At 41.3% G+C, this 115,343-nt stretch carries 93 protein-coding genes, 1 tRNA gene and 1 pseudogene (2 of these 95 running past the window's edge); 39 read left to right on the top strand and 56 right to left on the bottom strand.

All coding sequences use genetic code 11. The annotated features are described in order from the left end of the window. Positions 1 to 142, top strand: the 3' end of a protein-coding gene (gene ilvA / locus AAFF35_RS02545; protein ID WP_342330759.1) for a threonine ammonia-lyase IlvA. The gene continues 1,109 nt to the left of window position 1, outside the view; the window shows 142 of its 1,251 coding nt (coding positions 1,110-1,251); its start codon lies off the left edge, out of view; it ends in the stop codon at positions 140 to 142. Positions 143 to 214: 72 nt separating this feature from the next. Here ilvA and AAFF35_RS02540 read toward each other — a convergent pair whose 3' ends face one another. Together AAFF35_RS02540 and AAFF35_RS02535 are read right to left on the bottom strand one after the other, a co-directional pair. Then, the gene (locus tag AAFF35_RS02540; RefSeq protein ID WP_342330758.1) at positions 215 to 877 is read right to left on the bottom strand and encodes a porin family protein; all 663 of its coding nucleotides are present in this window, start codon (positions 875 to 877) and stop codon (positions 215 to 217) included. A 237-nt stretch (positions 878 to 1,114) separates the two neighbouring features. Further along, positions 1,115 to 2,335, bottom strand: coding sequence for a hypothetical protein (locus AAFF35_RS02535; protein WP_342330757.1), 1,221 nt, complete (start codon positions 2,333 to 2,335; stop codon positions 1,115 to 1,117). 331 nt (positions 2,336 to 2,666) lie between these two features. On the opposite strand from AAFF35_RS02535, the gene AAFF35_RS02530 reads away from it, so the two are divergent. From AAFF35_RS02530 to AAFF35_RS02515, 4 genes are all read left to right on the top strand, one after another. Further along, entirely contained in the window at positions 2,667 to 3,158 is a 492-nt protein-coding gene (locus tag AAFF35_RS02530; protein ID WP_342330756.1) for a YdeI/OmpD-associated family protein, read from the top strand. A gap of 472 nt (positions 3,159 to 3,630) precedes the next feature. Continuing rightward, entirely contained in the window at positions 3,631 to 3,915 is a 285-nt protein-coding gene (locus tag AAFF35_RS02525) for a hypothetical protein (RefSeq protein ID WP_342330754.1), read from the top strand. Then, positions 3,912 to 5,168 carry a hypothetical protein gene (locus AAFF35_RS02520; RefSeq protein ID WP_342330752.1) on the top strand — a complete coding sequence of 419 codons (1,257 nt, stop codon included), beginning with the start codon at positions 3,912 to 3,914 and terminating at the stop codon, positions 5,166 to 5,168. Before AAFF35_RS02525 ends, AAFF35_RS02520 begins: the two co-directional genes overlap by 4 nt. Before the next feature lie 347 nt (positions 5,169 to 5,515). After that, the gene (locus AAFF35_RS02515) at positions 5,516 to 5,932 is read left to right on the top strand and encodes a hypothetical protein (protein WP_342330751.1); all 417 of its coding nucleotides are present in this window, start codon (positions 5,516 to 5,518) and stop codon (positions 5,930 to 5,932) included. Positions 5,933 to 5,946: 14 nt separating this feature from the next. Here the strand turns inward: AAFF35_RS02515 and AAFF35_RS02510 are convergent, their stop codons facing one another. The 13 genes from AAFF35_RS02510 to hemA form a co-directional block, all read right to left on the bottom strand. After that, a complete protein-coding gene (locus AAFF35_RS02510; protein WP_342330749.1) occupies positions 5,947 to 6,939 on the bottom strand; it encodes an ABC transporter ATP-binding protein in 993 nt (330 codons plus the stop codon). Between the two features lie 134 nt (positions 6,940 to 7,073). Continuing rightward, a complete protein-coding gene (locus AAFF35_RS02505) occupies positions 7,074 to 7,880 on the bottom strand; it encodes an outer membrane beta-barrel protein (protein ID WP_342330748.1) in 807 nt (268 codons plus the stop codon). A 29-nt stretch (positions 7,881 to 7,909) separates the two neighbouring features. Continuing rightward, the gene (locus AAFF35_RS02500) at positions 7,910 to 8,617 is read right to left on the bottom strand and encodes a hypothetical protein (protein WP_342330746.1); all 708 of its coding nucleotides are present in this window, start codon (positions 8,615 to 8,617) and stop codon (positions 7,910 to 7,912) included. Next, positions 8,607 to 9,173, bottom strand: a complete 567-nt coding sequence (locus AAFF35_RS02495) for an RNA polymerase sigma factor (protein WP_342330745.1) — start codon at positions 9,171 to 9,173, stop codon at positions 8,607 to 8,609. The genes AAFF35_RS02500 and AAFF35_RS02495 overlap by 11 nt, the downstream gene beginning before the upstream one ends. Positions 9,174 to 9,258: 85 nt before the next feature. Beyond that, positions 9,259 to 9,804 carry a CopD family protein gene (locus AAFF35_RS02490; protein WP_342330743.1) on the bottom strand — a complete coding sequence of 182 codons (546 nt, stop codon included), beginning with the start codon at positions 9,802 to 9,804 and terminating at the stop codon, positions 9,259 to 9,261. A gap of 66 nt (positions 9,805 to 9,870) precedes the next feature. Further along, positions 9,871 to 10,893 (bottom strand): uroporphyrinogen decarboxylase, encoded by a 1,023-nt coding sequence (hemE, locus tag AAFF35_RS02485; RefSeq protein ID WP_073229867.1) that lies wholly within the window; start codon positions 10,891 to 10,893, stop codon positions 9,871 to 9,873. Positions 10,894 to 10,908: 15 nt separating this feature from the next. Further along, a complete protein-coding gene (locus AAFF35_RS02480) occupies positions 10,909 to 11,424 on the bottom strand; it encodes a hypothetical protein (protein WP_342330741.1) in 516 nt (171 codons plus the stop codon). Then, a complete protein-coding gene (locus AAFF35_RS02475; RefSeq protein ID WP_015809248.1) occupies positions 11,424 to 12,128 on the bottom strand; it encodes a response regulator transcription factor in 705 nt (234 codons plus the stop codon). Before AAFF35_RS02475 ends, AAFF35_RS02480 begins: the two co-directional genes overlap by 1 nt. A 5-nt stretch (positions 12,129 to 12,133) precedes the next feature. Beyond that, positions 12,134 to 12,970 carry a HAMP domain-containing sensor histidine kinase gene (locus AAFF35_RS02470; protein ID WP_143010555.1) on the bottom strand — a complete coding sequence of 279 codons (837 nt, stop codon included), beginning with the start codon at positions 12,968 to 12,970 and terminating at the stop codon, positions 12,134 to 12,136. A 68-nt stretch (positions 12,971 to 13,038) separates the two neighbouring features. Next, the gene (hemL, locus tag AAFF35_RS02465) at positions 13,039 to 14,412 is read right to left on the bottom strand and encodes a glutamate-1-semialdehyde 2,1-aminomutase (RefSeq protein WP_342330736.1); all 1,374 of its coding nucleotides are present in this window, start codon (positions 14,410 to 14,412) and stop codon (positions 13,039 to 13,041) included. Between the two features lie 12 nt (positions 14,413 to 14,424). Then, positions 14,425 to 15,393, bottom strand: a complete 969-nt coding sequence (gene hemB, locus AAFF35_RS02460) for a porphobilinogen synthase (protein ID WP_074611870.1) — start codon at positions 15,391 to 15,393, stop codon at positions 14,425 to 14,427. A 12-nt stretch (positions 15,394 to 15,405) separates the two neighbouring features. Then, positions 15,406 to 16,986, bottom strand: a complete 1,581-nt coding sequence (hemC, locus tag AAFF35_RS02455; RefSeq protein WP_342330734.1) for a hydroxymethylbilane synthase — start codon at positions 16,984 to 16,986, stop codon at positions 15,406 to 15,408. A 24-nt stretch (positions 16,987 to 17,010) separates the two neighbouring features. Next, positions 17,011 to 18,237 carry a glutamyl-tRNA reductase gene (gene hemA, locus AAFF35_RS02450; protein WP_342330732.1) on the bottom strand — a complete coding sequence of 409 codons (1,227 nt, stop codon included), beginning with the start codon at positions 18,235 to 18,237 and terminating at the stop codon, positions 17,011 to 17,013. Positions 18,238 to 18,412: 175 nt separating this feature from the next. Here hemA and AAFF35_RS02445 point away from each other — a divergent pair, with 175 nt between their 5' ends. Continuing rightward, positions 18,413 to 19,234 (top strand): alpha/beta hydrolase, encoded by an 822-nt coding sequence (locus tag AAFF35_RS02445; RefSeq protein WP_342330731.1) that lies wholly within the window; start codon positions 18,413 to 18,415, stop codon positions 19,232 to 19,234. 173 nt (positions 19,235 to 19,407) lie between these two features. Here the strand turns inward: AAFF35_RS02445 and AAFF35_RS02440 are convergent, their stop codons facing one another. The 6 genes from AAFF35_RS02440 to AAFF35_RS02415 all read right to left on the bottom strand — a co-directional run bounded on the left by AAFF35_RS02440 (position 19,408) and on the right by AAFF35_RS02415 (position 25,128). Then, the gene (locus AAFF35_RS02440) at positions 19,408 to 19,920 is read right to left on the bottom strand and encodes a DUF2911 domain-containing protein (protein ID WP_342330730.1); all 513 of its coding nucleotides are present in this window, start codon (positions 19,918 to 19,920) and stop codon (positions 19,408 to 19,410) included. 116 nt (positions 19,921 to 20,036) lie between these two features. Continuing rightward, positions 20,037 to 22,004 (bottom strand): (E)-4-hydroxy-3-methylbut-2-enyl-diphosphate synthase, encoded by a 1,968-nt coding sequence (ispG, locus tag AAFF35_RS02435; RefSeq protein ID WP_342330728.1) that lies wholly within the window; start codon positions 22,002 to 22,004, stop codon positions 20,037 to 20,039. Between the two features lie 44 nt (positions 22,005 to 22,048). Continuing rightward, on the bottom strand, positions 22,049 to 22,669 hold the full coding sequence (locus AAFF35_RS02430; RefSeq protein WP_342330727.1) for an RDD family protein: 621 nt from the start codon (positions 22,667 to 22,669) through the stop codon (positions 22,049 to 22,051). A 34-nt stretch (positions 22,670 to 22,703) separates the two neighbouring features. Continuing rightward, on the bottom strand, positions 22,704 to 23,636 hold the full coding sequence (locus AAFF35_RS02425) for a DUF5668 domain-containing protein (protein ID WP_342330725.1): 933 nt from the start codon (positions 23,634 to 23,636) through the stop codon (positions 22,704 to 22,706). A gap of 18 nt (positions 23,637 to 23,654) precedes the next feature. After that, the gene (locus AAFF35_RS02420; RefSeq protein WP_342330724.1) at positions 23,655 to 24,404 is read right to left on the bottom strand and encodes a PspC domain-containing protein; all 750 of its coding nucleotides are present in this window, start codon (positions 24,402 to 24,404) and stop codon (positions 23,655 to 23,657) included. A 34-nt stretch (positions 24,405 to 24,438) separates the two neighbouring features. After that, on the bottom strand, positions 24,439 to 25,128 hold the full coding sequence (locus AAFF35_RS02415) for an SDR family oxidoreductase (RefSeq protein ID WP_342330722.1): 690 nt from the start codon (positions 25,126 to 25,128) through the stop codon (positions 24,439 to 24,441). A 184-nt stretch (positions 25,129 to 25,312) separates the two neighbouring features. Here AAFF35_RS02415 and AAFF35_RS02410 point away from each other — a divergent pair, with 184 nt between their 5' ends. The 3 genes from AAFF35_RS02410 to AAFF35_RS02400 are packed head-to-tail and all read left to right on the top strand — an operon-like array spanning position 25,313 to position 27,695. Beyond that, entirely contained in the window at positions 25,313 to 26,047 is a 735-nt protein-coding gene (locus AAFF35_RS02410; protein ID WP_073229842.1) for an ABC transporter permease, read from the top strand. Continuing rightward, on the top strand, positions 26,044 to 26,796 hold the full coding sequence (locus tag AAFF35_RS02405) for an ABC transporter ATP-binding protein (RefSeq protein WP_342330720.1): 753 nt from the start codon (positions 26,044 to 26,046) through the stop codon (positions 26,794 to 26,796). The genes AAFF35_RS02410 and AAFF35_RS02405 overlap by 4 nt, the downstream gene beginning before the upstream one ends. A 14-nt stretch (positions 26,797 to 26,810) precedes the next feature. Continuing rightward, positions 26,811 to 27,695 (top strand): class I SAM-dependent methyltransferase, encoded by an 885-nt coding sequence (locus AAFF35_RS02400; RefSeq protein WP_342330718.1) that lies wholly within the window; start codon positions 26,811 to 26,813, stop codon positions 27,693 to 27,695. Between the two features lie 86 nt (positions 27,696 to 27,781). Here AAFF35_RS02400 and AAFF35_RS02395 read toward each other — a convergent pair whose 3' ends face one another. From AAFF35_RS02395 to AAFF35_RS02370, 6 genes are all read right to left on the bottom strand, one after another. Then, positions 27,782 to 28,810 (bottom strand): ChuX/HutX family heme-like substrate-binding protein, encoded by a 1,029-nt coding sequence (locus tag AAFF35_RS02395; RefSeq protein WP_342330717.1) that lies wholly within the window; start codon positions 28,808 to 28,810, stop codon positions 27,782 to 27,784. Between the two features lie 5 nt (positions 28,811 to 28,815). Further along, complete coding sequence (locus tag AAFF35_RS02390) at positions 28,816 to 29,598, bottom strand: heme ABC transporter ATP-binding protein (protein WP_342330715.1); 783 nt, start codon at positions 29,596 to 29,598, stop codon at positions 28,816 to 28,818. Next, positions 29,599 to 30,645 (bottom strand): iron ABC transporter permease, encoded by a 1,047-nt coding sequence (locus tag AAFF35_RS02385; protein ID WP_342330714.1) that lies wholly within the window; start codon positions 30,643 to 30,645, stop codon positions 29,599 to 29,601. It lies immediately after the preceding gene. Then, positions 30,642 to 31,505: an ABC transporter substrate-binding protein gene (locus AAFF35_RS02380; protein WP_342330713.1), complete on the bottom strand. Its 864-nt coding sequence runs from the start codon at positions 31,503 to 31,505 to the stop codon at positions 30,642 to 30,644. Before AAFF35_RS02380 ends, AAFF35_RS02385 begins: the two co-directional genes overlap by 4 nt. Before the next feature lie 94 nt (positions 31,506 to 31,599). Then, positions 31,600 to 33,030: an HmuY family protein gene (locus AAFF35_RS02375; protein ID WP_342330712.1), complete on the bottom strand. Its 1,431-nt coding sequence runs from the start codon at positions 33,028 to 33,030 to the stop codon at positions 31,600 to 31,602. Between the two features lie 23 nt (positions 33,031 to 33,053). After that, positions 33,054 to 35,342: a TonB-dependent receptor gene (locus AAFF35_RS02370; RefSeq protein ID WP_342330711.1), complete on the bottom strand. Its 2,289-nt coding sequence runs from the start codon at positions 35,340 to 35,342 to the stop codon at positions 33,054 to 33,056. A 197-nt stretch (positions 35,343 to 35,539) separates the two neighbouring features. Here AAFF35_RS02370 and AAFF35_RS02365 point away from each other — a divergent pair, with 197 nt between their 5' ends. Next, on the top strand, positions 35,540 to 36,592 hold the full coding sequence (locus AAFF35_RS02365; protein WP_342330710.1) for a hypothetical protein: 1,053 nt from the start codon (positions 35,540 to 35,542) through the stop codon (positions 36,590 to 36,592). Positions 36,593 to 36,902: 310 nt separating this feature from the next. Here the strand turns inward: AAFF35_RS02365 and AAFF35_RS02360 are convergent, their stop codons facing one another. Then, positions 36,903 to 37,379: a DUF6702 family protein gene (locus tag AAFF35_RS02360; RefSeq protein ID WP_342330709.1), complete on the bottom strand. Its 477-nt coding sequence runs from the start codon at positions 37,377 to 37,379 to the stop codon at positions 36,903 to 36,905. Between the two features lie 72 nt (positions 37,380 to 37,451). Between AAFF35_RS02360 and AAFF35_RS02355 the strand changes: the two genes are divergently transcribed. From AAFF35_RS02355 to AAFF35_RS02320, 8 genes are all read left to right on the top strand, one after another. Then, positions 37,452 to 38,042, top strand: coding sequence for a HupE/UreJ family protein (locus AAFF35_RS02355; RefSeq protein ID WP_342330708.1), 591 nt, complete (start codon positions 37,452 to 37,454; stop codon positions 38,040 to 38,042). A 51-nt stretch (positions 38,043 to 38,093) separates the two neighbouring features. Beyond that, complete coding sequence (locus tag AAFF35_RS02350) at positions 38,094 to 40,421, top strand: M1 family metallopeptidase (protein ID WP_342330707.1); 2,328 nt, start codon at positions 38,094 to 38,096, stop codon at positions 40,419 to 40,421. A 563-nt stretch (positions 40,422 to 40,984) separates the two neighbouring features. Beyond that, entirely contained in the window at positions 40,985 to 41,239 is a 255-nt protein-coding gene (locus AAFF35_RS02345) for a TIGR04149 family rSAM-modified RiPP (RefSeq protein ID WP_342330706.1), read from the top strand. Between the two features lie 217 nt (positions 41,240 to 41,456). After that, a complete protein-coding gene (locus AAFF35_RS02340) occupies positions 41,457 to 42,743 on the top strand; it encodes an erythromycin esterase family protein (protein WP_342330705.1) in 1,287 nt (428 codons plus the stop codon). Then, entirely contained in the window at positions 42,733 to 43,995 is a 1,263-nt protein-coding gene (locus AAFF35_RS02335; RefSeq protein ID WP_342330704.1) for a lanthionine synthetase LanC family protein, read from the top strand. The genes AAFF35_RS02340 and AAFF35_RS02335 overlap by 11 nt, the downstream gene beginning before the upstream one ends. 3 nt (positions 43,996 to 43,998) lie before the next feature. Further along, positions 43,999 to 44,883, top strand: coding sequence for an LLM class flavin-dependent oxidoreductase (locus tag AAFF35_RS02330; protein ID WP_342330703.1), 885 nt, complete (start codon positions 43,999 to 44,001; stop codon positions 44,881 to 44,883). A 3-nt stretch (positions 44,884 to 44,886) separates the two neighbouring features. Beyond that, positions 44,887 to 48,003, top strand: a complete 3,117-nt coding sequence (locus AAFF35_RS02325) for a lantibiotic dehydratase (RefSeq protein ID WP_342330702.1) — start codon at positions 44,887 to 44,889, stop codon at positions 48,001 to 48,003. A gap of 9 nt (positions 48,004 to 48,012) precedes the next feature. Next, on the top strand, positions 48,013 to 50,214 hold the full coding sequence (locus tag AAFF35_RS02320; RefSeq protein WP_342330701.1) for a peptidase domain-containing ABC transporter: 2,202 nt from the start codon (positions 48,013 to 48,015) through the stop codon (positions 50,212 to 50,214). Here the strand turns inward: AAFF35_RS02320 and AAFF35_RS02315 are convergent. Beyond that, positions 50,193 to 50,537 carry a helix-turn-helix domain-containing protein gene (locus AAFF35_RS02315; RefSeq protein WP_342330700.1) on the bottom strand — a complete coding sequence of 115 codons (345 nt, stop codon included), beginning with the start codon at positions 50,535 to 50,537 and terminating at the stop codon, positions 50,193 to 50,195. The two genes, AAFF35_RS02320 and AAFF35_RS02315, sit on opposite strands and share 22 nt — an antisense overlap. Before the next feature lie 97 nt (positions 50,538 to 50,634). On the opposite strand from AAFF35_RS02315, the gene AAFF35_RS02310 reads away from it, so the two are divergent. The 3 genes from AAFF35_RS02310 (at position 50,635) to AAFF35_RS02300 (ending at position 52,980) form a co-directional block, all read left to right on the top strand. Then, positions 50,635 to 50,991, top strand: coding sequence for a DUF4440 domain-containing protein (locus AAFF35_RS02310; protein ID WP_342330699.1), 357 nt, complete (start codon positions 50,635 to 50,637; stop codon positions 50,989 to 50,991). A 206-nt stretch (positions 50,992 to 51,197) separates the two neighbouring features. Continuing rightward, a complete protein-coding gene (locus tag AAFF35_RS02305; RefSeq protein ID WP_342330698.1) occupies positions 51,198 to 51,596 on the top strand; it encodes a nuclease A inhibitor family protein in 399 nt (132 codons plus the stop codon). Between the two features lie 16 nt (positions 51,597 to 51,612). Further along, positions 51,613 to 52,980, top strand: a complete 1,368-nt coding sequence (locus AAFF35_RS02300; RefSeq protein WP_342330697.1) for a DNA/RNA non-specific endonuclease — start codon at positions 51,613 to 51,615, stop codon at positions 52,978 to 52,980. Positions 52,981 to 53,702: 722 nt separating this feature from the next. Here the strand turns inward: AAFF35_RS02300 and AAFF35_RS02295 are convergent. Both AAFF35_RS02295 and AAFF35_RS02290 read right to left on the bottom strand, forming a co-directional pair. Next, positions 53,703 to 56,255, bottom strand: a pseudogene (locus AAFF35_RS02295) (DNA gyrase/topoisomerase IV subunit A); the annotation flags it as partial. 101 nt (positions 56,256 to 56,356) lie between these two features. After that, positions 56,357 to 56,845: a cytidine deaminase gene (locus AAFF35_RS02290; protein WP_342330696.1), complete on the bottom strand. Its 489-nt coding sequence runs from the start codon at positions 56,843 to 56,845 to the stop codon at positions 56,357 to 56,359. Positions 56,846 to 57,009: 164 nt separating this feature from the next. On the opposite strand from AAFF35_RS02290, the gene AAFF35_RS02285 reads away from it, so the two are divergent. From AAFF35_RS02285 to AAFF35_RS02275, 3 genes are read left to right on the top strand one after another with little or no spacing between them, the layout of a single operon-like run. After that, positions 57,010 to 62,160: a translocation/assembly module TamB domain-containing protein gene (locus tag AAFF35_RS02285; protein ID WP_342330695.1), complete on the top strand. Its 5,151-nt coding sequence runs from the start codon at positions 57,010 to 57,012 to the stop codon at positions 62,158 to 62,160. Positions 62,161 to 62,173: 13 nt separating this feature from the next. Then, a complete protein-coding gene (locus AAFF35_RS02280; RefSeq protein ID WP_342330694.1) occupies positions 62,174 to 64,426 on the top strand; it encodes a BamA/TamA family outer membrane protein in 2,253 nt (750 codons plus the stop codon). 8 nt (positions 64,427 to 64,434) lie between these two features. Then, positions 64,435 to 65,421: a YihY/virulence factor BrkB family protein gene (locus AAFF35_RS02275; RefSeq protein ID WP_342330693.1), complete on the top strand. Its 987-nt coding sequence runs from the start codon at positions 64,435 to 64,437 to the stop codon at positions 65,419 to 65,421. Positions 65,422 to 65,441: 20 nt separating this feature from the next. On the opposite strand, the gene AAFF35_RS02270 is transcribed toward AAFF35_RS02275, so the two are convergent. Further along, the gene (locus AAFF35_RS02270; RefSeq protein ID WP_342330692.1) at positions 65,442 to 67,358 is read right to left on the bottom strand and encodes a DNA topoisomerase IV subunit B; all 1,917 of its coding nucleotides are present in this window, start codon (positions 67,356 to 67,358) and stop codon (positions 65,442 to 65,444) included. 112 nt (positions 67,359 to 67,470) lie between these two features. Here AAFF35_RS02270 and AAFF35_RS02265 point away from each other — a divergent pair, with 112 nt between their 5' ends. The 5 genes from AAFF35_RS02265 to AAFF35_RS02245 all read left to right on the top strand — a co-directional run bounded on the left by AAFF35_RS02265 (position 67,471) and on the right by AAFF35_RS02245 (position 73,104). Further along, entirely contained in the window at positions 67,471 to 68,841 is a 1,371-nt protein-coding gene (locus AAFF35_RS02265) for an amino acid permease (protein ID WP_342330691.1), read from the top strand. A 36-nt stretch (positions 68,842 to 68,877) separates the two neighbouring features. Further along, positions 68,878 to 70,224, top strand: a complete 1,347-nt coding sequence (locus AAFF35_RS02260; RefSeq protein WP_342330690.1) for an MFS transporter — start codon at positions 68,878 to 68,880, stop codon at positions 70,222 to 70,224. A gap of 112 nt (positions 70,225 to 70,336) precedes the next feature. Next, complete coding sequence (locus tag AAFF35_RS02255; protein ID WP_342330689.1) at positions 70,337 to 71,683, top strand: DEAD/DEAH box helicase; 1,347 nt, start codon at positions 70,337 to 70,339, stop codon at positions 71,681 to 71,683. Between the two features lie 488 nt (positions 71,684 to 72,171). Continuing rightward, entirely contained in the window at positions 72,172 to 72,663 is a 492-nt protein-coding gene (locus AAFF35_RS02250) for a BON domain-containing protein (RefSeq protein ID WP_342330688.1), read from the top strand. Positions 72,664 to 72,681: 18 nt separating this feature from the next. Further along, complete coding sequence (locus AAFF35_RS02245) at positions 72,682 to 73,104, top strand: SH3 domain-containing protein (protein ID WP_342330687.1); 423 nt, start codon at positions 72,682 to 72,684, stop codon at positions 73,102 to 73,104. A 152-nt stretch (positions 73,105 to 73,256) separates the two neighbouring features. On the opposite strand, the gene AAFF35_RS02240 is transcribed toward AAFF35_RS02245, so the two are convergent. The 7 genes from AAFF35_RS02240 to AAFF35_RS02210 form a co-directional block, all read right to left on the bottom strand. Then, positions 73,257 to 74,498, bottom strand: coding sequence for an FAD-dependent oxidoreductase (locus AAFF35_RS02240; protein WP_342330686.1), 1,242 nt, complete (start codon positions 74,496 to 74,498; stop codon positions 73,257 to 73,259). A 50-nt stretch (positions 74,499 to 74,548) separates the two neighbouring features. After that, positions 74,549 to 75,277: an acyl-CoA desaturase gene (locus AAFF35_RS02235; RefSeq protein ID WP_342330685.1), complete on the bottom strand. Its 729-nt coding sequence runs from the start codon at positions 75,275 to 75,277 to the stop codon at positions 74,549 to 74,551. A gap of 116 nt (positions 75,278 to 75,393) precedes the next feature. Continuing rightward, complete coding sequence (locus tag AAFF35_RS02230) at positions 75,394 to 75,891, bottom strand: phosphoheptose isomerase (RefSeq protein WP_342330684.1); 498 nt, start codon at positions 75,889 to 75,891, stop codon at positions 75,394 to 75,396. A 67-nt stretch (positions 75,892 to 75,958) separates the two neighbouring features. Next, positions 75,959 to 76,546 (bottom strand): hypothetical protein, encoded by a 588-nt coding sequence (locus AAFF35_RS02225; RefSeq protein ID WP_342330683.1) that lies wholly within the window; start codon positions 76,544 to 76,546, stop codon positions 75,959 to 75,961. A gap of 554 nt (positions 76,547 to 77,100) precedes the next feature. Next, complete coding sequence (locus AAFF35_RS02220; protein ID WP_342330682.1) at positions 77,101 to 77,463, bottom strand: response regulator transcription factor; 363 nt, start codon at positions 77,461 to 77,463, stop codon at positions 77,101 to 77,103. 109 nt (positions 77,464 to 77,572) lie between these two features. Further along, positions 77,573 to 78,763 carry a PAS domain S-box protein gene (locus AAFF35_RS02215; RefSeq protein WP_342330681.1) on the bottom strand — a complete coding sequence of 397 codons (1,191 nt, stop codon included), beginning with the start codon at positions 78,761 to 78,763 and terminating at the stop codon, positions 77,573 to 77,575. Positions 78,764 to 78,775: 12 nt separating this feature from the next. Then, on the bottom strand, positions 78,776 to 78,997 hold the full coding sequence (locus tag AAFF35_RS02210; RefSeq protein WP_342330680.1) for a helix-turn-helix transcriptional regulator: 222 nt from the start codon (positions 78,995 to 78,997) through the stop codon (positions 78,776 to 78,778). 142 nt (positions 78,998 to 79,139) lie between these two features. Here AAFF35_RS02210 and AAFF35_RS02205 point away from each other — a divergent pair, with 142 nt between their 5' ends. The 5 genes from AAFF35_RS02205 (at position 79,140) to AAFF35_RS02185 (ending at position 81,911) form a co-directional block, all read left to right on the top strand. Beyond that, entirely contained in the window at positions 79,140 to 79,805 is a 666-nt protein-coding gene (locus AAFF35_RS02205; RefSeq protein ID WP_342330679.1) for a hypothetical protein, read from the top strand. 16 nt (positions 79,806 to 79,821) lie between these two features. Further along, positions 79,822 to 80,562: a hypothetical protein gene (locus AAFF35_RS02200; protein WP_342330678.1), complete on the top strand. Its 741-nt coding sequence runs from the start codon at positions 79,822 to 79,824 to the stop codon at positions 80,560 to 80,562. Positions 80,563 to 80,577: 15 nt separating this feature from the next. Beyond that, positions 80,578 to 80,937 (top strand): hypothetical protein, encoded by a 360-nt coding sequence (locus tag AAFF35_RS02195; protein ID WP_342330677.1) that lies wholly within the window; start codon positions 80,578 to 80,580, stop codon positions 80,935 to 80,937. An 84-nt stretch (positions 80,938 to 81,021) separates the two neighbouring features. Continuing rightward, entirely contained in the window at positions 81,022 to 81,621 is a 600-nt protein-coding gene (locus tag AAFF35_RS02190; RefSeq protein WP_342330676.1) for a sigma-70 family RNA polymerase sigma factor, read from the top strand. Between the two features lie 5 nt (positions 81,622 to 81,626). After that, the gene (locus AAFF35_RS02185) at positions 81,627 to 81,911 is read left to right on the top strand and encodes a hypothetical protein (RefSeq protein WP_342330675.1); all 285 of its coding nucleotides are present in this window, start codon (positions 81,627 to 81,629) and stop codon (positions 81,909 to 81,911) included. 56 nt (positions 81,912 to 81,967) lie between these two features. Here AAFF35_RS02185 and AAFF35_RS02180 read toward each other — a convergent pair whose 3' ends face one another. The 3 genes from AAFF35_RS02180 to AAFF35_RS02170 form a co-directional block, all read right to left on the bottom strand. Continuing rightward, on the bottom strand, positions 81,968 to 83,284 hold the full coding sequence (locus AAFF35_RS02180) for a DUF3887 domain-containing protein (protein WP_342330674.1): 1,317 nt from the start codon (positions 83,282 to 83,284) through the stop codon (positions 81,968 to 81,970). A gap of 134 nt (positions 83,285 to 83,418) precedes the next feature. Continuing rightward, on the bottom strand, positions 83,419 to 85,134 hold the full coding sequence (locus AAFF35_RS02175; RefSeq protein WP_342330673.1) for a RagB/SusD family nutrient uptake outer membrane protein: 1,716 nt from the start codon (positions 85,132 to 85,134) through the stop codon (positions 83,419 to 83,421). A 23-nt stretch (positions 85,135 to 85,157) separates the two neighbouring features. Continuing rightward, on the bottom strand, positions 85,158 to 88,391 hold the full coding sequence (locus AAFF35_RS02170) for a TonB-dependent receptor (RefSeq protein WP_342330672.1): 3,234 nt from the start codon (positions 88,389 to 88,391) through the stop codon (positions 85,158 to 85,160). 590 nt (positions 88,392 to 88,981) lie between these two features. Here AAFF35_RS02170 and AAFF35_RS02165 point away from each other — a divergent pair. The 3 genes from AAFF35_RS02165 to AAFF35_RS02155 are packed head-to-tail and all read left to right on the top strand — an operon-like array spanning position 88,982 to position 94,332. Beyond that, complete coding sequence (locus AAFF35_RS02165) at positions 88,982 to 91,468, top strand: tetratricopeptide repeat protein (protein WP_342330671.1); 2,487 nt, start codon at positions 88,982 to 88,984, stop codon at positions 91,466 to 91,468. 1 nt (position 91,469) lies between these two features. Continuing rightward, a complete protein-coding gene (locus tag AAFF35_RS02160; RefSeq protein ID WP_342330670.1) occupies positions 91,470 to 93,251 on the top strand; it encodes an HSP90 family protein in 1,782 nt (593 codons plus the stop codon). Positions 93,252 to 93,258: 7 nt separating this feature from the next. After that, on the top strand, positions 93,259 to 94,332 hold the full coding sequence (locus AAFF35_RS02155) for a hypothetical protein (RefSeq protein WP_342330669.1): 1,074 nt from the start codon (positions 93,259 to 93,261) through the stop codon (positions 94,330 to 94,332). A gap of 62 nt (positions 94,333 to 94,394) precedes the next feature. On the opposite strand, the gene AAFF35_RS02150 is transcribed toward AAFF35_RS02155, so the two are convergent. Continuing rightward, positions 94,395 to 95,216 (bottom strand): glutaminyl-peptide cyclotransferase, encoded by an 822-nt coding sequence (locus AAFF35_RS02150; RefSeq protein ID WP_342330668.1) that lies wholly within the window; start codon positions 95,214 to 95,216, stop codon positions 94,395 to 94,397. Positions 95,217 to 95,318: 102 nt separating this feature from the next. Between AAFF35_RS02150 and AAFF35_RS02145 the strand changes: the two genes are divergently transcribed. After that, on the top strand, positions 95,319 to 96,413 hold the full coding sequence (locus tag AAFF35_RS02145) for a S41 family peptidase (RefSeq protein WP_342330667.1): 1,095 nt from the start codon (positions 95,319 to 95,321) through the stop codon (positions 96,411 to 96,413). A 279-nt stretch (positions 96,414 to 96,692) separates the two neighbouring features. Here AAFF35_RS02145 and AAFF35_RS02140 read toward each other — a convergent pair. After that, positions 96,693 to 96,766: transfer RNA gene (locus AAFF35_RS02140), tRNA-Ala, on the bottom strand. 288 nt (positions 96,767 to 97,054) lie between these two features. On the opposite strand from AAFF35_RS02140, the gene AAFF35_RS02135 reads away from it, so the two are divergent. Continuing rightward, positions 97,055 to 97,642, top strand: a complete 588-nt coding sequence (locus AAFF35_RS02135; protein WP_342330666.1) for an RNA polymerase sigma-70 factor — start codon at positions 97,055 to 97,057, stop codon at positions 97,640 to 97,642. Between the two features lie 36 nt (positions 97,643 to 97,678). Here AAFF35_RS02135 and AAFF35_RS02130 read toward each other — a convergent pair whose 3' ends face one another. The 12 genes from AAFF35_RS02130 to AAFF35_RS02075 all read right to left on the bottom strand — a co-directional run. Next, a complete protein-coding gene (locus AAFF35_RS02130) occupies positions 97,679 to 99,010 on the bottom strand; it encodes a DUF4302 domain-containing protein (RefSeq protein ID WP_342330665.1) in 1,332 nt (443 codons plus the stop codon). Positions 99,011 to 99,027: 17 nt separating this feature from the next. Continuing rightward, a complete protein-coding gene (locus tag AAFF35_RS02125; RefSeq protein WP_342330664.1) occupies positions 99,028 to 100,332 on the bottom strand; it encodes a DUF4302 domain-containing protein in 1,305 nt (434 codons plus the stop codon). A 25-nt stretch (positions 100,333 to 100,357) separates the two neighbouring features. After that, a complete protein-coding gene (locus AAFF35_RS02120; RefSeq protein WP_342330663.1) occupies positions 100,358 to 101,218 on the bottom strand; it encodes a putative zinc-binding metallopeptidase in 861 nt (286 codons plus the stop codon). Between the two features lie 14 nt (positions 101,219 to 101,232). Next, entirely contained in the window at positions 101,233 to 102,708 is a 1,476-nt protein-coding gene (locus tag AAFF35_RS02115) for a RagB/SusD family nutrient uptake outer membrane protein (RefSeq protein WP_342330662.1), read from the bottom strand. A 10-nt stretch (positions 102,709 to 102,718) separates the two neighbouring features. Next, on the bottom strand, positions 102,719 to 106,096 hold the full coding sequence (locus AAFF35_RS02110; RefSeq protein ID WP_342330661.1) for a SusC/RagA family TonB-linked outer membrane protein: 3,378 nt from the start codon (positions 106,094 to 106,096) through the stop codon (positions 102,719 to 102,721). A 108-nt stretch (positions 106,097 to 106,204) separates the two neighbouring features. Beyond that, a complete protein-coding gene (locus AAFF35_RS02105) occupies positions 106,205 to 108,451 on the bottom strand; it encodes an IPT/TIG domain-containing protein (RefSeq protein ID WP_342330660.1) in 2,247 nt (748 codons plus the stop codon). Further along, positions 108,451 to 109,440 (bottom strand): fasciclin domain-containing protein, encoded by a 990-nt coding sequence (locus tag AAFF35_RS02100; protein ID WP_069378932.1) that lies wholly within the window; start codon positions 109,438 to 109,440, stop codon positions 108,451 to 108,453. Before AAFF35_RS02100 ends, AAFF35_RS02105 begins: the two co-directional genes overlap by 1 nt. 20 nt (positions 109,441 to 109,460) lie before the next feature. Beyond that, positions 109,461 to 110,693: a fasciclin domain-containing protein gene (locus AAFF35_RS02095; protein ID WP_342330659.1), complete on the bottom strand. Its 1,233-nt coding sequence runs from the start codon at positions 110,691 to 110,693 to the stop codon at positions 109,461 to 109,463. 21 nt (positions 110,694 to 110,714) lie between these two features. Further along, positions 110,715 to 111,758: a fasciclin domain-containing protein gene (locus AAFF35_RS02090; protein ID WP_342330658.1), complete on the bottom strand. Its 1,044-nt coding sequence runs from the start codon at positions 111,756 to 111,758 to the stop codon at positions 110,715 to 110,717. An 8-nt stretch (positions 111,759 to 111,766) separates the two neighbouring features. After that, complete coding sequence (locus AAFF35_RS02085; RefSeq protein WP_342330657.1) at positions 111,767 to 112,966, bottom strand: hypothetical protein; 1,200 nt, start codon at positions 112,964 to 112,966, stop codon at positions 111,767 to 111,769. A 68-nt stretch (positions 112,967 to 113,034) separates the two neighbouring features. Then, the gene (locus AAFF35_RS02080) at positions 113,035 to 114,840 is read right to left on the bottom strand and encodes a DUF4397 domain-containing protein (protein WP_342330656.1); all 1,806 of its coding nucleotides are present in this window, start codon (positions 114,838 to 114,840) and stop codon (positions 113,035 to 113,037) included. A gap of 2 nt (positions 114,841 to 114,842) precedes the next feature. Beyond that, positions 114,843 to 115,343, bottom strand: the 3' portion of a protein-coding gene (locus AAFF35_RS02075) for a carboxypeptidase-like regulatory domain-containing protein (protein ID WP_342330655.1). Its footprint extends 2,937 nt past the window's final position; only the last 501 of its 3,438 coding nucleotides appear in the window; the start codon falls outside the window, past its right edge — the gene reads right to left on this strand; it ends in the stop codon at positions 114,843 to 114,845.

Raw genomic sequence — 115,343 nt, 5'->3', positions numbered from 1 at the left:
TCGGGAAAATGGTCCTGCATTGGTAGGCATCGAATTGGCAAAACCAACAGATTACGATGCGCTATTGCAAAGAATGAAGGAGTTTAAATTTGAGATTATTGAATTGAATAACGATCAGACACTTTTCGAATATCTGGTATAACAACAATAGATAGGATCACCCGGCCCGGCTCAATAGAATTGAACCGGGCTTTTTTGTGATCTATTATTTTGATTAGAAAGAATAACCTAAGCCAACAGAAAGTACTCTGTTTTTAGCTTTCCCTTCACCACCAGCATTTATAATATTGCTTAAACCAAGGCCATATCCTGCGTGGATATTAAAGCCATTAGTTAACTGATAACCTGTTAGCAGATTAATACCGAAGTCACCACGTTTGAATGCTTTGTCATCTCCATATTCAATATCTTCCTTCACTTCAACTGAACTAGAGCCCTCTGTTGCTTTAACTTTAACCTTTCCGGCTATACCAATTGCATAGTAAGGACCAGCTCCAACAAAGAACTTACCACTTCCTGCTTCAAAATTAGCGACAATATTTACCGGGATTTCCAGATAAAATGGGTTTAGGGTTGCTTCTGCTTTACCTGAACCACCCTCGCCGAACTCAGAAAAATCTCCCGAATCTTTCGTGCCTTTTCCAATGTACGAAAGACCAGGCTGCACAGAGAACATTTCACTTACCGGTATATCTACAACACCGCCAACATAGAATGAAGTATTTAATTTGCCCGTTTCGTTAACTCCGGAACCAGAGAACGACATATTTGAGAATGTTGCACCGGCTTTAACCCCAAATTTAATAGGGCTTGTTTGTGCCGAAGCAGTTAGACCCAAACCTGTTAGGACCGTTAATGATAGTAATAATTTTTTCACGCTTTTAAAAGTTTAATCGTTAATATTTTTATTAATTAACGATAAGACGTACAAAAGAAACAATAGTTACAATCTATTTGCATTTAGAAGTAAAATCAGGAAGTAGCCAATTACATTCATTAAAAATAGGCAATATTTATCCTTAATTGTGCTTCAACAAGGTAAAACTATAACAACAATAGATATCATCACGCAGCCCGGCTCAACAGAATTGAACCGGGCTTTTTAAGGTGCTATTTATTGATATTGCACATAAGACCTTCCGTACAAACTAAATAGATCAAAAATTACCTGAGGATGTGATGCAAGCCCGCTACCAGGTAATATATATGCCGAAATGTTTACATTTTCCATAGATACTCCTCTCCAATAGACGTCTACTGATTCTGAGTGTCCTGAATCTACAGCAAAGTTCAATAGCTGGCTCCCAGAAGCTCCAGCAATGGAAAGCGCCGCACTAGGATTTCCAGCAATACCTTTCGTAACACACATGACCCTATCAAAACGCTCAACATTATCAAGACCTTGAAAGAAATTCGGGTTTAATTCAACCAAATTTGTTTTCAGAACACTGGGTACAGGATCATCTCCGCGAGTTCCTCGAGGAGGATTTGCAGAGTCTGTAAAACCATCAAAAGTATTTGCTAGATTATTATATTCAATTCGTAAAAGCGGAGATAAACCATACCGACCAGGTGTAGTTGATCTAGACAAGCTAAGTGCCATTCTAACACCTCTCCAGGTACCAAAAATATTTAAATGTTCTGCTTGCCCCTCCAATGCAGCAAAACTTTCATAACCTAATGCATCTGTATGTAAATTGTAAGCCTTATTCCTAAAAAGGACGCGTCCTCTCTCTTTATTAATGATATTCCATTGTCCCATTACTGGAGTAAAACTATTTCTTGTTGGAGCAGTAAGGCTAAGATTTTCTGTGGAAACCAAATTTGATTTGCTTAACTGTTCAGCTTTTTCAAATGAAGTTCCCTTATAGGTGGTCACTCCACTTTCTTTGAAATGTAAATAATCCTTACCAACTTTAACGAAACCATTTTTATTTGTTAGTATAGCTTCACTAATACCGGAATTGTTTATTCTATAACTGTTCTCCGTAAATAGAAGACTCTCGTTATATTTTAGCTTAAGGCTCGAGAATCCTTTGAAATAATTTTCTTTCGATCCCTTTTCAAGCTCGTTAAGTTCTTCATTAAAGTGCTCATATGCAGTTTGCATAGATGTAAAATTCAGAGACTTTTCCCACTGTTCCCGCTGACTTTTATTCATACTGCTAACAACTTTGAAATAATCGACAAAGGTTGAATAGTCCTTGAATGCTAAGTGATCACCTTCCAGCTCAACATCTCGTTTAATTTCATCTTTGACTGAGGAATCTTGCTTTTTACAAGAGGAGGCCGCTATTGCAAATACAATAAGGAATAGGTAAAAATTGTTTTTCATAGTAATTTTTCTTAAAAAGATGTGATAGAATATTCAATTAAATTTTAGATTATATTATTTAATAATTTTGATCAAAAGTACATTTTACATCCTTAAAAACGATATTTAAGAAATAAAATTCATTAAATTGATTTAAGACCTCTATTATAGGTCAAAAAAACTCCCTAACATTCGCAATCAGGAACCTGCTTATTCAATTGAGAAATAGATGATTACTACGCTGATACTTCAATAAAACTAAATTCATAAAGTATTTGATATCCCGACAGAAAGTTTTTTCTAATTTTATCCTTCATTAGCGCTTTAACTATCAAAAGCATTAAAAAATTACATGGAACAACAGCAACTGATCAATGAGGAGATACTCTTGGAGAAATTTCCAGGTAAGGGAGGCTGGACTTTTGCGCGTCTTCCAGGTATCTCAAAAGATAAACACAGACCTTTCGGAACAAGAAAAGTAAGGGGTTTTATTGACAGCTACGAAGTAAAAGACACTGCGTTGATGCCAATGAAAGAAATGTTGTTTATTACTGTAAGGGCAGAAATACGTAAGCAGATCGGAAAACAGGCAGGTGATTATGTTCGGATTGTATTATACGACGATAGCGAACCGGTTTCCGAAATCATTCCTGAAGATTTTATTGAATGTTTGAAGGATGAGCCAGCAGCCTGGGCTTCGTTTCAGAAATTGAGCAAGGCGAAACAGCAAGAGTGTTTTCAGTGGCTGATGGAATCGCCGGTTGTTCAAACGAGGATTCAGCGCATGGCTGACGCTATTACGAATTTAGCATCCGGATTACCCTTTCATACGACAAAAAGATAATTTTCAAAAACTTAAAAAACGCATCTTTTTTTTATCGTAGGAATATGCCAGTTAAGTAAAAAAGCGGAATATCTTATCAAAAGACCGTCAACGATACGATAAAGATATTGGTGTATCAAGAGAAAGAATTTAAGAATATATTCGATTAAAAAATACTGGTTGAAAAAGACACCCGCCTAATAGTATTTAGACTCCCCAAAAGATTCCATAAAACATTCCGAAATAATAGAAATTACGATTCACACCATTCAAAGACTTATACACTCTATTCTCAAATTTCTTTTTATTTTTCTCTTCTGAGGCATAAAATCAACCTAATAACGAACAATGTGAACCTTATTAATTGTTCAGTAGCCATTGATAACGGTTCAGAAGTCACGAATGGATTAAGCAAAATTAATAAAAAAACAAAAAAAATACATTAAACAACAATTAAATGTATTTTTACAAACACACAATTACAATTAAGCTTATGAATAAAACACTTAAAAACACATTTCTTTTCATTTTTTTATGCAGTTCATTGACCTTTGGTTGCAAAAAAACTGAAAAATTAGTTCCAGTAGAGATAGAAAAAACTACACAAATTTCAATTGACATCCTGAAAGCTTATTTTGCTGATATGGTCAACATTAAACCTAGTGACATCCAATACAATGAAAAAACTGAACAATTTTCAATTGGGGACTACGATCAGATTGATCGAAAAGGATTAACAGAATCTTATTTACGTTCAAAAAATATAAGTAAGAAATGACACACTTAAAATACCATACACTGATTTTGTTTCTACTTCTTGCCTGGACTCAATCAAAAGCTCAAACTGTATTTTATGGTAAGATAGATAAGTTTGAAATTTTGTCAGAATACCTGACTAATGGACAAATAAAACTAAGCAATGATGCTTATACTGACATAAAGTATAAAGTTGGATTTGTTAGAGAATTTAAAACAATGGCCCCTCCAACCTGGATGCCTTTTGATGTAACTGTAAGATTATCTACCACAACCGACAAAGGAGATATCATCTTATTTGAATCTCCTCACAACATTGCTATTGCAAACTTTAAACAGAACAATGTTTTTCTTGATACAGTGTTAACATGCAGAATTGACAATTCTAAAGTAAGCAGAAGTAGATCTATCATCCTATCCTATATAAGAAATAAACAGAGTTTCCCCAATATGAGTTTTGACGGGAGAAGTTACCTAATTGAACAAGTTTCAACCCCTGATCCAAACCCTAAACCAGATCTAGAACCTATAGTCAAGGCTGATTCTGTTCTTTTTTATAGTGTGCAAACTAAAAAAGGGGGATACTCTTTAACATCATCCCCTTCAGATAAGGAAAGATATAACTCAGAATTTTATGCTTACAACCAACGTGTAAAAGATTCAAGAGCTATATATAGTTATAGTGAACTTGGGGATCAGGGATACGCTTATTTCGATACTGATAGAGTGAACAATTTACGTCGAGAGATTTTTCAAAAAGCATTCTATGCCTTCGGTCATCAAGTCAAAGGTACAGTCCCGATCTATAAGCATTATGATATGTCTCCGTCAAGTCGAAGAGTTGTAAAATATTCTCCAAGAAATGAAGTAAAAGGTCTCCAAAATCTAGGAATTGCTTTCTACGCCTATCCCTTACCTGCTCCTATACCTCCAGAACGTCATGGAGGTGCCCAAGCAAAACAATTTTTTGTTGACCCGAGTCAATGGTTGAAGAATCCTGACGGAAAAAGTTATTCTTTCTCAATTCCTAATATTTTCCCTGATGTAGTAGATGCTTATATTCGGTCGATTCAAATTATTGGTCAGACTATAGCCATCGGAGGCGGCCGTTCAAGGACTGAAACGGTCAATATTCCAGCTTCATTTAAAAACAATAATTTCGATTACGAATTTACTCAAGGAAACTTGATTATTAAGTCAAACAATATTGAGAATACAGCTCCATTGGAAAAAATAGAGTTTTTTCTGGTGGTCTTAGATAGGAGCAAAGACTAAATTGAAGATATAAACTTTATAATTAAGGACTTTATTTCTCTTACTTCACATTAAATCCTCCAAAAATTTCCGCCATTAGTAGCAGCAGAAATTCTTTGGAGGATTTTCAAAACAACCAACAGACCGAGTATTTTTTACTCCATTTCAGTTGGATATTCCGTGGTATAGTATACCATAATTCCGATACAAAGCACTCCAGTATTCCGAAAAAATATTACAAAATATCAAACACCTCCACAGAATCATAATATTATTCCGTATATCATTTTAATTACAGTATAAGTAAAAGCAAAATTGTAATTTTATGGCAACAGATTTGCTATACGAACATCAAACACACAAATCATATGAAAAGACTCTTATTATTACTCATCAGCACAGCTACACTTGGTTTAGCTTCGTGCAAAAAAGACACGGTTGTCCAGGAGACATCTAATAGAACAATTATTCTTACGATTCAACCCAGTCAATGGAAACCAACAACGGATAATTCTACCTACAACGCGGAGATTTCTATTCCTGAAATCGATCAGCTTAATGTGGATATTGAAGGGATTTTAGTTTACAGTGATCATCCAGTCAATGTTGATAGCTACATACAGCTGCCTTACACTTTTGAAGGAACAAGCTACAGTTATGAGCAATTTAAAGGTGGACTTTCTTTCGATATTCAAAGAGCCAATTTTGCTACTGAAAATCCCAAGAAACCAACTGTGCCAATCCGTTTTAAAGTCGTTCTGATTCCATCAAGAGATGTAACCTAAGTTATAAAAGCTTACTATAGTTTTAAAAAACGACCAATGTTCGCTTGAACATGGTCGTTTTTTTTATGCTCTCCTCTATTCAACTGTATCGCCCTGATCGTTACTCCATTTCTTTCCAGCAACAGTTCCTCATAAAAACCTTTATAATAAACATCCTTCACCTCAAAACGTCTGCTGTTCCAGGAATTGGTTAACTCTACCCATTCCGGATAAAATACGGCGTTGCCTTCCTTGATTTCAAGACCGAGTTTTTTGGCTTCATCCGTATTCAGTACAACGGCATTTCCCAACATCCGGGCAGTATAAATATGATTTGGATGATTATAAATCTCCGCAGGTTTTCCGCGCTGCATCAGATGTCCATCCTTTAGGATCAACAATTCATCGGCTAAGAATAACCCGTCAGCAGGATCATGAGAAACCATAATCACTGTTACTCCGGTCTCCGCAGCAATTCGTTTAATATCTGCCCTCAATTGATTTTTCAATAAGGCGTCCACCTGGCTAAAAGGCTCATCAAGTAACAGTACAGAAGTATTCGTTACCAATGCTTTTGCGATGGCTACCCTTTGTTGTTCTCCCCCACTCAGTTGCGTAATCTTTTTATCTTTCAGGTGATCAATATGCAGATGAAGCATCATTTCCATGGTTTTTTCATGTTTATAATGCACATCTGTATTGGCCATCATGGAAGCGATATTGTCATATACTTTCGCATAAATGTTCAGGGAGAAATCCTGAGTCACCATTTTCATCTCCTTATGACCAGGAATCAATTGTTCATTTGGGCCGAGGATGCGTTCTCCTTTAAAAGTGACTTCTCCTTCATCAACACTCAGTAATCCATAGATACATTTCAGCAGGGTCGATTTCCCACTTCCACTTTCGCCGATAATGGCAATGATCTCTCCTTTGTTAATATCAAAGCTGATATCCTGTACTCCTGAAGCTTGCTCCTGCTGGTATTGTTTGCTGATGTTTTTAACGCTGATGATTTGTTCCTTCACCCTGTAAAGATAAAGTATTTACAACCGTCATGAAAAGAGCAGGAGCCGGTTTTTCTTGTTTCTATGTAAAAAGCCGCCTCATCAACTAATGACGAGACGGCTTCCGATTATATTTGTGTGCGTGTGTTTCTTTTTTACAATCCTAAGGTGACACCGAAGGACATATTTCTCAGCCCTTTTTGAGCAGTAGTGGTAAACATATCATTGAAATAATATTTAGTAAAGAGCCCAATTGCGCCATAACCTATACGAACGGTTCCACCATAACGGAAAGGCTCAAAATTATAGTCGTCTTTAATCTTCTCTTTTCCTCTCTCTTTGCTGATCTGTTTTACTTTTCCATTTAACAGGAAGGCTACTTCAGGGCCAATTACAAAGTAAAAGCGTTTTCCGTTGGAGTTTTCTTTGGTACGGAATTCAAAATTCAATGGAATATGCACATAACTGCTCGATAACCTGTTTTTGGAGAAGTTGATCTCTTCTTCAGTGTAAGCCATTGTCGGGCTGTTTTTAAGCAAGGTGATGTTCTTTTTCAGGCGGATCATTGTCCAGTCAAAACCTCCAGCCACATAGATCTTAAAATTAGGATTAAAGCGGTAACCAAACTGAAGGACATCAAAGGAGAAAGTACTTGATTTCCCACCCGTATAATCCAGGAATTCGTTGTCTTTCGATAAAGAAAAACTGCCATTATCTACCAGTCTGGTGAATCCCCAGTCTAATCTGGTAAAGGTGATCCCTCCGATAAAACGACCTTCTGCAGCCTTGGCTTTTTTAACGCTGTCACTCTGCACCTTACCAATAGAAATGCTGGTTTCACCACCTACAGAGATGGTTACTCTACGTTTTGTCCGGGTACTATCCTGTTGTGCAAATGCGCTTTGAGCCATAACACCGGCAAGTCCGCTTACCAAAAGTGTTGTCAGTAATAATCTTTTCATATAATTGGTTTGATCTGTGTATCCTTATCTTATTTGTTCTTTCTTGAATTGAATTTCAAAATGCCAATGTTGACTGCTATTAAAGAAGAATTGTCGTCATCATCCGTCTTGAATTGTATAATTTTCTTTTCTCTTTTATCTAATTTATCCACCACAAAGTTGATCACATCTCCCACATTCCTGATGCCTTTTCGTTCCCGGACTTCCGTCTCTGCGATTTGATTGCTCTGTTCAGGTACCACTGGCGGATCTATTTTTGCGATCATGATCTCCTTTTCTAAAGTAACCATTTCTTCTTTCTGCTCAGGAACAACATCTATCACTTTAACCTGTTGACGCTTAACCTCCAGATTTGGTTGCACCGCCACCTGACTATTTTTACGAACCAGGTTCTCCAGTTTTACTTTCGGTGCCAATATCAATGGTGTACTTTCAGGCTCAACAACCGGTTCTTCAGCCACGGTATTCAGCCTAGATGGCACTACTGGAACCTTTTCTATCTGAGCAGTCGTTTCAGCAGCATTTCCCTGTAATTTTAAAGACTCCGTTTTCTGAGAAAGCAAACCAATGGTTGTCGCAATGACCACTACTGCCGCTGCTGCCCAGTAAACAGGAAATTTCCTTTTTTTCTTCGGTGTCAGTTCGCTTTCAATATTGCTCCATAAGTTGGAAGAAGGCTGAATCTCGGCCTCCTCAAACCTGTCTTTAAACAACTGATCAAAATCTTTATCCTGCATAGCTTGCATAATCTATACCCTCCATTTTTATAATCTCTTCTTTTAAGATCGCCCTTGCTCTCGACAATTGCGATTTACTTGCTCCTTCAGAGATGCCCAGTGTCGCGGCAATTTCCTTATGAGAATATCCTTCGATGGCGTACATATTGAATACCATTCTATATCCATCTGAAAGTTTTTGTATCACTTTCAATAAATCCTGCATCCCCAACCTGCTAAAGTCAAATCCGGTAGAAGGCTGTTCATAAGCATCTTCAATCGGAACCACATTTAAGGTCCTCAGGTTCTTACGGTAACTTTCAATCGCGGTGTTGACCATTACTCTTCTCATCCAGCCTTCAAAAGAACCATCTCCTCTATATTCTGCCACCTTTTGAAAGATCTTAATATAACCCAGCTGTAATACGTCTTCCGCTTCCATTCTGTCTTTAGCATAGCGCATACAAACCGCCAGCATTTTCGACGCGGTTTGCTGATAAAGCGCTTCCTGCATCTTTCGCTTACCGGCTTTACAGCCTTCCATGAGTTCCTCTATCTTATACTGCGTCAAAATCATTGTCTGTTTGGTATATAGAAGATGTGCATCACAACAGAAAGGTTGCATGCAAAAGAAAATAAAATGAAAAAAGATAAGAGAGGGCTTAGCAGTCGTGCTTTTTCCTGTAGTGTTTGTACCATTTTACAGCAAGCATAATGACCACAGCAAATATAATCAGACCTACAAGTCCATAAACCCAATTTACGGCACTTTTTAGGACCACTGTAAAGACAATAGCCACCAGGAGGATAGTGGCAACTTCATTCCATAAACGTAGCTTAAAAGAGCTCGTTTTGCATTTACCCAGCTTCAGCTGATACATGATGTTCTGACAAAGGAAATGATAGATGAGTAGTAATGCAACAAAGCCCAGTTTTACATGAAACCAGGAGGTTTGCAACAAAACAGGATTCAGATAAACCATGCTTACACCTGCAATAACCGTAAGCGTCATCGCCGGAGTGGTAATGATGTGCCAAAGTTTGGCTTCTATGCGTTCATATTCCCTTTGCAGGATATTCCGCTCTATTTCTGGTTTATCCTCTGCCTCTACATGATAGATAAACAAGCGAACACTATAAAACAATCCCGCCATCCAGCTTACCATAAAGATGATATGAACAGAGAGTATGTAACGATAGTATTCCATTGATTATTCTATTTATTTTAGCAATAAAAGAGGCTATTTAGCATTAAACAGCCTCTTTATTATATTTTAGTATCTGAATTCTTTAACCACTTCAATCGCGTATTTTACGTTATCAAATGGGATATCCGGCATGATGCCATGACCAAGGTTAAAGATAAATCCATTCTCTCCACGCATACGCTCAAACAATTGAAGGATATGTTTTTTGATCACTGGCTTATCCGCATATAAAATATGTGGATCCAGGTTACCCTGAACCGCAATACCTGCAGGAAGTGCTTGTTTAATGTTTAAAAGATCCGCATTCCAGTCTACCGAGATCACATCCGGGTTGGCCTGAGCCATGATCGGTGCGAATACTGAACTTCCTTTACAGAAGGAAATGACAGGAACGTCTTTTCTGTTTAGGTTGGCAATGATTTCCTGGATATAACGGTGAGAAAACTCCTGATAATCGTTCCATGATAAAGCCAGTGCCCAGCTGTCAAAAATCTGGATGGCATTTACGCCTGCAGCAATCTGAAGGTTCAGGTAATCTGCAGTAACTTTCGCAATTTTCGCCAATAAGCGATGCGCCAGTTCCGGATGATTGTGCATCAACAGTTTCGTCAGCTTGAAATCTTTCGAAGAACCACCTTCAACCAGGTAGCTCATTACGGTGAATGGCGCACCGGCAAAACCGATCAAAGGAATGCTGCCATTTAAACGTTGCTGAATCACTTTAATCGCATCAGCTACATATTCTAACTTGTCCAGTACATCTACATTCAGGTTATCAATATCCTGAGCATTGCGTACAGGATTGGCGAATTTAGGACCAACACCCTGAGTAAAACTCAAATCTCCGCCCATTGCCTCACCTGTGACTAATATATCACAGAAAAGAATAGCAGCATCAATACCCAACAAATCAACAGGTAACATCGTTACATCAGCAGCAATTTCAGGCGTTTTGCACATCTCCAGGAAAGAGTATTTGTTTTTGATTTCCCAGTACTCAGGCATAAAACGACCTGCCTGACGCATCATCCATACCGGTGGACGTTCTGTTTGCTTTGAAAGTGCGGCATCTAAAAATAACGTATTCATGTGTAATTTGTTTGTTTATAAGCGGTTTGCTTCTTGCTCTATTTTATTAATTATCTCTTGCGCCTTTGGGGTTACTGCCAGCTCTTTTGCCTTTTCGATATATGCTTTTGTCCTCACTGCATCTTTTTTTCTGAGTGCCAGATTGGCCAGATGGATCAATACAAAAGCCTTATCATTTTTCCCTCCAAGAGGAAAGCGGCTGGCAATTTGAAAATGATGTTCAGCCACATCATATTCTTCTCTTTTCAATGCGATATTGCCACGCATAAATTCATAATACCCTCTCCTGTTCCGGGCTAACCGGTCGGGATTAGGTACTTCTGCCAATATCTTTTCTGTTTTTTCGTAATCTCCATTCTTAAAATGTTTGGAGGCCAGTAAAATGGAGCTGTGTTTGAAATGACTCCAGATCACAAAGGCAAAGAAAAAACCGGCCAAAACAGCCAGTTGAATTTGATCGTAAAAAAGGCATACTCCTGCCGCAATCACGAAGAGTGCCATCAGGGCATACCTGCCTTTTGCGTTATACATTAATGAATATCCGTGAATTTATAACCTACACCTCTGATGGAATGGAAATACACCGGGTTTTTCTGATCTGGTTCGAAATACTTACGGAAAGTCAGGATAAAGTTATCAATCGTACGGGTAGATGGATAAACATCATAGTTCCATACCGTTTCCAGTATCTGCTCACGTGATACTGCTTCGTTCTTACGTTCGATTAGCAATTTCAACAACATTGTCTCTTTCTTCGTTAGGGGAACAATTACTCCATCGTCCTGTTTCAATTCAAAAGAGTTGAAATAGATCGTTTTATCTCCGATTTTATAAGAATTGATTTCTTTAAGGTCATCCGCTTTCATGCTGCGTTTTACCAGAATCCCAACCCTTAAGATCAGTTCTTCCAGGTTAAACGGTTTTACCAGATAATCGTCAGCTCCTTTTTTCAATCCCATTACACGGTCTTCACTTGTGTTTTTGGCCGTTAAGAAAAGAATAGGAACTTCTGTGTTTTCCAGTCTGATGGTTTCACACACCTGGAATCCATCCATTTCAGGAAGCATAACATCCAGAATGATCAGGTTAAAACGTTCTTCCTTAAAAACTTTTAAAGCAGTTTTACCGTCTTTTACTGCATGAACTTTGTATCCTTCAAGTTCAAGGTTTAATTTTATGGCATCTAATAAGTGGTCTTCATCTTCAACCAGTAGTATTCTTAATTTCTGTTGCATAATTATCAACTAAATGTGATTTCAAAAATAGCACCTTGCGGTACGTTATCTCTAACGCTAATATCAGCGTCGTGCATTTGTAATACTTCCTTAACAATAAACAGGCCCAATCCTGTGCCTTTTGATTTTCTTACATTCTCATTACCGACGCGATAAAATTTATCAAAAACCAACATTTTTTCTGCATCAGGAATACCCGGACCTCTATCTGAAACCTTTAAAAACGCATGACCATCTTTTTCCGCCAATTCGACATCTACATGTGCACATGGACCTGAATATTTGACAGCATTTTCGACAAGGTTAGTCACCACTGAAGATAAAGAGAATTGATCTCCAACCACTTTTACTCCAGGCTTTACCGATAAGGTAATTACCTGCTCACATCCACAGGAGTGGATTTGTAACCGGTCTGTAATTTTAGTCACCATTTCCGAAAAGTCAAACTCTTCCTTAGGGAAAGAATAAGAACCGTTCTCAATTTTCGTAGCCAGCAACATGTTTTCTACCAAATCATCCAGGCGTTCAATGTCCTTTAAGGAATTGTTCAGCAGGGAGGTTTGTCTGGCTTTGTCCAGGTCGCGCTTAATAATCGTTTGTATAGATAATTTTATAGCGGCCAATGGCGATTTAAGCTCATGCGTTACAGAAAGTAAAAAATTCTGCTGCTGTTCTCTTAAACGGTCTTCTTTTTTGATCGACTGATGCAAAAAGTAGGCACCCACACATAGCAGGAATAAGAATACGGACCCCTCTCCCATCACCATCGCCATCCTTGCGGGCTCCAGCTTTACGACAAGCGTTCCCCAGGAGATCAACTGCACCAAAGAGTACAGTAACATGAAATAAAATATAACGATTGATTTCTTCAAGGTGCCCCGCTTTATATACTATAAATATACTTTTTAATTTACTTATTTCTGAAAACCACGTCAAGGCTTTCCAGGATTGCTCTTTTCGCTTTCTCCAGTTCTATCTTGGTATGCGCTGCAGAAACAAAACCTACTTCATATCCTGAAGGACCGATATAGATTCCTCTGTTCAGCAATTCTCTGTGTAATACTTTAAATTTCTCCATACTGGTCGGATCAATATCATCCGCCGACTGGATCTTGTCTTTATCCGTAAATGCCAACCAGAAGATAGACCCTACATGGAATACTTTCAATTTGTAATTCCTTGCCGTTGCAAAGCGCTGAATACTTTCTGCAAACTCTGAAGCTTTATTGTTCAATTCTTTATAGAATCCTGAACGCAATAATTCTGTTAATTGTGCAATCCCTGCTGCCATTGCTACCGGATTGCCCGATAAGGTACCTGCCTGGTACACCCCTCCATCAGGAGAAATATGCCCCATGATTTCAGCCGAAGCACCATACATTCCTACCGGCAATCCACCACCGATGATTTTACCATAAGTAACGATATCAGGTTTCACGCCATAATGCGCCGCAGCCCCTTCAAAGCCCAATCTGAATCCGGTGATCACCTCATCAAAAATCAATAAAGCTTTATTTTCTTTACAGATGTTTTCTAAGTATTTGATGTATTCTACATCCTGCATCAACAATCCGTTGTTTGCCGGAATACCTTCAATGATCACTGCCGCTACTTCATCTTTAAACTGCTCGAAAGCAGCTTTAATGGCATCTTTATCATTCAAAGGAATCACAATCGTTTCCTGAGCGAAGGATTTAGGAACACCTGCCGAAGAAGTTTCTCCGAAAGTAACCAAACCTGAACCTGCTTTTACCAATAGAGAATCGGTATGTCCATGGTAACAACCTTCAAACTTGATGATTTTATCTTTACCTGTATATCCACGTGCCAGTCTGATCGCAGACATTACGGCCTCCGTACCTGAACTCGTGAAACGGATTTTTTCTACAAACTTGTTGTTTTTGATGATCAGCTCTGCCAGCTCATTTTCTAAAGCTGTAGGAGCGCCAAAGCTCATCCCGTTCTGCATGACTTCTGTCACCTTATCCCTAACCTTTGGATGGTTATGGCCCAGGATTAACGGACCCCAGCTTCCGCAAAAATCTATAAATTGATTTCCATCGGCATCCCATACAAAACAGCCATCTCCCTTTTGAATAAACAAAGGAGTGCCATATACTGATTTAAAAGCCCTTACCGGAGAATTTACTCCTCCCGGAAAATAGTTTTTAGCTTTTTCATACAGTTCTGCCGACTTTTCCCTTGAAATATCAGGTTTACTGCCCGTACTTACTGGCATGTCGCCTTCATTTCCTGAAAACATTTTTTTTAAAGATTCTAACATATTTTTATTTCCTTACAACCAATTCTTTTCAACCATATCCCTGATGTGATAAGTCGTAATGATACTCGCTCCTGCACGCGCAAAGGCATGCATCGTCTCCATTACTACTTTCTGCTCATCAATCCATCCTCTTTGTGCAGCTGCTTTAACCATAGAATATTCACCGGAAACATTGTAACAGGCTATCGGCAAATCTGTATGTTGTTTCAGGTTGTGCATCACATCGAGGTAAGCCAAAGCTGGCTTCACCATCAATACATCTGCGCCTTCACTTTCATCCAGCAAAGCTTCTCTCAAAGCTTCATTTCCATTTCTGAAATCCATCTGGTAAGCTTTCCTGTCGCCCTTACTAGGAGCACAGTCTGCCGCCTCACGGAAAGGACCATAATAAGCAGAAGCAAATTTTGTAGCATGCGACATGATCGCTGTGTTTACAAAACCCTGTCCATCCAGTAACTGTCTCATTGCGGCAATTCTTCCATCCATCATATCCGATGGTGCAAGCATATCAGCACCTGCCTGCGCATGTGTCAATCCCATTTTAGCAATCACCTCTACGGTAGGATCATTCTGAACGTAATCGTCTTTTAAAATTCCGCAATGTCCATGAGTCGTGTAAGAACAAACGCAAACATCGGTTACAATGTATAAATCATCCCCAAAATTTTTCTTTAACAGACGAACTGCTGAAGGAACCAGGGAATGGTCATGATAAGCAGAAGCCGCATCTTCGGACTTCTCATCACCAACACCAAAAAGCATGATCTTGTTTACACCAAGTTTCAAACCTTTCTCCACATCGCTCAATAGAGTATCCTCAGAAAAATGGCTGATCCCCGGCATCGCTTCTAAAGGATGAATTACATTCTTACCCGGTACGATGAAGTACGGATAAATAAACATGTCTTTAGATAACCTCGTTTCAGCTACCATTTCCCTCACTACAGGATTTTTTCTCAATCTACGCGGACGGTGCACCATATCAATTATTTATTATTTTATATCTATTCCGTAAACAGCTTCCGCCAATCCGATCTCATCAGGAGAATAAGGCTGAATGTATTTTACACCCATCTCATCAAATTTCTTCCCTGTAGAGTTTCCGATCGCAATCACCTGTTGTCCGGGTTCTAATAAGTTTTCTACAAAATAAGCCTCAACATTAGAAGGGCTGGTAAAGATCAGCACTTCCGCATAAGTCTGGTCCACATCCTCTTCGATCACAGTCTCATAAATAGGCAGGTCAACTACCTTGGTATCCGCCTTTAATGCTTTCTGGATGCTTAATAAAGAGTCCTGCGCCCTTGGGAACAACACTGTTTTTCCAGCTACCAGCTCTGCAAAAAGATCAGCTACCTCATCAATATCACCACCTTCGCCAACGTAATCAGCAAGGTGTCCTGCTTTTCTCAAAGAATCTTCAGAACCTCTTCCCGCTACACCAAACTTTACATGTTTAGGCAACAAAGGCTTCAGGTTGAAGAAATACTCCACACTGTTGCGGCTGCTGAAGAAGATCCAGTCTATATGTTTCAGGTAGAAAGGGTCCAATACATTCACGATCGGGAATGTACGGATCAGCGATCTGCCTTCAATTTCTATCTTATGTTTTTCTAATGCTTTTCTAAAATAGCTGTGTTCACCAACTTCTCTGGAGATAAATACCTTGGAAGGTAATTTTCTATCCGGACTAAATTTAGCTACAATCTGCTCTGCAATACCTTCTAAGCTATCTACACGGCAAAAGTAACGGTCAGGAAAGTGCTCATCGGTTTCTGCTTTGGAAGTCCAGATTTCGTATTGTCCATCTTCTTTCTTGCAATAACAGCCTAGTGGCATGTGACAACCACCTTCAAACAGGTTTAACACCTTACGTTCAACGCCAATGGCTTCAATCGTTTCCTGATGGTTTAACTGCTGCAACAAGTTGAACAATTCCTGATCATTTTCTCTGATCTGAATGGCCAATGCACCTTGTGCAGGAGCAGGAACGAGCTCTGTGGTATCGACCACCTCTACATGAAACTCTGAAAGATCAATGTTCAGACGATTTACACCAGCTTTAGCCAATAAAATCGCATCATAATTTTCATCTCTTAGTTTCTGAATTCTCGTAGGTACATTACCTCTTAAATCTTCAATGTTCAGGTCTGAGCGCAACGAAAGCATTTGCGCTTTACGTCTGTTGGAGGAAGTTCCCACCATCGCTCCCGTTTTCAGGGAAAGCTTTTGTTTGATGTCTACACAGTCTTTCAGGATCAATAACAACTCGGAAGGATCTTCGCGTTCTGTTACTGCTCCAATAATTAACCCTGCAGGATGTACCGTAGGTAAATCTTTATGAGAATGTACGGCTATATCGATCGTCCCACCTAAAAGTTCTTCTTCAAGCTCTTTGGTAAAAAATCCTTTGCCTTCCAGTTTGTCCAAACGAAGGTTTAAAATCTTATCTCCCTGAGTCTTGATGATCTTCAATTCGGCTTCAGCACCAATCTCTGCAAGTTTATCCTTAATGAAGTTGGCTTGCCATAAAGCCAGGTCGCTGCCTCTTGTACCGATAATAAGTCTTTTCACGTTAATGCTAATTTTTCCGCAAATTTAGCTATTCTTTACCAATATCTCCTTTGCCATAACCATTGGAACACTGATGCATTTTTTTTCCATGTAATTCATCACTTTTTCCAATACCAATCTTGAGTTTTCATCAAGACCGTTGATCTCGTCGGCAAAGACGCCATTGATAGCAGTATGCTTAATTTCCTTGATTTTCTGAGGAACAGAACTCATTGCAATCTCTATTTTGCGCTGACGTAATACCAATTCAAAGTCTTTGATATTTTCTTCTATAATGTGCTCGGCGTTTACCAGCTCATCATAACGTTCCTGAATATTTTTGCGGGCAATCTCTTTAAGAGATTCAACTTCGATAAAATGAATGGGGAATTCTGCTACCACTTCAGCAGCAGTATCATTAGGAATCGCTAAATCGACAATGGTCTTTTTACCGGTTTCTCCATTCAGAAGTTTTGTATAGATTTCTTTAGTAATGATGGGTTCAGTAGCACCTGTACAGGTAATAATGACATCAAATCCCTGGTTGTAATTTTCCAGTTCGGTAAGCGGATAAGCAGTACCGTTTAATTCTTTGGCCAACACCTCTGCATTTTCTAATGTCCTGTTGAAAATGGAGAAGTTGGAGTATTTATGTTTTTTAAGATACTGAGCTATGTTTTTGTTGGTTTCACCAGCGCCGATAATCAGGAGCCTGGAAGTAGCGGACATTTTAAGGTCGCGCAGCTTGCGATAAGCTAAAGAAACGATAGAAACCGGATTCTTTGAAATGTTGGTATGGGTATATACTTCTTTTGCTGTTTTTACGACTCTGCCCATGATCATCCGCATATAGTCTCCGGTGAACCCGGCAACACGGCAGGTTTCGTAAGCTTTTCTGACTTGTGCAAGAATTTCCTTCTCCCCTACTACCAGACTCTCTAATGAGCAGGAAGTCCTTAACAGGTGGTTGAAGGCAGCACCCTGTTCATACACAGAAACATTCTCTACGAACTTATCCATGTATTCTTCGGGTAATCCCATGTTCAATACGGTAAGGAAACGGGTGATGAATTGCTTGTCCAGCGTGTGAGCGCAAGTGAATACAAACTCGACCCTGTTACAGGTTCCCATGTAGAATATTTCTTTAACACCTAACTCCGATTGAATGTTCCTCAATCTGTCGTCTAGTGTCTGCTCACATATCACCAATTTACCCAATGCTTTTAGGTCAATATGTTTATGCGTAAAAGCAATGATCTTTAAATATTCCAAAATGTAGTATCCCTGTTTATTTTTAGCGTAACAAAAGTAACAACCCAACGTTATTTCACTGTCATTATGGAGTAATTAAGAGCTATTTAGAACGATTTCAAATAATAAAATGATTGTCTAAACATCTTTTCTTTAAGTTTGTTATATAAGGTGGATACATTATTATTTTTCATATATGATTATAAACGAGCAGTTTACATTAAGCGGATCATCAGGGAAACCCATTATTGGCGACTGTACTTACGACGATAAATCCTTAAATCCGGCAATTATTATTTTTGTTCACGGCTTCAAAGGTTTCAAAGATTGGGGTGCACATCATCTTGTTGCCCGCTATTTTGCGCAAAAAGGATACAGATATCTTAAATTTAACCTGTCACACAGCGGGGTTACGCCGGAAAATTTAAAAGATGTAACGGATTTAGACGCTTTTTCATCGAATACGGTAAGCAAAGAACTGGCAGATTTAAATGAGGTGATTGACTATGTGAGTTTGCATTATCCGGGTGTGCCTGTTTATTTGATTGGTCATAGTCGCGGAGGTGGTTTGGCGATTGTTCAGGCAGCAAATGATTCCAGGATCACTAAGCTGGTTACCTGGGCAGCGATTGCAGATTTCTCCAGTTTATGGAAGCCGGAACAGGAAGAAGAATGGCTGAAGACAGGTCGGATATTTGTAGAGAATGCACGGACGAAGGAGAAAATGCCATTGAACAGTACGCTTTTGGAGGATTTCAATGCCCATAGAGGGGAGTTTGATATTATACAGGCTGCAGGAAAAGTCCTTATCCCATGGTTGATTATACATGGTGATGAGGATGTGAATGTAAAGTTTAGTGTGGCACAGGAGTTGGCTCAAAAACAATTGAAAGCAGAGATACATAAGATCGAGGGTGCAAACCATGTTTTTGGCACATCACATCCGTATATTTTGCCTCAGCTGCCGGTGCATTTGAAACAGGTATGTGAGAAGACGCTGGCATTTTTGAGCAGTTAGCAGCAGGCTTTTTAAGGGAGAATTTATGACATGAAAAAAGAGATAAATTATTCGAAGGCTGGAACCTTTGCCCTGAAGGGGGCAAAATTCCTAGGCCTTTTCATAACATATCTCTTTTTTCTTTTAATCTTGCTCAATTGGGAGCATACTTAATTGGGAGCAAAACTTAAACCCTATTTTACGGTAAAGGCAACTACAGTAGTCCCCCACAGCAAGCTTACTTTACCTGATTTCTCAATTTTGAAAGTCATTTGTTCTGTTGGCGTAGCTGCTTTTCCTGGTTTTACCACGACACGTAAGGCATCATCGGCTTCGGAATAGTTAGTAGATCCCCATTGCTTCCAGGTTTTGTTGAAGATGATGGTCCATTCTTTTTCACCAGGAATGGTATATAAACCATACTTACCTGCGGCAAGGTCTTTTCCCTGAACTTTTACCGCTTTACTCACTTCAAATACGGTGGCTTCATTGGCTCCTGTACGCCATACTTTTCCAAATGGAGCAATTTCAGCACCTATTGTTCTTCCTTTTACGGAAGGCTGGCTATAGTCAATGCTAACTGTGGTGCCGGAGCTGATGGTTTCTTTTACGCTGGCTGGTGGGCTTGCTTTCTTTTTCTCTTGTGCAGAGGCCGTTACAAGCGTAAATAAGCTCACAAATAAGGTTAATGCAAATATCTTTTTCATAATCAATAAGGTTTTTTTTAGAACTCTAAGATGCTGAAAAAAAATAGAAAAAGACGGCTTGAGATCACAATAACTAGCTTATAGCCACAGAATTGTGACAATACGTTTTGGATCGGTTACTTTACTTCCACCCAGTTACCGTCTTCTCTGATCAGGTCGATCAGATCGTCTAGTGCACGAGTTGCATTTACATTTTTCTTGACCACTTCCTTACCACGGTATAAAGTGATTTTTCCAGGGCCGGTACCTACATAACCGTAATCGGCATCAGCCATTTCACCAGGGCCATTCACAATGCAGCCCATGATTCCAATCTTAATTCCTTTTAGATGATCGGTCCTTGAACGGATCAGCTGAGTCGTTTCCTGAAGGTCAAATAAAGTACGCCCGCAACTTGGACAAGAGATATATTCGGTTTTGGAAATACGGGTACGGGTAGCCTGCAGGATTCCAAAACTGGTCGCATTTACTAAAGGAAGACCAATTGTTTCGGCAGCATTGATCCATACACCATCCCCTAGTCCGTCGGTAAAAAGAGCACCGAGGTCCGTTGCAGCGGACAACATTAAGTCGTCTGCATGGAGTTCGGGATAGGATCTTTTAATGATGACAGGTATCTGAAGGTTATCCTTTAAGAGCTTTATAAAGAGTTCTCTTTGAGCAGCCATTCCATGTATCGCATCAGTTTCCAATACCAGCACCACATTTTCTTTGAGAATTCCGAGGTTGGCATTTAATGCTTCGACAGCATCTATGCTGACCAGGTTTAAATGTTCATCCTTTAATTCCGTTTTTTCATAATCTGAGAAAGGCAGTAAAGGGTGACAGTTATTTTTATCTGCCAGCCCCAGCCAGGTCTGATAGTTGTAGACCTGCTTCAGGTTTCCCGGAAAGGAGAATGAAGGAAGTCCGTCAGCCAGATAAACCAGATCACAGGCCTGATCGGCCATATTATATTTATCCAGTCCGGCGCTGTATTTATAACCTACAACCCCCAGGAAGTAAGGATCTTTTAAGTTTTCTTTTGATACATCCAGCATCACTACAGGATGGTGATGTCCACCGATATGCTGTACAGGTTTCGTTTGCCTGCGGTTGTATTCATAAGGTTGGTATGGAAGGTCTTGTATCTTGATTTTTTCTCTTTCCGTAGAAAGACCGGTTATCCTTGCCCTGTTCTCGTATCTTAAGGCAAGGGCTTTTGCTACCGGTGCTTCAAACTCAGGATCTTCTGTAAGGGATACGCGGATGGTATCTCCAAGGCCATCTTCGAGTAAAGCGCCTATGCCGACAGCAGATTTAATCCTGCCATCTTCTCCATCACCAGCTTCAGTTACGCCAAGGTGTAAAGGATAGTTCATTCCCTCTTTTACCATCGTAGCAACCAGCAAACGGTAAGCCTGAACCATGACCTGTGTATTGCTGGCCTTCATCGAGATCACCAGGTTATAGTAGTTTTGATCCTCGCACATGCGGATAAACTCCATTGCCGATTCAACCATTCCTCTGGGCGTATCACCGTAATGGCTCATGATGCGATCTGATAAGGAACCGTGGTTCGTACCAATTCTCATGGCCGTACCGTATTCTTTACAGATTTTCACTAAAGGGGTGAATTTTTTATAAATACGTTCCAGCTCTGCCTGATAGGCCTGTTGGGTGTATTCTATATTTTCAAAACGTTTTTTATCAGCATAATTGCCTGGATTTACCCGTACTTTTTCTACGATTCTTGCCGCAGACTCTGCCGCATTTGGCGTAAAATGGATATCTGCAACCAGAGGGACTTTGTATCCGCGGAAAAGTAATTCTTTTTTGATATTGGCCAGATTTTCAGCCTCCTTAATGCTTGGAGCCGTGATCCGTACATACTCACAACCAGAATTCACCATGCGGATGGTTTGTTCAACGGTACCGATGGTATCCATCGTATCTGTTGTAGTCATAGACTGAATCCGGATCGGATTCAAGCCCCCCATAGGAATATCACCTATGTTTACCTCGCGGGTAAGGAACCTGGAATATTGTGTTAAACTATTACAATATCCACCATTTAACTCTTTTTGAACAAATACGTCTTCCATCAATTTACGATACAAATTTGAAACAAAGATAAAGATTATGTTTATTATATCAGTCTTTCCTTGGTCACCAGTGTGTCTGCAATGAGGTCATGAAAACATTGTTGCTTCCGGTTTAGGAAACTATACAAGTAGCCAAAGAACACCGGAAGGACAGATAAGATCTTTGCTGCATTCCTGCCATAGGAATTGCTCAGGCTAATGGGATTTCCCTCCATATTCGTCACTTTTATGCCCAGCAATGCTTTTCCTATGGTAGCTTGCTTTACAGAGGCTTCTGCGATACTGCTGTAGAAGAATTTGACAATTGGAATGATGGGGAGTCCGATCACAACCGCAGCGATCCTTTCATTTTTTTCTCCCAAAAAGAGAAAGCTCAGCAAGACCAGCAGGGCATAGCCAATGGCAATAAAGAAGTAATCTATGACTGAAGCCAATAAACGCTGATCGAAAGAAGCAAAATACTGAGGAGCGGTTTTGCTGTATTTAAAACCAAGAAGCTCACGCAGTTCGGGGAACTCGTGAGCTTCTTTATAATCATCCATTCCAGGCTTTCTGATAAAGGTTCCCGGAAGGATTTCTAAATTTTGTAGTGATGCCAATGGATAAGGTCCTGTAGGCTTTCCGTTAATGACAACTGTGTATTCTCCTTTAACAGGACTTTCCATTATTAAGTGTTTATATTCCAATGAAATTTAGCGTTTAGTAACGCTTCACTTCAAAGTTACTCAATCCTCCATCCAAATTGATAAATATCTTTTTCGTTGAAGCACTATAATTTGGCGTTTCGTAAGTACCATCTTTCAGCTTGGTAAAACCGTTAAAATCTTTGGCAGAAAGACCTGTTTTAGTTTTAATTCTGCATCCTGACTCTATAGGAATATTGATCTTCACATCCGCCACACCTGTTTTCACGTTGATGTCGGTAATCGGAAGTAAGGCACCAAATTTAATATCCAGTGCTGCTGCACCACCATCAAAGTTAAAGGCACGCAATTTATACTCCGAGAAATCAAAATTCACTTCCCCTGCACCCATGCTCATATGCACTTCCCACTCCGGATTTTTGTTCAAACGCAGGTCTACATCATTTCCTCCATCACTCATTGACCAGCCGGATTTACCTTTCATTTTGAAAGTCAGGTTACTGACACTGTCGGACACCACGTTTTGCAAAGAAAATACGCCCGCTCTTTTTTGTACCTCCGCACTGATCAGGCTATCTGTTTCTCCTTTTAAATCAAAGGAAGTACCACCGCCGGAGATGTTTAATATGGCTTTTTTTGCCAGGGAATCAGCATAGGGCTCCGAGAAGCTCAGCTCTTCATAGTTTTCTTCAGAACTGATATCGTCTTTGATCCGGTCTCCAATCCAGCGGTCTCTATTTTCCGGTACCTGCTGTCCTTTTACAAACAACATCGCCAGGGTAATCACCAGCACTCCAATGGAAACCATTCCACCAACCTGAGATTTGTTCCTGCTGAACAAAATATTTACACCTGCAATGATCAGAAATATAGGCCAGAAGCGGAATACACTGCGCCAGTAGAAATCAATGATATTAAAGTTTTCGAGAAGGAGTACGCCGCCGATAAACAACAGCACAATACCCCATATTATTCTATCCGTTTTCATCTGTATAGATTTAGATTTTTAATGGTCATGTTTAGTAAACCTGTCTTCAGCAGGTGCATCAGTGCCCGGCTCCGGACTTACTGTTGGCTGAACGCCTTCAGGACTTACCGGGTTTACCGGATCCACGGGTGCAGAAGGGTTGCTAGGCGCAGTTCCTGCATTTCCCTGTTCCTGCTGACTTTTCCAGGTTTCCCAGGCATTTTTATTTTTACCCTTCATAATGAAACTTACTCCGATGGCTACAAAAACCAATGGCCATAATTTACCCAGGCTAAACCAGAATGGGATAATGTTAAATTCATTCATCAGGAAATAAAGCCCGATCACCAACAGAAATAACCCGCCTACAGTCCTTCCGGTCTCATTATTACTCTTTTGAAAGGGTTTGCTGAAATCGCTCATTTTGGGGCTTGCTTTAAAAGGATCCTCATTGATACCTGAGGAAGTCCAGCCTGTAGAAGAGCTGCTACCTGTAGGTTCAGCCGTATTTTGCGGTTGCGTAAACGCATTTGGCGAGTTAAACGGATTGTTTTTCTGCCCTTTATAATAATCGTTAAATCTTGAAAATTTTGCTGCAGGGTCATTGTTCACCGGAACAACGATCCACATTACAATATATACCAATATTCCCGTACCCACCAAAAATATAGTAGAGAGTACAAACAACAGCCTGATTATGGTTACATCAACCTCCATATACTCTGCAATTCCGGATGAAACACCTGCTACTACTTTGTCGTGTTCATTTCTAAATAATCGCTTGTCCATAATACTTTCCTCCTTTTCTTTATTTATTTATTCTTTAAAATTGTATTGGCTTCAGGGTCACTTCATCAACATTTACACCATCGCTTAAGTTTAAAATCGTGTATAAGGTATTGGCAATATCTTCAGGTTGTACAAAACGCTCAGCAGGAATTTCTGTTCCTTCCCATGATGAGGTCAATGTCGATCCCGGCAAAATGGCCGTTACTTTAACGTTGTATTCAGCTAACTCCCCTCTGCATACATCATTAAGACTGAGCAAGGCTGATTTAGTTACACTGTAACCTCCCGCATTTGTTACAATTTGTTTACTCGCTACCGAGCAAATGTTAAAAATATGCCCCGAACGCTGCGTACGCATCATTTTACCGAAAAATTTAGAAAGATAATAAGGAGCCAAAAGGTTCAGATTCAACTGTTTCTCCAACGAATCATCTGCCTCATCCAACAGCGTTCCCGGCATAAACAGGCCTGCATTATTCACCAAAACGTTCAGTTCCGGCATTTTCTCCCTTACCGCTTCAGAAAAAGCATAAAGAGACGCTTTACTACCAAGGTCAACAACATAAGTAAAGACAGAAACGCCCGTATACTTCAATTCTTCAACCAGGGCAGACAGCTCGGCTTCATTCCTGGAACAAACAGCAAGGTCGTATCCGCCTTCCGCCAGCTTAACGGCGATGGCTTTTCCGATTCCTCTGGTAGCACCCGTAATTAACGCATTCATTTTATCTCAATTTGGCAGCAATATTACATAAAATGCGATAGACTCTATAGCCGTTTTACCACTTAAAACCAGACAAAACACCCGGTAATTGAAATAATAATTTAATAAATAAAGAATGTCCCAACAATTTTTGTTGTTTCTTTGTAGTATTATTGCATTATTACCATAGCTAATTTTTCATTAAATGAATTTCACCAATTTTGGCAGGTACATCCTTTTATTAAAGGCCGTATTCAGAAAGCCGGAAAAGTTAAGTATATATATGAAGGCCATTTTTAAACAAATGGACTTTATCGGCGTCGGCTCTATAGGACTAATAGCCATCATTTCGACCTTTATCGGGGCAGTGATGACCTTGCAGATCGCCTTTCAGCTTGTGAGTGACTTTATTCCAAAAACAATTATTGGTTCTGTAAACCGCGACTCCAGTATTCTGGAGCTTAGCCCAACCATTACTGCAATTGTACTGGCTGGTAAAATCGGATCTGCCATCTCTTCAGAGATCGGAACGATGCGCGTGAGTGAACAGATTGATGCCCTGGAAATTATGGGAATCAACTCTCCAGGCTACCTGATCCTGCCGAAAGTCCTTGCCGGAATTACCATGGTCCCTCTATTGGTGATCTTATCAATGGTATTGAGCATTGGTGGCGGATACATCGGAGGAACATTATCAGGGGCAGTTTCTGCAGCAGAATATGTTCAGGGGATTACCACTGATTTTAACCCTTATACCATTGTTGTAGCCCTGGTAAAAGCATTTGTTTTTGGTTTCATCATTACCTCTGTTCCTGCATATGAAGGTTTTTATGTGAAAGGCGGAGCGCTGGAAGTAGCACAGGCAAGTACAAGAGCCGTTGTAGTAAGTTGTATTACTATCCTGGCATGTGATTACATTGTAACCCAGTTATTACTATGATCGAAATCAAGGACATTTACAAATCATTTGGCGAAAATGAAGTTTTAAAAGGAATTTCAGGACAGTTTAAACCAGGGGTAACCAATCTGATTATTGGAGGTTCCGGTTCCGGAAAAACCACTTTGTTAAAGTGTATGATTGGCTTACACCATCCTGAACAGGGAAGTGTGGAATATGATGGCCGTGAATTTACGACCATGAACTTTGAAGAGAAGATTGAGATCAGAAAAGAGATCGGCATGCTTTTTCAGGGATCCGCGCTCTTTGACTCCATGACGGTAGAAGAAAACATCATGTTTCCTTTAAATATGTTTACGGATCAGAAACGTAAAGAAAAGCTGGACCGCGTCAACTTCTGTCTGGAACGTGTAAACCTGACCGGAAAAAATAAACTTTTCCCTGCAGAGCTTTCCGGAGGAATGAAAAAACGTGTGGGAATTGCCCGTGCGATTGCCATGAACCCTAAATACCTCTTTGTCGATGAGCCCAACTCTGGTTTGGACCCTAAGACCTCCATCGTTATTGATGAGCTGATCAAGGAACTTACAGAAGAATACAATACAACAACTATTGTAGTAACCCACGATATGAACTCCGTAATGGGAATTGGTGATTACATCTTATTCTTACACGAAGGAAAGAAATTCTGGGAAGGATCAAATAAAGAGATCGCCCATACTGATATTCAAGAACTAAATGATTTTGTTTTTGCCAGCCGTTTTATGAAAGCAGCAAAAGACAAATTTTAAATACCCATATTTTTATGATAAGCCTGTTAACACCCACACACTGGAAAGATTATGAGTTGATTGATTGTGGTGATTTTGAAAAATTAGAACGCTTTGGCAACCTCGTCTTGTGCAGACCTGAGCCTCAGGCGGTATGGAAAAAGGTCCTTTCTGAACAGGAATGGAAAAAATTAACCCATATCCGTTTCAAAGGACGCTCCGCAACTACCGGTGAGTGGATGAAGAGCTCCGCACACCTGCCGGACAGATGGAATGTAAACTACAAAAATGACGACGTAAGCATCAACCTTCGTTTAGGGCTTACCTCTTTCAAACATGTCGGTGTTTTCCCTGAGCAGGCAGTAAACTGGGATTATATCTCCTCCTCTGTTAGAAAATTCAAAACACCAGTTCCTAAAGTACTCAATCTTTTTGCCTATACCGGTGCAGCATCATTGATTGCAAAGGCAGCAGGCGCAGATACTACACACGTAGATTCGATCAAACAGGTGGTAAACTGGGCAAATGAAAACCAGGAACTGTCGAACCTTAAAGATGTCCGCTGGGTAGTGGAAGATGCTTTAAAGTTTGTCAAAAGAGAATTAAAACGCGGTAAAAAATACAATGGGATTATCCTTGATCCACCTGCATTTGGACATGGTCCGAATGGAGAGAAGTGGAAACTGGAAGATCACATTCAGGAAATGATGCAGGATGTAGTACAGTTATTGGATGAAGAAGAACACTTCTTAATCCTGAACACTTACTCCTTAGGATTCTCCTCTGTGATTGTAGAGAACCTGATCAAGACTTCTTTCCCACAGGTACAAAACCTGGAAACCGGAGAGCTTTACCTACAGGCAACTTCCGGAATAAAGTTACCCCTTGGTGTTTTTGGGAAGTTCAATACTTTCAAATAGCCTTATAAAAAACAAAGCGTCGGGGCCTAATCCGACGCTTTAAACACACCTAAACCCCAGCAACACCTCACCGGTTATAGATTCTTTTAGCCCTTAACGGCCAATTCATTGACAATTCTCCGCCAGTTTTCATCTTCCGGAATGCCTGGTTTACGCTTTCCAAAAAACTGAACGATAATATTTCCTTCTGCATCAAAAACTTCTATACTCGTTACGATTCCATCTTTTGTTGGCTTTTTCACCAACCAAAGCGAAGCAATTCCATCCATTCTTAAATGCATATTAAATTCAGGATCAAGCACATTGAACCATGGACCGGTTTCCATAATCTTTTTCACCAATCCGGTATGAATCTGAATACAACCGGCACTCCCTGTAAAGACCATGATCTCCAGGTCTGTTTCAGAAGCTTTATGTAACATCGCTTTCAGGGAATCCAGGGTAACCGGGATCGCATGCCCCTCCGGTGCCAGACGAAGCGCCTGAGTACGCGTCAAACCATAAGTATTCAGTAAGCTATGAAAATCATGAGTATCCTCTAAATTCAGCCAGGCCTGTTTAAAATCTGCTACCGCAACTTCCGCATCCGCAAGTTCTGCAACAGGAGCTTTCGTTTCACTAAACGTTAAAGGAGCCTGTTGCTCTTCCGCAGTATACTTCGTCACTAATGCCTGATAAGCATCTTCATCACTACTTTCAGTCAGGTAAACTTTATGTACCGCCTCGCCGTCTTTTCCAAAAAACTGCAAGCTCTTGCGTTCGTTTTCGTTGACTGCAAAACCGGAAGCCCATTGGCCCATGAATAACCTCAGATCGATATCAGGATTAACGGCCAATCCGATTGAACCACGGAAAGACACCTTTTTATAAATCCCTTTACGTTCATGCACACAATGGTCATTTCTGGTTAATGCCATTACATAGCCCAATCCTTCTACTTCTTTCAAAATTTCCGGAAACTGTTCCTGCAGACGAACGGCAGACTCCCCTACTGTAGTTGCGATTAATGCCGCTTCAGAAGTTGCCAGTTGCTTTGCAGCATCTCTGATTCTAACCTTTGGATGTTCGGCTTTAAAAGCCGCCCACTGATTTTTTAGATCTAATGTCTTTTCCATAATTCTTATTTTAATATTGTTTCCGGTACCACCAATGGACAGGCATAACCTTCACATTCCATCAGTTTTACCTTTATACTGAATGTTTCCTGTATATTTTCACAATTGATCACTTCAACAGGGAAGCCTTCTGCTACTTTTTTTCCATTCTTCAACATCATGATCCGGTCTGCAAACCTCGAGGCGAAGTTAATATCGTGCAGAATACAGATGACACAATAACCCCGGTCGGCAAGCGATCTTGCCAACACCATAATCTGTTGCTGGTACTGCAAATCCAAGCCATTGGTGGGCTCATCCAGGAACAGACAGGCATTAGGGCTATCATAAATCTGAGCAATGACCCTGGCCAGCTGTACCCTTTGCTGCTCTCCACCGGAAAGCGTGTTGTAATCTCTGGAAGCAAGGTGAGTAATTCCTGTTTCTTCCATCACCTGCTGCACAATTTTGAAATCAGTGGCTGTTGGCTTTTGCTGAAAATGCGGATATCTTCCCATCAGGACCAGCTCATTGACCTGGAAAGAGATGGAAATCGTATTGTGTTGCGACAATACCGCCCTCGTCTTTGCCAGATCTTCCAATCTGTAATTGTCTAATTCTTTACCATTGATCGTAATCTGTCCGCTAAAAGGCTTGATTTCACGACAGAGCAATTTCATTAAGGTACTTTTACCGGCACCATTGGCACCCAATATCGCCAGCAATTCGCCTTTACCTGCATCGAAACTCAGGTTATCCAATAACTTCTTACCTCCTGCTTTATAGCTCAGTGCCTTAACTTTGATCATTTATGGATTATTTTTATTTCTTTCAGTAATGATGATATATATAAACACCGGTGCGCCGATCATTGCTGTTAATATGCCTATTGGCAGTTCTGCCGGTGCAACTACTGTTCTTGCAATCAAATCTGCCATTGTTAACAATGCCGCTCCCAGTAATGCAGCTCCCGGAATCACTAACCGGTGATCTGCGGTAAAAGTCATCCGCAAAATATGTGGAATGATCAGCCCTATAAAAGCAATCATTCCTGCAACAGCTACCGAAGCACCCACAGCCATCGTAGCCATGGCAATGATGATCCTTTTAACCATCTTTACGTTCACTCCCATATGCATCGCCTGAGATTCTCCTAGGGCAAGCGCATTTAATGATTTGGCAAGAAAAGGCAATCCAAATACCGGAATCAACACAAATGGCAATAAGGTCGTTACTGTTGGCCAGCTGGCTCCGCCCAAACTCCCCAGACTCCAGAAAGTGATGTTCCGTAACTGTGCATCAGTTGCCATATAGGTTAGTAATCCAATAAAAGCACCTGCTAATGCATTAATGGCAATTCCTCCCAGTAATAAAGTGGTAATAATGGTTTTTCCATTTCTCATTGCGATGCGATAGACAAGCATTGTCGTTAATCCTGCCCCGATAAAGGAAGCAAGAGAAAGCGCATAAAAGCCAATAATGCCAGTCAGTTCTTTGAATATTTTAGTCTCTAAAACAATCATAATCACTGCAAATAAAGTCGCCCCTGAGGAAATGCCAATCAATCCCGGTTCAGCCAGCGGATTGCGGAATAGCCCCTGGATTGCAGCACCGGAAACACCCAATGCAGCGCCAATCAGTACGCCCAATAAAACCCGCGGCAACCTTAAATTTAAAAACACTGCCGCCTGTTGAGCTTCAAAATTTTGATGATCAGACAATCCTGTATGGTAAGCTATAATAGAAATCAATTCAGAAAAGCTGATTTGTACCGCACCTACACAAGAGGAAATGACCATCGTCAGGATCAGGACAACAGTTAAAATTAAAAGGATATATCCTGTATTTTTGATCACTTTATCTTCTCCGCTAATTCTGTTACCGCCTGTCCTAAGCGTGGGCCAAAGCTGCTGAGCAATTCACCTTTCATCGTTACAAACCTTTTATTCTTTCCTGCATTGGTTTGCGAAATACCCTGCACACCTAAGAGTCCATTTGCACCACCTAAGCTTTCCAGTCCATCATCAAATAAAAGGATCACATCGGGATTTGCCTTCACTAAAGATTCTGAAGTCAGTGGTTTGTATTCCGCAAATTCAGTAATGGCATTTGTGCCCCCTGCCAATTCGATCACTTTTTCTACCGGGGTTCCAGTTCCACCCACCATCATCGTGCCTGTACCACGTGCATAGATAAAGAGCACTTTAGGTTTTTTAGGGTTGTTGATGTGCTTTTGTGCTTCTGCCAGTTCTGTTTCAAAAACTTTGGTCAGCGAGTCGACTTTTAGCGTATGATGCAGGCTGTCGCCAACCGCACGGATCAGATCTTTTGTTCCTTTCGGCGTCAACTCCTGGTTAAACAGGATCAGCCTGATTCCTGAACTCCTGAACTGGGCAGCTAGCTGGGGGCTTACTTCTTTCGCGATTCCCACCACGATATTGGGTTGTAGGGATAATACACCTTCTGCATTAATCCTCCGGTTGTGTCCTATTTTAGGCTTGCTTTTCAGACTCTCCGGATAATTGCTCGTAATATCTGTCCCTACAATATTTTTCTCCAGACCCAGGCCTGCCACAATTTCACTTATTGTTCCATTCAGGGAAACAATTTTTATGCTATCGGGAAGCTGGTCTTTATTCTTTTTATCTGCACCTACATTGCAGGCAGAAAACGCCGCTACTGCTGTACAAAATAGTATGATTAATCTATATTTCATTAGTATCTTTTTTAATTAAACCTGGTTTTGTGCGGTAAAAAGAGGAGCTTCCGACATCCACCGGAAGCATCCTTCAACCTAAACTAACCAAATTTTAGCCCTTTTTAACGAGTACATATTCCAGTACCGGTTCACCGCGTTTACCGCCGTCATTTGATCCCATTGAAATAAACCTCAGTTTATATACATTTCCAGACGCGTCTTTAATTACATAAAAACGATCCGCTCTCGCTCCTGTTGCAGGCATTGTAGAACGCCATTCGGAACCAATTACATTTCTTTCTGCTTTGAGGCTTGTGCCTGCGATGTCACTTTCTTTAAAATTTGCAAAAGCGATTTTGCTTGTCAATACTTCTGCTGCCTGAGCACCGCCAAGGTTGTTCATAAATACCACATCAGAATATCCATAAGGATAAATCAATTTGTCATCTTCTGGATTTGCTGAATCTTTTCCATAATAAATAGACCATGTCCATACGAAATCCCATTTTGCTTTTGTTGGTTCTACATTAACTACCTGAGCATCTGCAGAAAAAGTGACGAAAGTAAAATTGTTTGCTGGATCTTTCGTAATGTCCAATGTTTTGAAAGTCTTATCTTTTAGCTTAGCATACTGTAAGGCATAACCAGAACCCTTCCTCAAAATTCTGATTTTAAGCAAATTATCTACAGAAACTACGACACCACGAACACCTCCAGCTGGATTTACCACATAAACCATGTTCTCTGCATCTGTTGCAGAAACATTTGAGATGACATCCTTTGTGACATCACCCTTCACATTGTCAATATTTGCAAATGACTTCGCTCCAGAAACACCAGTAGTAATAGAAAGATCATCTAAAATCACATCAGTTTCTGAAACCGTATTTAAATCTGCTTTACCGTTAAGTTTAATGGCCGAAGTACCATTAGTATTGTTCAATCTAACTCTAAAATCAGTTCCTGATGAAAATCCAAGTACCCAGGAATCTCTCTTTACGTTCACCATGGAATTGCTGCTTAAATCTACAAAGACAGAATTCAGCGCTGCGCTTCCTATCTCGGCACCTACGATCCCTTTTAAAGTTAACCTTGCACCTTCAGAGGTGATGGAGCTAAAACTAAGCTGAGTTTTCGCGGTAGTACCCAATACAATAGGATTTCCTGCAGAGCTGATGGTAAAATCTATGGTTTCTGTTCCGTTAATCACGGCATTCGCAACCTTTTTAACCTTAAAAGAAACGGACGTTCCTCCTGCAGGGATCGTTAACGACAAAATGTTGTTTGCTGCAGCTGGTTCAGTAGTATATTCCAGCCCATAACTCAAACCCGAATTGGTCAGATTCACCGTTAAGGGAACTGCTACAGAAGAAGCCATCGCCAGGTTAATTTTCACTACGGTTTCTGTCGCCGTAGCTTCCAGTCCTTGTTTGGCGCTTTCAAAATTAACGGTATTGTCCGGAGCTGGCGGGTCTGATTTCTTACAGGAAATTACCCCGGTAGCTAAAGAGATGATCAAAAGGAAATGGAAAACTTTTTTCATATATTTTTAATTTGATTTATTAATTAATTTTTAGACCAATGCATCGTTAAGCCCAGGAAATAAGAGCGTCCGAATCCGAATGGGTTATTACCATCACTGGTATGTGCTCCACTCTCAACACCTATGGTCCTTACCCTGGTTACATTGAAGAGATTTCTTACACCTCCGTTTATGGTTAAGTATTTATTTACAATTTTATTTAAGCTCAGGTCTGAAATATGAAAAGCAGACATTTCGTTCAACCTGGCCACGAGTTTCCCATTAACAGTGCTACTGGTATAAGCAGCCTGCTTTCCGGTGAATTTATAGAACATGCTGATGCTCGTTTCCAGCTTAGGAATCAGGTAACTGATATTTGTGCTTATTTCAGGTGACCATACGTATTTCGGATTGTTGCCTGATATTTCTTTTTGGTCCGACAACTCATTATACTGTCCGATATAAGACAACCCCAGGTTTGCCTGAAGATTTTTCCAGGACAATACACCAGTCCATTCTCCACCCAGTGTTCTGGATTTATCGAAGTTCAGATAAGTATTTAACCTGTCATTTCCTTCCAGGGTTCCCAAAACGATTCTATTTCTATAATCATTAAAAAAACCACTCAGTACCGTGTTCAACCTGAGCTCCGGGCTATTTTTCAGTGTCCAGGAAAGAGAAGTATTAAAACTGTTGGAATGTTCTGCTTTCAGGTCTAAGTTTCCGGCAATATCATGGTTCGCATCCTTGAAGTAGAAATATAATTCCCGCAACACCGGCGCCCTGAATCCTCTGGCGTAGGACAATCTGAAATCCAGCTGTTCATTTAACCTCACCTTGGTATGCAGCGAAGGGATAAATGGTGGTGCATCATACACTGAATTTTTAACCATCCTGAAACCTGGCTTAATCTGTATTGCATCTGTTAGCTGCAACTGTGAAGAAAGAAAAAAAGCATAATCATTAATTGCTGGTTCACCTGCGATCCGGTCGCCTTTTCCTGTGCTGCGGTTGAATTCAATTCCCGGCTGAAAAGTAACCTCAGGAGATAATTTATATTGCAATGTACTGCGAAAGAAAGTCGACTTAATTGCATCTTTATCCTGCGATCCAGGTTCAAGAGATAAGGTTTCTTTTCCAGTATTGATTTCTTTGTTGGTCGATAAAGTACGACGGCTATAATCCGTGAATGATCCTGCCATGTCCAGGCTTAAATTATCCTTCAGAAAGAAGGAACCTTGTACCTGATGGAACCAGCGTTTGGAGAGGTATTGTTTGTCTGCCGCTACCGGTGCAGCTAAGGTCGTATCATAATCTCCGCGAAGGGTTAAAGTTTCGTCCGTTCCGTTAAAGCGGTACCAAAGGTCCATTTTACTGTTTTTATATCCTCCGGTTGCAGCCGTTAGCCATTGATCCTTAGGCAGCCATTCCTGAGCACGTCCGGTTTTGTTTCCTTGCCAGCCACCAAAATTATTGCGCGTGCCCGAAGCGCCAACATGCCAACCATTTTTTTGCCAGTTTAGACTGAGGTATTCATTATGGATGCCTTTATTATCGAAAGCATCATATTCTTTTCCTGCGGTTTCTTCCTGCACACGCGCAGTGACGGAAAAATGATCACTATTTCCTCTCTTGGTGATGATATTAATTACACCAGCCATGGCATCCGTCCCATAAATCACAGACATCGGGCCTTCCACGATTTCAATCCGCTCTACCGTATTGATGTCAATCTGACCGAGACTTTCCTTATCTACTCCCCGATCCATCATCGGCACTCCATCCAAAAGGACTTTGATTCCTGAGCTGCTGCTGTTCAGTCCCATAAATTTAGGATTACTGATTCCGGTCACCGGATCAGTGGAAAAGCGAATCCCAAGCTCAGTGCTTAATATATTTTTTAAATCCGTTGCCCCGCGAAGCTTAATCATCTGGCTGCTGATCGTGCGAATATTATACACCGAGTTGCGGATCGATTGCGGTTCATATAAACCGGTAATTACGACTTCATTTAACTCATAAGACTTTTCTCCCAGCAAAACAGCCGGAATTTCCTGCTCTTTTCCCGCGGTCACTGTTACCGGAATTTCTATTTGTTTTTTTGTGCTCGATTGAACGATTAAGACCTGCGAACCCGAAGGAGAAGAAATCCGGAAAGCACCATTCTCCGTCGTATACACTGTTCTGTTCATGCCCTTGAGAAAAACCATCACATTCGCAGCGGGCAATCCATCAGCTGTATTTACTTTTCCTGAAATCACTCCAACCTTTTCCTGAGCATGTGCCATCAGAACAGATATAAAAAGCAAAAAGGGAAGTATTAATCGTTTCATTCAACCGTCTATTTAGAATCATTTCAAATAATAATGCAAGTATAAGGACTTATTTAGAATAATTCCAAACATTATTTAGAATAGTTCTAAGGAACTTGCTGAAAATTTAAGAACAGCCAGGCGAAACGGCTTTTTTATTCGTTTAAAGAACCTTATACTTGTAACAATTTTTATCTTTAGAAAACAATTACCACCATATGAAAATACCTCAGTTAGCAGGAACAGTTTTAATCGGAATGGCATCGCTTGGTGTATTCATCAGCTGCACTTCCGACGCAAAGAAAACGACAGAACAGAAGAAAACAGTTAATGCCAACGGAGACACCGTGGTTACTGCAGAACCAGAAGTAGGCACAGTGAGAGAGGCTGTAGATACGGCAAAGTATAATTCACTATTGAAAAAGCTGGCCAATGGTGATACCACAGGAACCTGGCCAGTTAAAAATCAACCTTATCCCCTTGCCGGAGCAATCCTTCCTTTTAAACGTATTGTTGTTTATTATGGGAATCTTCACTCTAAGAAAATGGGTGCTTTAGGAGAATATGCACCTAAAGAAATGTGGAGCAGGTTAAATGCAGAGATCAAACATTGGGAGAAAGCAGATCCTTCGACTCCTGTTCAGGCGGGTGTGCATTACATTGCTTCAGTTGCCAGCGGTACGCCAGGAAAAGATGGCAAATACATCAACCGTATGGGCGATAAGCAGATTGACTCTGTATTGAAGATTGCTAAAATGCAAAACGCAATTGTGTTCCTCGATATACAAGTGGGTTTAAGTACGATCAAGGCAGAATTGCCAAGATTGGAAAAATACCTTCAGATGCCGCAGGTACATTTGGGTATTGATCCGGAATTCTCAATGAAAGACGGAAGCAAACCTGGTAAAAAAATCGGAACCTATGATGCCGCAGATATTAACTACTGCACCGAATACCTGGCAAACCTGGTAAAAAAATATAATCTTCCTCCAAAAGTATTTGTCGTTCATCGTTTCACCAGAAAAATGGTGACGAATTATAAGAACGTTAAACTTCGTCCGGAAGTTCAGGTGGTTATGCACATGGACGGATGGGGCGAGCCGGAACTTAAAAAAGGCACTTACCGTCACTTTATCTTCCCTGAACCGGTTCAGTTTACAGGATTTAAATTGTTCTACAAAAATGATTTAAAGAAAGCACCAAACAGGTTAATGACACCGGAAGAATTGCTGAAACTGAAACCAATACCAAGTTACATACAATATCAATAATAGCTAAAAAAGAGGATGCCGAAAAAGCATCCTTTTTTTTTATCTACTCATTTTTTTTGCTTCATTTTCTCTTTAAAAAAACAAGTCAGATCCATCTTCGGGACATGGCTTAAAACGCTTCTGGCTATACAGGCTCTAACCAAGCTCTATACTCGGTCTATACTCGGTGCAACCACGCTTGCAAGCGTGTTAAAGGCGGGTAATCAGCCTGGATAAATTGCGCATGTAATGAGGCATAGTCGTCCGGTTCCAATACCTCGTATTTGTTTGGTAATCATCTGAAGAAAGAAGAGAGAAGTAGGGAAAGAAATCAGAAGGTCAGCCTCGCTTCAGCCTTAGGATTGTCCAGTTTAGTGCTTTTCCTTTGACCGTTCAAAGTCACATGGACCATATTGGACTGGGAATCATGTTCATCAAAAAGAATATCATTCCGGATATCGAAGTTTTTAATGGTTTCTAATTTTTCCGTTTCGAAATAACACCAGGCAGCATCTTCTTCAATCTCATAACCAATATACTTTAGCGGCAAAGGTTTTTGATTCGCCCTAATCTGTAAATGCTTTTGCAGGTAATCAGCAATCAGCAGGTCCACCTTCTTACGATCCAGCGGTTTTAAGATATTCAGCTTCGCTTTATACTTGTGGTCCAGCGCCTTTTCAAAATCATCAAAGAAAACACGCACGCTTACCTGTACCGTTTTTGTTTTCGGATTTTGGGTGATTTCCGTTACACTCACATAAAACGGATGAAAGAGATGAAGAAAGGAGATCAATAAAACTTGTACCATACTTGCTTGTAAAGGACCTGAAATTAAAAAAAAGTTTGCATAATTAATTCAAAATTACGATTTTAAACCCCAATGCAAGATTTTTGGCTTTATTTCCAGTTAGGTTGGCAACATATTTTAGATTGGCAGGGATATGATCATATCCTTTTTGTAGTGGTATTGTGCGTTACCTACGCCATCAGCGACTGGAGAAGGGTCCTGATCCTGGTTACGGCTTTCACCGTCGGCCATAGCATTACACTGGCATTAAGTGTCTTCAAAGTAATTACCATTAATACTCCACTTATCGAATTTCTGATTCCGGTAACCATCCTGATTACCGCTACAGCCAATATATTAAACAAAAAACCGAAAAACCGGGGCACGAATTTCAAATATCTCCTTGCGTTATTTTTTGGCCTTATTCATGGACTGGGCTTTTCCAACTACCTGAAAAGCTTACTCGGAAAAAGCACCAGTATTGTTGTAGAACTCCTGGCCTTTAATTTAGGACTGGAAGTTGGTCAGGTGATTATTGTCGTTGGAATTCTCCTGCTTTCCTTTCTCCTGATCTGGATTGTAAAAATAAAGCGATGGGACTGGAATTTCTTCATCTCATCAGCTATATTTGGTATATCATTTATTATGGCTGCCGAGCGTTTTTCCGCTGCTTTTCTAAATTGATCTGCCGATTAAAAAGCAGCCAACCAAACCAACATACTATTCCTAACCCCGATGAAAAGAAATTTACTGCTATTTGCTGCGCTCTTTTTAACCATAAACACCTATGCCCAACATTTAAATAACCCTGGCGCTAACCATGGAAATAAATTTGAGCAATTGGGAACCATCATTTCAGATCCAAATTCCTACCGGTCGGCCTCAGGTGCACCTGGACCCGCATACTGGCAACAACGGGCAGATTATGAAATCAATGCCACACTTGACGAGAAAAACCTACGCCTTACCGGTTCAGAATCAATTACATATTATAACAATTCACCTGATCCATTGAGCTACCTCTGGGTACAGCTCGATGAAAATGAACACAAAGCAACCAGCGACAATAAGCTGACCGAAACCAGTCAAATGAGCGATCAGATGAACTATCAGTCGCTTTCCGGCATCATCGGCGAAGCAAATGATCTTGGTGTAAAAATCATCAAGGTAACGGACGAAAAAGGAACCCCACTTCCCTATACCATCAACAATACCATGATGCGCATCGACCTTCCCACTACGCTTCAACCAAAGGGAAAATACAAGTTAAACATCACCTGGGATTATAAGATATCGAACAGAATGACTGTCGGCGGTAGAGGCGGCTATGAATACTTTGCTGAAGACGACAACTACCTCTTTACCATCACTCAATGGTTTCCCAGGATGGCCGTTTATTCGGATGTTCAGGGCTGGCAGAACAAACAGTTCGAAGGCAGAGGAGAATTTGCACTGGTATTTGGCAATTACAAAGTTAACATGACCGTTCCTGCAGACCACGTAGTTGGTGCAACCGGCGAGTGTCAGAACTATGCACAAGTACTAAATAGTGGTAGTCTGAAAAGATGGAATGCCGCGCAAACCGCAGCATCGCCCGTAGAGATCGTCAATCTTGAGGAAGTAAAATCGGCCATGACGAAAAAGTCAACCGCAAAAAAAACCTGGACTTACACTGCTGAAAATGTAAGAGATTTCGCCTGGGTTTCTTCCCGCCGACTGGTATGGGATGCCATGGCGACCCATATCAATGGAAAAAAGATTATGGCCATGTCCTATTATGGTCCTGAAGCTTATCCATTATACAATAAGTATTCAACGAAAGTTATTGCCCATACCTTAAAGGTATATTCAAAACATACCATCCCCTACCCTTATCCGGTAGCGATCTCGGTGGAGGCTGCAAACGGGATGGAATATCCGATGATCTGTTTTAACTACGGACGTGCGGAAAAAGATGGAACTTATACAGAAGCCATTAAATATGGAATGATCGGTGTGATCATCCATGAAGTAGGGCATAATTTCTTTCCCATGATCGTCAACTCTGATGAAAGACAATGGTCATGGATGGATGAAGGGCTGAATACCTTCTGCCAGTATATGGCGGAGCAGGAATGGGACAACAACTACCCTTCACAGCGCGGCCCTGCACATAAGATCGTGGATTACATGAAAATGCCTAAAGATCAGCTGGAACCCATCATGACCAATTCAGAAAACATCATCAATTTTGGTCCAAATGCTTATGCTAAACCCGCCACAGCATTGAATATCCTGAGAGAAACGGTAATGGGCAGGGAGTTATTCGACTATGCCTTCAAGGAGTATGCGAAACGATGGGCATTTAAGCACCCTACTCCTGCAGATCTGTTCAGAACAATGGAAGATGCTTCTGCGGTAGATCTTGATTGGTTCTGGAGAGGCTGGTTTTTTGGAACTGACCCGGTAGATATTGCGTTGAACGACGTTCGTTACTACCGCATGAACAGCATGAAACAAGCGGAAGAGAAGAAAGAGGATAAAAAAGCATTTGAAAAAAACAACGACAATATCAGCAGGGGAAGAAACCGTGCCGAGGGGGTAAAATTTGCCGTAGAGCAAGATACAACGCTCCAGGATTTTTACAATAAATTTAATCGTTTTGAGGTCAGCAAGACTGCTGATGAGCAGTTTCAAAAGTATTATGCGTCTTTAACTGCTGACGAGAAAAAACTATATGAGCGCAAGAAAAATTTCTATGAGCTTGACTTTTCAAATGAAGGGGGACTGGTGATGCCAATCATTATCGAATGGACTTTTGCCGATGGAAGCAAAGAAGTAGACCGCATTCCTGCCTATATCTGGAGAAAGAATGAGAACAAAGTGACTAAAGTTTTTGCTAAAGATAAAGAAGTAGTTGCCGTACAACTTGATCCCTACCGCGAAACTGCTGACATCGATGAAAATAACAATTCATGGCCGAGAAAAGCAAAACCTTCAAGGTTCGAATTGTTTAAACAACAACAATCCCCGAGAGGGGCTTCTGCCGGACCAAACCCGATGCAACAGTCCAGACAAAAATAAATTACCTTCCTTTTGTCTTGTATTTTCTTAGCAATACAAGACAAAAGGAATTTCAGTCTTCCCTCAGGCAAGCAATCACCAATAACACCAATGAACACAGCGGGCATTAGTAAGACATGTACGAACTCTGCTGTATATCGGTCCGGTATTTAATTACTCCACGTAAGGTCGGCCACATCAAAAAATTCCAATCCACCATCCTTCGCTCTTTTCTGAAGCGACAAAATTTGTGCTATCCGCTGAATTGACTTCTTCAATACTAATCGAAAAGCTTCAAAAGAACATCAAATGTAGCAAACAACGTTCATTAAAGGAATTACGCCACTATAAAATACATATAAAAATGAAAAAACAAATTAAATAATTCATAAAAAGAAAATATAAATTATATCAAGAAATATTTAAAATTTCAATATATTAGATAAACCATCATTATTTTAAAAAGAAAACAGAAAGAAAAAACAACGCAACCAGGCCAGTCTCAAGGAGATCAACCGGTACAAATTCGTTCTTAGGAAGCTATAGGGGAAAAACTATTAATCTAACCAATCAATTTAAACAGTATGAAAAAGCTAAAAAAATTATCAGCGAGTAAAGAAGTTATTGAAACTTTAGACGGAAAAGTGATGAAGAATGTTGTTGGTGGTATCACCGGAACCTGTAGTGGCGGATGTCCTACAAGAGCCTCAACTATAACCCTTTGCTCTGGAAATCCAGCTGGATGTGGTACTTGCACCAGTGGTTGCCCATGTAAACCTAACAAGGGATTTGAACCTGGATTAGATCCTATGGATCCTGGATTTGGATTCGGATTGTAATCATTAATCAAAATGACCTTTTCAAATTAACTAACCAAAATGAAAAAGTTAAATAAATTATCCCTGAGTAAGAAAATCATCGACGCGCTCAACAACAAAGTGAAGAAGATTATAGTTAGACACGGATAAATGATTAATAGAGAATGGTTATCCTGGTGATAACCATTCTCCCCGCACAGAAAGACCATGTCCTACGTTTAAAACAGATGAAAATATCATGTTGAAGTACCTGAATAAAAACTTAATTGGAACTGTGCTGTTCATTTGTCTCTTTCTACAGACACTGGAAATCTGCGCCCAATCCCCCGAAAGCTTCAAATCGGCATTGGTGCAGCAATCCATTAATTTAAACCCCCAGCAATTATTTAGCAATCCAGCACAACATCAAGCTCTTCCCTTTCCCGACTTTGGGGATTTTAAAGTTTTTGGAATCGGAGAGCAATCCCATGGGACAAGCGAATTTATACGGGCAAAAACCAGGCTGATCAGCTTTTTATCCGCTAAATATAAAATCAACAAAATAGGCTTGGAAGCACCAATGGCAGAAGTAGATCGGTTAAACGCTTACTTATTGGATGGAAAACCAATGCTTCCGGAAATCTTAAAAAGCTTTCAGCTTTATAACTATGAATGTAAAGAATTTGCTGATCTCGTTGAAACGGTAAGAGAAATCAACCGCAAAAACCCAGGGCAAATCAGCTTTTTCGGATTCGATTTTCAAAGCCCATATCAGACTTTACAAAACTTATCCGCTTACAGTAAAACAAGAAAAATTCCAAATACAGATTCTATTGCTAAAATCATCGGATATTACAAACAACTTGACTATCAATTGTCTTCCCATACGATCAGTCCGGAAGATTTCCAGACCCTGAATGCGATGAGCAAACAGTTTATGACGGATTATCAGGGCCTCCAGACCAAGGACAGTGCTTTAGATTCCGGCCTGGCTAAGAACATCAACAATTATCAGCAGTTTCTACTGCTAAATGATCCTGAAAAAAACAAACATGATGTACGAATCATGTCGAATACAAGAGATTCCTTAATGGCCGAGAATGTGCTCAGCGAAGTCACAGCAGGGAGTAAAATCATCCTGCTCGCCCATAATGGCCATATACAGAAAACGCGAAATCCATATTCAAAAGCCATGGGGCTCTTTCTGAAAAGAAAACTGGGTAGCGCTTACAAAAGCATGGGCATGTCTACATCGGAAGGCTTTTATACCGCATACAATGATCAGCAACAAAAAGTAAGCAGTAAAAACCCCATTCAACAGCCTTTGGCAGATAGTTTTGAATATTATTTTTCACAAACACACAAACCTGCTTTCCTATTGAATACGAGACTGATTTCAAACAGAAAAATCCCTGCCAAAAAGTATCGCTTTTTACCTTTTGGTTATACCCATAAACAATTCCAATCCGGCAATATCCTGGCCGATTTCGATTACATCCTACATATTAACAAAACAACCGGAACCAACAGCTTTTATGTCAACTAAACCAAGCAACACCGAACAGCCCACTTCTGCGGAAGAGATTTTTCAGTATGTGGAATCTCATGAAAATCCATTTTTAAACCTCAGCCTTCTGGCAGGTAATTATGGTCAGATTTTATATTATGGATACCTCTATCAATCTTACCGAAATCCACAGTATTTAGAGCGGGTATATGACCTGATCGAGGCTGCACTTGATACCTTTCAGGAGCAAATCTCTGGAAATGACAACCTCGATGCGACTCATGGAAGCGGTTTCTCCGGTTTCTTTTGGGTACTTGGTCACCTTTCTGAAATTGGTGTACTCGAAGAATCGCTGGATGACATCATTGATTCGGACATACAGGAATTCGTAGAGAAATCACTGGATGCTGATATTGAAATTGAGAATTACGACCCCCTGTATGGCTTTATTGGAAAAGGGCTTTTTCTACTTCAGCAAAAAGAAAAACCATTTGCAAAGCGGGGTATTGAAAAAATCATCAAAGCATTAGATCAATCAAAAATTACAGATAAAGATGGAAATTACACCTGGGTAGATATCCGGAACCTCACTCATGCTGACAAAAACAAAAGTGAACATGTCGTCTATGATTGCGGGCTGGCTCACGGGGTTGCGGGAATTATTGCTTTTTGTTGTGAGGCATACCCTGTACTTGAAGATCCGACATTGCGGACATTAACCAAAACGCTCATCCGAAAAGCTTCCTCATGGCTCCTTTCTCAGGAGAAGGACAACGACCTTTTCAAATTCCCTATTGCTAAATTTAAAAATACGGTTGATCCAGGTAACCACCCTTACTATGCCAGACTCGGCTGGTGCTATGGAGACATTTGCATTGCAATTACTCTTACCAAGGTAGCTTCCATTTTAGATGAGGATGACTATTTCCGTACGAAAGCAATGGAGATTGCCATCCATTCTACCGCCATCGACCTGCAACAGTCAGGAACGGTAAAAGAAAATGGTAAAATCGACCCCTCATTTTGTCATGGAACCTGCGGGATCAGTTATATTTATTTAAAGTTGTTTGAGCAGCTCAAAGACGAAAGATTGAAACAGGCAAGTAAGTTCTGGGAAAAGATCACCAGGGAACAAACCGTACAATATCTGGAGGAGCAAAACCTGATCAGTGAACTTACAGATCAACAGGAAGACTACGGACTGCTCTATGGATACATGGGGATCGGATTGGTAAATCTCTCACTGGAGGAAAACAAAAGCTTTACCTGGGATAAAATGCTCTTATTGTAACACATGATGAAACAGATTAAACTGGGCTTACTCGAATTCGGGGAATTATACAAAAATCAGTACGATTATCCTGGTCTGCTGAAATATGTACAGTGTGCAGATGAGCTTGGGTTCCAAAGAATCTGGTTCGCAGAGCACTACCATGACAATGTTGCCTTCAGTAATCCTGAAGCTTTACTGCCCATGCTGGCATCATCCACAAAAAAGATCAGCATTGGAACTGGCGGTATACTCTTAAAATATCATTCTACCTACAGAATTGCCACCTTCTATAAGCTGCTTTCCACTTTATTTCCGGGCAGAATTGACCTTGGTTTATGTAAAACGCTCCTTCCGGCTCATCTCGGAGCACAATTATTAGGGGCGCATTACGAAGAAGAACCTTCATTTCCCGAAAAGGTGCTGGAGCTTTTAAACCTGCTGGATGCGAGGAGCCAGGAAACACCTTCCGGATTAACCATTCCTCCACCGATTGCAGAAACCAGCAAACCTTCTTTATGGATGCTCAACTCTTCCTTTGAAGATATCCATCATTATCCTTTGGGAAAAATCAATTATTGCCGTTCTCTGTTCCATACCACCACTACATTGAGAACGACGGAAAAGGAACTGATTAAAAGCCCGGATAAGGCCTGTAAAAAAGCCCTGGCGATTGCCGTTTATTGCTCTGAAAATAAATCAAAAAACAATGCATTCCTAAGATCTCTTCAGGAAAAAAGTCAGCTTCAACCGGAGAAAATTATAAGCTGCACTCCTCAAGAACTCCATGTACGTATCCTGGAGCTGACTTCAGGAACTGCGATAAAGGAAATAGTGATCCTTAATCTTGGAAAAAATTACAGAGAAAAAACCAAGGTCCTTCATTTACTAAAAAAACAATTCAGCTAAGCCATGCATATCTTTCAAAAAGCAATCATGAGACTTCCGGTTTTACCTGTCTCTCTCCTTCAGGACATTGAAAAGAAGATCAGCAATCATGAGCCTCTGGACAAATACATCCTTGACATACTATTAGAATCCATCTACATTGCTGCTCCTGGTTTTTATACCCTCTTGATCAGGGAACAAAATGAGGAGGGTATTTTTTATGATGAGAAAATAAAGATAAGTCTTTTAAGATATCTGAACAGATTGTGTCAGCGGGCCACTCCATATGGAACCATGGCTTATATCACGGCGCTAAATTTAGCCCAACACAGCTCTGCCATTAATCCTTCAGAAGGTAGCCTGGAAAAACACAGCAGGCTTGACGCCCAGGTTGCAAATTTACTCATTGAACACCTGAAAAAGATTCCCCGTACACTAATGCTGAGCCGGTTATACACAAATAATTCCGTGTATACGCTTAATGGAAAAATCAGGTACATAGAGCATAGGGTAGAAAAAAACATACGGAAGTTTAAATTATCTTCGATGGATCCTGATGAGATCATTTACGAAGTGTTACAATTCTGTAAATCAGGAAAAAACAAAAAGGAAATCAGTAACTACATCCTCTCTATTGAACCGGAACTGGACGTAGAAGACATTCATGAATATCTTGATGACCTGTTGGAAAATGGACTGCTTTTATCAGAACTCGACCTGAGGATGAATGATGTCAATGTCCTGGATAAACTCTCTGAACTTTTAAACAGTCCGGACTTTGCCACAGAAGATTATGTAGAGATAACCACATTGATTGCTGCGTTAAAAACAGAAATGCAGCAGCTCAGAGACAGTTCTGCAACCGCAGCAATTGTTCACCTTAACCGGATCAAGGAACTTCTCATAGCAACTCAAAGACTGGAAGAAGACAGCTCATTTTTACAAATCGATTGCTTTAAAACATTAGATGGCCATATCAATAAAAATATAGCCTACAAATTAGCACGGGTATTACAGTCTATGAGTAAAATCCATGAAAGCTATAGAGGACCGGCACTGGAAGCATTCAAAAAAGAATTCTCCAGGCGATATGAGGGCAGATCCATTCCCCTTCTTCATGCGCTTGATCCGGATACCGGAATCGGATATCCTGTTAGCCGGAACATAAACCATAACAAAAGCGATGAACTCCTGCCAAGATTGGGCAGTTCTGCCTCAGAAGAATCAGATACCTTACAATATTTCTTCAACAACTGGTCCCGCTTTCTCCTAGGAAAATACAAAGAAGCCATCGCAAATGGAACGAACGAAATCTCCTTATCAATTGAAGAGTTGAAACCATTCGAAAAAAACACCAATGCCCGGCTTCCACTGACACATACGGTATTGTGTAAATTAAGTACGGATAGTGCGGAATCACTCGACAACGGAGATTACCTGCTCTATCCTTTTGATCTTCATGCTCCTTCCGCAGCAAACGTCTACGGAAGGTTTTCTCACCTGAATGAATCAATTGGCCAGTTGATTACAGAGATTGTCAGGAAAGAGGAGGAATTCTATAAAGATGCCATTTGTGCAGAAGTGGAACATATCGGACAGATTAAAACAGCTAACGTTAATCTAAAGAATTTCAACAGGTCCTGGAGTCTTCATGTAGCTGATGCTCCAGCCAATACCAACAGTTCAAAATACCTGGATCTGCACGACCTCTACCTAAATCTGAATGAAGAGAACAGATTAATCCTCTTTTCTAAAAAACTGGAAAAGGAAATCGTACCATACATGACTACCGCCTATAATTACGGCGTTGACGAACTTCCGGTAATTAGCTTTTTGGGTGATTATCAACATCAGGGAAATCAAAACACCTTATTATGGGATTGGGGAATGCTCCGGGAACTCGACCATTTGCCAAGACTGGTGATCGATAAAAACATCCTCATGGCCCCGGCAAGCTGGAATATCAGAAAAGAAACCTTGAACTTACAGTCCTTTGAAGCATTTAAAGACAGTTTGCAACTGATTTGTAAACAACACAAAATTCCCGCGCAGGTTATTTACGGAGATGCAGACAACCTCTTGTTGCTAAATCTGGAATTAGAACTGTATTTAAAGATGCTTTTTAAGGACATCAAAAAGAAAGACGCGCTTCTTTTTACAGAAGATGTCAATAACAGCAACAACCAATACGTTTCCGATGGTCAGCATAGTTATACCAACGAGTTGCTCTTTTCTTATTATCATCCCCATAATGAACGCGATTCAAATCTCCTTCAGGAACCCTTCCTACAGCCTGAAAAGAAGACTTACCTACCCGGAGAAGAATGGGTTTATTTAAAAGTATACTTCAATTCCATGAACGCCGAAGCGCTGATTCTTCAAACCCTGAATGATTTTCTGCCGGAAATAAAGGAGATCCGTTCTTTTCAGAAATGGTTCTATATCCGGTATGAAGATCCTGAACCTCATTTCAGGTTAAGGTTTAAATTCTCGGATCCGAAGGATATCAGCATTGCAATTGCCTTATTGAATGAAAACTTTAAAGCCCTGATTCATCTTGGTTATGTAGGCAAAATTGCCTACGATGGATATAGCCCGGAAACGGAGCGATATGGACATCAAAACATGGACCTTGTAGAAGATCTATTTCAGGTCGACAGTGAAGCCATTTTAAAACTAAGACTTTTGCTGTCCTCAGCCCATAAAGAAGAAAAAATCAGCTGGCTGTCCGGCCTGTACAATATCCATCGCTATCTATCCATGATTTTTAGCCAGGAAGAAGCCGATAAGAAGGCAAGTTTCATCAAAAATACAAATGCGCAATTTAGAAAAGAATATCATTTAAGTAATGCTGATTTTAAAGGGGTTAATCTTTTCTTTGAACAGAACAAAGCTAAGGTTACAGAAATAATGGCTGGCAAGGCCGGTTTATATCCTGATATCCATTCCATTTTTGAGGAAAGACAATGGAGGTTACAGGACATTATCCCTGGAATCGAAATGACTGAAAAAGTGATCTTCGGTTTGATACATATGTCCATGAACAGACTTTTTCCTGTAAACCCAAGAAAAAAAGAGGCCATCTGTTATGACCTGTACCGTTCGGCATTAAAACGTAAACCTGAACCTGTTGCTAAATAAGCCTGTATCTTGAAAAAGTTCCCTTTCTATAAACAAGTTGATCAAATGGATTGCGGGCCTACCTGTTTGCGCATGGTTGCAAAATATTATGGAAGGAACTATAATTTACAACGTTTAAGGGAGATCTCAGGAATCAACAGAGAAGGGGTTTCTTTACTGGGCATCAGTGAGGCCGCAAAAAACTTAGGTTTTAAGGCCACTGGTGTCAGACTGAGTCTGGCACAGCTGGCAGAGATTGAGCTTCCATGTATTTTACACTGGAAACAAAGCCATTTTGTTGTCCTTTACAAGATCACTGGTGCGCATACTAAAAAGCCTGTTTTTTTTATCGCAGATCCTGCCGGAGAACGGCTTCAGTATACCCTGGCTGAAATGGCCGATTCCTGGACAAGTCCCCACAATGAGGATCAATTTAAAGGAATTGGCTTACTTCTCTCCCCTACCCCTGATTTTTACGAGCAACAGGGAGATCCTTCCAGCACAGTCGATTTACGTTATTTTCTAAGTCATCTTTTGAAATACGGGCCCCTGATCCGGCAACTGATTATCGGTCTCACTGTCGGAAGTCTGCTGCAATTGGTTTTACCCTTCCTCACCCAGGCTGTGGTAGATATCGGTATAAACACCAAAAATCTGAACTTCGTTTATATCATTCTGATTGCGCAAACCATGCTTTTTTTAGGAAGGCTCAGCATAGATTTCATCAGGTCATGGATTCTGCTGCACATCAGTACCAGAATCAACATCACCATCCTTACCGATTTTCTGATTAAACTCATGAAATTGCCAATGGCCTTTTTTGATACCAAAATGACTGGCGACATTATGCAAAGGATGACTGATCAGTCGAGGATACAAAGCTTTCTTACCGGCTCTTCACTGAACACCATTTTTTCACTATTCAATCTGCTTATTTTCACTTTTGTTCTCGCTTACTACAATCTGAATATCTTCATCATTTTTATGATATTCAATGTTTTGTATAGTTTATGGACTGTATTTTTCCTTAAAAAAAGAAGAGAACTCGACTTTAAACGTTTCGACATTTCCTCTGCAAACCAAAGCAATGTAGTTCAGCTGATCACGGGAATGCAGGAAATTAAACTGAACAATTGTGAATTGCAAAAGCGTTGGGAATGGGAAAGAATACAGGCCGGGTTATTCAAGTTCAGCATTAAAAGCCTCGTCGTTGGCCAATATCAGCAATTCGGTACTTTTTTTATCAATGAAGGGAAAAACATTCTGATCACCCTGATTGTTGCCAAATCTGTTATCGATGGACAACTCAGTATGGGGGCAATGATGGCCATACAATATATTGTTGGTCAGCTAAACAGTCCGATAGAACAATTACTAGGTTTCGTCCAACAGTTTCAGGATGCTAAAATCAGCCTCGAAAGACTCAATGAAATTCATGCGCTCTCAGATGAAGAACCTGCCGGCCGTTCTTTTATCAAAGAACTTCCGGAGCAGAAAACCATCAGCCTCAACAACCTGAGCTTCACCTATCCCGGAGCGGGTAATGAACCCGTTTTTCAAAATCTCAGTTTCGATATTGCTGAAGGAAAGACCACTGCGATTGTAGGAATGAGTGGAAGTGGAAAAACGACGATCTTAAAATTATTATTGAGATTTTATGAGACCTCAACCGGAGAGATCAATGTCGGATCGACCAACCTTCAACAAATCAGTAATAGCTATTGGAGAAGCAAGTGTGGAATTGTGATGCAAGATGGATTTATCTTTTCTGACACGATTGGAAGAAACATCGCCGTTGGCGACGAGTATCCTGATAAAGAGCGGTTATTACATGCTATAGATGCAGCCAATATCCGTGATTTCATCGAAGAGCAACCCCTTGGCTTAGCTACCCAAATCGGAGCTGCAGGCAAAGGAATAAGTCAGGGGCAACAGCAAAGAATATTGATTGCCAGAGCAGTCTACAAAAATCCGGAGTATATTTTCTTTGATGAGGCGACCAATGCTTTGGATGCAAATAATGAAAAGAAAATTATGGAGAACCTGGAGTCCTTTTTTAAAGGCCGAACCGTTATTGTTGTCGCCCACCGTTTAAGTACCGTAAGAAACGCAGATCAAATTATCGTGTTGAACAAAGGTGCAATTGTAGAACAAGGCAATCATGCCTCTTTAACCAAATCTAAAGGCACTTATTATGAACTCGTAAAAAATCAGCTTGAACTCGGCTCCTGAGCCAACAATTTCTCTCCCCAGGCATCCAATTGCCATAATATCTTAACCAGACTATCTCCGGTTTCAGTTAAGTGATACTCCACTTCCAATGGCTTCAGTTTAACAATGTGTTTTGTCACCAGCCCACTTTCTTCCAATTCCTTTAATTGCCGGCTTAAAACCCTGCGGTTCATATCAGCAATATGATAAAAAAAGTCACTTGGACGTCTCAGCCCCTGCTGCAAATGCCAGACAATAGGAATCTTCCATTTTCCGCTAATGGTATTTACAGCATGTTCCAGGGCGCATATTTTATTTTCGGCTACACGGATCTTATTTTTCATAGGTATTCCCTTCTCATCGCAGGATAGGACAATTTTGTCCCATATTGACATTACAATTAATAGCACCGAATTTAGCATTTCAAATAAAATTAAAGAAATGAAAGAAAAAGTAGCCCTCAGAAATCAGCAATTTAACCAATATGTAAATGAGAAAAATAATGTGCAATTGTCTGAACTTTATACGGAAGATGCCCTCATTTATCCACCGAAACAGCCTGCAGTTCAAGGCAAAGAAAAGATCAGCGAATTTTTTGGAGCAGTATTCAATCAGGGGATCAATAAAGGAGACTTTTCCACCAGGGAGATTAGCATTGAAGGAAACTTCGCTTATGAAACAGGAAATTATCTTCTTTTTGCGGGGGAAGGGCAGCTGGTTGCCCAAGGACACTATATGTATGTCTGGAAATATATCGCCGGAACATGGTATATACATCAGGACATTTGGAATGACTAAAAAATAATATTGAACGCAGAAATGTGAAGCAGCCCAGGTCTTCACATTTCTCTTTCCCTCTTCTGAACATATGCAATTCACAATTTCCGGCAAATCATGTCGCCGGTTTTTGGTTAAAAAATCATGAAATAATTATTACCTTTTTTAGGGATGTACTTTCTTAGAGATTAGCGGTTATCTTTAATAAAAAATAACCCCATCTACCCATGGAAAACCAAATTTTACCAGAATTGTCGACTAAGATTCAGGGACTCTTCTACCTAAGTGAATCTGAGGCCCCTTTAGTCATTGAGCAGCTCGGAGCCCTTCCAAAAGAACAACTGAATGCAAAGCTTGCAGAATTGAACGCGGCAGCTCCTGAAGCCTTAATCAGCGTAAAACCGGAAGATTTTTTCGAAAAAATCTTAAAAAGTGCCGATCCTAACGACGATATTGTTGTGGCAAATGCCAACAAATTTCAGGAGCTTCATACTTTTCTAAAAGGCAATTTCTCCGGAATCCAGGTCACCCGGATCGAAGACGGCGTGAAAGTTCCGATCATCATTACGGCATTCCTACCAGACAACACCTGTATTGCAGTCACTACTTATGCTATAGAATCTTAACCATCATCCTATCCCTATGAAAAATTTCATGAAACATTGCTATGTACTGGGCATGCTATGCCTGGTCCTCGCCTCCTGTAAAAAAGAAGCTCAACCGGAGTTTACAGAACAACAGCATTCAACCAGTCCATCGGTCCGTACAGAAAGTACTCAATTGCTGGCAGAAGGCTTTGAAACCGGCAGCAAAGGCGCTTATGCTTCGGCTTCTGTTACCCTGGGCTCAGGCTCCTGGACCCTGGACGACGCCCTGATTGGAAACACCGCTGCAGATGTAAAATCTGGAAGCCAATCGGCAAGAGTCAGGAACACTGGTTCCCTTAAGATGAACTTTAACATCAGTGCGAGCGACAGCACAACCGTTAAAATTGATCATGCCAAATATGGATCAGATGCTTCCAGTACCTGGCAGCTATGGATCTCCACAAATGGTGGCACAAGTTACACACAAGTTGGCAGTACCATTACCAGTAGCAGTTCTACTTTACAAACCGCAACTTTCCAGATCACCAATACCGGCAATATCCGTCTGACTATACGCAAAGTTTCAGGCGGCACCAACCGGATTAACATCGACAACATCAGTGTAACCACTGGTACCGGAGGAGGAACAAACCCGGGTGGAGGAACCGCAGGAGATGACAGCCATTTATTACTGGGTAATCCGAATGGTGCAGTAGCAAACATTACCTCTCCGAATAATTATCTGATGGATCAGACCTATTATACCATCGCTTATAACCGCGACAGAGGTACACCAAACTGGGTGAGCTGGCATATCCAGTCGTCCGATATTGGAAGCACTCCAAGAACGAATGATTTCAGGGCTGATTCCGCTTTACCTTCAGGCTGGTATCAGGTACAAAACAGCAGTTATTCGGGATCAGGATTTGACAGAGGACACAATTGTCCTTCCGGCGACAGGACTTCTTCGACTGCAGCCAACTCTTCTACCTTCTTAATGACGAATATGATTCCTCAGGCACCCAACAACAACCAACAAACCTGGGAAGGTCTGGAAAGCTATACCCGTAGCCTGGTAAGTGCAGGCAATGAGGTTTATGTGATCGCCGGCTCTTATGGAACAGGTGGTACAGGTTCAAACGGCGGAGTAACCAATACCATCAACAATGGTAATGTGACCGTTCCATCTAATGTGTGGAAAATCATCGTGGTATTGCCAAATGGAAATAATGACATTAGCAGAATTACCAGCACCACAAGAGTGATCGCCATCAATACGCCAAATACAAATACCATTAACAGTGACTGGAAGACCTACAGAACTTCGGTGAACAGCATTGAAACTGCAACAGGCTACAGCTTCTTTGCAAGCATCCCGGCAACCATCCGTACTGCCCTTAAACAAAATGTAGACAACCAATAAAAAAATCTATATACTAAGAAAGCCGCCTTAACATAGGGCGGCTTTCTTGTTGGTATTGGAAATTAGAATAATCCCAATTGTCCTTTATCGTCTATTTCAACATCATCAGGATTAGTGATCTCTAATGTGATATTTTTTACTGGTTTAGTCTCGCCCCAGGCCTTTTTAGGTTTCACTGGTGCAGCAGCTTTCTCTTCAACAGGCTCCGTTTTTTCTATTGCAGGGCTTTCCGCCACAGGTTCTGGCACCACCGGCAGACTTTCTTCTGGTTTCGCCTCAACAGCCGGCTCAGCAACAGGTTGCTCCGCTACTGGTTTTGGTGCTTTTGGCACCGTAAAAGCCTTCTTTTTAACGACAGGCTCCGGAACAGCCGGTTCTGGCACAACTTCCGCAACAGTCGGCTCTTCAACTGGTGTTACAACAACAGCCTCATCCGGAACAGTCTCTTCGACCAATACCTTCTTTGTTTTTGCAGTGGTCCGCTTCACAGGAATTTCTTCTTCTTTCTCCTCCACGACTTCCTGAACTGCCTCCTCAGCAACCTCCGGGGTTTCCGCTTCAATTACTTCCAAAGCATCATCCTCAGCTGCCTCCAACACTTCTTCCGCTATTTCCGGAACATCCGCAGGCTCCACATCATCTTCTTCAACTGGCTCGGTATCCTCTCTTTCCTGTTCAGACTCCGTACTTGCCGATGGCAGATCTGTGGATTCTGAATCTCCATCTTCCGTCGTTTCCTCTTCAGTTACTGCTTTTCCTTCTTCGATCAACTCTTCTTCCTCATGGTTGAAGATCTCGATATGCTGAACATCATGCTGTGTCAGTCTGTTTCCATTTGCACGGATACCTTTAACATCAATAAATTCTGCCAATAAGATCTCCAATGTTTCAGGGATCTGTGTTTTACCTTTCAGTACATCCACTTTAAGCATCGCTTCCGGATTGCTCGTCAGGTGCAGGAATTTCGATCCGTTCTCCTCCGAGATCAGGCTCAGCTTCTTCCCTACACCAATCGCTTCAAAAACAAAACGTTTGATAAAGTGATTTTTAGCCTTTCCTTCATATTGTACGACGGCAAATGGTTTTTCCGGGTCAAATTTCTGGATTAAAATCAAATCCGCATCAAAATGGTTGCTCAGTTCGAAAGTACTCAGCTCATACCATCCATCTCTATGAACCTGAAGGATCTTATCATCCCCATCAAATTCACCAAGATACTTACCGCGGCCATCTACATTTAATCTTCTCAACAGGTCATCATACCAGATCTTTAATCCGGATAAGGTAGAAACACCTTTACTTTTCAGCAAGACCTTTTTAATCGGGTACTTAGATACAATATTTCCTTGCGAACCACGTCCTTTAATCGCGATATCAGCATAGTCCAGATCAAACTGGAGTTTCTTTAACTTCGTATGTGGTTTCAGTAAGATCGTTACGATCTCTGCTTCTCCGTTCGGGTTTGCCGTAAAGTATAAAACTTTAGATCCTTTACTTCCCTTGGTCAGGTCGTATTCCTTATCACGGGTAACACCCACTACCGCAAAACGTTTGACATAAGAAATGCCACTTGCTCCGTCTTTATAAATCAGGTTGTAAATCGTCCGTTCATCACCTTTCTTAAATACCTGGGCATGAAGAATTCCTTTACCCACAAAATTCTTATCGGCAACCTTGGTGATGATACATTTACCATCTTCCCTGAACACGATGATTTCATCCAGATCAGAACAATCTGCAATAAACTCATCTTTACGCAAACCGGTTCCGATGAAACCATCTTCGCGGTTCATGTATAATTTCACATTGGCCAAAGCAACTTTCGATGCTTCCACCCTGTCGAACAAACGGATTTCCGTTTTACGCTCCCTGCCTTTGCTGTATTTATCCAGTAACTTCTGGAACCAGGCAATGGCATATTCTGTCAGGTGACGCAAATGGTTTTTAACCACTTTAATCTCATCCGCCAATGATTTCATCTGCTCATCCGCTTTTTTCACATCAAAGCGGGTGATGCTACTCATTGGTTTATCGATCAGCTTTTTAAAATCTTCCGGCAGGATTTCCCGGTAAAGTTGCGCCATAAACGGGGCGAATAATTTATTCAGCACCTCGACTACTACATCAAAGTTCCCTGAATTCTCATATTCTGCATTTTTATACATCCCCTCCTGAATAAAGAGCTTTAGCAATGAGCTAAAGAAAATTTTCTCCTGAAGTTCATGTAGTTTAATTTCTAATTCCTGCTTCAATAAAGCCTTGGTATTTTGAGTGTTCTCGATAAGAATATCGTTCACACTCATAAAATGAGGCTTATCTCCTTTAATGATACAGGTATTTGGGGAGATCGAAACTTCGCATGAAGTAAAAGCATAAAGGGCGTCAATGGTTACATCAGGAGAAATTCCCGGAGCCAGCTGAACCACAATCTCCACATGTGCTGCAGTATTGTCTTCTATCTTCTTGATTTTGATCTTTCCCTTATCATTGGCAGACAAGATGCTGTCGATCACAGAGCCAGTAGTGGTACTGAAAGGAATTTCCGTAATCACCAGTGTTTTTTTGTCCTTCTCCGTAATCTTGGCCCTTACCCTGATTTTACCGCCACGCATTCCTTCGTTATACGCAGAAAAATCTGCCATTCCTCCGGTAAAGAAATCGGGTAATATATTTGGGCGATGCCCCTTTAGCGCTTCAATGGAGGCTTCGAGCAATTCAATAAAATTGTGAGGCATAACTTTCGTAGCCAGCCCCACTGCAATACCTTCTGCTCCCTGTGCCAATAGCAAAGGAAACTTTACCGGTAACGTGATCGGTTCATTGTTACGGCCATCATAACTCAATTGCCATACAGTAGTATCCCCATTGAAGACCACTTCATTAGCAAACTTCGACAGACGGGCTTCAATATAACGTGGTGCAGCAGCACTATCACCGGTAATCGGGTCACCCCAGTTTCCCTGGCAATCGATCAGCAAATCTTTTTGTCCGATCTGTACCATGGCATCACCGATAGAAGCATCCCCATGGGGGTGATACTTCATCGTATTTCCAATAACGTTTGCTGCTTTATTAAACCGTCCGTCATCCATCTCTTTCAGCGAGTGTAAAATGCGTCGCTGAACAGGTTTTAAACCATCATTAATATGTGGTACTGCCCGATCAAGAATTACATAAGAAGCATAATCGAGGAACCAGTTTTCGTAAAGGCCATTGATAGGAATTACGGTATGTTTGCTTTCTTCGTTTATGTTGTTTTCTATTTCTTCGCTCATCAAAAAAGGATTGGATGTTGTAAATATAAGGGTTGAAAACGAAATTTTAAGAACCGAGTTGCTAACAGTTCTTTGTTAAGAACCCCTTTTACAGGAATGAATTACACCACCAACCGTGCTTCGACAAATACGAAGGGCAAGAGGTTCTTAATTCCTTTGACTTTTAAAATTTCACCGTTGATACAATAGAACAAGACTTCTATTTCCTGCTTTTGCTTTTGCTCTACCTCCGCCATGACCTGTAAACAGGCACCACAGGAAGTGACCGGTTTTTCGATGACAAAGTTATCAGTTTTTGCCGTAATTGCCATACTTTCAATCACCGCATTCGGATCTGACGAACCGATGGCAAATAAAGCAACTCTTTCTGCACATAATCCCGAAGGGTAAGCCACATTTTCCTGGTTACTTCCCAATACCACCTTACCTCCTTTTAACTGAAGTGCCGTCCCTACTTTAAACCTGGAATAGGGCGAATACGAAGTATTTAGCGCCTCTTCTGCCTTTAAGCACAATGCTTTATCGTTTTCACTTAGCTCTTCCAATCCCTTAAACGACTGGTAGCTGATACTAAAATTTCTCTCATTCATAGCTTAAACATACAATTTTTCCATATTTCACGAACATGAAATTTTAACACCTTGTTTTAAACAATTTTATTATATTGATTGTAGATATACTATAATAACCCAAAAAAGGCCTCCGGTGGCATGATTTTGGTTAATAACGGCTAGAAACTCTCAATTAAAGTCAATTGAATAAATATATACGTAAAAGTCTTAAAGTTGTACTTTGGATTATCGCCAGCATCATTATGCTCGTTGTCCTTGTTGCACTTTCCCTGAATATTCCCGCTGTCCAAAACTTCGTAAAGGATAAAGCCCTCGGCTATCTGAAAAACAAAACCCATACTGAAGTTCGCCTGGAGAGCATCCATATCGCTTTTCCAAAAGATGTAGTCCTCAATAAGTTTTACCTGGAAGATAAAAAAGGAGATACACTACTGTATGCACAAAAGCTGGCCGTAGACATTAGTCTATTCAAATTACTGAGCAACAAGGTAGAGATCAACAACATCTCCCTGCAAAAAATCAGGGCCAATGTGACCCGTATCAACCCGGACACTGCTTTTAATTTCTCCTTTTTAGTAGACGCTTTTATGTCTGAAGAGAAAAAACCGGAAGATCAGGTTCAGAAAGATACCACCTCGACGCTTAAGTTCTCCGTTAGCAAGATCAATCTGGAAGATATTGGCATTGTTTACCGTGATGACGTCGCAGGAAATGAAGTAAAATTAAGCCTGGGTGAATTTAAAACAAACATTAAAGATTTTGACCTGGACCATCAGCGTTATGTGATCAAAACACTTAGTCTCAAAAACTCCAACCTGAAATATTTCCAGACAAAACCTTTAACTCAGTTAAAGGAACACCTGGAAAAAAGCATTGATACCGCAAAAACGGAATCAGGAAAACTCCCCTATGTGGAGGTGGAAGATTTTGCGTTTAACAACATCAGGATCGCCTTCGACGACCGGCTTTCTCAAATGAGTGCCGATGTGAACCTGAATGAGCTGCTCGTTAACAAGCTCATTGCAGATCTGACCAATAACAATTATAAGGCAGAAACGGCAAAGATTAACAATTCTAAGGTCAGCTATACTGCTGCTGCCAGCGAGATGAAAGCAAACGTAGACCTTAAAGAATTTTCTATCAGCAAGCTGATCGCCGATCTGAATAAGAGTAAGTATCAGGTGGATGAGGCAACTTTAAACAATTCAGATGTCCTCTTTGCGTTTAAACCCAGCCCTCCAGCTAAGACAACGGCAAAAGCAGATACGGCTTCGGCCTCCGCTCCCATCTCTTTGCTCCTGAGCAAATTGAGCCTTTCTAAAAACAACATACAGTTCGACAATATGTCGGCAAAGCCAGGCAAAGGAATGGACTTTAACCATTTAAAGATAAAGGACCTCGGACTTGTTGCAGAAGAACTGGGCTATGGTTCGGATGGCAGCATCAAAGTAAAAGTCAAAGAAGGCGTATTCACAGAGAAAAGCGGTTTCCAATTATTGAAACTGCAGGGCGATGTCCTTTACTCCGACAAAGCCATAAAAGTAAAAAACTTCCTGTTGAAGACTCCAAACACCGCTATAGAGAATGCCACGGAACTGAATTACACCTCAATGGAGGACCTGACGAAACATCCGGAACGCGTAAAAATGAACATGTTGTTCAAAAACTCCACCATAGGACTTAAAGACGCAGCCTATTTCAGCGATGCTGTTCCTCTGGAATATAGAAATGAAAAAATTAAGGTCAATGCCAACGTAAATGGATATCTGAATAACCTTTCCATTCCCCGTCTGCAGATTTCCGGACTGAAAAGCACCAATATAGACATCAGTGGAACCGCCAAAGGACTACCGGATATGAACAAGTTATTCCTGGACCTGAATGTCAAGAAATTCTCTTTAACGAAAAAAGACCTGCTGGTGTTGATTCCTAAAAAATCATTACCCACAAATATTGAACTGCCAAATGCGATTCAGGCAAACGGTAAGTTTACAGGCTCGCTGACCAATTTTAAAACAGGCTTTAACATCAATACAGACATGGGAGCGGCAAAGCTTCTTGCCAGTATGAAAGGTCCGAAAGGGAAAGAAAGTTATACCGCAGATATCAACCTTAACAACTTCAATGTGGGTCGGTTATTGAAACAGCAAGCACAACTGGGCAGGATAACGGCAAAAGCAACTGTAAACGGAATAGGACTGGATGCTAAAAAAGCGGCGGTGAAGTTCAATGCAGAAGTGATCAGTGCCTATTACAACAAATACACGTATAAAAACCTGAAGCTCAACGGTACTTATGCACAACAGAAACTAGACCTGAAAAGTAATATGGCAGATAGCAATGCCAATTTTAACTTAACCGCAGCGGTAAACATCGCCGGAAAATACCCGGCGGTAAAAGCCAAAATGGATTTAGGTCAGGTAGATTTAAGGAAATTAAATTTCAGTCCGACGGAATTTAAGCTTGCAGGAACAGTAGACGCGAACCTGAGTACTGCTGATGTGGATTACCTGAACGGAGATGTTTTCATCAGGGGCTTGCAGGTAGTAAAAGACGGACAGCGTTTCAATGTGGACACCATTAACCTACATGCAGAAACCAGTGCGGAAAAGAGTTTACTCACCTTAAGATCAGAACTCATGAGGGCGAGGATAGATGGCCAGTATCAGCTGACCAATCTGGCGACAGCAGTGACCAATCAGATCAATAAATATTACCAGTTCGGAGAGGTAAAAAGAATTCCGGATCAACGGTTCCGCTTCTTTGCCAGGATCTATAACCCTAAATTCATTCAGAACTTCGTTCCTGAGTTAACGACCTTCTCTCCTTCCATGATTTATGGATTACTGGACACGAAGAAAGACAGTTTAACCATGAAAGCCTGGGTTCCACAAGTGGTTTATGGAGATTACAAGGTCGATAGTACTAAGCTGAGCATCGATAATAACGATCAGAAGCTGAATTACAAGCTGACGGTGAAGAGCATGCAAAGTTCTTCCATCAATCTGTTCAATACGGAAATAAGTGGCGCTGCTGCAAATAATAACCTTGGGGTCAATATCTTTTTAAGAGACAGTAAACTGAAAAACAAATACCTGCTTGGAGGCAATTTCCAGTCGATCAATAAAGATTTCCGTTTTAGCTTTGATCCGCAGAAACTGATATTGGATTACCAGAAGTGGGCGATATCTGCCGATAACTATATCCAATTTGGGCAGTCCGGCATCTCTGCCAGAAGTTTTGACTTGAGCAAAGACAACCAGTTACTGAGCATCAACAGCGTTAACAACGAACCCAATTCCCCATTAAAAGTCCTGTTCAAGGATTTCAGAATAGAAACCCTGACCAAATTTGCAGAGCAGGATAGTTCTCTTGTAGGCGGATCCATCAATGGAACAGTAGATGCAAAAGACCTGACAGGAATGCCTAAATTTGAGGCCAACCTGACCATTGATCAGCTGCGCTATCAGAAAGACCAGCTCGGCACTTTAAGAGTTGCAGTAAACAACAATACCGAAAATGCTTTTGAAACGAATATTGCCTTAACCGGAGTGCATGAACTCCGTGCAAATGGTTTCTATTATACAGCACCTAAAAGTGCATTGGACCTTACGTTGAATATCGATAAAATTGACCTGAAAGGCCTGGAAAGTGTATCCATGGGGCAGATTAAAAATGGTTCAGGAACGATCACAGGGCAATTGTCCGTAAAGGGAGAACTCACTTCCCCTAAAATATTAGGAGACATTAATTTCAAACAGGCCGCATTCACCGCAACTTATGTAAATTCTTATTTTAAGATGCCGAATGAAACCATCAGCTTTACGGATGAAGGCGTTAAGTTTGACAATTTCAACATCCTCGATTCTATCGGACAACCTTTAAAGGTGGATGGGATGATCTACACTACAAATTACCAGGACTTCCGCTTCGGCCTGGATGTTTCAGCCAATAATTTCAGGTTGATGAACTCCACGGCTAAAGACAATGAAATGATCTATGGAAAGGTCTTCGTCAGCACCCGCTCCTTTAAAATCAGGGGCGACATGAACCAACCCGACATTGATATGAACCTACAGGTAAATAAAGGAACAAAGTTCTTCTTTGCCATGGTTGACTCCGATCCTTCCATTGTTGACCAGGAAGGAATCGTCGAATTTATTGATGAAGATGCTCCGCCATTTAATGGCAAAAAGGCAATTCATACCGATAGTATTCCTAAATCTGCTTTCAAAGGATTTAACCTGAGCGCAGATATCGATCTGGATAAAGAAGCAGAATTTACTGTCGTAGTAGATGCAGTGACCGGAGATCAATTAAAAGTAAAAGGTGAAGGCAGTCTGAATGCAACAATGGATCCTAGCGGAAAAATGAGCCTAACCGGACGATACCTGTTATCAGACGGGGCCTATAACCTTAGCGTTGGGCCTAAAAAAATGGACTTTAAGATCCAGCAGGGAAGCAGCATTGTCTGGACAGGGGAACCGACTTCAGCAAATGTAAACATCACCGCAGTACGTGAGGTGAACGCACCGGCGATAGATCTGGTTAATGATCAGGTACAGGATCAGGAAATGTTAAAGAATCAGGCCAAACAAAAATTCCCGTTCCAGGTCTACCTTGACATTACCGGAGAATTGATGAAACCCATTATTGCTTTCCGCATTGCACTACCGGAAAACGAGAAAAATGCACTTGGCGGAGCGGTAGAAACCAAATTACAGCAGGTAAATGCAAATGAAAGCGAATTAAACAAACAGGTTTTTGCCTTGCTTGCCTTAGGTCGCTTTATTGCAGACAATCCATTCCAGAGTCTGGCCAGTGGGGGCAATAATGTTGCAGAATCTTTCGCCCGCTCAAGTGCGACCAGATTACTCGCTCAGCAAATGAATAACCTGGCCTCAGATCTGATCAAAGGGGTAGACATTAACTTTGGATTGAATTCCTCAGAAGATTATTCTACCGGAAAAATGGAAAACAAGACTGATCTGGAAATCGGTTTGTCTAAAAAACTATTAGACGACAGGCTAACAGTAACTGTGGGTAGCTCTTTCGGATTAGAAGGACCAAAACAAGCCAATCAAAGCAGCAATAACATTGCAGGAAATGTGAACATCGAATACTTGTTATCAAAAGATGGCCGTTACCGATTAAGGGCCTACAGAAGAAATCAGACGGAAGGAATTATTGAAGGTCAGATCATAGAAACAGGCCTTGGTTTTGCCTTGGTGGTAGATTACAACAGATTCAGAGAGATCTTCAGAAAATTCAGAGATAGAGACAACAGAAAGAAAAAAACAGAACAGAAGCCTAAAGATGAGAAAGCGAATTAAACCTATACTATTTATGATTTCGTGTTTGATGGTTGCTGCCTGCAGTACGACCAAACACTTGCCTGAAGGAGAAAATCTGTATGTAGGTGCATCGGTAAAAATCAATCCGGATTCTACCGGAAAGATTAAGGATGAAAAAGGGATCAAAAGTGTTTTGGAAGCTAAGACCAGGCCGCTTCCCAACAGTTCTTTTCTGGGTTTCAAATACAAGCTGTTCTTTTATAATTTGGCGGGCCAACCTACGAAAGAAAAAGGGTTCCGGTATTGGTTACGTAATAAACAGGGGCAGCCCCCTGTATTGGGAAGCCAGGTAAAATTGAAATACAATAATGATGTACTGAGGAGTTACCTTGTCACCCAGGGATATTTACAAGCAGAAGTGACTGGTGATACCGTCGTTAAAAATAAAAAAGTGAAAGCCATTTATACTGCGCAAACCGGCGAGAGGTATAAAATCAATAAGGTCACTTTCCCAAAAGACAGTACCGTTATCGTCGCTAATATCAATAGCAATGCCTCAAAGTCCTTGCTCAAAGCCGGAGATTTTTATGATTTCGAGACGATAAAAAACGAACGGATCAGAATTGACAATGACCTTAAGGAAGCCGGTTATTTTTATTTTAGCCCTGATTTCCTGTTGATACAAGCAGATAGCACCATCGGCAAAAATATGGTTAACCTGTTTGTAAAGGTGAAAGAAAGCACACCTGATGTTTCCAAGAAGCCATATACGATCAATAACATTACGATCTATCCGAATTATAACTTAAGAAACGACTCTGGCATTAAGGCCAGTGAACCGATATTGTATAAGGATTTTAAAATCCTGGATCCTAAGAATACGTTCAAATTAGGCGTATTTGACCGCCTGGTATTTTTCAATAAAGGAGAAACCTATAACAGAAGAGACCATAACCAGTCTTTAAACAGAATGGTCAACATTGGGACGTTTAAGTTTGTAAAGGCTGATTTTATTCCGGTAGATAGTTTTAAAAACAATCAATTGGACATCAATTTCTATTTAACGCCATTAAAGAAAAACTCACTTTCCTTCCAGGTTACAGGAACAAGTAAATCCAATAACTTCGTAGGATCGGAAGTAAAGATTACACAAACCACGAGGAACGTTTTCCGTGGCGCAGAGCAACTGGAGGTAAGTGCCAGTGGTGGTTTTGAACAACAAATCAAAGGAGGGCAAACTAAACAGGGAAACTCATTTTCTCTAACCGGCCAGGCCAAATTGATTTTCCCCCGGTTCCTGATTCCTTTTTTCAAATTTAACAGCACCAATGCCTTTATCCCAAGAACCAATATCATGGCTTCTTATCAGATCCTGAGCAGGGCCGATTATAGTTTAAATGCGATCAAAGGAGAATTTGGATACAACTGGAAAGAAAGCATTTTCAAAGAGCATACCTTTAACCCGATTTCGATTAACTATGTAAAATCTAATGTAAAGGACACTAGTCTGTTTAGAAAAAATCCGGCGCTTAGAAATTCTTTAGAGGACCAGTACATCATTGGCTTGAATTACAATTTCACCTATAATGATCAGGTGGACAACAACCGCAGAAACAATATTTATTTTTCAGGAGACCTGGAAACGGCAGGAAATGTAACCGGATTGTTTACTTCCAAAAATAACCTTGGAAAGAAAACCTTATTTGGTACCGACCTTTCTCAGTTTATCCGCCTGGAAGGCGATATAAGAAATTATTACAAGGTTAATAAAAACACGACCTGGGCCAGCAGATTCAACGTTGGTTACGGCTATACTTATGGAAACAGCACTTCCCTCCCATTTGTACGTCAGTTCTTTGCAGGAGGTAGTAGTGACATCAGGGCCTTCGGCGCCAGACTTCTTGGCCCGGGAAGTTATATACCAAAAGAGGAACTTACCTTCAAAGATCAGGGTGCTGATATCAAGATCATGCTGAATACAGAACTGCGTTTCAAACTCGTGAGCATCTTCTATGGTGCTTTATTCATTGACGCCGGAAATATCTGGACCAGAAAAGAAGATGTCAACAGACCTGGAGCTAAATTCAAATTCAACAGCTTCATGAATGAAATGGCGGTAGGTACCGGTGCAGGATTAAGAATGGACGTTTCCTTCTTTGTACTCCGCTTAGACGCTGCTTTTCCACTCCGGAAACCATACCTCCCTGAAGGAAAAAGATGGGTAATTAACGATCTTAATTTCGGCGATAAAGCCTGGAGAAAAGAGAACTTAACCTTTAATCTTGGGATAGGATATCCTTTTTAAGCAAAACTATGAACTTTATAAAAAAAATAATCAGCTTTCTTAAAGCAACGGGTCACCTCTTCATTGCGGCTGGAAAGGGCTTTATTGAGGATAGGGTAATGAAACTCAGTGCTGCATTGGCTTATTACACGATATTTTCGCTCACCCCACTGATCATTATTGTCATTTCTGCCGCTACCTTATTTTTGGGAGACAACATGGATCCCAACACCAAATTATTTGGTGAGATCAGCGAACTCGTCGGTAATGATGCTGCCAATCAACTGCGGAGCTTTGTTAACAATGCGAATTATTCCGGAAAAAGCACCTTCGGCTTGATCATCGGGATCGCCACGCTCGTGATTGGTGCCACTGCTATATTTATTGAAATTCAGGACAGCATCAACCTCATCTGGAAAGTAAAGGCAGTACCTAAAAAAGGATGGAAAAAATTCCTGACCAACAGGTTGCTTTCTTTTTCACTGATCGCTTCTTTGGGCTTCCTGTTACTTGTTTCCCTGGTGGTTAATAGTATAGTCGTTGGTTTAGGCAATAAGATTGCTCAATACATACAGATTGAAGAAGTGTCGGAGATCATGATGCTCATCGTCACCAATGCCCTTACACTCGCTGTAGTGACCTGCATCTTTGCCATTATATTTAAGGTATTACCGGATGTCCGGATCAGGTGGAAACCTGCCATCATCGGTGCGTTGTTTACCGCCCTTCTATTTGGCCTGGGTAAATATGTGATTGGAATTTATATTGAAAAAGGAAATCCGGGTTCTCCCTTTGGAGCCGCCGGATCCATTATTGTGATCCTGCTCTGGATTTACTATACTGCGATTATCCTGTACTTTGGCGCAGAGTTTACGCAAGCTTATGCCGAGAAGTATGACCATGGAATTGCACCAAGTAAATATGCGGTACTGACCCGAACTATTGTGGTAGAGAGTGAAGCAGAAGTCCTTCCACCACAACATCCGGAAGATACAGTAGATGCGGAAAAGGGTTAAGCCGATTCCGCAATTACTGATTAATCATCTATATTTTCTTCATCTACAATATCATGACTTACCGCAGCGGTGGCTGCGCTTTCATCCGCTGAAACCAACGCCTCTATGGTATCTTTTTCTACCCTTAGGTTTCTGATAATGTGTTTCTGCCTGTCTGGTGTGTTCTTACCCATGTAGTATTCCAGCAAACTCTTAATCGTCTGATCCTTCAGGATCACAGGGTCTAACCTGATGTCTTTACCAATGAACAATCCAAATTCATCTGGTGAGATTTCTCCCAGTCCTTTAAATCGGGTGATCTCCGGTTTGTTACCCAGCTTTGCAATTGCAGCCTTACGTTCGTCATCACTATAGCAATAGATCGTTTCCTTTTTATTACGAACACGGAATAAAGGGGTCTGAAGGATGTATACGTGTCCTGAACGAACCAGGTCAGGGAAAAACTGAAGGAAGAAAGTCATCATCAGCAACCTGATGTGCATTCCATCCACATCGGCATCCGTAGCGATTACGATATTGTTATAATGTAATCCGTCTAAACCATCTTCAATATTTAAAGCATGTTGCAAAAGGTTGAACTCTTCATTCTCATACACTACTTTTTTAGTCAGCTCGTAACAGTTCAAAGGTTTTCCCTTTAAGCTGAATACCGCCTGACAATCTACATCCCTTGATTTGGTGATCGATCCTGAAGCAGAATCTCCCTCAGTAATGAATAAGGTCGTATCGTATCTTTTTTCATGGGTGCTGTTGAAATGCACCTTACAGTCTCTTAATTTTTTATTGTGCAGGGATGCTTTTTTAGCTCTGTCGTTAGCCAGCTTTTTAATTCCGGCAATGTCTTTACGTTCCCGCTCCGACTGAAGGATTCTTTTCAATAAAGCATCTGCAACATCTGTATGTTTGTGCAGGTAATCATCCAGTTCTTTCTTCACGAAATCATTGATGAAAGTCCTTACAGAAGGCCCGTCCGGTCCCATATTCTGTGAGCCTAGTTTTGTTTTCGTCTGCGACTCAAACACCGGTTCCTGAACACGTACAGAGATCGCAGCAATGATCGATGCCCTGATATCTGCGGCATCGTATTCTTTCTTATAAAACTCTCTGATCGTTTTCACCACTGCTTCTCTGAATGCCGCCTGGTGTGTACCTCCCTGAGTCGTATGCTGTCCGTTTACAAAAGAATGGTAATCTTCACCATATTGTTGTCCATGGGTCATGGCAATCTCAATGTCGTTTCCTCTCAGGTGAATGATCGGGTAACGAATGGTTTCTGCCCCCGCATGTTTATGTAACAGATCGTACAATCCTCTTTCGGAGAAATATTTTTCCCCGTTAAAATTAATGGTCAGCCCTGCATTCAGGAACACATAGTTCCAGATCATGCTTTCCACAAAGTCAGAGATATAGTGGTAGTTTCTGAAAATGCTTTCATCCGGATAAAACGTAATGGCGGTACCATTGCGCTGAGTGGTATCGATGATCGGGTTGTCGATCACGATCTCTCCTTTCGAGAACTCCACCTTTTTAGTTTTATTATCACGGTAAGACTGAACGGAAAAACTGGTAGACAAAGCATTTACGGCTTTCGTACCCACCCCATTCAGACCCACGGATTTCTGAAAGGCATTGCTGTCATATTTACCACCGGTATTAATTTTGGAAACACAGTCAATCACTTTACCCAAAGGAATTCCACGACCATAATCCCGCACATTTACTTTTTGATCGGAAACCGTGATTTCTATGGTACGTCCGGAGCCCATCACAAACTCATCAATAGAGTTGTCCATGATCTCTTTAAGCAATACATAAATCCCATCGTCTTGCGCAGAACCATCGCCAAGTTTACCGATATACATACCGGGACGCAGTCTGATGTGTTCCTTCCAATCGAGCGAGCGTATACTATCTTCGTTATAATTCGGTTCAGCCATGATGTATGTGTGAGTAGATTTACAAATTTAAGCTAATATGCCGGGGAATCAACCACAAAGTTTCAACAAATACACATTTTCCTGTATCTTCAAAGAATAAAACCGACATCCTATGCCGCCTAAGAAACAGCTCTCCCTCTTCGACTTATCTATGATTGTGGTGAGCCTGGTCATAGGAATGGGAATATTCAGGACGCCGGTAAATGTGGCCGCCGGCGCACAGGTCCCTGAACTGTTCTTTTCTGCCTGGATCATAGGTGGATTGGTGGCACTTTGCGGCGCACTGACCTATGCCGAAATTGGGTCCAGGTTTCCGGTAACCGGCGGTTATTACAAGATATTTTCTGCATTTTACCATCCATCCATTGCCTTTGCCATCAATTGTATCATTGTCGTTTCCAATGCCGCTTCCGTTGCCGGGGTGTCCATTATAGGTGCAGAATATTTCAGCAAGATCATTCTGCCCCTGGAGTTACAGACCGAATTTTACAGGATTGTTATTGCGGCAATTACCATCGCCCTGTTTTATGTATTAAACCTGATGGGCCTAAAGGTCAGTGCCAAGACCCAGAATGTGCTGTCTATCATCAAAATTGGGATGGTACTCGTCCTGATCGGTGCGATTTTCATGGGTCCGGGAGCGGAAAACATCAGTAGTAGTCTCCCGGAATTTAAGACGACAACAGGTATTCCACCAAGCTGGACAGATTACGGAAAAGCTTTGGGCATCTGCCTGATTGCGGTCTCTTTTACTTTTGGAGGCTACCAGCAAGCCATCAATTTTGGCGGGGAAACCAAAGAGGCCAATAAAGTAATCCCAAGGGCAATCATGACCGGCCTGGCCATCATCATTGTGTTATATATGTCCATCAATTATGCCTATGTAAAGGTCATCGGCTTCGAGCAACTGAAAACGGCAGAGAGTATCGCCGCTATCCTTGCCGGAAAAATTTTTGGCCCGGCAGGATTTACAGTCCTTTCCTGCCTGATCTATTTTTCAGTACTGGGATATGTCAATGTTAACCTGCTGAGCAACCCAAGGGCGATGTATGCTATGGGCGAAGAAGGAGCACTCCCAAAAATTTTCAAAAAAAGAACTAAAAAGAATGAAGTGATGTTTGTGAGCCTGACCGTTTTTGCCATCATCTCTATCTTCACTTTGTTTTATGCGCAAACCTTCGACAAAATCCTGAACTACACCATCTTTTTAGACTGTATCGGAATGGCAACCTCCGCAGCAACGATCTTCTTCCTCCGCAAACGGACGGCACACCTGGATAAAAAGACGATATACAGCATGAAATTCTACCCTTTATTACCACTTATTTTTATTGCCGCTTATTCCTTTGTTGGCATCAGCATTTACCTGAATGACCCTGAAGCAGGAAGAAATGGACTGCTGATTTTCGCTGGATTTATCCTCATCTATTTCGTCAACCGTTTCTTTAATGCCAATACCACCTCAAAAAATGAACAGAACTGATTACCCTGATATACCTACCGAAGCCCTTTATTCATCATGCCGATAAAACAATTGCCCATAAAAAAAGAAATCGCCTACGCTGCCGGAATGATGGGCTGGAGCATCATGACCAATATCATTATCGTCATGCTGCCTTATTTTTATCTTCCCCCCAACAATTCAGGCTTACACCCTTTAGTACCGCAACTCCTGGTATTCGGCGCTTTTAATATCTTGTCTTTGATTGCCGCTTCGGGAAGGTTATTTGATGCCATCTATGATCCTTTTATTGCCTCGCTGAGTGATGGCAGTAAAAATCCAAAAGGCAGGCGAATCCCGATCATGAAATATGCGATCATTCCTGCGGTCATCTTCTGCTCCCTGGTCTTCTATCCCCTGGTAAAAGGAGAAAGTGTAACCAATGCCTGGTGGCTTACTTTTGTCCTGGCCGGTTTTTTTATTTCTGTAACGACTTATATCATTCCCTATAATGCATTATTAGCTGAGCTTACCCATAGCCCGGATCAAAAGGTGCGGTTATCCACTTATCAACAGGTCGGCTTTGTATTTGGAATGATCATCGGCGCCTTGTGCAATAATTATGCAGATCTGATTCAGGATTTTTTCCAGGTTACCGACCGCGCTCAGGCTTTGCAGTATACCATCTGGGGACTGAGCATTTTCTCCGGTCTGGTGATGATCTTACCAATTATCTCGATCGATGAAAAAGAGTTTACAGAAGGAAAACCCACACATATCGCCTTAATCCCGGCCATCAAAAATACATTTAGAAATTCCAATTTTAAGTATTACCTGATTTCCGATTTCAGTTATTATATCGCCCTGAGCATCATTTCCAGTGGATTGCTCTTCTTTGTAACGGTACTGCTGGGCCTGCCGGATTCTGATGGCGGAAAGTTTATGGGGATTATGGTACTCCTTTCCCTGGTATTTTATCCTTTCATCAATTATGGTTCAAAAAGATTCGGAAAAAAGCCCCTCGTTCTGGTGGCCTTTGGCCTGCTCAGCCTGATATTTGTCACCATTTTTTTCCTGGGTAAACTTCCCTTCTCTTCAACAATGCAAATGTATATTCTGGTGGTCTGCGCTTCCTTTCCCCTGGCCTCCCTTGGAATTTTACCCAATGCCATTCTTGCCGATATCGCCCAGCAGGATACCCTGGAAACAGGCGAAAACCATGAGGGCATGTTCTTCGCGGTAAAATACCTCTTTGTAAAGTTAGGACAAACAATGGGCATTGCCATTTTTGCTATGCTAACGGTCTATGGTAAGGATCCGGGTCATGACTACGGACTCCGGTTAAACGGAGTGGTAGGCTTTGTCTTATGCGTCCTTGCTTTATTATTTTTTAGCCGCTTTAAAGAGAACAAACCTATTAATTAACAGGCATTTAAGTATAAATTCACGGAACACATAAAAGCCAAAAGTTATACGTACCTTTGACGGGAAACGATATTCTTTCGTTTTCATTATTATACATTAAAAGACAAACACATTGTTATTCGAAGAATTAAACCTGATTGAGCCCATTTTAAAAGCGCTGCAAACAGAAGGTTATACACAACCTACCCCCATACAAGAACAATCTATCCCAACCATACTTCAAGGCAGAGACTTATTAGGATGTGCGCAAACCGGTACAGGTAAAACTGCAGCCTTTGCCATCCCTATGCTTCAGTTGCTGAGTAAGCCACATACGAATACTAAAGTTCATAAAGCCATCAAAGCATTGGTATTGACACCAACGCGGGAACTGGCTATCCAGATTGAAGAGAGCTTTAAAGCATATGGCAAAAACCTTCCGATCCGTCACCTGGTGATCTTCGGTGGTGTGGGACAAAAAGCACAAACTGATGCCCTTAACCGTGGTGTAGACATCCTGGTTGCTACTCCTGGCAGATTATTAGATTTAATGAATCAAGGTTTTATCAACCTTCGTGACATCGAGATCTTCGTTCTGGATGAAGCAGACAGAATGCTGGACATGGGTTTCATCCATGATGTTAAAAAGGTAATCGCGAAGCTTCCTGTAAAAAGACAAACCTTGTTTTTCTCGGCAACCATGCCTCAGGAAATTCAAAAACTTGCAGATACCATCCTGACAAGCCCTTTAAAAGTGGAAGTTACTCCGGTATCTTCTACCGCAGAGAAAATTAAGCAGGAGATGTATTTTGTAACCAAGAACGATAAGAAAAACTTATTGATCCATATCTTACAAGATAAAACGATCGAAACGGCATTGGTATTTACCAGAACCAAACATGGTGCAGATCGAATCGTAAAAGACCTGATCAAAGTAGGAATCAGAGCAGAAGCAATCCACGGAAATAAATCGCAAAATGCAAGACAAAGAGCATTAACGAATTTCAAAGCTAAAACAACAAGAATCCTGGTGGCAACCGATATCGCTGCCCGTGGAATTGATGTTGATGAACTTGCCCATGTGATCAACTATGAATTGCCGAACATTCCTGAAACTTATGTACACAGAATCGGTCGTACTGGTCGTGCGGGATTAAGTGGAACAGCGCTTTCTTTCTGCGATGCGGAAGAAAAAGATTTCCTTAAAGATATTGAGAAACTTATTGCACTGAAAATTCCGGTAACGGAAGATCATCCTTATGCCATGAGCTGGCAGAGCCTGATGAGCGCTGCAACGGAAAAACCTAAAGGTCAAGGCGGAAACTCCAGAGGTCAGGGTGGAAACTCCCGCGGACAAGGAAGCAGAGCAAATGGGAAGCCTGCAAGTGGTGGTCAAGGTGGAGGTCAACGTGAACCTAACCTAAGCGGTGCAAAGAGAACACCAAGCAGCGGAAGCCGCAGGTGGAGTTCTAAAAAATAAGGGGCGGAATTTTGCTCCAATCTAAAAATCAAGCATACTAATCGAAGATTGAAATCTTTTGCCCTGAAAAAGGGCAAAATTTTCTAGATCTTCTCTTAGCATACTTGATTTTTTTATTAAATGCTGTATTTCCTGAAGGGACAAACCAAACAGGGAGCTGAGTTTGGAGCAAACATATTAGGAACAGGTTTATCAAAGCAAGATTATTAAACGTAAATCTATTAGGAGCAGATTTATCAGAGCGAGCTTATTAAGCATAAATCTATCAGGAGCAGATTTCCCAAAACAAACTATTTAAGAGCCCCCCATTTTCAATTTTATTCCATTAGCTGCTATTCCCTTCTGCTAAGGGAGTGACTTCCTGTACTGCTTCAAAATTTATTTCTAAAAAAATCATTAAAAAAACATTTTTGTTAAACTTTTTTTAACATCAGACGTTAAGTATTTTCTATATCTTGTATATAGTTAAAAACAAAATCTATCAGAAAATGAAAAACTTAATGAGCAAAATGATGGCTCTTGTAATGGTTGTAGCCTTTATGGGAGCTACAGTTACCGGATGCAAAAACAAACCGAAAGATGCAGACCTGAAGACTGCAGTGGAAACAGCAATACAGGCCAATCCAAAACTGACTGCTTCCGGTGTAACCGTTGAAAAGGGAGTGGCTACGCTTTCCGGACAGGTTCCTGATGAAGCTACTAAAGAAGAACTGGGTAAAGCAGCGGCTGCAGTCCCTGGTGTAACTTCTGTAGTAAACAACCTGACTATTGCGATTACCAACGTTGAAATTGCTGCAGATAGCCCTTTGGCTATGGCGGTAAAAGATGCTACAAAAGATTTCCCAACCGTTACGGCAACTGTCGCAGATGGCGTAGTGACTTTAAAAGGAGAACTTCAAAAGGCCAATCTACAGAAACTGATGATGGCATTAAACGCATTAAAACCTAAAAAAGTCGACAATCAATTGGTGATTAAATAATTCAGGAGGAACATAAAAATGGCTTTACAAGAAAAATATAAAGAACTGATAGACGCTGCAACAGCTGCAGGCGTGAATGAATTAAACGTACGTGAGCAAGATGGTGTTTTATACATTGATGGTGCTACAAATGGTACGGTAAAACAACAGCTATGGGATACTTACGAACGCCTTGATCCCAATTACGCATCAGGTGATGTCGTGATGAATATCAACAGTGTTGCCGGCGTAGTAGAAGGCAGTAAATTAAAAGTAACTACCAACAGTTCCAACCTAAACATCCGTAAAGGTCCTAGTACCAATGATGACATCGTTGGTAAAGCAGCCAGACACGAAGTGGTTACGCTTGTAGGGAAAGAAAACGACCAATGGTGGTTGATCAAAACTGATCAGGGAGAACAAGGTTACTCATTTACCCAATACCTTACCCCTGTGGAATAAAAAACAAAATAAACCCCGGAAAAAACAGCCTTGCTATTAACGTTGGGTTTTGCTCCGGACAAAAACTGCATTCTCAGAGAAGACCTATAAATTTTTGACCCCTTCAGGGCAAAAGGTTTCAGTCTTTGAAGAGTAATGCAGTTTTTTCTTTTTTAAAAGGCTTTGCACAACTCAGCAGCACTGATATGTGCCCCTTCCAAACCATTCTTAAAATACCCTCCACAATAGTAAATTGGCCCTGTCTGATTGAGCAGATGTAATTCTGCCTGTGCCTGCATTGCAGTTACATCACAAATCAGTTGTCCTGTTTCAATTTCTCTGATGATTTTCTTTTCATCAACTACTGAACCAGCATTCAAGGAAATAAAATAATCCTGTTTCGAGGAAAACTGTTGCCCGCTATTTACCCAGTAGGTAGCAATCGAGGGGCTTTCATCGTTTTTATGTTCTGTACGATAATTCCAGTTTGCCCAGGCTGCCTTTGTCTTCGGCATAATTGCAGCGTCGGTATGTATTAATATTTTGTTCAACCCGTAACGGAATGCGGAGAGCAATCGCTCTTCATCTTTGCTCTTGTGTTTTACTATTTTATAAGACTGATCAGCGGGACAAGTCATAATCACACGATCGTACAGCCCTTTTGTACCATCTGTTGCAAGGATCTTCACTTTACCATCTTCCAGGCGCTCCACTTTTCCTACTTTTTTATTCAGCTGAATTTTATCCTTAAAAGGATGAGTCAGCAATTCCTGCCAGGATTGACTTCCCTGCATAGGTGTATATCCCTGATATCGATCGTCCTGACCGGAAAAGCCAAGACTATGAAAATGTTTGAGGATTGGAACGATGGGGAAGTCGGAAATTTGCGCCAATGGCGCGGTCAATAGTCCTGAACTTAGGGGAAGCAAAAATTTCCAAAGCAGTTCTTCGCTATATCCAAATTCTTTCCTATAGCGGGCAATGGAATAATCCTGATATTCCGGCTGATTCAGCAGCGCTGCACTGTTTTTATTAAAGCGGCGAACTTCCTTTACCAGTTTTAGAAAAGAGGGCTTAAACAGGTTGCTACGCTGTGCGAATAAATGGTTTAGGTCCGGACCCCGATATTCAAGATGCTCCGGAAGGTATTGTACACTGAAAGACAGTGCTGCTTTTTTTAGGGGGAATTTTATGGCATCAAAAAGAGCGCTTAGCTGAGGATGGTGCTGACGGTCAAATACCAGATCTCCTGCATCTATAAAAACGCGTTTTCCGGCATCTTCCACAGCGAGGGGACAGGTATATCCGCCAATATGGTCTTGTTCTTCGTAAAGGGTCAGGTCATACTTTTCATGCAGAAAATGCCCGCAGCTCATTCCTGCGAGACCGGTTCCTATGATTGCTACTTTTTCCATCAGGTATTCTTTTTAAATTCATAAAAACCGATACCTCGTTTCCCTGACCTTTAAACTTTCCGGATCCTGATGATGTGAAGCCAATGCATCACCTTCATAATCGGATAGGTTGGATCAAACTCAAACCATCGCGAGGCGAAGTTCGGGTTATTTGGTTTTTTATGGTGATTGTTCTGAAATAATTCACCCAGCATCAGGAAATCCAATGGCAATGAGTTTTTACTATGATCGTCATTATCGTGATTTGAGTAGCCATATTTATGTCCGCACCAGTTCACAATAGCACCGTGAAGCGGTCCCATTAAGAAATGAACCGGCAACAATAAGAACATCCACCATGCGGTAGCGAAGGTAACGTAAAACCAGATATAGAAAGAGATGAATACAATTCTGGTCATCCAGGAATCGCCAATCTTATCAATGAATGGCCATGACGGGTATTTATCCCTGAATTGTTCTTCAGGTTCTACATTATATTTTGAGTAATTGAGGTAGATATTTTTTGTTTTGATCATCATTCCCCAAACATCTTTTACAAAATGTGGAGAGTGCGGATCCTTTTCGGTATCACTAAATGCATGGTGCATGCGGTGTAAAATGGCATAGGCCCTTGGATTTAAGAAAGAGGATCCCTGCGACAGGAAAGTAATGGCATAGAAAAATTTCTCCCAAAAACCATTCATTTTGAACATCTTATGTGAAGCATAGCGGTGTAAAAAGAAAGTTTGTGAAAATAGAGAGAGGAACCAGTGTAAAAGAAAGAAAACTAAAATGATCATATTTATTGGTATACGTACGGCTATTAGATTTATACGGATGTTTGGACGGTAAAAATAGCAAAAAAAATCCCGTAAAAGTTTTACCAATACGGGATTATATCTTAGATCACCTGATTTTACCTGCCGAAGTCGTCCTGCACCCTTACGATATCGCTTTCGTCAGAAGGGTTTGCCGGATCAGTATGTTGCCAGATTTCAGAAACGATTCCCCAATCCTCCAGACCGATCAGACGGTGTCTTTCGCCTTGTTTTAACTTGATCGTTTGTGCTGGTGCCAATTGCTGAACATCACCTTGCTCATCAGTTTCGCTGGTACTTACGCCTACCGTACCGTTGACCACTCTCCATATTTCTGCACGACGGTGGTGATATTGCCACGAAAGACGTGTTTTAGGAGCTACAATTAATATTTTAGGACTCAGTTTACCTGAGATCTTCAGCTCATCAACATTTAATCCGTCAAAATAAACATTGGCAAACTGCTGCGCCTGGTCTTCATCGATCACAAAAAATCCTCCCCATGGGCGGGTTTCATCACGATTAACCACATTAAATCCTTCAATCTTTAAGCGTTGAGCTACGCCATCGAATATTTCTTTTTTCTGATCTGACATTTTGTTCTGATATTTTACATGCCAAATATAATAATATCGCTGTAAAATGAAACTCCTGATCAGGGGATTAAGACAGCCGGCTAATTTCCAGCAAGTCTTCATTCAGTGCTACGATCAGGTCATAGAGCAGTGCTACATTCTTATCATCGCTATCTATTTTCTGATCGAGAATCTCATAATAGCGCTCATGAAACTCCTCATAAGTTTCATCGGGAACATCAATCACCATCAGTTCAAGCTGACAACTCGTGTGGTACAGCATCTGTGCCATGGACAGATAAACACCAGGCAAGTTATCCAGCAGATCAGCGTAAGTCTGGCTTCCCCAGTCCATCAGGTAGCAATAATAATTATCTGAGGCCAGCAAATTATATTCCTCGTTGCCTAAAACCTCCATTTCATCCAGGTTATTGATCAGAAAATAGGTGCTTAAGCATTGGAGGGTCTTATCTACAGAGGACAGCAATAGCTTGACCACCTCATCATCGACTGATCTGAGCAATTCATAATCGGTATCAGAATTCGAATCTGCATCTACCAATCCTTTCAGGTCGGAAAGCTCCTTCTCATAAGCAAGAAGAAAACCATTTTTACAAAACTCATTGATCGCAAAGCTCAGTACATGCGGTACGATCCCTTTAATTGCATCTTCCAAAATTCCCCCCTTTCGAATATTTAAGTTTTTAAAGCTAAAAAATCTAATGTCATAACAAAACAGAAATGAGAAGAATTAATTTTTTCATGATACCTTTAATCATGGAATATGAAATCTCAGATATTGTAATCATCTACATCAGAAATCAGTTCAACCCCTTCCTGAATATTGGAGATCGGATTTATTACAAAGTTGAGACCGGGCTCCCACACCCCGTAGCAGACTGTCTAATTACCCACCTCGATTTATATTATCAGTATGAGCTAAAAGAAGATCCCAGTATGACAAATAGATTTTATTACGAAATACAGTCCCTCAATTGTCATAGTAGTGTTTAATTTCAATTCATTAAAACTTTCTTATAATGAAGTCCGTTATAGTCATAGTTTGTTTGGTTTAGGTTGGTCTGTGGTGGGCCAACCATCAATTAACAGGGATACCTCTCCAAGGTTTATCCCTGTTTTCTTTTTACAGCTTTTGTAAATAAAAAAGCCCTTTCCGGGCATACAGTTAAGTGTGCACAAAAAGGGCTTTATCATATTCGGGAAAGCTGACTATTTTTCCAGCAGCTTTTTAATTCTTTTAACAATATAATCAATATCGAATGGTTTGCTGATGTAATCATCCGCGCCGGCAGAAATGCTGAGTTCTTTATTCTGATCATTTGCAGACATCACAATGATTGGAATGTGTTTAGTAAAAAGATCTGATTTCAGGTCTTTACAAATTTCAGCACCGTCACCATCCGGCAACATGACATCTAAAATGAATAAATCAGGAACAGAATCTTTCAATTTCTCTTTTAATTCAGTAAAAGTAGACGAAAGCTGTAATTCATACCCCTCATCTTTAAGTAAAACACCAATTATATATCTGATATCTTCATCGTCTTCAAGTACATGTATTCTTTTGATCATTTTTAATTGTTTTAAATGGAACTTCACCGGAGTACTAGCAACAATTTTGCCATAGATTGCAAAATGGAGTGTAATTGTTACGATAATCCGATTAACATAAAAAACAAGATTAGTTTTTCAAGTCAACATTCTTTGTAGAAACATTTATTTTGGTAATGATTTCATCCAGTTCCAAGGCCGACCGTTCCAGCATTTCAAGTAAGGAAATATCTGTCTGATTGCGTTCAGCATCAGCTTTCAGCAAATTAAGAATGCCAGCGATATTGCTTACCGGCCTGCGAAGTTCATGTGAATTTTTCCAGGCAATATCTTTGAGCATCTGATTTTTACGCAACAAACGTTGCTCATAATTCTTCCGCAGGGTAATATCCCTTAATGCACCCACCATCTTCTTTGCCTGCCCATCTTTGTCCAATAAAATAAACGCCTGATTGGAAACATATTTATAAGTTCCATCGGCACAGGCAAGCCGATATTCACAGCGCCAGGAATTGCTGAGCTGCGCCAGAGATTCTTCCATGCTCTGCTCTACCCGCTCCCTGTCGTCAGGATGAATTTTACTCAGGATCCATTCTCTGGTATTTTCAGAAAGCTCGGCTGTATATCCAAAAATTTCTGTAAAGCCATTCATCCAATCCAGTTGGTCTGTCCCGGGACAATATTCCCAGATCACATCATTAGTCACACTCGTTACCGTCTCATAGACATCCAACAGCTCCTTAATGCGCTCTTCTGCTTTAACATGCCGCTCTATATCAACCGCTATTACAGTATAAGCTGGTTTCCCCTGAAATACGGTGCTATGATGAGAAATCAGCATATGAAAAACATCTCCGTTTTTCTTTTTATGCAACCAGACTCCCGATGCCCTGCCTTCCGGATGTTCTGAATTCAGGTATTCTTCCAGTTTAGCCCGTTCTTCTGTCGGCCGCAGGTCAAGTGCCGTCATTTCTAAAAGCTCTCTCCTGCTATAGCCATATTTTCTGACCATCACTTCGTTCACCTCCATCAGCCGGTAACTGCTTCGGTCTAGTACGTAAATGGCCGCAATGGAGCCTTCAAAAAGTTGCTTATAACTTTTCTCTACACTGGAAAGACTTCTACGGTGCATTTCGATCAACAGAAACAGAATCAGACCAGAAACGATTAGAAAAATGATGTTCTTATAATCATACAGAAAGCTCATGTCCTCTCCTGGAGTACGCTCATCCAGTCTTTCTATCCAATGACTGCCCAGATTTAACCAGACCGCTCCCAGGGCAATATAGATGATCGTAATAAAGGCTGATTTTTTCCGCATGTTGAATTCCGTTTAACTCCCTTCTATCAATGTCAGGCCATGATACATTTCTTCCAGCATCTCTGCGGGTTTTACATTAATTGCCAACGCAATCAAATAAAGCTCTTCTGCTCTGAGCTTGGAGGTTTCCGTTAGTGTCAACTCATTCATTCTTGCCCGCGTCAACCCCGTCTTTCTTGCGATCTCCGCCTTATTTACAGAACGCGGTGCTAAATAATCTCCCAGTTTAGTCATAAAATGTATAGATTTTTTAAACATTAATACAGATAAATATATAAATGACTAAGATAATCTATACTATAATTGGTTAAATTGATCTATTATCCATACGTTTGTATAGATAATCTATACAAATCTCATTTCTTAACCCTCAAATATGAAAGAAGAAAACAAAAAACCGGTCACGCTAACTTTTACTGCGCGCATGTCGGCTTTGCATCTGGCCATGCTATATAGCTTTATGATTAAAAGAATCGCCAAGGGCTACTCCACAGCGGAGGCGTCCTTTTTAATGGGCTATCACATAGATTTCATCAAACAAAAGGAAGAGCTAAAAAGTATAGGCTTCTCTTTTGAAGATATACATTGTTTCAGATCTGCGATGGAGGAAATTTCTTTAAGGGCCATGACTCCCGGATTTGAACACCAGAATTACACAAAGAATTATCTCCTGACAAAGCATATCGAAGGCCCCAGGATTGAACATAAGATGTTTCGTATAGAAGAGGACAAGTCTGAGGCGCTGGTTTTCCAGCTCCTGGAAGAGAACCCTGCCTACATCAGATATCAGACTGCAGAAAAGGAAAATGCTGCAGAAGTAAAGGCCATTTTAAATGTTCTTTTTGAAGGCCGGTTGTTTTTCAGCCCCCAAACTCCTTTGGTCATTTATCAGCGTTGCCGCAGTGCCATAGGCAATGAAAGTATCGAACCCCGGTATATACAGACCGCATTGTCAGAGCTCACCAAGAAAAACGATTTCCCAAAACTCAAAAGAATCAGATCAAACGAATATGGCTGCAGGTATGAGAAAGTATTTGAATAACCATAACACATCATTCATGAAAAAAGACAACCCCGGATTGACCATTCCTCTGGAATTTAAAATTGCCTGTGCCACTTATCATTTAGCCGTACCAGAAGTATTGCAGCTGTTCATAGATCACATTTCCTTCTACGATTCCCTAAGTCATAAATCAAATGATGGTTACCGCTTTGCCACAAATACTTTGTTAAGTCACCCTCATCCACCCATTGAGGGGGTCAGCCCCGCTTTTGAAACCAATAGGAATGCTATCATAAAATACGTCAGGGAGATTGTTCAAATGAGCGTAAGGCCGAGAACCCCAGAAAATAAAAGAAGAAAGATGTGCATCCCCATTGTAAAAAAGATTTTCAACCTCATGGAGCCTAAAGTCACCACGTCACGAACCCTGGAGCTTGACGAAGTAAATACCCTTCAGCTGGGGATCGACTTTTCCATCATGTGTGAAACCCACAATTGCAGGCCGGAAGTATACCTTCAACATTTTATGGATCAGATCTCCCTTCCGGAAACACATGCCCGAATTGGCTTACATCATCTATTAGAAAACCATGCCATGGCCTTTTTCTACCAGGCCATTACCAAATGTAATGCCCTCCACAGCAGCCCTTCCCATAAAGCCCTGCAGGTCGAATTTATCGACCATATCCAGGAACTGCACCTTCACTTATTTATTGTTCGCAGTGTGGAGAAACGACGCGAAAAATACTACAAATTATACGACAATTATTACCACAAGCTCATTCACTCCGTTTAAAATAAATCAGAAATTATGGACCTTAATTTAAAAGTCAGTCTTCCGGAAGACTTCAGTATGCTGTGCGACTTGTTTCAGGTTGACCCTGAAATGATTATTCAAAAATTCATCAACAGGGTCTCCTTTCCCTTTTACTATAGCAGGCCAGATGGCAATGAACGCTGGGCCACGCTATTCTTTCTGAATGAGATCATGGAAGGCAGTCCCCAGATTCAGGCAGAGCTTCCTTTTCATGAGCCTTTTATGGATGCACTTGCAGAAGTGGTCTTTAAACACCTGGACGACGGAAACAAAAACGCAGAAAAAGTAGAGATTGCAGGGAGGAAAGTCATGAAGAAATGGCATAGACAGATCCTGGCTGCAAGAAAGAAATAACACCACCCGTCGTCCTGCATTGATTTCGGGATGACGGGAAACAATTGTTGCTTCCGACATTCATAATTATACTAGATTTGTACAATGGAGCCTTCAATTCATACTTCAGGAAGGGCAAAAACAATCAGGTCCTGGGTCCTCTTATACTTTGACAGCTTATATTCCTGGGCTTTTTATAAAACCTCAAATAAAGAATCCGCAGAAGACCTCGTTCAGGAAACTTTCCTGGTGGCCCTGAAATCATTTGATCAGTTTGAAGGAAAATCAACTCCAAAATCATGGCTATTTGGAATTTTAAGGCATAAAATCACAGATTATCACCGCCAAAAATATAAGGATCCCAGCATCGCAATACTTACAACAATTGAAAATGGATCCGATGCACTTTTCGACAAATTATTCAATGTCCATGGAGAATGGAATCCAGGAGAAAGCCCCCAACCATGGCAGGAAGAAACTGTGCATCTTTTAGACGATCCTGATTTTAATACAACGCTTCAGGACTGCATGAAGAAATTACCCTTAAAGTGGTTTTCGGCAGTTCAGTTAAAATTTCTGGAAGAAAAAAAACCAGAACAAGTGTGTCAGGAATTGGGAGTTACGCCGACTAATTACTGGCAAATCATCCATAGGGCAAAGTTGCAACTCAGAAAGTGTTTACAGATCAACTGGTTTAACGGATAGCGAAAATGAAGAAAAAAATCATACACCTGATCTTACTTTCCTGCACAAGGGCGACAGAATTAATAGAGAAGAAATCCCTGTTTGGCTTATCATGGATAGAAAGGCTGCAATTACGCCTTCATACCAATATCTGTGATGGCTGTACCATTTATCAGCAGCAAAGCATCTTACTCGACAAAGTTATTCAAGCCCAGGTCATCAATTTTGATGAGTTAAGCCTCCTTCCTCAGCTTAAGAATGAGGACTTAAAGCAAAGCATTCTTTTAAGTCTGGACAAAGTATCCGACTAACCTGCTTACAAAAAAATATGCCTTGATGACCTGATGGGGTCACCAAGGCATTTGAGTTATTTCGCCTTGATCCAGGTGGCAATATCATTCACCAATACTTCTGAAACACTGACCGGTATTCCATATTGCACCATATTTCCCTTTTCTTTTTGGGGACTCAACAAATGGTTCAGATCAGGGTATAATTTCAGTGTCACGTTCTTTTTCTTACCTAAAGCTGCATTCCAGATTTGATAATCCTGTGTAGATACCTGAAAATCGAAGCCTCCCTGTACAATCATCATCTTCTGTTTGACCAACTTTTTCGCTGTTCCAACCTGATCATAAAGATTTAAATCAACCCAGTAAGCTGCCGGTAAGCCCAACAGTAAAGAATCGGGTTTAACCAGGCCAAGTTTGGTGATTCTGGTTTTTGCAGTTTCCTTTAAAGCTTCTTCCAGCTGTTTCTTTACTGCGCCTGTAGTATCTTTCACCTGTGAGGCCGAATACCTGTTTTGGTCGTCAATAATATCCGTTAATTTTCTTGCCGGAGCTGCTGCCATGATCAGGCCATTAAGATCCGGAGCCAATGTAGCCAGCTTTGGTGCCAGCATACCTCCCATGCTATGTCCAAACAGGTAAATTTTCTTTTTATCTGCTCCGGGAATTGTCCTCGCCAATGCAATTGCCGCCAGGGCATCATCTGTTACTTCTTCCTTAACCGTAAATATTTTAGTAAACTCACCTGCATAGGCAAGCGTCCTTTTCACATAACGGATACTGGCTATACCTTTGGTTGCTAAACCCGCAGCAAGATCTTTAAAGGGCTTATTTGGCCCTACAGTCTCATCCATATCACTTGGACCGGAACCATGCAGCAAAACAACAATCGGGAAGTTGGTCCCTTTTGCCGGAGTGGTTAATACACCTACCAGGCTATGCCCGGCGGTCTTAATATAAATCTCTTTTTCTTTATAGGCATTTGTATCTGCGTAAGCAGGTCTCAAATACGATTGCTGGTTAGATTTCTGTCTTGGAAAAAGCCCCACCATTTTCTCGCTCTTATTAAAGACCAATAAAAAGCCCTGGGTTTCCTTTTCGAATTTAACATCTACAGAAACGGCAAAAAACTCACCTTCCGCTTTACTTTGAATGACATCAGTACTCAATACCTTTCCATAATTTGTGTGCAGGTTTTTCCAGATCGCTTCCAGATTCTCCGTGGTAATTTTAGACTGGGCGCTTTCATCAAAAAAAGCATATGCTTCCGTAAATTTCTCCTGTTCCATCAGCTTAAAGAAGTCGTCTGAGCGATTAAACAAGGACAATACGCCTTGTGAAAACCCTGTTATGCTAAGAAACAGGGCAAAAAACAATAAAATAATTTTCTTCATGTAATTGCGGTCGTAATTATAGATTATTATGGTTGCTAAGAAACCAAAGTTAGCATTATTTGATTCCCTTTCGGAGAATTCACTGTAACAAAAAAAGGGTCATAAAGACCCTTTTTCCATATCATATTTCCTGTTTAATTGTATCCGGAGTTTTGTTTTAGTATTCCCTGGCTACGATCAATCTGATTTTGCGGAATCGGGAAATACTCGTCCCGGTCTTCCATAACCACTGGCTTCAGGTAAGGAAAATAATCTCCTTCAAACTGGAAATAACTATCCAGCGTTCGCTTTGCAATCCCCCAGCGCACCAGGTCATAAAATCGATGTCCTTCCAAAGCAAGTTCCAGTCTGCGCTCCATGCGTACTGCATTTCTCGCATAGTCCTGATTTGGGAACGAAAGGTAAGGATTTACCTGATAGACAGCGACATTTACCCCTCCTACTTGCTTTGCCGGTAACTTTGCAGCCCTGGCACGTACCTGGTTGACCAGCATTAAGGCCTTTGGTACACTCCCAGCTTCCACTTCACATTCTGCAGCCATCAGGTACACATCCGCCAAACGGATGATATTTACATTCAGACCCGTCACATTGGTATTTCCAGGACCTGTCCCACTGGAAACCTGTGAAGCGTCTATTACATTTTTATAGGCTACAAAAGGCCCTCCATTAGAAGGTTCACGGATCCAGGAATCGCCCTGCATCACTCCCCAATCATGAAAAGGGACACCTCTTCTCCCCATGGTATAGTCCATGCGGGGATCTACCCTGAGACTTTTGTCCAACTCATATGCCTTCTTCTCTGCATCGCTAAGGCCAAAATCAGACTTATAAGGGTTAGTTCTGTAATCCTGCGCTACCAGGTAAGGCAATCCTGCGGCATCCACTTTAAAAGCATTGGCCAGATCTATAGAAGGCTGGAAAAATCCACAACAGGTAATCGGCAAGCCGTTCCCATAAGGGAAATTTAGAATGTCGCCAACATTTCCATTTTCTCCTCCCGTACCATCTGCTCCAACCGAATGCTGGACCGCAAAGATCGCCTCCGGTCCATTCTCTGTAGTGATGTCAAAATTATTGGTATAAGGTAAAGTTTCAAGCTGTGGTCTCGCAGCGATTACCGCATTCAGCAAAGGCAAAGCATCCAAATATTTCTTTTGATACAAATAAACCTTTCCTAAATACGCCTGTGCGACTACTTTGTTGACCCTTGTGACCGGATCTTTTGAAGTTACAATACCCAGGTTGTCTACTCCAAACTTGAGGTCATTCACAATAGCCGGATAAATATCAGGTGTATTGTCTACCGCCACTGTCGTCGTCGTTTCAGTAATTAAGGGTACATTTTTAAAAATTCTGGCCAGAAAGAAATAATAGTGCGCACGTAAAACCCGCGCTTCCGCCTGAATTTCTATGGCCCTTGCTTCCTGGAACTTTTTATCTCCGGCTTGCACAATGTTTAAAAACTTCAAAGTATTGTTACAGCGCAGGATTCCTTCAAAGCATCGGACCCATACGTTCTCCAGGTTATCATTGGTACTTGTTGGCGCATGTCTTTCCAATAAATTCATATTGGGCTGATCGCCGTTATCACTTCCTTTATGTGCATTATCTGAGGTAACTTCTCCCAGTAACCACTGACTTGGTGCCGCGCCGTAATTTCCGAAAGTACCGTTCACATTTCCATTCAAAAGAGAATAGGCACCCGTCAGAAATCCTTCGACCCCTTCCTGAGTTTCCAACTGTTCACCAACTAATTCTCCCTGGGGATTCTTTTCCAGAAAAGACTTACTGCAACCCATTGCGGTAAGCAGGAATATGCTGAATATTATATAATTAATCTTTTTCATATGAATATATTTATCATTTATCATTAAAAACCTACACTTAAACCCAATAGAAACTGACGTGGACTTGGGTAAATACCGCGATCTACACCAAGAGCAGAAAACGTTTCTGTTTCCTGACTCACTTCAGGATCCAGTCCTGTATAGTTAGTCAGCGTAAAAAGATTGGTGGCACTCGCATAAATTCTCAGTTTACTTACGCCCCATTTTGGTCCAAAAACTTTTTCTGTGGGCAGTGAATAACCGATCTGTAAGTTTTTCATGCGTAAAAAGCTACCGTCCTGAACATAATAACTGGAAGATGCATACTCCAGATCTGAAGCACGAATGTTTGCCGAAGGAATTTTACTTCCTGTATTTGTTGGGCTCCAGGCATCCAGAAGCCGGGTACTTTTGGCGCCATTAAACGTAGAAAAATCCGTAAAATACCGGGTTGCCTCATAAAGGTCAATTCCCTGAACCCCATTGAAAAACATGGAAATATCAAAATTCTTATAGGAAGCATTGAAATTCAGGGAATATAAAAAATCAGGATTCGGATTTCCAATAATCGTCCTGTCTCCCGGATCTATTTTATTGTCTCCATTGACATCTCTGAATTTAAAGCCCCCGACACGTGCCCCTGTATAAGAAGCGCTTCCGGCAATTTCTGCCGCATCCTGATAAATTCCCAGAATGTCGTAGCCATAGAATGAGCCGAAAGGTTGTCCCTCCTGCAGGATACTTGTTTGTAACGTCCGGAAGGTACCATAAGGCTGTTTTGTAATTCCAGGCGCGAGTTTCACAATTTTGTTCACATTTTTGGAGAAGTTAACGCCTACATCAAATTTGAACGGTTTATCGTCATTTTTCCCATAATGATAAGCCAAAGTCAGCTCGATCCCTTTATTGCTCATATCGCCCACATTCACGAAAGGTGAAGCACCAAGCCCTACTCCTGTTGCAGGCAAAGGAATCGGATAAAGCATGTCGCTGGTCTTTTTATTGTACCAGTCGAATGAACCGTCGATGGTTGATTTGAAGAGGGTAAAATCAATCCCCACGTTGATGGAACTTAAAGATTCCCATTTGATGGCAGGATTTTCATAGTTATTTTGCCACACTCCGGGGGTAACATTGTTATTTCCATCAAAGCTATACGCAGAGTTGATGATCGAAGATTGGAACCGGTTGGCATATTGAAATCCCGGAATCCTTTGATTTCCTGTTTCTCCATACCCTACACGCAACTTAAAATCGTCAATCCACTTGGCGTTATCTTTAATAAAACCTTCTTCTGAGAGTCTCCAGGCCACACTTGCGGCAGGAAAATAACCGTATTTGTTTTCTGGCCCGAAGTTAGAAGAGCCATCACGGCGAATGGTTACACTGGCAAGATAACGGTCATTATAAGAATAATCAGCCCGACCAAACAGGGAGAACAGAGATCCAAGGGTCCCGATGCTCATATTGCTGATATTTTTAGAACCTCCACCAAGGTAATAGTAGTCGGGATCGCCTAAAAGGAAGAACTCATTTCGTCCTGCATCCAGGCGACGTGTATTAGAGCGAATCGCTTCGGTCCCTGCCAATAAATTTAAACGATGTTTCTCCGCAAAAACCTTATTATAAGTTAAGGTATTCGTCCAGGTCCACTCGGTATTGTACCCCTGGTACTCATTCAGGTTGTTTGAATTGTTACCTTCCGAAAATTCAAGATTGGGATAACGCATGCTCAGACCGTTAAAATTTTCATAGCGCATCCCGAAGCTTGTTCTGGCGGTAAGGCCATCTACAATATCGAGCTCACTGAAAACATTCCCAAAGAAGAAATTGCTTTTATTCAGGTTATCCTTTGCCCGAAAGAGGAAGGCCAGAGGATTCTCTGAGTTTCCCAGCTGACTTCCGCGGCTACCCGCAAAATTACCTTTGATGTCATATACAGGAATAATCGTGTTCATCCGGTAAGCCCAGCTAATGGCACTCCCTTCATCCTGGTACTCCCCTGAAACATTTGGATTAACCCCAAAGCCAAAGCCTTCGGAATAACTGTACTGCATATTTTCCCCGAAACGAAGTCTTTTGTCCAGGGCTGAAAAAGTGGTGTTTGCCCTTACATTATATCGTTTAAAACCAGTGTAGTCAATCGTTCCTTTTTGATTCAAATGTCCAATGGCAAAGCTATAGGTTGCATTTTCCCCGCCGCCAGAAGCCCCCAGCTGATAATTTTGTACAGGAGCATTTTTTGTAATTTCATCAAACCAATTGGTTCCCTCCTGGTTTGCCTTTGTAATTTGATAGAATGTTGCCGGATCACGGCTATAATTATATTTTGAGGGATCTGCATCGGCAGCGGTAATTTTCTGTCCGGCAATCTTCCCGGCCACCAGGTATTCCGGAAGTGTTGGTGTGGCACCATTTCCATAATTATCCCCTGTGGCCGGAGCCTCATTTGCATTTCTGTAAGCGGAGAAGAGGTATTCGGCGTACTGCATCGGATTCAGCATTTTGGGAAAAGTACCTTTCCTTGGCCGCTGGGTACCATAATAGGTGTCAAACGTTACTTTGGGCGAACCGAGTGTTCCTTTTTTGGTCGTGATGATCACTACCCCGTTATTGGCTCTGGCTCCATAAATAGAAGCAGAGGAGGCATCTTTTAACACCTGCATGCTCTCTATATCGTTTTGATTGAACCAACTGAGTTTTCCTTCATAAGGCACCCCATCAATCACATATAAGGGGTCATTGTTATTGATGGTCGTTACTCCACGGACCCTGATTTGCGGCGTAGATCCAGGAGCACCGTCATTTACAATCTGCACCCCCGGAGCTTTCCCCTGAAGGGCTTCCACTGCACTCGCCGCGGGTTGCGATTTGAGCTGGGTGATGTTAACCACGGCAACGGAACCGGTCAAATCTTTCTTCCGCTGACTGGTATAACCGGTCACTACAATTTCACTTAAACTGTTTGCATCAGGCTGAAGCACCACATCAATGGTGTTTTGCGCGCCCAATGTAATTTCCCGTGTTGCATAACCTACAAAGGAAATGGAAAGCACATCACCAGGTTTTGCAATGATGGCAAAAACTCCGTTCGGGTCGGTTAGGGTACCAACCTTCGTGTTCTTGACTTTTACTGAAGCACCGATAATGGGTAATTTGTCGTCACTGCTGGTTACTTTACCAGAGATTTTGACTTGGGCACTGGCTCCAAAATATAGGAACAGACAGGCCAGCAAAAGGAGAGACCTCCTTCTGAGATTTAGGATCGTTTTAAACATAAGATATTTGGTTAGGATAGTTAATAGTTTCGGTTAGTTAAGCTTACTTTACATAGACGTAGATTTAAGGATGAAAATAATTTGGTTAATTGTAACTTATCTGAGATACAATATAAACATAGTGTAACTAATACACAAGCACTTATCACACTTTTAAGAAATTTTTTTAAAACAGGTCTTTTTATAGGAATAGAGCCCTTTTTTATTACTACTATACCGGAATTATGTCTCATTTGCATTACAAATGACCTATAACCAAGCAACTACAACCGTCATATTCACGTTTTTTTTTCCGATCACCGCTTTTCTTATTCCATTCCATACCCTGCTCGATCTGAATGGCTTAGTTCCCTTCCTGAAGATTTAGCATGTATAACTACAGGCTGTTTTCTCTGATATTATCGAATAAGCTTTATTGTTATTCTCAAATGGACTAATTGTTGCTCTAGCAAAGCTTTGTGATCAGGTAAAAAAAGGAATAAAGAATTTTTATTTTCCAATGTGAAATAATTTATTCAAATTAACCGACGTTGTTTAACAACAAAAGCGATCCAGTATAAACATTGTTTCCATAATAACCATATAAGATAATGAGCCTTAAAACCACTTACACTACTTTTCAGCAAAATGCACAGCATAGCGACCTTCCACTACTTCAGGATCTGCAAAAATTCACAAAAGATGACCTAAAAAATCCGGAAACCTGGCATCAGGCATTTGCTTTTCTGGAGCATGCCACGGGACTTCTTCCTGCGAATAGCCAACAGGTATTTGCGCTTTATGAAATGCTTTTTATGGGAGGCCTTGACTTCAAAGCAAGTGTATATCTGGATGAAGCCGATTATAATTTCCATCTGGATACTGTCATCAGCGTCCTGGAACAACTGGCAACTCATTTTCCCGTTGCCTATTCACAAATTGCCTTTCAATATCGTGAAGCAAGGGGCACACGCAGAGATGCAGAAAAGATCGCCTTGTATTTAGATAAGGCGATTGAAAAAAAGGTGGACCTTGCAATAGCTGTAAAAGGGTACCTCCTTTATTATGGTGTGATTTTAGAAAAAGACGAAGAGACCGGACTTCGTTTGCTAAACAGTTCAGATGCGGTATGGAATAAACTATACCGGGGTTACATTGCGATCAACAAAGGAGAAATGGATGGTATTCCGGCTTTAATTGCAGCGCTCAAAGAAACGAACGATCCTTTACTGAAGAAAAATGTATTGCTGTTTGAAGGAAATTATTTAGACCATACAGAGCAGATCGAAGCTGCAAAATCCCTTTATCAACAGCTTGTTGACACCGATGAAGCGGATTTCGCAATGTTCAGACTGGGATCGATCATTTTCTCTCAATCTGAAGAACCAGCTGCACAAGAAGCAGCTTTTGAATTGTGGAAAGGGGCTTTTGAGCGCGGAACAATAGAAGCAGCCAACCACTTAGGCTATCATTCCCTTCCTACTGATGTAGATACTGATTCCGTAACCCAGGCCATTTATTGGTTTGAACTCGGAAGTTTATACCATAGCTATTTTTCCGCTTATCGCCTGGCATTACTTTACCTATATGCGCCATCGGTTCTTGACGCCAAAAAAGGCATGTATTACCTCGATGAAGCCATTAAAAACGGGTCTTTAGACGCCATGGTAGAAAAGGCTGAAATCCTGATCGAAGGCACACTTGCAGAAAAGAATGAACAGGAAGGAGGAGAACTGTTAAAAAAAGCAGCGGAAAAGAAATTGCCTCATGTTTTAAACAGACTAGGCTATCTCTATGAGACCGGCATTGTCATCACCGATACACCTGACCTTACCGCAGCCCTTTCCCATTATGAAGAGGCGGCAACACTGAATTTCCCGACAGCAATAAATAATGCAGCCCGTTTCTATCGCTATGGCATTCTTGGAGAACCGGATCAGAAAAAAGCACAGGAATATTTTGAAAAGGGAGTAGCGCTGAATTCTACCTATTCCATGACTGAACTCGGCTTCATGTATGAGGATGGCACCATTGAAGAGAACTCTCAAAAAGCATTCGATCTGTTTAATCAGGCTGCTGATCTCGACTACCCTTTTGCCATTCATACCGCAGGTACTTACCTCGAGAATGGTTACCATAACCAGAACCCGGACCCTGAAGCTGCTTTCCCTTATTACCTGAAAGGCGCAGCGCTGAATTATGCCAACTGTCAATTTGAAGTTGGCCGCTGCTATCGCTTTGGTACCGGAATCGCAGAAAACCCGGACAAAGCGCTGGAGTATTACCTGCAGGCAGCAGAAGGCGGCAATGCAAAAGCAATGGTAGAACTCGGTTTATGTTACGAGCATGAATATGGGGTTGAATTTGATGCAGAGAAAGCTTTCGGCTATATGCAGCAGGCTGCAGACCTGGGCTATTATTATGGTGCCTACAAACTTGGTTACTATTACATGCATGGTCTAATAGAAAAAGATACAGAGAAAGCCCTTCAATGGCTTGAAAAAGCTGCTGAGGCAGGTTATCCTCATGCCATGCTTGAAATCGGCGATTATTATATGTATGATTACGATCAGATTGATCAGGCTGATAAAGCTTTTGCTTATTATCAGAAAGCATCGGAGGGAGAAATTGTTCATGAAGGACTGGGCTTATGTTATGAATACGGGATTGGCGTAGAGGCCAATAATTCGGAAGCATTTAAATATTATGAGATGGCTGCGAACAACAATTATGTTGTTGCGATGTACCATACCGGACGTTGTTACCTGAATGGTATCGGCGTAAAAGAAAACCATGAAGAAGCCTTCCGCTGGTTCAATGAAGCAGCACAGAGTGACAATACCTCCGCACAATACTACGCAGGGTCCTTATTGCTGAACGGCAAAGGAGTAACCATGAACAAGGAACAGGGCATTGAATGGCTCAATAAAGCCGCAGCGGAAGAGCATGCTACCGCACAGTTTGACCTTGGCAATTGCTACCTCATGGGAGATGGCGTGGAGGAAAGTGAAGATACTGCCATGTATTGGTTTGAAAAAGCAGCAGACAATGGCCATGAAAGAGCAATGAAATTAACAGGTAGAAAAAAAGGGAAATAATATGGATGAAAATCAGCAATACTTGTTTCAGGTCAACCTAAAAGGGATGATCTCCCTTTTATCTGAACATTTGTATAGCAATCCGAACACGTTCGTAAGAGAACTTCTTCAGAATGGGGTCGATGCCATCACCGCTTTACGAACCATGGATGAACACCATGAAGGCTGCATCAGAATTCACCTGCCGGATAGCAAGCGGGCTGAACTGATCTTTGAAGACAATGGCATCGGACTTAAAGAAGATGAGATTCATAAATTTTTGGCCGTTATCGGGGAGAGCTCCAAACGCGAAGCTTTTGAAGCCAAAGACTATATTGGCAAATTTGGTATTGGCCTGCTCTCCTGCTTTGTAGTGAGCAATGAGATCATTGTGGAATCCAGATCAGCGCTGAGCGAGACTGCCGTAAGGTGGACCGGAAAGTCTGATGGCACCTACCACATTAGCCCTATAGAAGAGGAACGTCCCATTGGATCAAAGGTGATCCTTTATCCTAAAGATGAATTTAAGTACCTGTTCAAGGCTGATGTGTTCCGCAAAAACCTTGAATATTACGGAGAGGCTTTGCCCATGCCGATTTACCTTCATTACGAAGAAACTATCCATTGGATAAATGAAGCCGGGGCTCTTTGGCTGGAATCCGCGACCACGAAGGAAGAGCTGCTTGCCATTGGCAGAAAAGCCTTTAATACCGGATTTTTAGATGCCTTCCCGATTTCAACTTCAGATGGCGGAGTTAAGGGAGTGGCCTATATCCTTCCTTATAAAACACAATTTAGTGGAAAACAAACCCATAAACTATTTTTAAAACGGATGTTTCTGAGCGATGATGATTGCCGGTTACTTCCAAAATGGGCATTTTTTATTCGTTGTATCCTCAATGCAGACGGACTGGATGCCATCGCCTCCAGAGAAGCACTGGTTTACAATGACGCTCTAAAAGGAGCGAAAAAAGAAATCGGAACCACCATTAAGGCGTACCTTAAATCTATCGGTCTGATTAACCACAACATTTATCAGAAACTGATCAGCACCCATTACCTTCACCTCAAAGCAATTGCAGCGGAAGACAATGAGCTTCTACAGGTCTTTATCGATGACCTTCCATTTGAAACAAACAAAGGAATCCGGTCCTTTAGAAACATCAGAGAATTGGAGCATACCATTTTCTACACCCCAAATATTGACGATTTCAAACAGGTCCGCCGCATTGCCGGTGCTCAGGGAACCCTGATCATCAATGCAGCTTACACTTTTGAAGAGGAGCTGCTGAAAAAAATTCAACGTCTGGATAGCAGTCTCAAGATCGAACAGATCTCTCCGGGCAGCTTATTAAACAGCTTCCACGCAATCGACACTTCCCTGGACCCTGCACTGGCTGATTTTGAAATCCGGGCGACTGAAGTCTTAAAAAAATTAAACTGCAGCTGTAGCCTGAAGATTTTTAGTCCTGAAGACACCCCGGCGATATATGTTGCCCCTCAGGACGAGATCAATGCAAAACAACCAGTCTCTCCGAGCAATCCGCTCACCGCAACGCTTAGCGCCTTTGCACCCAAAAAGAAAGCCATACAGCCGGTATTGTGTTTCAATGCAGACAATAAACTGGTCAAAAGTATGATTGGAATTAAAGACCCTTATGTTTTTCCTTCCATTGTTCATATTTTATACGTGCAATCCTTATTACTGGGAAAGTATCCTGTAAGTGATACAGAAATGAATTTATTTAACGAGGCACTCCATAGCCTGATCATTATGGGAATGGAGCATTTTATTAACATTTAATTACACCATGAGGTATACATTAGAAGTACAGAAATTATTAAACCGTGCAAACCAGGAAAACATTCACCCAAAGGATGCAGGAAAACTATTGGTTCAGGCGATCCAGATTGCCGATGCGAACGAAGATGTAGAGTTGGGATATGAACTAAGGTCGGACTTAATGGATAAAGAATGGGGACTGTCTGACAGAACAGAATTTGTCAGCCTTTTCAGCTGGATGTTAAACGCCTATGATGCCGATCCTGAAAACTACGAGATAGAAGATCTGCTTTGGAAATACAAATGGATCATTAATGAGTTGTATTCCAATCCGGATGTTCCACTGGAACAAATCGAGCTCGTTCTTGAAGATTATAAGCGCAGACTGGAAGAAAAAGGCCTGGGCATTCGCTCTTATTATTCCAAACAACTGAACGAAGCCCTGTATCAGCAGGATGCTGCCAAAAGCACTACTTTTCTTGACCTGGTCAATGCAGTACCCAGGGATGAATTGAGCGACTGTAACGCCTGTGAGATGGATACAGAGGTTACCTACCTCATCAATGAGGGTGATTTTGGGAAGGCCTACACCAAAGCCCTCCCCTTGCTTCAAAAACAGTTTACCTGTGCCCATGTACCGGTAATTACGTTCTGTCAATTGTGCTATATGGCCATCAGAAACAATGAATTAGAAAAGGCGGCAGAATTGTTCCATCAGGCAGAAGAAGGATTACAGGAAGTGGAAGACGACAGTTCGCTGATCACTTCCATCGGCGCATTGATCGTGTATTTGTTCCATACCGATAAAGATAAAGGCTGGCATTATATAGAGAAGTACCTTCCATGGGCAGACTCTACCAAAACAAGCCGCCGTTTCTTTTTCTCCCTGAATATGGCAGAAGCCTTAAAACAGGAAGATCAGGAGAAGGAAGTCAGCATAGAATTGCCACATGAACATCCGCTATATACCAGCACAAACTCTTATAAAGTAAAGGATTTGTACAACCATTATTACAAAGAGGCTCAGCAATATGCGGTCGAGTTTGACGAACGCAACAAGAACTCAAACTTTTCCCTTCAAATAGAAAAAGCGCTTAGTTAAGCGCTTTTTCTATTTATTTCTTCAGGATCTTCAATTCATCAAGAACATCATAGAATAGGTGGCTATTTATTAAGTTCAATCTGGTAAATATTGGCCCACAGCTTCCCGGTAATGTATATCTTATCATTATCGGGGTCGTAGGCAATCCCATTCATTTCTAAAGCGCCAGGATTATTGTTTTTCTCCGTCAGTGCCAAAGCGTTAAAATCCAGTTTACCTACCACTTTGGCCGTAGCCGGATCAATTTTAACGATATCATTGGTTCCCCAAACATTGGCGTAAATAAATCCTTTAATAAATTCCAGTTCATTCAACTTATCCAAAGGAAGCCCGTTTTCAGTCACGGAAATTGTCTTGACCGGCGATAATTTTTCGGGATCAAGAAAAGTTAATTTATCCGTACCATCACTCATGATTAAGGAAACACTGTCTGTTGTGAGCCCCCAGCCTTCCGCATTCGCATACTTAAACTCAGCGAGTTTTTTAAAGGTGCTCGCATCATATACGAATCCAAGCTGATTTTTATAACTGAGTTGATAGAGTTTATTTTTCAGGATCACAATCCCCTCTCCAAAGTATTTTGACCGGTCCAGCTCTACCTTAATATCAAGCTTACCTGTTTTTAGATCCTGAATACCGATTAAAGAACGCGTACTGGTCATGTCGAGCGGAGAGCCCGTACTTTCAAACAATTTTCCCTGATAAAATAAAAAACCCTCAATAAACAGCGTGGTATCATGCGGGAAATTGTTTGTTACATAATAACTGAGTACAGGAGTCGAAAGCGCCTGCACTACAACAGTAGTTTTCTCCGCATGATTACCGTTTTGGCAGCTTTGCAAACCCAGTAATAGAAGAATCGGGCAAATAATTTTTCTTTTCATATGATCTCAAAGCAAATAAAAGAAAACCATCTTATTCTTTACATACAATGAGGCAACTAATTCTAAAAAAAGCATCTTGCATTCAAATCACCTCAAATGTCCATGAAAAATCTCCTCCTTATCTTTTTGTTAACCAACTCATTAAAACTATTTGCACAAGACTGTAACTGCCGGGTCAACTTTGACTATATGACTTCAAAGGTGAGCAGAAATTATTCAGGATATCGGGATAAGATTAACGCAGGAAACAAGGAGAAGTTTACACTTTTCACGAAGGAATTAAGGGAAAAAGCATCGGCTATAAAGACAACAGATGCTTGTTTTATTGTGTTAAAAACCTGGACAAACTATTTCCAGGATCAGCATTTAAAAGTTCAGCTTAACGGAGATTATAAAAAGGCGAATCCAGCGCAGACGAAGGAGATTAACGCCTATTTTTCACAGAAGAAAGAAATCGTTTCAGAGCAGCTAAGTGGACAAACGGAAATTCAACAACTTGACGAACAGACGCTATTGCTGAGACTTCCTTCTTTTGAATGGTCAGAAAAAAAGATGATTGACAGTTTACTCAAAAGTCAGCAGGCATTATTGAAAAAAACGCCTAACTGGATCATAGACATCCGTGGAAACGGAGGCGGAACAGATTACACCTTTCAATCGCTGATTCCTTATTTGTATACACAGGCTTATATTGGAAAGCCCGATGAATACTGGTCTTCCGAAGACAATATCGCCATTCTGGAAAAGAACTTAAAAGGTCTAAATCCGATCTCCCCTCAGGGGAACTTCCTGAAGGCCATCATCTCTTTGATGAAGAAACATCCGGGGCAGTTTATAAATCCTTTAGGGAAGGATACCTTTAGCAACACATTAGACAGCAGCTATACCTACCCCAAGAAAATAGGGATCCTGATCAGCAGGGAAACCTTGAGTTCGGCAGAATCCTTTCTGCTCATTGCAAAACAAAGTAAGAAAGTGACGCTGTTTGGAGAAAACTCAGGCGGTTCACTGGATTATGCAAATACCCAGTACTTTGACATCCCCTGCGACGACTATAGCCTGGCTATCGCCATTTCCAGATCTAAGCGCTTACCAGAAAATCCAATTGACAACATTGGAATTCCTCCTGATGTAAAAATTAATCCTCTTGAAAAAGACAAAGTACGTTTTGTACAACAGCAATTAAAACTCAAATGAGCATCCCATTCAGAACCTTAAGCTTATTCTAAAAATGCCATTAGCTGGCTGTTAAACCCAAAAAACATCCTATCGGAGGACAATGCATCACTTCTTATGTAAAAAAACCTATCACAATAAACTACCCTATTTTGTTCTATGGGCACTTTATTCTTATCGTAATGATTCCAATACCATATACACCAGTTAATGGCTTATAACCTTCTTATTTCCATCTCGAGAAACCAACCAACTTCAACAAAAAAGCCTTTCAGCATAAACTGAAAGGCTTTTGAAGGGTGGAGAATAGCGGAGTCGAACCGCTGACCTCTTGCCTGCCAGGCAAGCGCTCTAGCCAGCTGAGCTAATCCCCCTCGTGGCTTGTGGGTGGCAAAAATAGCAATTAGTTTGTTTATTCCAAACTAATATTAAAATAGGCTTTTTTCTTTAGATTTTCTCTCCTCAAAAGATCCGTTATCCTCTCTGTTAAATCAGGTTTTAACCCCGGCACTTTCCCTTTTGCAATTTCTTCATAACCCCCTCCTAAACATACTTTTAACCGCATTATAATTGAAAGCAAAGCTTGAAAAACACTTATAATTTTGTATGTTTGGGAAAGCCCCCATTTTACTTAAAAAAATCCGCACTATAATTAAAAGCGTATGAATAAACCATTAAATCATCTATCCGACCAGGAGCTTTTAAACAGGTGCAGGTTAAACGACGAAAAAGCATTTAATCTCTTGTTTGACCGCTACTTTAAACTACTTTATAGTTTCGGATATGGTTTAATTCAGGATGAAGACATCGCGAAAGAATTAGCAATGGATGTGATGCTACGCTTATGGCAGAAAAAGGGGGACCTGGTGATAGAAAACGAGTTATTGCCCTATCTTTTCAGGTCTGTAAAAAATGCGGTATATAACCATTGGAGAAAGGCCAGGATCATTACCCAACCTTTAGAGCTATTTGAAGACAATCTGGAAAACTCACACCCTTCTGCAGACAGCAACCTTGTCTTTAAAGAACTGGAGAAAAGCTATAATGATATTCTGAATAATTTACCGGAGCAGCGAAGAAAAATTTTCCATTTAAGCAGGAATGAAAACCTGTCTTATGCAGAAATTGCAGAAAAGATGAACTTATCCGTGCATACTGTACGTAATCAGATGAGTTCTTCAGTGCGATATTTCCGCAAGCATTTCGGCGATATCTCTAAAATCCTGTTTATCATGTATTTTAAATGGTGAAACAATTTGTCTCACCATTTAAAGCGCATCGGGGGATTAATTTACCATGCTTCCAATCACTCCTGTAAAATACATATCCGGGTCGTCCTGACTGATAAACTGTCCTAACAAACCATTTGGCGTATCATAGTAGTCTAGCTTAAAGCGGTGATTGCCCACAATTCTTACCAGAATTTCTACATAGGTTTTGATCAGATCTGCATTTGCCTGAGTTGGGTTTTTCAGGTCCAGAGGCAGTGCCTTGAATGTAAAAGTCCCATCTGTTGTTTTTGTATAAGCGAAGGGGAATGCTCCTTTGTAAAGCGTGCCATTGATATCGAAATAGACATTAAAGTTCATCACCTTATTTTTGTCTGAAAAATCAAAATCTGTCACGAGCAAAAATCCCTGATACGGACTGTAATTTAATTCAGAGGTCGCAATTGCCCAGGCGTAATAGTAAGATTCCGACCAGCCCGGAAGTTGTGTCACATAAAAAGGAGAAGGTATCGACAATTCAGAAGGGAAACCATTTCCCATAAAAAGATGCAAAGGGATGACTGGCATATTAGAACCCAGAAAGGAGATCCGCTCCGAACCATCTTCCAGATAAAATACCGCTTTAACCGGATCAAAAAACAATTCATAAACCCATTTATTACCTAAGCGGATCGGTTTTTTAAACTGAATCTTATTGATGCCATAGGCAAAGTCTGCAGAGGTCGACTGCACCTGATTTTTATCCACATAACTCGCAATCACTGAGCGGTTAACCTGATTAACCGCAAATTGAACCGCGTAGCCACTGGCCGTAATGACAGAATAAAAAGGCTTATTGTAAAAGAACTGGCTTACAGACCGTAATGATTTTCCAAGCTCGCCTGCATTAAAGTCATTGCGTTCCTGAACATTTGCAGTAGTTAACTGCAATTCATCACCATACCTATTTCCCAACAGCATAATCGTATCTCCTTTTTTATAACTAAAGGAATAGCTCGTATCCGCAGCAATCACTTCTCTTCCTTTCTTCACATAAATGGAATCCAGATAAGTGCCTTCAGAAAAACTGATGATCGCATTTGTTTTTTCCGACCTTAAGCTAAACGTCGCTGTTTTGGAAACAGATCCGCTTTCCGGACTCAGATCAGCCATCATACTCACCACCCCTTTAGCAGTCAGATTGATGTAGAGGCTATATACTTTACCCGATTTCGGCCTTAAAGTACCCTTCCATACAGACTGTCCGTTTACTATCGCCTTTTTAAAGTCGTTGAATACTTCCTCTGAATTTGGAAATACCTTTTCTACTGCATAGGCATCCTTGCTGTCTTTCTTACAGGAGCTAAATAATAAGCTCCCTAAAAAGATGATGATCCATATATTTTTCATTTGTATACTGTTTTTTGTTAGCGTAAATAACCTATAAACTTAAATTCAGGCTTTACAGAATTCGTTCCTGAGCCCATTAAATTTGCCTGCCCGTGTTCATAGTCGAATTTGAAAGTTCCTCCGGTAACACTGGTAATGAAGGGTTTAAAGGCGGTTTCCAGATAGCTGGCATTTCCATCAATGGCCCCTACATATTCAAAGGCATAAGATTCCCCCTTTTTGGTATAGTAAAAAGCATACCTCGCATGAAACACCTCAGCGCCCTGTATGATGATTAAATCCAGTGCCATGGTCTTTTCGACCGTATTAAATGACATTCTCAGCTCCGGAAATGTACTGCCTGGCGACAACGCATTTCTTGCGCTCAGGAGCACGATGTTCCTTACCGCGTTATAATCCGATCCGGTACCCGCTACCGTTTCTTCAAACGGAAGAACAATATTGCTGAATTGTACACCAAGCATCTGATCAAAAGAAAATAAAGGAGCATTGGAAACCTGTACCGGTATGATCTGATCTTTATGGATCAGCGATAAAGAACCCTTATCTTCAGCAATCCGGATCTTGTTGAACACCAGATTTTCAATATTTACAGTTGTTGACAAAACCAGGTCATTCATCCCTGAAAAAGCAAATCCAATATCTTTCGTCTTCAATACACCTGAACTGTCATAACTCAACATCAGTTCTTTGCTGTTTAGGTTTAGGTTGAATGCGATGGTATTGTGCTTTGCCGTTTCGATGTAATTAAAGGAATTGGCATTTACATAATCAGCGATATTTTTTTTAAGCACATTTAAATGACCTGCTTTATACGCCGCAGCCTCAGTGGCAGATGCTTTGACCAGGATTAAGGTACTCCCATTCAAATTTCCTTTCAATTTGATCGTATCTGCGCTACTTTCAAGAATTGAAAATTCAAAATCAGAATATAGTCCCCATCCGGGCTGACCGCCATTCACTCCGGGATCAGGGTCTGCCAATAAATGCAGGTAAGAATAAGTATCGAAATAAATGGATGGCAAGATGGTTGCCTTTAGGCGATAAGAGCTTTCAAAAAGGTTGGCCCCGCTCTCTTCATCAATATCAGCCAGCATCTCCACCCGGTTCTTTCCGTTAAAATTAAACAGAAATCCATATCCACCACCGGCAGCAGGGAAAAGATGCCCTTTCCAGCCATTGGCCGATCCACTCAAAAGATCATTGTATTTGGCCAGCGCCTCTGTTAATCTATAATCAGGACGCTGTTCATCTGCGATTTCATCCTTTTTGCAAGAAAAAATCAAAGGAAACAGCAGTAGGTATAAAAGTATTTTTTTCATTTTCGTTCGTAATCAGTAAAGCACTCTACTTGGTGAAATTGATAATGGCTAGCCTCGTGGCTTCCTGTAATTTTCTAAAGTCAATGTTGTATACGCGCTGATAATAATCTACAATAATGGCTTCCTTCCGCCTAAGGATCTTTTTTGACGCTTCAGGAACAAAGAAGTCGTCCACAATGTCATCAAAATACGCCTGCCCATAGACCAAAAGTATCGCTGCTGTTTCTACAAAATCTTCATCCGGACTTGCTTTTGCATAAGCGGTCACCAGCCCCTGCGTATTGGCTTCGAGGTCTGTAGTGTTAAACCAGGTTGCGGTAATCCTATCCGGATTTAGTCCTTTCCACTCTACCGGATATGCCCGGATCTGATGAAGAATATGGGCAAACTCATGGTGAATGGTATGGAGCATTCTTTTGACTTCAGCTACATTCTTTTTATCAAATTGATTGACCACCATCAGTACGATTTTCCGTCCACCTTCTGCTTGTCCGAGTACAATCGTCCCATCGCTGTTATACTCCGCACTTCCGGCTAGCTGGAACAATTTGGGTGAATATTTTTTAATAAAATCCGCACCGGCAACCGCCTCATAAGGTTTGATATAAATATCCCTCACCGCCGACATGACCGGCTCTACCCTGCTCTCCAATACCGGAACCAGGTTTTTAGCATAGTTTAACTCATAGGGGTCCCATTTGTACTTCACCTCTATATTGTAGGGTTCTACAAAGTTCTTGTCCACCCAAAAATCTAAAGGGGCTTTTGTCCAGGTTTCCCCGCCCAGACCAACAATAGGTGTTGTTGGTAAGGCCTCGTCTTTTTTACAACTCAACACACACAAAATGAGAACAATAAAGGGTGCGTATATATACATTAGTTTCATATCGAATTCTTTTTTTATCGTGGATTCAGCTCCAGACCAGAGCTTTGTGCTTCTTCAGGAATTTGAAATACCCTTTGTGGGTGCTGCGGGCCTAAGATTAAAATTTCTCCTTTTGAGGTTTTATGTTCTACAGGTAGTCCATGTCTGATGATGTCAAACCAGCGTTGTCCTTCAAAGAGAAAATTCACCCGTTTAAATTCAAGGATACAATTGATCAATACCTGCTCGCGGTCGGCCGAATTATAAAATGTGATCAGTTTATCCATAGTAATGGCCATTCCCGGATCATAAACAGGATTGCTGAAACTGATGATAAACCGACTGGCGATATAATCATTGAGGTCTGCCAGGGAGGCCTCATAATTGCCTATCATCGCATTGGCTTCCGCCCTGTTGAACAACACTTCCTCTGTACTAAAAACAGGGATCATGTTGTAAGGAATTCCGCTTTCCGCGTTTAAAGTCAGGCGGACAAAATGCTCCCTGAATTTTGGAATATTGAGGCTCGTTTCGTTTCCATAAATGTTATAGGACCAGGTACCACCGGTCACATTTGGACTACTGGTGAGTTTACTCATCAGATCAGTCGTAAACCCATACCTGAAAGAGGGATAACTTCTTCCCCATGCAGAAGGGGTTTCGATCAATAAAATATTTGCCGGATTGTCTGCCCTGGTATATTGCGCTTCCAATTCCCGATATTGAAAACTACGGTAGGCGGTACTGTTTATTGGCCTTAAATAAGCACTCAGACTGGCACTTGAAAATACGGCATTCGCATGTTTGACCGCATTTACCGCATCCTTTTTAAAGAGATAAAAACGGGAGGCGAAAGCATTTGCCGCAGCACGTGTAAAATGATATTTCGGCACCTTATACTTCGCGTCATTGATCAGCGGCAAACCTTCTTTAAGGTCTTTTTCAATCATCTCATACACATAGGCTACGGTTTTCCGCTGGTAATGCCCCAGTACAATCTTTTCTGTCGCAGTTACATAAGGAATCCCCGGATCAACACCGGAAGTTTGTGGCGAATAGGGTTTTGAAAACAGCGTCACCAACATAAAATGTGCATATGCCCTGGCAACCAAAGCCTCACCTTTATAGGCTTTGTATTTTTCAATATCCGTCTGTTTTTCAATTACCTCCAAAGCATGATTTGCTGCTGAGATCGCTTTATAGGAAGCATTCCAATACCCGATCGGGGCATCCGCTTCCGGGCTTTTATCATCTTTAAAGAAGTAAGGTGAACTATTAGCGAGGTCGACATTACCGGAGCCTTTATCAGCTACATTGTCCGACATAGATTCTGTAAAAGGGATATAACTCGCCTGAGGATAAGCGGTGGCCAGTAACTCTCCAATCTTTTCCGGAGAATTCAGTTCTGTCCGCATGTCCGGACTTTCATCCAGGAATTTATTGCAGCCGGAGAACAGGCATAAACCCGCAATTCCCATTACAATGCTGTTTTTGAATTTAATCTTGATCATTTTAATAATTTTATAGTCCGACCTTTAAGGATAATGTAAACTGTTTGGGAATAGGCATAGCGACCCCTCCTGAACTAAAAAATTCCGGATCCTGACCGTTTAATGCCTTATCTGAATAGATTAACCACAGGTTGTTCGCCACCAGACTTAAAGAGCAGTTGGACAGCTTTAACCTGGAGCTCAGCTTCGCAGGGAGGTTATAAGAAAGGTTGACCTGTTTGAGTCTGATAAAATCGCCCTTCGCTACACGTTCTGTGGAATAGTTATAATTATTATATGGAAACGAATTGATCAGCTGAGCTTCGCCTCTTCTGTCTAAGACCGAGGGAGTAGCTTGATCTCCATACAGGATCCATCGGTTGATAAACTCTTCCGGAGTGGCATTCAACTCAGAATACGTACTGCTGAAAGCCGGATTTAAACGAATCACATTTCCTGCACTGAAGGTCATCAGGACAGATAGTTTAAAATCCTTATAACTGATATTATTAAAAAAGCCTCCGGTGAGCTTAGGGTCGATCGAACCTTCGTAAACTAAATTGCTTGTTTTTAAGCTTTGCAGATACACCGCGTCACTTACCGCTCCATCCTCATTTAAAAATCTCGGCACCCCCGTTTCTTTATTCAGACCTTCGTACTTTAAAGAGAATAACCCTCTTTGCGCATACCCTTCTTTCGCACCTCCATCGGGCCCGATCAAAGACCAGATATTGGGTTCATTTCTCAGATTGGTAATGACCGATTTATTATATCCGAAATTCAGCTGTGCGTTCCATTTTAAAGTACCATGGTCCAGGATTTTCGTTCCCAGCGTAAACTCAACGCCGTGTGCGTCCATATCTGCATAGTTGGCCACTTTAACGGCCTCACCACCAACACCGCCATTCCGGATTAAGCCAATCAGGTCATAACTCTTGTGGTTGTAATAATCCATTCCGAGGGTCACCAGGTTATTGGCCATACTCACCTCAAATCCAATATTGGTTTTGTAGAGCTTTTCCCAGGTCAATTCTGAGTTTTCCAGGTTCATAATATTGATTGCCGATTCCCGTTCACTTAAATAGGGACGGTTCGTTGCCGCATTCAGCAACACCACACTGGAGTTTGTTGCCGGACCACTGCTCGCGGTAAGGCCATAACTGGCTCTTAAAGTGGCACGGGTCAGGAAGCTTTGCTTTTTAAAGAAAGACTCGCCATCAATATTCCATGATCCGCTAATGTTCCAGGTGGGAAGCCAACGGGCAGTTCTCGTTTTCCCCATCAGGTTGGACCCATCATATCGGAGCGTTCCCGCAACATTATACCGGTCCTTAAACGTATACCCCGCATTCAAACCATAGGCTAGAAAGCGGTCTTTCCTCCGCTCCATTCCGTAATAATCGGAATTGCCTTCTACGATCATCTTTACAAAATTGGGATCTAAATAAGGAATCCCACCTTTGTCAAACTGATAACCGTAGCCGCTAAAGTTTTTAAACTGTCTGTCCGCATACCTCAGTTCAGAAAAACCATACACCCTAAGCTGATGGAGGTCATTAAAGCGCTCGTTAAATTCAAGGGAATTTCTAAGGTTATAGCTTTTTAAATAAGTATCATTTGTATTGTAAAATCCTCCATAAGGCAATACAACGATCGGTTCGGCCTCCGGATTTTCGGGATTCCTATATAAAAATTTATTGGCTGCACGGATGGTCGCATCACCATCAGCACGATAGGCCATCGGCATATTTGAGTTTTCAGTGATGCTGTGTTCCTGATTCGTTTTCGCATACCGGTAGGCACCTTCAAAAGCATACTTCAGGTTTTTCAGCAGGTTATATTTCAAATCTCCCTGAACTTTAAAATCCAGGAAATTCAGGTTGATGCTGTTATTTTCCAATTCATTCAAAATGTTGAAAGGGGCAAAGTTTCTTCTGAAATATTCCCGGTTTCCGTTCTCATCAAAAGCCGTTAGCGCGCGACTGGTATTCAAAGCATAACTAAATGGATTGATGTCAAAGTCGCGGTTGAACTGTCCGGATACCGGATCACTCACCCGTCCCAAACTTCCCGGTGCCCGTTGATTTCTAACGGATCCCTGTGTAATTAATCCATAACTGAGCTTGTCGTTAGGGGTAAATGTAGCCCTCACATTTCCAGTGAACCGCTCCACCTTATCTCCGACGGTCCATCCATTATCTTTCAGATAACTTGTCGAGATATACAGCTGGGCTTTATCGGTACCGTTAGACACACTTACCGCATGTTCCTGCATCATGGAGTTTTTAAAAAGCACATCAAACCAGTTCGTATTGGCATTTGCATACCTTTCTAAAAAAGACCTTCTGCTTAAAGGATCGTTTTTAAGTCCGAATTGCCCATTTGACTCGTCATACTGATTGATCAAATCGGCCATCTTTACATAAATCCCTCCATTGGCAAACCTTGATGTTGCTCCAAAATTTAACCATCCTTTACGCTCCATCTCCGCATACATGGAAACCTGGTCATAGGAATTCATAATGTTAAACTGGTCGTAAGAAGGCTTTAAATACGTGGAAAGGTTTCCGGTATAAGAAACTTTTGACGTGCCCACCTTCCCCTTTTTTGTCGTGATAACGATTACGCCATTCATCGCCCTTGCGCCATATAATGAAGTTGCTGCCGCATCCTTAAGAATTTCGAAACTCTCAATGTCGTCCGGATTGAGGCCGGCAACAGAGGACCCGATTAAGGTAGAAGGATCTCCGGTAGACAATTGTTCATTGGACACATTCACCACATCCTCCAGGATGATTCCATCTACCACCCACAAAGGCTTGTTATCCCCGCTGATGGAAGTCGCCCCGCGGATCCTGATCTTAGGTGCCGCACCAAATGTTCCGGAAACGTTTTGTACCGATACCCCGGCAACCTGGCCTTCGAGCATCCTGCTGACATCCGTTATTCCTTCCCGTTTGGCATCCGCAGCTTTGATCGTGGTGGAAGCTCCGGTAAACTGTCTTTTCTTTACCGTTTGATAACCGGTAACCACAACCTCTCCCAGTTTACCTACCTCTTCTATCAGCGTGGTATTTACGATAGTCCTGGTGCCTACCAGGATTTCCTGAGTAATAAAACCGATAGAACGTATAATAAGTATGGAATTATCAGATGCCTGGATGCTGTAAGCACCATCTTTATCGGTAATGGCATATACTTTTGAGCCTTTGATGTTCACTGTTGCTCCAACTACGGGCAATCCCTGTGCATCGGTCACCTTTCCCCTGATGTTTTGCTGTACCAATTTCGCCGGGTATCCTTGGGGACCTGCCTGCACCTCCTGCCGGCAAACCCCAAGAAGGGCAAGCAAAAAACAGCTTCGGATCATCCCCCTGAACAGGTGATCTCTGATTAAATTAATTTTCATGTTGTTTTATGGTTTATAAGTATTAATTCTAAAATTTTGGACAAGGGGATCCCCAGCCCCTTGATTTTTTGTCAAAATCAAGGGGGAAAATCCTTTATATGTGGGTTGTTATTTTATATAGACTTTTCTGATGGCGTTATTCCAGTTATCGAGTATATAAAGGACTCCCTCCTTATCGATGGCCAGATCCTGGAGTGAGATGAACCTGGCCACATCAAGGTTTCCATCCTGATAACCTCTTACCGATTTCATCACCGTAGCCACTTCTCCGGTTTGCAGATTTGCCTGACGAATCGAGATATTGAATGCATTATCAGAATCCAGAATGAAGAGCTTTTGATCTGCAACCTGCATCCCCCTCAGCCAGGTAAACTTAACCTGCCTTCCTATCCCGTCAGCATAACCGGTTTCAGCAGGATTCCCAGCCCAATGTTTTACCGGAGGCTGGGGTATCGTTCCATCAGCCCGGTAAGGATATTTGCTGATATAGACCTCAAAATCATCAGGACTCATATATAAATTACCCTCCTGATCAAAGGCTGGACGATGCGTATAATTTCTGGAAGAAACATTTAGAGAAGATAAATCTCCCTGCGGCGTCATCCTCATGGCATTCTGGGTGCCCCTCATGGCATAGATATTTCCTGCAGCATCGGTAGTCATGGCAAAAACATTCCCTACACCCGTCATGAAAGTAGAAACCAATCCCTGAGGACTTATTTTTCTGATCAGCTGATTTCCATAATCCGCTACATATAAGTTCTGGTTTTTATCGATGGTAAGGGAGCCAAAATTCTCAAACCTGAAGCGCGCTTCTGTTCCCGTTCCGTTTTGCAAACCGGACTGTCCGCCTGAACTCCCTGCAAAAACAGAAACCTGTCCGGAAGCAGATATTTTAAGCACCCTGTTTTTGGTGTTTTCTATCGCAAAAACATTTCCTGAGGCATCTACAACAATGCTACCATTGGTGGAAAGGTCGACATTGGTACTTCCCGGACCACCAACCAGGGTGAGCACCCCGGCCCTTCTAAATGGTTTTGGCGCAGTAGCCTCCAGGTTACCCACCTTTACTTTTAAGTTCCCGGTCAGTAAACTCGCCGGAGCTTTAACGGTTATTTTTGTTTCTGTGGCCGAGAGTACTGTTGCTGCGATGTTGTTAAATGTAACGATGTTTCCCGAAGGATTACTGCTAAAGCCTGTTCCTGTAAGCGTAACCTCTGTACCTGACAGGCCATTATCGGGAGTTATGCTTTTTATTCCCAGGCTCTGGTCAAAGAATTTTGGTCCGGTCACCTCCTGATCATTCACAGACACCCTGATCTCGCCACTCCCTGTATTGCCCGGGATAATCAGCTTTAACTCTTTATTTGTTGCCGATGTTACCGGCACAGGTACGCCGTTGATCAATACTTTGTTCTCCTCCTTGTTTGGACTAAAAGTCAACCCTTTTATCACCATCTCTATTCCTCCCGGTCCACTCAGCGGGCTGACAAATTCGATCGTTGGTAAAGGAACTACCGTAAAATCTGGCCCTGATGTTCTTTGTTTATTGACCGTTAATGAAACCGGTCCCGTTTCCACCCCCTCGGGAGCAATCACCACAATCTCATTTTCTTTCGCAGAAACGACCGTTGCTGGCTTTCCGTTAAAATCTATGGTATTTCCGGCAATTTCCGCAGCAAAGCCCGATCCGGTGATGGTCACACGGGTCCCCTTGCCTCCTGTTAACGGTTTAATACCTGTTATCGTTTGATAATAAAACACAGGACCTGTAGATTCAAATCCATTTACTTTGACCTGAACGGCGCCGGTCCCTACATTTTCGGGAACTTCTACCACCAATACCGTATCACTTACACTCACGACAATGGCTTCTTTTCCGTTGATTAACACTGCTGCCGGACTACTGATGCTGCTAAATCCTTCGCCCATTATTCTGATATGTGACCCTGCGGAACCATTGGTAGGGAAAATTTCCTTTAAGCTCAGCTGCTGGTATTTATACGATCCGACATCTGAATGATTGGATCCACTCTTCATCTGTATCATTCCGGACACACCTCCCTTAGGAGCCCTTACGATGATCTTGTCCTCATGAAGCGTGATAACATCTGCCTGCTGACCGGAAAAAGTGATGGAAACATTTTCAGCTTTGGTGTCAAATCCGGTTCCTAAAATCGTAACCAGTGTTCCTTCATTGCCACTGTTTGGATAATAACTATCCACTTTAAAAGGTATTTGTTCCCCTTTCAGTTCTTTGTCTTTTTTACAGGAAAGGGTAAATAACACGATCATAAAAATAACTGTGGTAAAACTCATTAGGTATAATGAGGAATAAGTTCGTTTCTGAATCATTATCTGATAATTTTAAATACGCCGTTAATAATGTGCAATACCCCATTTCCGCTGAGCAGATCTGCCCGGTCAACCAGCACCGGAACTGTATTTCCAGGACCCTGCAGGCTGATCTTACTGAAAACACCCGGGGGATCCTGAGCAGTGCTCATCAGGTTAACGTTCACACTATAACCGTTCAGCATGGTTTGCTTACTGGAATTGGACTTTCCTGCAGTTAAGATATAGTCGTACACGAATTTCCGGTCAGCGACGATGTGGTAGTTGATCAGATCTTCCAGCACTTTGGTTTGCGCGTTATTGACATCCTGGATGCTACGGAAGCCGATCGCTGCCATTGCTGCATTGGAAGGTGCGAAAACAGTATATGATCCGTTTTTCTGAAGAAGGCTGGTCAAGCCTGTTTTGCGAAGCGCATGAGAAAATAAAGTGATGGAATTTTCTGAGGCGATCGCATCATTGAGTTCGTCAAACTGATAAGGCTCCAGCACCTTATCGATTACCTGAATCAATCCATTCGACCCCGGAATATTATTTAAGATCAGCTTCGCCCCATTTATCGTGATGACCGTATCGGTACCCTTAATCCAATGCGTGACAAATAATTTCCCGCCCAGGGATTCGATCTGCTGATTGAATAAGTAGGGAAGCTTGTCCAGTTCAAACTTACCTTCCAGAATATGGTAGGTGGCAATTTTGCTCATCCTGGTCAGGCTTTCCGTCTTTACTGCAGTAGTAGTGGAATAACCAAAATTCTGAAAGGCCAGATTTGACGGCGCTAAAACAGTGAAAGGACCAGGTTCCAATAATTTTTTATCATTGCTGCTCCTGCTCAGTGCGGCACTAAACAGCGATAAATTGAAATTGTCTGATATTTTATAACCAAGCGTATTGTAATCTACCGGGCTGATAAAATCAGCTTCTTTTATACAAGATTGCAAACAGATTCCTGTCAGTAAAATCGCAAATAGTTCTTTTCTTTTAATCATGAGATCTTGAATAAAATAGGTTAAATTTTAAACCCTTTAGGAAGCAACAGGCGGTCTACTACATGAATGGTTCCATTAAAAGTTTGGATATCAGAAGCGATCACAGTGGCAGGTTCTGCATCTGAGCCCTTAACCCTGACCTTAAGGGTAGTCCCGTTCCTGATAAAATCCAGGTTATTTAAATGAATCACACGGGCACGCTCACTATTATACAAGGTGACATAAGAACCGAGAATTTCATTTTTAAGGTCATTTGAAAAGAAGCAAATCGGATTCGGTTCCGGCGAAATGTATCTGCTGTTATAGGATAGGTCCATATTTCTCACATAAATCCCGCTGTACTGCCAGAAATGGTTGTTTAATATGGAATCCACAGGCAAATAATTAGATACTGTAAAATAATCCTCCAGGATGTAGGGAACACTCCGGCTGTTTAATTTTTGAACATCAGCCAGCGAATGTATCCCTGCCTTATGAAAAGCTTCATCCGTGGGTGCAAAAACAGAAGAAAAGCTGACATAAGGTTCTTTATTAAAAAACCGGTCTAGCTGATTGCCCGGAAACCCCGAGATTTCGGTATAAAACTGGTCATCATGCTCCAGAATACTCAGGTACAAACCGAATCTTCCATCTTCCTGGAGCGTTTGTCTGATGTCCTTGACGGGTCTGTTCAGCACTTTATCGATCGGAATCAGTGTACCATTGGTCCCGATCAAGATGTCTGCGGCATTGCCGGATACTTTACCGTTAACCAGCACTTTGTTATTTTCTATATTAAAGTAATGGCGATAGAGGTAATAACGAAATTCCCCATTCATCATCCCATACCGTTCAATGTAATTTTTATTTTCCAGCAAGCTCATGAAGAGGTAATTTGCCGATTGTGGATCCAGCGTTTCCGGTAATACCTGATTTTTAGCCGTATGGAACAGCAATAAGCTGTCTAAAACAGCGGCCGGTGTCCTGTTAATGGTCGCAATATTGTATCCCAAAGCTTCAAATGCTTTATTGTCCGGAACAAAAACAGTAACGGCGATCTTAGGATTTAAGGTTTTCAGGATTTTATCCATATTGCTTTTTCTCCATGCCGTATAAAAACAGGTATAGGCAGAACTTTCCAGGTTCTCCTGAATTGTCTTTTTAGTTTCATGATACGGGATATTCTCCCCCTCTGGTGCCGGCATAAATTCCTTTTTTGAACAGGAAGATAAAAGCAGCACCATCATTGAAATTACCAGTAAATGTAGTTTCATATTAAATGTTTTAAATCGTGTTTAGGGTCTGATTAATGCCTCTTCGGGATAGATGACCAGCTCTCCGGCTTCATGTATAATCCCATTCTTAAATAATAAATCAATCCTGTCGGCGGGTCCTGTTGTGGTTTCCCTGACAATCGGATAATTCCCATAGTCCGTTTTAATGACAAACAGGTTATAGCCTGCCATCCCATGACTATATTCTTCATCTCCCGGTATCGGAACACGCACAGCAGCACCGGAAGGGTCATAACCTCCTGAACCTCCGCTTTTCGTTAAAATGAGCAGATCGGAACGGAAAAACTGAAGCTTGAAAATGTAAGTGCCAAAAAGCCGCTTTTTAAAAGAAGCCGGATTTAATTTTTCAATATCATCCTCACTGATGTTCATCTGCTCAAATGCGGAGTTTGGCAAAGCCACTACCGTCCATGGACCTTGCATATCCAATTGATCCAACAGACCGAATTTTTTTAAGGCGGCAGTGAAAATGCGGTACCTTTCCTGGCTCTCGAGATACTTTTTAACCGTAACAGGCTGGTATTTAATCACCTTATCCACCGTATTTAATATCCCATTAGCGAGGTCAATGTCTTTTCTGATGATCCTGGAACCATTGATATAAAAATCATAGTCGATATCATTACCAAGGCTTAATAAGACCGGATGGCCCAGCAGCGTATTAAATGGATTGTCTACTGTTTTCTTAGCCACATCCATACTGCTCATTCTTTGCGTAACGATATGATATTTCATCACATCCCGCAGACTGTCCAGGTTCATTTTCTGAAAATCAGCGGGCGTCCTGATGCCCATATTGTTAAATGCCAGATCGCTTGGTGCAAAAACCGTGAATGGCCCCTGACCATTCAGTACTTCTGATAATCCGGTGATTTTCAGGGCAGCATTAAATAGTTTAAACTCATAATTGTTATTGATAAATTCTCCTGCGGGCCTTAAGTTAAGATTGGGTGCAAAAAGAACTACCCTTTCATGTTTACAGGCCAGGTTCAACACCAGCAGCAGAAAAACCATAAATTTCAGGCTATATTGTTTCATCATCATTTCGTTTTTTAATATACAGGAGGTGCGTATTTCCGCTGTACGGTGGTTAAGAAAACTTTTCCATTTACGATTTCCAGGGTATTGACCGTTCCAAATGTTCTTGGATTATAGGTTCCTGAATGAACATTGACCAACAGATTGGGCAACATGGCTGCGCCTCCCCAGTCCGCAAATGGCCTTACCAGTCCATTTTCAAAGCAATTGACGATCGCAAAATTCCCTTCATTGTCGTTATAAAGCTCGTAGTGCAGGTAGTTCTCCAAGGAGTTTCCCGGAGGCAGGAAAAAGAAACGCTGCCAGATTTTAGTGGAGATGTTGTTGCTTCCTGCATCCGCGAAAACCGGAAAACTAAAATAAGGATGTACCTTACTGGACTCAGTATCCCGGTGGACGGTGCCCATAAAAGCTTTATTATGTCCGTTAATCGCCCGGTCAAACCATTGCCCTTGTCCCTGGTCATAATTTACAAGCGAATAATAGACGTTCATCACATCTTTAATCCCGAAATTCAACATCCCCATTCGCTCGAATTTATCTTTAAACCCTGCATTTGCACTCCAGAATCCTTTGGAACTCATGTTATAGATATTGACGTACACCAGGGAATCTGATAAAGGCATTTTATGAAATTGTTCCTGCCTCAGGATCATCCCGTTCTCACGGGTATTGAAATCTTTCTGCAGCAGGTGCAGGGTAAAGACTTCCCCCTTTTCCAGGTTCAAAACGGTATCAACCAGCACTTTGCTCCTCAACTGTTTAGGCAATTGCAAAAAGGGAACTTCACTTTTTGGGCGGTAAACAAACATCACCCTTCTTTTTCCTGAGGGTACCTGCGCCCAGCTGCTCAGGTCATAACCATTCAGTACCGGCCCAACGAGTACATTTTCTTTTCCGGGGTATTCAGGGTTAAATACCGAAGTACTGTTCCCGATATGGGAAGGATAAGGTGGCGCATAATAGTCTCTTTTGTCCAAAAAATCGCCAATAACTTCCGCCCCCGTGACCACCCCGCTCCCATCAAACTTAGGCTCAATGAGCATGGTGAAAATCGGAAATTGTTCATTTTTATTCTCTACCGTAAGGTTGTAGGTAAAGTTATTGAACACCCTGAGGTAAGCCGGGGAGTCCATCTTAGTATATTCGATCTTACCACAGGCACTTAGGCAGAACAATAAAATGATCAGGTAATTTATGCTTATTTTTTTCATTTAGTTGTGGTTTAGGTTCTTTGATATGGAGGCCCTGGTTAATGGCCTGGTGTGCTCATCATTTTTTGTCAGAGGTTATGTTTAACCACGATCATCTTTGCTTTAAATGCCTCCGGAACCTGACTCCCGGTTCTTCCGATCAGAGCCACACTATAAATGCCCGGTTCATGAAAAGGCATCTTCTTGGCACCCGAGGTGTAGAGTTCTTTCCGGGCAATGAAGTTTTCATTGGTCAGGATTTTGATGTCACTTGCCCATACTCCCGGTGTTACCTGAGGGGTAGACCGGTAAGCAAGGATTTCATATTCCCTGCTTGACCAGTCTCCCCAAGTATAAGGAAAGCGCTCAGGTGCCTGCCCCGGTTTGAGGTTATAGACCGCGGGATTGTCTTTTTTATCGCCTAAAACCTGTCCATTCTTTGCCGTTACCGTCAGATAAGGAACATCTGGACAAAGATTCAGGAAGCGTTTACTGAATGGCATGGCAAAATACCGGTAATCATACGAAGCATCTTCTTCACTGGTTCCGGCATGCAGGACCCCGCTCAGATCGTTATTGGTAACGACTATTTTGGCAGGCCCTTCCGGTGTCGGGTAAAGCCATAAGGTATAATTCATCCCCGGATCAAGCGTTCGTTCCATTTGTGCCAGCACTTTTCCCGTCTGATCTACCGCTTCAATCTGATGTTTACCAGTTGACTTTGTCTGATAGGCGCTTGCTGCTGCATATTTTAAGTTTTCAGTAAGTGTTTCGCCATTCAGGCGGAAACTAACCGTTTGTTCCGGCAAGGCATTTACCGCCTGTATCCGGGCGAAAGATTGGTTGACCTCTGGTTTCTTATCGACAATAATTTTAAAGGAATTCTGATATTTAAAATCGGTATAATTCAGTTCATTTTTGAAAAACTCACAGCCAAACGGGTTGACCACGATGGTATACACCCCTCCGGGCTGATAAGTCTGTATTGGTGCATAGACAATGTACGAAGGATCGAAAATACTGCGGGGCATCGATGAGCTCGGTGGATCAATAATTCTATTAGGCGTATTGCCCGTCGCCCCTGCGATTTCTCTTCCTTTTTCGTTTAAAATTTTAAACTGATAGGTCCCATATGGGATTTCCACATAATCGGAAACCTTTTTCAGCGGATCAACATTGCTCGTGGCATTGCTCACCGGACGACCATCCGCATAGGCTAATGAAATTTTCCCATAATGTTCTTCAAAGGGTCCGTTAAAATTAGAGCGCGGGCCGATTTTAAAGGAAAGGTTGATCACCCTGATCTTAAAATAGCCCTTTTTAGGCTCCGTTTCATCGCGTTCTGTCATCAGGTAGTCGGCCTTTCCGTCCATTACTGCACTATTGACCACATAATAATCTACAGGTTTATTGTTCTCCAGGCCAATTGAGAAGTTGGCCATTTCGTAGGGGTTGCCATCGGTGTCCAGGTTCTGCAGCGTCAGGTTCAGCGTATGATCGCTGCCGAACAAAGCAGCAGGAACCTGCCATATCGCCCCGACTTTTGCATCTGTATTTTCGACACTCCACCAGCTGTTTCCCATACGGCCATCCTGAGGGAAATATTTGGTGCCGGGAAATTTATAGTGATTTTCTTTATAAGCGGGGTCACTGGGATGAATTGGAATCACAAAATTGGTTAAGCTATCGCCATTCGCGATCACATGGTCATAACCAAATAAATCAACAATCCTTGTTCCGGATAAATTTTCAGTGATGCGTTCTATAGCAGTATCCCTTTGAAAATTAATTTTTTCTTTCTTACAGGAGTAAGACAGTAGTAAGCTGATCACAGCTACATAAACCCATTTTGGGGAATACCGACTGCTCACTTTGTGATTTACTTCTTTAAACATGACTAAAATAAATTATAGGTAAAACCAAGCATTACTTCCATTCCTCTTTTAAAACTACGGTTCAGGTATTCATTGCCGTACCATTTCCCCCCGGTTCCCGGATTGGCATAAACAGTCTGGATATTTGGATTCAGGATATTTTTTGCATAGCCCTTAAAGAGAATCTTCTTTGCTAACCGCTGACTGAATACAAAATCCAGCATCGGTACCGGACGGGTGTATAAATCAGGTTCTCCTGTCAGGTTAATCTGCACCAGCCTTTCCCCTACCATGTTGAAAGAAGTGGTCAGATCGGTACCTGTTTTTTTATTGGTATAGTTTAACCAGGAATTGATAGAATAAGGCGCTTGTTCAAATAAAGGGCTGTTTTTGGGCGTATGCCTGTCTAAGGATTTACCGGCATTATAACGTGCTGTTGATTTATTGATGAGGCTTCTTGCCAGCATCATGTTGGAGCCGACAAAGAAATTTTTAAGCGGATACCAGATTCTTTCCAGGTCTTT

The sequence above is a fragment of the Pedobacter sp. FW305-3-2-15-E-R2A2 genome, from assembly GCF_038446955.1.
Taxonomy (GTDB): domain Bacteria; phylum Bacteroidota; class Bacteroidia; order Sphingobacteriales; family Sphingobacteriaceae; genus Pedobacter.
Note: the sequence above shows the minus strand (reverse complement) of the source record. Positions and strands in the feature narration are given on the sequence as shown.

Bases quoted from the DNA above. Each gene is read 5' to 3' on its own strand.
- AAFF35_RS02180 (WP_342330674.1), bottom strand. From the start codon at position 83,284: ATGAAGAAAATTATTTTATTGTTTTTTGCCCTGTTTCTTAGCATAACA.
- AAFF35_RS02250 (WP_342330688.1), top strand. From the start codon at position 72,172: ATGAAAAACTTAATGAGCAAAATGATGGCTCTTGTAATGGTTGTAGCC.
- AAFF35_RS02095 (WP_342330659.1), bottom strand. From the start codon at position 110,693: ATGAAACTACATTTACTGGTAATTTCAATGATGGTGCTGCTTTTATCT.
- AAFF35_RS02300 (WP_342330697.1), top strand. From the start codon at position 51,613: ATGAAAAATTTCATGAAACATTGCTATGTACTGGGCATGCTATGCCTG.
- AAFF35_RS02110 (WP_342330661.1), bottom strand. From the start codon at position 106,096: ATGAAAATTAATTTAATCAGAGATCACCTGTTCAGGGGGATGATCCGA.
- AAFF35_RS02470 (WP_143010555.1), bottom strand. From the start codon at position 12,970: ATGTTACTGTACTCTTTGGTGCAGTTGATCTCCTGGGGAACGCTTGTC.
- AAFF35_RS02150 (WP_342330668.1), bottom strand. From the start codon at position 95,216: ATGAAAAGAAAAATTATTTGCCCGATTCTTCTATTACTGGGTTTGCAA.
- AAFF35_RS02245 (WP_342330687.1), top strand. From the start codon at position 72,682: ATGGCTTTACAAGAAAAATATAAAGAACTGATAGACGCTGCAACAGCT.
- AAFF35_RS02270 (WP_342330692.1), bottom strand. From the start codon at position 67,358: ATGGCTGAACCGAATTATAACGAAGATAGTATACGCTCGCTCGATTGG.
- AAFF35_RS02185 (WP_342330675.1), top strand. From the start codon at position 81,627: ATGAAGAAAAAAATCATACACCTGATCTTACTTTCCTGCACAAGGGCG.
- AAFF35_RS02130 (WP_342330665.1), bottom strand. From the start codon at position 99,010: ATGAAAAATATATGGATCATCATCTTTTTAGGGAGCTTATTATTTAGC.
- hemL (WP_342330736.1), bottom strand. From the start codon at position 14,412: ATGTTAGAATCTTTAAAAAAAATGTTTTCAGGAAATGAAGGCGACATG.
- AAFF35_RS02420 (WP_342330724.1), bottom strand. From the start codon at position 24,404: ATGGACAAGCGATTATTTAGAAATGAACACGACAAAGTAGTAGCAGGT.
- AAFF35_RS02520 (WP_342330752.1), top strand. From the start codon at position 3,912: ATGACACACTTAAAATACCATACACTGATTTTGTTTCTACTTCTTGCC.
- AAFF35_RS02345 (WP_342330706.1), top strand. From the start codon at position 40,985: ATGAAAAAGCTAAAAAAATTATCAGCGAGTAAAGAAGTTATTGAAACT.
- AAFF35_RS02190 (WP_342330676.1), top strand. From the start codon at position 81,022: ATGGAGCCTTCAATTCATACTTCAGGAAGGGCAAAAACAATCAGGTCC.
- AAFF35_RS02430 (WP_342330727.1), bottom strand. From the start codon at position 22,669: ATGGAAAGTCCTGTTAAAGGAGAATACACAGTTGTCATTAACGGAAAG.
- AAFF35_RS02370 (WP_342330711.1), bottom strand. From the start codon at position 35,342: ATGAAACGATTAATACTTCCCTTTTTGCTTTTTATATCTGTTCTGATG.
- AAFF35_RS02080 (WP_342330656.1), bottom strand. From the start codon at position 114,840: ATGTTTAAAGAAGTAAATCACAAAGTGAGCAGTCGGTATTCCCCAAAA.
- AAFF35_RS02490 (WP_342330743.1), bottom strand. From the start codon at position 9,804: ATGGAATACTATCGTTACATACTCTCTGTTCATATCATCTTTATGGTA.
- AAFF35_RS02240 (WP_342330686.1), bottom strand. From the start codon at position 74,498: ATGGAAAAAGTAGCAATCATAGGAACCGGTCTCGCAGGAATGAGCTGC.
- AAFF35_RS02405 (WP_342330720.1), top strand. From the start codon at position 26,044: ATGATCGAAATCAAGGACATTTACAAATCATTTGGCGAAAATGAAGTT.
- AAFF35_RS02505 (WP_342330748.1), bottom strand. From the start codon at position 7,880: ATGAAAAGATTATTACTGACAACACTTTTGGTAAGCGGACTTGCCGGT.
- AAFF35_RS02125 (WP_342330664.1), bottom strand. From the start codon at position 100,332: ATGAAAAAAATACTTTTATACCTACTGCTGTTTCCTTTGATTTTTTCT.
- AAFF35_RS02170 (WP_342330672.1), bottom strand. From the start codon at position 88,391: ATGTTTAAAACGATCCTAAATCTCAGAAGGAGGTCTCTCCTTTTGCTG.
- AAFF35_RS02230 (WP_342330684.1), bottom strand. From the start codon at position 75,891: ATGTCAGATCAGAAAAAAGAAATATTCGATGGCGTAGCTCAACGCTTA.
- AAFF35_RS02440 (WP_342330730.1), bottom strand. From the start codon at position 19,920: ATGAAAAAGATATTTGCATTAACCTTATTTGTGAGCTTATTTACGCTT.
- AAFF35_RS02115 (WP_342330662.1), bottom strand. From the start codon at position 102,708: ATGATCAAGATTAAATTCAAAAACAGCATTGTAATGGGAATTGCGGGT.
- AAFF35_RS02085 (WP_342330657.1), bottom strand. From the start codon at position 112,966: ATGAAAAAAATAAGCATAAATTACCTGATCATTTTATTGTTCTGCCTA.
- AAFF35_RS02220 (WP_342330682.1), bottom strand. From the start codon at position 77,463: ATGATCAAAAGAATACATGTACTTGAAGACGATGAAGATATCAGATAT.
- AAFF35_RS02305 (WP_342330698.1), top strand. From the start codon at position 51,198: ATGGAAAACCAAATTTTACCAGAATTGTCGACTAAGATTCAGGGACTC.
- AAFF35_RS02400 (WP_342330718.1), top strand. From the start codon at position 26,811: ATGATAAGCCTGTTAACACCCACACACTGGAAAGATTATGAGTTGATT.
- AAFF35_RS02090 (WP_342330658.1), bottom strand. From the start codon at position 111,758: ATGATGATGAAACAATATAGCCTGAAATTTATGGTTTTTCTGCTGCTG.
- AAFF35_RS02525 (WP_342330754.1), top strand. From the start codon at position 3,631: ATGAATAAAACACTTAAAAACACATTTCTTTTCATTTTTTTATGCAGT.
- ispG (WP_342330728.1), bottom strand. From the start codon at position 22,004: ATGGAAGACGTATTTGTTCAAAAAGAGTTAAATGGTGGATATTGTAAT.
- AAFF35_RS02350 (WP_342330707.1), top strand. From the start codon at position 38,094: ATGAAAAGAAATTTACTGCTATTTGCTGCGCTCTTTTTAACCATAAAC.
- AAFF35_RS02335 (WP_342330704.1), top strand. From the start codon at position 42,733: ATGTCAACTAAACCAAGCAACACCGAACAGCCCACTTCTGCGGAAGAG.
- AAFF35_RS02480 (WP_342330741.1), bottom strand. From the start codon at position 11,424: ATGTATAACGCAAAAGGCAGGTATGCCCTGATGGCACTCTTCGTGATT.
- AAFF35_RS02205 (WP_342330679.1), top strand. From the start codon at position 79,140: ATGAAAGAAGAAAACAAAAAACCGGTCACGCTAACTTTTACTGCGCGC.
- AAFF35_RS02380 (WP_342330713.1), bottom strand. From the start codon at position 31,505: ATGAAATATAGATTAATCATACTATTTTGTACAGCAGTAGCGGCGTTT.
- AAFF35_RS02265 (WP_342330691.1), top strand. From the start codon at position 67,471: ATGCCGCCTAAGAAACAGCTCTCCCTCTTCGACTTATCTATGATTGTG.
- AAFF35_RS02360 (WP_342330709.1), bottom strand. From the start codon at position 37,379: ATGGTACAAGTTTTATTGATCTCCTTTCTTCATCTCTTTCATCCGTTT.
- AAFF35_RS02515 (WP_342330751.1), top strand. From the start codon at position 5,516: ATGAAAAGACTCTTATTATTACTCATCAGCACAGCTACACTTGGTTTA.
- AAFF35_RS02215 (WP_342330681.1), bottom strand. From the start codon at position 78,763: ATGCGGAAAAAATCAGCCTTTATTACGATCATCTATATTGCCCTGGGA.
- AAFF35_RS02280 (WP_342330694.1), top strand. From the start codon at position 62,174: ATGATTTCGTGTTTGATGGTTGCTGCCTGCAGTACGACCAAACACTTG.
- AAFF35_RS02235 (WP_342330685.1), bottom strand. From the start codon at position 75,277: ATGATCATTTTAGTTTTCTTTCTTTTACACTGGTTCCTCTCTCTATTT.
- AAFF35_RS02275 (WP_342330693.1), top strand. From the start codon at position 64,435: ATGAACTTTATAAAAAAAATAATCAGCTTTCTTAAAGCAACGGGTCAC.
- AAFF35_RS02155 (WP_342330669.1), top strand. From the start codon at position 93,259: ATGAGGTATACATTAGAAGTACAGAAATTATTAAACCGTGCAAACCAG.
- AAFF35_RS02310 (WP_342330699.1), top strand. From the start codon at position 50,635: ATGAAAGAAAAAGTAGCCCTCAGAAATCAGCAATTTAACCAATATGTA.
- AAFF35_RS02120 (WP_342330663.1), bottom strand. From the start codon at position 101,218: ATGAAACTAATGTATATATACGCACCCTTTATTGTTCTCATTTTGTGT.
- AAFF35_RS02210 (WP_342330680.1), bottom strand. From the start codon at position 78,997: ATGACTAAACTGGGAGATTATTTAGCACCGCGTTCTGTAAATAAGGCG.
- AAFF35_RS02200 (WP_342330678.1), top strand. From the start codon at position 79,822: ATGAAAAAAGACAACCCCGGATTGACCATTCCTCTGGAATTTAAAATT.
- AAFF35_RS02535 (WP_342330757.1), bottom strand. From the start codon at position 2,335: ATGAAAAACAATTTTTACCTATTCCTTATTGTATTTGCAATAGCGGCC.
- AAFF35_RS02530 (WP_342330756.1), top strand. From the start codon at position 2,667: ATGGAACAACAGCAACTGATCAATGAGGAGATACTCTTGGAGAAATTT.
- AAFF35_RS02500 (WP_342330746.1), bottom strand. From the start codon at position 8,617: ATGCAGGATAAAGATTTTGATCAGTTGTTTAAAGACAGGTTTGAGGAG.
- AAFF35_RS02315 (WP_342330700.1), bottom strand. From the start codon at position 50,537: ATGAAAAATAAGATCCGTGTAGCCGAAAATAAAATATGCGCCCTGGAA.
- AAFF35_RS02165 (WP_342330671.1), top strand. From the start codon at position 88,982: ATGAGCCTTAAAACCACTTACACTACTTTTCAGCAAAATGCACAGCAT.
- AAFF35_RS02175 (WP_342330673.1), bottom strand. From the start codon at position 85,134: ATGAAAAAGATTAATTATATAATATTCAGCATATTCCTGCTTACCGCA.
- AAFF35_RS02355 (WP_342330708.1), top strand. From the start codon at position 37,452: ATGCAAGATTTTTGGCTTTATTTCCAGTTAGGTTGGCAACATATTTTA.
- AAFF35_RS02100 (WP_069378932.1), bottom strand. From the start codon at position 109,440: ATGATTAAAAGAAAAGAACTATTTGCGATTTTACTGACAGGAATCTGT.
- AAFF35_RS02160 (WP_342330670.1), top strand. From the start codon at position 91,470: ATGGATGAAAATCAGCAATACTTGTTTCAGGTCAACCTAAAAGGGATG.
- AAFF35_RS02340 (WP_342330705.1), top strand. From the start codon at position 41,457: ATGTTGAAGTACCTGAATAAAAACTTAATTGGAACTGTGCTGTTCATT.
- AAFF35_RS02425 (WP_342330725.1), bottom strand. From the start codon at position 23,636: ATGAAAACGGATAGAATAATATGGGGTATTGTGCTGTTGTTTATCGGC.
- AAFF35_RS02395 (WP_342330717.1), bottom strand. From the start codon at position 28,810: ATGGAAAAGACATTAGATCTAAAAAATCAGTGGGCGGCTTTTAAAGCC.
- AAFF35_RS02390 (WP_342330715.1), bottom strand. From the start codon at position 29,598: ATGATCAAAGTTAAGGCACTGAGCTATAAAGCAGGAGGTAAGAAGTTA.
- AAFF35_RS02330 (WP_342330703.1), top strand. From the start codon at position 43,999: ATGATGAAACAGATTAAACTGGGCTTACTCGAATTCGGGGAATTATAC.
- AAFF35_RS02410 (WP_073229842.1), top strand. From the start codon at position 25,313: ATGAATTTCACCAATTTTGGCAGGTACATCCTTTTATTAAAGGCCGTA.
- AAFF35_RS02415 (WP_342330722.1), bottom strand. From the start codon at position 25,128: ATGAATGCGTTAATTACGGGTGCTACCAGAGGAATCGGAAAAGCCATC.
- AAFF35_RS02475 (WP_015809248.1), bottom strand. From the start codon at position 12,128: ATGCAACAGAAATTAAGAATACTACTGGTTGAAGATGAAGACCACTTA.
- AAFF35_RS02260 (WP_342330690.1), top strand. From the start codon at position 68,878: ATGCCGATAAAACAATTGCCCATAAAAAAAGAAATCGCCTACGCTGCC.
- AAFF35_RS02375 (WP_342330712.1), bottom strand. From the start codon at position 33,030: ATGAAAAAAGTTTTCCATTTCCTTTTGATCATCTCTTTAGCTACCGGG.
- AAFF35_RS02195 (WP_342330677.1), top strand. From the start codon at position 80,578: ATGGACCTTAATTTAAAAGTCAGTCTTCCGGAAGACTTCAGTATGCTG.
- AAFF35_RS02290 (WP_342330696.1), bottom strand. From the start codon at position 56,845: ATGAATGAGAGAAATTTTAGTATCAGCTACCAGTCGTTTAAGGGATTG.
- AAFF35_RS02325 (WP_342330702.1), top strand. From the start codon at position 44,887: ATGCATATCTTTCAAAAAGCAATCATGAGACTTCCGGTTTTACCTGTC.
- hemE (WP_073229867.1), bottom strand. From the start codon at position 10,893: ATGAATACGTTATTTTTAGATGCCGCACTTTCAAAGCAAACAGAACGT.
- hemB (WP_074611870.1), bottom strand. From the start codon at position 15,393: ATGGTGCACCGTCCGCGTAGATTGAGAAAAAATCCTGTAGTGAGGGAA.
- AAFF35_RS02495 (WP_342330745.1), bottom strand. From the start codon at position 9,173: ATGATTTTGACGCAGTATAAGATAGAGGAACTCATGGAAGGCTGTAAA.
- AAFF35_RS02105 (WP_342330660.1), bottom strand. From the start codon at position 108,451: ATGATTCAGAAACGAACTTATTCCTCATTATACCTAATGAGTTTTACC.
- AAFF35_RS02365 (WP_342330710.1), top strand. From the start codon at position 35,540: ATGAAAATACCTCAGTTAGCAGGAACAGTTTTAATCGGAATGGCATCG.
- AAFF35_RS02445 (WP_342330731.1), top strand. From the start codon at position 18,413: ATGATTATAAACGAGCAGTTTACATTAAGCGGATCATCAGGGAAACCC.
- AAFF35_RS02145 (WP_342330667.1), top strand. From the start codon at position 95,319: ATGAAAAATCTCCTCCTTATCTTTTTGTTAACCAACTCATTAAAACTA.
- AAFF35_RS02135 (WP_342330666.1), top strand. From the start codon at position 97,055: ATGAATAAACCATTAAATCATCTATCCGACCAGGAGCTTTTAAACAGG.